Raw genomic sequence first — 102,906 nt, forward strand, 5'->3', positions numbered from 1 at the left:
GGTCCGCACCCCCACGCATCCCCGCCAGCACCCCCACCCCGACCCCCAGAGACCCAGCACCGTTGTCCGCCACCGCCGGGTCGAAGACCTCCGACACCCGCCGCCGCAACGCCCGCGACCACGCCGGCCCACCGTCCACGAACCCCTCACCGTCACCGTCCGCGTCGGCATCGGAGAGGCGATCGGCGTCGACGTCCGCGTCCGCGTCCGCGTCGGCGCCGGACGCGCGGTCGGTGCCGGCGGCGTCCGCGTCCGCGTCGGCGCCGGTGCCCGCGACGGCCTCCTCGGCCGGCAGCGGCGAGGTGCGCGTGAACCCCGCCGGCACCAGCCCACCCAGCACCGCCGTACCCTCCACGTCCACCGGCGCCACCGGCCGCGCCGGGCTCTCCCCGTCCGCGCCGAGCAGGTCCTCCAGCACCTCCTGCGCCCACGGATCCCCCGCCTCCAGCAGCACCCCCAACCCCCGCAGCCCCGCCGACGACAGCTCCCGCGCCCGCGCCAGCCGCTCCGCCGCCCCCACCGCACTGGCCAGGGCGAGCAGGTGCGCGCACGGACCGCGCCACCCGTCCTCCGGGCAGCACCACCCGCCACCACCACGCACCTCGCCTGCGTCCATGAATCGATCGTATGTTCGACCACTGACATCGAGGCGATCGAGTCGCTGACCTGCACAGACGCACGCTGACGGGGCTGCCTCGCACCTCGTCGCAGCCGAGATAGCCGGGGGCCCGCGCCGGAGGAGTTCGAGGAGGCGCTCGAGGAGTGGACGACGGCGAGCTCACCCTGAAGATGACGACTGGTGCTGCTCCCCCAGCATGGCCCGGAGGCGGGTGAGCATCTCCGCCCGCGTCTCCACACCGAGACGGCGACGGATGCGTGCGATGTGGTGCTCGGCGGTGCGCGGCGAGATGAAGATCGTCTCCCCGATCTCCCGGTAGGTCTTGCCGGCCAGCACCAGCCGGGCAACCTCCTGCTCACGCGCGCTGAGCCCCGTCTCGTCCACCACCCCGACGGGGATCCCGGAGGGCGTTGTGGTCTCCTCCGGCTGTCGTCCTGCCCCGGACGGGTGCAGGTCACGGGCGCAGGCGAGCAGTCGCGCCATGTCGGCCCGGTCGGGTGCCCGCGCGGCCGCGTGACCGGCGAGCCGGGCGCCGTCCCACGTCAGCCCGACGGCCGCGAGCCCCTCGGCGGCACGTTCCACCGCCGCCACGTCGACGTCGGAGCTGAGCACCCGCACCCAGACTCGCCCAGCCGCCGCGAGGGCCGCGGCGTAGGCGTTGGTGGCGGCTGCGGTCACCAGTCCGCGGGCGTGCGGGGCGAGGCTCGCGGGCTGACCCGTGAGGATCGCGGCCTGGACGCCGCACCAGTGCAGCGGTGCGGCCCATACCGACGGCTGGCCCAGGCGCTCGAGGAGCTGCCACGCGTCGGCGAGGTGCGGCTCCAGGCGCGATTCCTCGTGCAGCCGCGCCGCCGCCATGAGCAGCTCGCCGAGCGGCAGGAGACTGAACAGGTCCACCGGGAAGTGCAGGAGGGAGGCCCGGGCTCTCGCCCAGGCGCGGACCAGCCCCGCCGCGTCGTCCGACCGACGCGCGAGACCCACCTCCAGCGCCGTCCGGAACATCTCGTCCCGGGGCACCAGATCGCCGTCCGCCTCGTGCAGCGCGGCGCGGGCGTCGTCGGGCCGGTCGCGAAGCATCGCCACCCACGCGCGCATGAGCTGCAGCCGGGGCGTGGCCGCCGGACCACCCTGGTGGCCGCGCAGGGCGTCCTCCACCACGGACTCAGCGACCGCGAGCTCGCCGGTGTTCACCGCCACCAGCGCAGCGAGAACCGCCGGCAGCTCGGGCACCGGCGCGGCCGCCCCGTTGGCAGAGAAGGTGTCCGAGGCGCGCACGAGCATCCACAGCGCCCGGGTCGACTGGCCCCTTAGCGACTCCCACAGTCCGTCGGCCATGAGCGCGCTCGTGACGGCGAGCGAGGTCGGTGAGCCGTGCCGGGCGCCCGCGGCGAGCATGCGCTCGGCGCCCTCGGCGTCCCCCGACCCCAGCATCGCGACTGCGGCCAGCGGCACCGAGGAGCCGAGGCGCTCAGCCCCGGCCCAGCGGTACAGGTCGGCCCCGCGGGAGAGCATGCCGCGCTGCGCCCACACCGACGCCCCGACGTCGACGGCGCGCACGAGATCTGGCGGGTTCTCGTGGCCGAGCAGGTCCTCGACGATGGCCCCGGCACGATCCAGATCGCCGGCCTGGGCGGCCGACTGCGCACGGCGAGCCGCGGTGGCCAGCGTGTCCGCACCGGCCGCCGTCGCCTCCTCGTAGAGCTCCGCGGCGAGCTCTGGCTCCACGGCCAGGACGTCGTCCGCCGTCGACTCCAGGGCCCTCGCGACGTGCGGGTGACGCAGGCCCGTCCGAGCCAGCTCCCGCGCGACGTCGTTGAGCGAGTGGCCGCCGGCGAGCAGCGTGTCGACAAGGGCCCGCTGCAGCGGCCGGACCCGGTACGCGGGCGTCACGGCCAGCAGCCCGGCGCGCACGAGCGGCACGATGGTGCCGTCGTGCATCATCAGCCCGCAGGCGACCGCCTCGGAGACGATCGCGTCCCCGTCCGCCGGGGAACCGTTCAGGACGGGCGGCACCGCGTCGCCGGAGAGGTCGAAGCCGACGGCGGAGGCGAGCAGGAGATCGCGGAGCCCGGGGTCGAGGTGCTCGATCTCGTGCCCGACCTGCAGCGACACGGAGGCGAACACCTCGTCGGCCCCGAGGCCCGTGGTGCGCATGGTGCCGACCATCCGGTTGACGAGCCACGCCATCCCACCGGTGGCGGCGAGGATCTTCTCCACCTCCTCGGCCTGCACGGGCCCACGAAGGCTGCGGCCTGCGTAGGCCAGCACCTCCGCGGGGCCCAGCGGCCCGAGAACCACGGGCGGACGCTGCTCGCCGAGGGCGGAGACGAGCCGCCGCAGCCCCGGAGCCACCGGCCACGGCCGGTACGCGACCACAAGGTCACCGTCGTGCTCGTTCCAGTGCCGAAGCACCCGCTCGTACGCCGGCTCGGGCAAGGTGTGCGCGTCGTCGATCAGCACTGCCCGGAACGCCGACAGATCCCTGAGGTCGAACTCCGATCGCACGAGGCGCGTCTCGACGCCGGTGCTGCGGTACGCGTCCGCGAGGTCTGCCAGGAGCGCCGACTTCCCGGACCCGCCGACGCCGACCAGGGTCGCCGCCCGCCGGGCCGGTGGTCCGCCGGTGATCTCCTCGTACAGTGCCGCCGCCGCGGTTCCCCGCATGTCGCGGAGCGCGACCGGACGCTGACCGATCATCAGCCACCAGCCACTGTCGGTGACGGGATCTCGCCGGCGGTCGACTCGCCGGCGGTGGGCGTCGCGGCCGGCGGCGCCTCCGTCGGCTCGGCCAGCGTCGCGGTCGCCGTCGGCACCGGGTCAGGGGTGACCGGCGGCGCCGGCTCCTGCGTCGTCGGCGCGGCGGTCGGCTCCTGGGTCGTCGGCGCGGCGGTCGGCTCCTGGGTCGTCGGCTCGGCCGTCGGCTCCTGCGGCGCCGGTGGCGCCGGGGTGGTCGGCTCCGGCGAGGGCGCCGGGGTGGTCGGCTCCGGCGAGGGCGCCGGGGTCGTGGGCTCCGGCGTCGGCTCCTGCGTGGTCGGCGGGTCGGTCGTCGGCGACGGGCTCGGGCTCGTGGGCGACGGGCTCGGGCTCGTGGGCGACGGGCTCGGGCTCGTCGGCGAAGGGCCGGGGCTCGTGGGCGAGGTCGGGGACGTGGTCCCCGGCCGCGTCGGCGCGGTGGTCCCCGGCTTCGTGGTCTTCGACGGCGTGCTTCCGCCCTTCTCGCCCGTGCTCGGGGCGCCCGGCTCCGTCGTCGTGCCGGCGGACCGTTCGGACGACGGCGATCCCTCAGCGCTCGGGCGAACGGTCGAGGTGGCCTGCGCCTCCGCCCGCCGGCCCGCGAAGATCCCGGCGTCTGTCGCCATCGGGGCGCCCGAGGTGGTCGCGGCGGTCGGCTGTTCGGCCCCCTCGGCCGACTGCCCGGCGGCTCCGGCCGGCCGCTCGGCGGCTGCGGCCGCCGGCGGGTCCGGCCGGACCGAGTCGCCGAGCTTGCCGACGACGCCGGAGAGCGTGCTCCGACCTGCGTCGGTCACCCTCGGCTCCTCGCCGGCGACAGAGGTGATGACGGTGATGCCGAGGACCGCGACAGCCACGGCCGCCACCCTCGCCTGCGTGAGGCGACGGCTGGGCCGGGCCGCCGGAAGCTCGGGCACGAAGGCTGAACCGACGGCGGCCAGGCGTGGTGGCGCCTCCTCCGGCGTCGCGGCACCTACCGTGTCGCGCGAGATCCCTGCGGGCGTGACGATCGAGGGTGGTGCGACGTCGTCGAGGGCGGCGAGCGCGGCCCCGAACGCCACGGACGCCTGCGGGTCCGTGTCGATGGCGATCGGGCGCGCGAACTGCGCCGAGAGGACCTCCGCGACCAGCGGGATGCGGGAGGAGCCCCCCACCAGCAGGATCGCCTCGAGCTCCTCCGGAGCGACCTTCGCGGACTCCAGCGCGGCCGCGAGCGCCACGGTGGTCTCGTGGACGGCAGGGGCGATGAGCTCCTCGAGCTCGGCACGCACGATGCGGACCTGCATCTGCAGGTCCGGCAGGAGCACCGGGACGTCCGTCTCGGCGTCCGTCGAGAGCGCCTCCTTCGCCTCGGTGCACTCCCGGCGCAGCCGCGCCAGGGCGGCGAGCGCCCCGGGGTCGGCCGGGTCGAGGTCGGTCAGCCCCGTACCCACCGCCGCGGCCACGTGGCCGAGCACGAGGTCGTCGAGGTCGGCGCCGCCGAGCCGCTCCAGGCCCTCCGGCTCTCCGAGGAGCTCGCACGTGCCCGGTCCCGTCTTGCGCACGACGGCGGCGTCGAACGTTCCGCCCCCGAAGTCGTAGACGGCGACGACGGCGCCGTCCGGGACCCGATCCTGCGAGAGGTAGTGCCGGGCAGCGGCGTGCGGCTCGCCGACGAGCGTCACGTCCGCCAGCCCCACGCCGGCCAGGGCCTCGCGGACCAGCCCGGTGCGGTAGGCGCCCCACGTCGCCGGGACGGCCAGCGACACCGCGGCGGGGGACTCCTCCTCGCGCTCGGTGGCCCGGTCGACGACCCAGCGCGCATGGATGGCCAGGAGGTCCTGGGGCGTGACCGAGAGGTCCCCGAACCGCAGCGGGACGGTGTCCCCGACGCGGCGCTTGACCTCCCGAACCACGCGCTCGGGGTGCGAGAGGGTGCGCCGCTCGGCGACCTCGCCGACCAGCACCTCACCGTCCTCACCGAGGTACAGCACCGAGGGCACGGCGGGGCCTCGGGCTCCCAGCCCGAGAAGCTGAGGGACCTCCTGATCTTGCCCGCTCCGGCCCGGCCGCACCGTGGCGGCGAGGGTGGAGGTGGTCCCGATATCGATGCCCAGCAGGTACGGCATGTCTTCCCCAGACGGCGCTCATCGACGACACAGCCCCCCGGCCCGGTGCCAGGCTACGGCCCCGCGGCACGGCCTGCACACCCCTTGAAGAGGGGGAATCAGAGGCGAGTTTTCAGCGGGATTATGCGGAATTCACCGTCCCGGGCGGCGGGGGCCCGGCGCCGATGCGAGGCGACCGCGGCGAGTGCCTAGGGTGGCGACGTGACCACCCTGCTGCTCGCCTCCGCCTCGCCGGCCCGCCTGTCCACCCTGCGTTCCGCCGGGATCAACCCCCTCGTGGCGGTCTCCGCCGTCGACGAGCCCGCCGTGCTGGCGGCCGCCGCCGCCGAGGCCGTCTCCTCCGGACGGGGCGAGCTTCCCGCCGACGAGCAGGTGCTCGTGCTGGCCCGGGCGAAGGCGCGGGACGTTCTCGGCACCGCCGCCGAGGCGGCCCGGGCCGACCTGGTTCTCGGCTGCGACTCGATGCTCGAGATCGACGACGGCACGGGCGCGGAGGTGGTGGGCAAGCCGGCGGACGCCGCCGACGCCGTGGCACGGTGGCGCCGCATGCGTGGCCGCTCGGCCGAGCTGCACACCGGGCACTGGCTCGTGCGAGGCGGGCGGGAGGTGGGCGCCACCTCCTCGACGGTGGTCCACTTCGCCGACCTCTCCGACGCCGAGATCGACGCCTACGTGGCGACCGGCGAGCCGCTGCGGGTGGCGGGGGCGTTCACGATCGACGGCCTCGGCGGCCCGTTCGTGACCGGGATCGAGGGCGACCATCACGGCGTGGTTGGCCTCAGCCTGCCGCTGCTGCGGGACCTGCTCGGCCGGCTCGGCCTCACCGTGCCCGACCTCTGGTCCGGCCCGCTCGCCTGACCGGGCGTCAGAGCCGGGCGAGGACCGCGTCGAGCATCTCCTCGGTCAGCCTGCCCGTGAAGGTGTTCTGCTGGCTGACGTGGTAGCTGCCGAGCAGCCGCACCGCATGGCCGTCCGCGGCGCGGAGCAGCACCTCCGCCCCGTGCCCGAACCGCGGCTTCGGGCGGGGCACGTCCCAGCCGAGCCGGCGCGCCGAGGCCAGCACCGCGTCCCACCCGATGGAGCCGAGCGCGAGCATGGACCGCAGCCCCGGCGCCACGAGGGCGAGCTCCCGGTCGAGCCACTGCCCGCAGGTGCGCCGCTCCTCCGGCGTGGGTCTGTTGGCGGGCGGCGCGCAGCGCACGGCGGAGACGATCCGCAGCCCGGTCAGCTCCAGCCCGTCCCCGGCCGCGACACTCTGCGGCTGGTTCGCGTAGCCGGCGCGGTGCAGCGCGGCGTAGATCCAGTCCCCGCTGCGGTCGCCGGTGAACAGCCGCCCGGTCCGGTTGGTGCCGTTCGCCGCCGGCGCGAGCCCGACGACGAGGACGCGGGGCGCCGCGTCACCGAACCCTGGCCCCGGCCGTCCCCAGTACGGCTGGTTCGCGAAGGAGGCTCGCCGCCCGGTGGTCGCGACCGCCTCGCGCCAGGCGACCAGCCGCGGGCAGGCCCGGCACACCGAGACGTGGGCGTCGACGTCGGCCACGTCGCGGGCCGTCGCCGCCAGTGCCGCCACCTCCTCCGCAGTGGTGGCGACCGCCGTCGCCGGCCCGGCCGGGTCCCCCGGCCAGCCGGTGCCGGGCGGCACCGGCGAGGGGAAGACCTTCCCGGTGACCGGGTGGGGCAGGGGCGCGGCGGCGTCGGGCACCTCGTCATCCTGCCGCCCGGGTCGCCCGCGGGCCCGGATTTGTCACCCTGCTACAAGGCCAGGCACCATGACTCGCGTCACACCGCGCTGAGTTGTCGGAATCGTACAACCGCCGCCGCGCGCCGTTGAAGGGATGAACAGACTTGGCGCCCGCCGCCGGGTCCGAGTGGGATCCGACGACGACGCACGGCTAACGTGGTGCGGTCATCTCACCCTTCTCGCACCCCTGGGAGCGCCCCATGCCGAGCACCTCCACCCTGCCGGGTCAGCGTCGCCGGCTCCGGAAGGTGCTCATCGCCAACCGCGGCGAGATCGCCGTGCGCGTGGCCCGGGCCTGCGCCGACGCGGGGATCGCGACCGTGAGCGTGTACGCGGACCCCGACCGCGACGCCCTGCACGTCAAGCTCGCCGACGAGGCCTTCGCCCTGGGCGGCATGCGCGCCGCGGAGACCTACCTGGACGCGGGCAAGATCCTCGACGTGGCGCGGCGCTCCGGCGCCGACGCCGTCCATCCCGGCTACGGCTTCCTCTCCGAGAACGCGGACTTCGCCCGCGCCGTCATCGAGGCCGGCCTGGTGTGGATCGGCCCGCCGCCCGCGGCGATCGAGGCCCTGGGCGACAAGGTGACCGCCCGCCACATCGCCCAGCGCGTCGGCGCCCCCCTGGTGCCCGGCACCGCCGACCCGGTCGCCGACGCCGACGCCGTCCTCGCCTTCGCCGACGAGCACGGCCTGCCCGTCGCGATCAAGGCCGCCTACGGCGGCGGTGGCCGCGGCCTGAAGGTGGCCCGTACCCGCGAGGAGATCCCGGAGCTGTTCGACTCCGCCGTCCGCGAGGCCACCGCGGCCTTCGGGCGCGGCGAGTGCTTCGTCGAGCGGTTCCTCGACCGGCCCCGCCACGTCGAGACGCAGTGCCTCGCCGACACCGCCGGCAACGTCGTCGTCGTCTCCACCCGCGACTGCTCCCTCCAGCGCCGTCACCAGAAGCTCGTGGAGGAGGCGCCCGCCCCCTTCCTCTCCCCCGAGCAGGAGAGCCAGCTGGTCGAGGCCTCGAAGGCGATCCTGAAGGCCGCCGGGTACGTGGGCGCCGGCACCTGCGAGTTCCTCGTGGGCATGGACGGGACGATCTCCTTCCTCGAGGTCAACACCCGCCTGCAGGTCGAGCACCCCGTGACGGAGGAGGTCGCCGGCATCGACCTGGTGCGCGAGCAGCTCCGCCTCGCCGAGGGCGAGGAGCTCGGCTACGACGCCGTGACCACCCGCGGGCACTCCATCGAGCTGCGCATCAACGGTGAGGACCCGGCGTCCGGGTTCATGCCCGCCCCGGGGACCATCACCTCGTTGACCTGGCCGTCCGGGCCCGGCGTGCGGGTCGACTCCGGCATCGTCGGCGGGGACTCGGTCTCCGGCGCCTTCGACTCGATGCTCGCCAAGATCATCGTCACCGGCGCCACCCGTGAGCAGGCGATCGAACGTGCGCGCCGGGCGCTGCGCGAGACCGAGATCGTCGGCCTGCCCACCGTGCTGCCCTTCCACCGCTCGGTGCTCGCCGAACCCGACTTCGTCGCCGCCGACGGCGCCGAGAGCTTCCGGGTGCACACCACCTGGATCGAGACGGACTACGCCGAGCGGCTGCGGGCGCTGCCCTCCACCCGGCCCGCGACCCCGCCGCCCACCCCGGAGCCGGCCGAGGCGGAGGCGACCGAGCGGGTCGTCGTCGAGGTCGGCGGCAAGCGGCTGGAGGTCGTGATCCCGGCGGGGCTGGGGATCTCCGGCGGGTTGCGCGGGGCCGCCCGGCGGCCCGTGCGCCGCTCGGCGGGGCGCACCGCTGCGGCGGCCGGCAGCAACGGTGCGTCGCTCACCTCCCCCATGCAGGGCACCATCGTCAAGGTGGCCGTGGCGGACGGTGAGATCGTCCAGGCGGGCGATCTCGTCGTCGTGCTGGAGGCCATGAAGATGGAGCAGCCGCTCGTGGCGCACCGCGCCGGGCGCGTGCACGGGATGGCGGCCGCCGTCGGGCAGAACGTCGCCACGGGCGCCGTGATCTGCCAGATCGACCCGATGGACGACGCCTCGGTGAACTGAGGCCGCCCGCCCGCGCCGGAGCAGGGGCGGGAGACCGGACGGCTCAGGCGAAGGCCCCCGTCCACGTCGTCGGGCCGAACACCTCGTAGTGGATGTTCTCGGCCGGGACGTCCCGGGCGACCAGGGCGTCGCGCACGGCGAGCATGAACGGCAACGGCCCGCACAGGAACGCCTGGGTGCCGGGCTCCAGGGTCACCCGGGACAGGTCGACACGTCCCGCGTGCACGACGTCGACCGGCCGGCGCGCACCGAGGTCCTCGTACCAGCGGTGCAGGCTGGCCGAGGGCAGTCGCTCGACCAGCTCGGCGAGCTCGCGCCGGTGCGCGTGGCTGGCGGCCGACCGGTCGGCGTGCAGCACGGAGATCGTGCGACGGTCCTCGGTGTCCGCGAGGTGGTTGAGCATGCCGATGACCGGGGTGCACCCGATCCCCGCCGAGGCGAGCAGCAGCGGCGTGTCGCCCTCCGGCGGGAGCACGACGTCGCCGAAGGGCAGGGTGACCCGCAGGTCGTCCCCCTCGAAGACGTTGTCGTAGAGGAAGTTCGAGACCTCGCCGGCGGGCGCGATGACGCCGCCGGGCAGCTCGGCGGCGAGGACGCGCTTGACGGTGATGCGCCACGAGCCGGCCGAAGGTGCCGAGCACAGGCTGTACTGGCGGATCTGACGGGCGCCGTCGGGCAGGGTGACCCCGACGGAGACGTACTGGCCGGGGATGAACGCCGGCAGCGGCGCCCCGTCGGGCGAGGTGAGCACCAGCGAGACGGTGTCCGCGGACTCCAGCCGCCGGGCCGCGACCCGCACCGTGCGCCACACGTCCCCGACGTCCACGCCGGCCGCGCCGTACAGCCCCTTCTCCATCGCGATGAGGGTCTCGGCCATCAGCCAGTAGACCTCGTCCCACGCTGCCGCCACCTCGGGGGTGACCGCGTCGCCGAGGACCTCGGCGATCGCGGCGAAGAGGTGCTGGTGGACGATGCGGTACTGCTCGGGGGTGATGCCGAGCGAGGCGTGCTTGTGGGCGATGCGCGAGAGGACCAGGTCCTGCCTAGCAGGGTCCGGCTCCAGCTGGAGCGTCGCGAAAGCGGCGATCGAGCTCGCCACGGCCTTCTGCTGCTCCCCCTGGCGCTGGTTGCCCCGGTTGAAAAGGTCGCGCTCGAGCTCGGGGTGCGCCGCGAACATCTTGCGGTAGAAGAGCGGGGCGATCTCGCCCAGCGCGCCTCCCACCGCGGGCAGGGTGGCGCGGACGATCTCCTCGGACTGCGGTGTGAGCAACGGTCTCTCTCCTTGTTGTGGTTCCGGGACGGTTCAGGCTGCGAGCTGCTCGACGGTCACCGTGTCGAGCGAGGTGTAGAAGGCCTCCTGCGCCCTGCGCAGGGCGCCCCGGAGCCCGCAGGCGGCGCGCAACGGGCACGGCACGGGCTCCTCGCAGCGGACGACCTCCTCCTCGCCCTCGAGCTTCCGGACGAGCCAGCCCACCGGGGCGCGCCGGCCCAGCTCGGTCAGGGCCAGGCCACCGCCCCGGCCCCGGCGGGTCACGACGGCGCCCAGCTCGGCGAGCCGGCTGACCACCTTCGCCGTGTGGGAGTAGGAGACCTGCAGCTGGTCGGCGAGCGCACGCGTGCTCGGCGCGGCAGGCGACCCGGCGGCGAGGCGCATGACCACCCGCAGGCCGAGGTCCGTGAACTGGGTCAGCTGCATGGCGGGCACCGTAGGTAAATCGGAGTCGCCGACTCCAATTTCGGTGCGATCGCATGAAGTCGGTTGTGCACCGGTTCGGGTAGGTACGGGCCAGATGTCCTGTCCGGTTCGCCCCGAGACGTCGCATCCGCACCCGGAAAATCTCTCCGCCGGCGTCCGCATGCCGGACGGTCCGCCCCGGCGCGTACGCCGGTCCGCGCGCCGCCCTCGACCCGCGGCCGGCACCACGGCCGTGTGCGACGCTGATCCGGTGACCTCACCCGCCCACCGACCCCCGCCCGACGCCCGTGTCCACCGCCAGCCCGGGGACGGCTGGGTCGAGTGCGCCTGCGGCAGCCGGCACTGGGGGCTGAACGGGGCCGCCGGGCTCCTGCTGTGGCGTCCCGGGCCGGGCGGCATCGAGGTCGTCCTGCAGCACCGGGCGCTGTGGTCGCACCACGGCGGCACCTGGGGCCTGCCCGGCGGGGCGGTCACGGACGGGGAGAGCCCGCGGGCAGGGGCCGTGCGGGAGGCGGTCGAGGAGGCCGGGCTCGCGACGGACGCGATGCGGCTGCGCGCCGACCGCGCCCTCGTCCACCCCGACTGGTCCTACACCACCGTGCTGGCCGAGGCCGTGGCCCCGCTGGACCCGTCCGTGACCGACCCGGAGAGCCTGGCCGTCCGCTGGGTGAGGCTGGACGAGCTCGCCGGCCTGGAGCTCCTGCCCGCCTTCGGGGACGCGCTTCCCGAGCTGCGCGGCATGCTGCGCCGGCTGGTGGTCGTCGTGGACGCGGCGAACGTCGTCGGCTCCCGCCCGGACGGGTGGTGGGCCGACCGTGCCGGCGCCACTGGCCGACTGCGGGACCACCTCGCCACCCTCGCCCGCGAGGGTCTGCCCGCCCGCGACATCGGCCTGCCCGGCGGCAGCTGGTTCCCCGACGTCGTCCTCGTCACCGAGGGGGCGGCCCGCGGCGTCGAGGCGGTCGACGGCGTCAGCGTCGTCGGCGCGGACGGCAGCGGCGACGACGCCCTCGTCGCGGTGGTCCGCCGCCTCGTGCGCGATCCCGCCAACGACGTCCTCGTCACGACGGCGGACCGGGAGCTGGTCGGCCGGGTCGAGGAGCTCGGTGCCCGGGCCGCCGGTCCGCACCTCGTGCGGAACTGACCGCCACCGCACGCCCGCCCACGGCCCGGCCCGGCGTGCCGTCCGGAACCCGGGCGGCGGTCACCCCCGCGGGTGGCGGCCCCTAGGCTTGGGGGCATGACTGAGCGCACCGCCTGGGCCTTCGGCCTCGCCACCCGCACCGGCTCCGGCGACGTCCTGGACGTCTGGTACCCGACCCCCGCGCTGGGGCCCGCCCCCGCCGACGCGGACGCCCCCGCGGACCTGACCGCGCTCGAGCGCCCCGACGCCGACCGCGGGGTGCGCACCGAGGTCGTGCGCACCGAGAGCGACCTCGACGCCGCACCGGCCTCCACCGAGGACGCGTACCTGCGGCTGCACCTGCTCTCGCACACCCTCGTGGCCCCGAACACGATCAACCTCGACGGGATCTTCGGCGTCCTGCCGACCGTCGTGTGGACCTCGGCCGGCCCGTGCGCCGTGGAGGAGTTCGAGGCCACGCGCGCGCGCCTGCGCGCCGCCCACGGCACCGTGACGGTCCACGGCGTCGACAAGTTCCCCCGGATGGTCGACTACGTCCTGCCCGCCGGGGTGCGCATCGCCGACGCGGACCGCGTGCGCCTCGGCGCCCACCTGGCCGCCGGCACCACGGTCATGCACGAGGGCTTCGTCAACTTCAACGCCGGCACCCTGGGCCGGTCCATGGTCGAGGGCCGCATCTCGCAGGGGGTCGTCGTCCACGACGGCGCGGACATCGGCGGCGGCGCCTCCATCATGGGCACCCTCTCCGGCGGCGGGAAGCAGGTCATCTCCGTGGGCCCGCGCTCCCTGCTCGGCGCGAACGCCGGCCTGGGCATCTCCCTCGGCGCGGACTGCGTGGTCGAGGCCGGCCTGTACCTGACGGCCGGCACCAAGGTGTCGGTCCTGACCGGCGGGGGCACCCGCCCCAACCACGGCCAGCTCACCGAGCCGCCGGTGGTCGCGGCCCGCGAGCTCTCCGGCCAGGACAACCTGCTCTTCCGGCGCAACTCCCTCTCCGGCGCCGTCGAGGCGCTTCCCCGCAGCGGCACCGGGGTGGAGCTCAACGCCGCCCTGCATGCCTGACCCCGCCCCGCGGCGCCGCCGCCCCGGCTCCCGCACCCGTGGCTGCGGGGCCGGCGCCCTGGTCCTGCTCGGCTCGCTCGGCCTCGCCGTGGGCGCCGTCGTGCTCGCCCTGAACGTCCTCACCGGGGACGGTGGTGCGTCCGGCACCTGCCGGGTCGACCTCGACGACGGCACCAGCGCGGTGCTCGAGGCGGACCAGGCCGACAACGCCGCCCTGTTCGCCGCGATCGGCGCCCGGCGCGAGCTCCCGGCCCGCGGCGTGACGGTCGCGATCGCCACCGCGCTGCAGGAGTCCAAGCTGCGCAACATCGACTACGGCGACCGCGACTCCGTGGGCCTGTTCCAGCAGCGCCCCTCGCAGGGCTGGGGCACGGCCGAGCAGATCATGGACCCGGTGTACTCGACGAACGCCTTCTACGACGTGCTGGTCACGATCGAGGGGTGGGAGGGCAAGGAGATCACCGACGCGGCCCAGGACGTCCAGCGCTCCGCCTTCCCCGACGCGTACGCCCAGCACGAGGGCCGTGGCCGCGCGTTCGCCTCGGCGCTGACGGGGTACTCTCCCGCGGCGCTCACCTGCCACCTCGACCCCGCCGAGGAGCCGACCGGCGACGGCGAGAGCCCGGGCGCCAACGCCGCGCAGCGGGCCGCGTCCGTCCAGGCCCGGCTCGCCCGTGACTTCGGCGAGGTCGCCTCCGCCGTCGCCCCGGGCGGTGTCCTCGTCGTCGACGCCACGTCCGTGCCGCCCGGGCTGGAGCCGTCCCCCGAGCGCCGCGCCTGGGCCCTCGCCCAGTGGGCGGTGGCGACGGCGTCCGCGACGGGCGCCGACGTCGTCGCCGTCGACGGCCGCGCCTGGGTGCGCGACGACGGCGACGAGGCGGCGTGGGTTCCCCTCGCCGAGGCCGGCCTGCCGGACGCCGTCGCCCGGGCGGCCGCGGACGCGGCGCCCGGGGCCGTCGTCATCGCGTGAACGCGCTGAGCCCCGTGATCGCCCGGCCGACGACGAGCTGGTTGATCTCGTTGGTGCCCTCGAAGGTGTAGATCGCCTCCGCGTCCGCGAAGAACCGGGCGACGTCGGTGTCCAGGGTGATGCCGTTGCCGCCGGCCACCTCGCGCGCCAGCGCCACGGTCTCGCGGGTGCGGCGGGCGATCCAGCCCTTCGCCAGCGCGGCGTCGGCGTCGGTGTGCCCGGGGCCGTCCTCCAGCTGGCTCAGCCGCACGGCCATGCCCAGCGAGGCCGTGAGGTTGCCGAGCATCGTCGCGAGCTTGTCCTGGATCAGCTGGAACCCGGCGACGGGCCGGCCGAACTGCGTGCGCGCCTTCGTGTAGCGCACGGCCGCCTCGAACGCGCCGGCCTGGGCGCCGACCGCGAGCCAGGCGACGTCGGCGCGCATCGAGCGCAGCAGCCGGTTGACGTCCTTGAACGAGTTCACGCGCTGCAGCCGCATGGCCTCCGGCACCCGCACGCCGGTCAGGGTGATGTGCCCGTTGTTGACGATGCGCAGCGAGACCTTGCGCCGGATCTCCTCGACCGTGACGCCCGGCGCGTGGCGGTCCACGAGGAACGCCTTGACCTCGCCGTCGCCGTGGTCGCGGGCGACGACGGTGATCAGGTCGGCGTACTCCGCTCCCCCGATCCACCGCTTGGCGCCGTCGATCACCCAGCCGTCGCCGTCGCGGCGCGCGGTGGTCTCCAGGCCGCCGGCGACGTCGCTGCCGTGCTCCGGCTCCGTGAGCGCGAGGACGCCCTTGGTGCGCCAGTTGCGGATGCCGTCGTCGAGCGAGGCCACCTGCTCGGGGCTGCCGCCCAGGAGGACGGAGTTGCGGAACAGGGTGCCCTGGGCGCCGAAGAACACCGCGACGGAGACGTCGGTGCGGGCGAGCTCGAGCATCCGGAAGCCCTTGAACAGGGCGCCCGGCTCGCCCAGCTCCGGCGGTGCCATGAGGTTCAGCGCCGCGATCGGCCCGCGGATCTGGTGCGGGAACTCGGCCCGGTCCCAGCAGTCGTTCACGAGCGGCTTGACGTCCGTCTCCAGGACGGTGCGCAGCCGGGTGAGCACGGCGTGCTCGGCGTCGCCGAGGAGCGCCTCGTACCCCAGGGGGTCGACCTGCTCGTACAGGCGGGTGCGGGTGGTCCGGGCGTCGTCGACGGCGGTCATCGGCCCGGCCTCACGCGTAGAAGCGGAAGAGGGTGGTCGCCGCGACGGCAGGCTTGGTGCCGCCATCGACCTCGAGGACGTTGTCGAGGGTGATCTGGTAGCCGCCGGGCACCTCCGTGACGTCCCGGACGGTCGAGCCCATGCGGACCCGGTCCCCGACCTTGACCGGCGAGGGGAAGCGGACCTTGTCGAGCCCGTAGTTGACCTTGGTGCTGACGCCGTCGACCTGCAGGAGCTCCTCGGAGAACGGGATGACGAGGGCCAGGCTGAGGTACCCGTGGGCGATGGGCGCCCCGAAGGGTCCGTCCTTGGCGCGCTCGGGGTCGACGTGGATCCACTGGTGGTCGTCGGTGGCGTCGGCGAACAGGTTGACCTGCTGCTGGGTGATCTCGCGGTAGGCGGTCCGGCCGAGGTCCGCGCCGACGAGGCCGGGCAGGTCCTGCAGAGAGACGGTGGTGGTCATCGGGCGTTCTCCTCGTAGGTGGTGCGGATCAGGTGCTTCTGGAGCTTTCCGGTGGCGGTGCGGGGCAGCCGGTCGACGACGACGACGTCCTGCGGGATCTTGTAGCGCGCGAGCCGCCCGGCCAGGGCCGCGACGATCGACTCGGGCGTGACGTCGGCGCCCTCGTCGAGCACGACGTAGGCGTGCCCGACCTCGCCCCACCGCGGGTGCGGGACGCCGATGACGGCGGCCTCGGCCACGCCCGGGACGTCGAGGAGCGCGTTCTCCACCTCGGCGGGGTACACGTTCTCCCCGCCCGAGATGAACATGTCCTTGAGACGGTCCTTGATCCAGACGTAGCCGTCCTCGTCGACGGTGGCCAGGTCACCGGTGTGGTACCAGCCGTCGACGATCGCGGCCGCGGTGGCGTCCGACAGGTTCCAGTACCCCTGCATGACGTTGGGCCCCTGGGCGACGACCTCGCCGATCTCCCCGGGCGCGACCTCGGTGCCGTCCGGGCGCACCACCTTGCCCTCGACCCAGAAGTGGGGCCGCCCGGCCGAGCCCGCCTTGCGGAACGAGTCCTCGGCGAGGAGGAGGAAGATGCCGGGCGCGGTCTCCGTCATGCCGAAGCCCTGCTGGATGGCGACGCCGCGGTCGGCCCACGTGCGCAGCATGCGGTCCGGCAGCGGCGAGCCGCCGACGAGGACGTTGCGCAGGCTGGACAGGTCCGTGCCCGGGAAGGCGGGATGAGCGGCGAGCGCGTCCATCATGGCCGGCACCGCGAAGATCGACGTGACGCGCTCGGCCGCGATCGTCGCGAGCACCTGCTCCGGCCGGAAGGCGGGCTGGACGACGATCCTGCCGCCCTTGAGGAAGGTCGGCATCGCCATCGTGTTGAGGCCTGCCACGTGGAAGAGCGGCGCGACGGCGAGCATCACCTCGTCGCGGGTGAAGTCGGTGTCGATCAGTGCCTGGAAGTACTGGAACGTCAGGGAGCCGTGCGTGTGCGTGGCTCCCTTGGGACGCCCGGTGGTCCCGGACGTGTACATGATCATGACCGGTTCGTCCCAGGTGACCGGCTCGTCGATCACGCCGGTGCCGCCGCCGGCGAGGAACTCCTCGTAGTCGACCGCGCCCGGCGCCCCGGTCGCGGCGGTCCCGCCCGCCCCGGCGGTCCCGCCCGCCCCGGCGGTCCCGCCGGCCGCGGCGGCGCCCTCGACGGCGACCCACGTCTCCACCCGCTCGAGGTGGGCCAGCTGCGCCGCGTGGCCGGCGTGCTCGCTGCCGTGGACCACCACCCGCGCCCCGGAGTCGGTGAGGATGTACTCCACCTCCGCGGGGGCGAGGCGGGCGTTGACGATCACCCACACCGCGCCGAGCTGCGCCGTCGCGAAGAAGGTCTCCAGCAGGGCGGGGTGGTTGAAGCCGACGTACGCCACCCGGTCCCCGCGGCCGATCCCGGCCGCCCGGAGCGCGTTGGCGAGCTGACGGGTGCGCCGCTCGACGTCGGCGTAGGTGTCCACGCGGTCGCCGAAGACGATGGCGGGACGGTGGGCGCCGTTCTTGGTCCGGCGCGCCGGCCAGGAGCCGATGCCCAGGTCACGCACCAGACCCGCCCCCCTCGCCCAGCCCGAGCAGCCGCACCGCGTTGTCCTTGAGGATCTTGGGGCGCACCTCGTCCTTGAGCTCCAGCTGGGCGAAGTCCTTGAGCCACCGGTCGGGGGTGAGCAGCGGGAAGTCGGACGCGAAGAGCACCTTGTCCTGGAGCAGCGAGTTCGCCTGCCGCACCAGCGCCGTCGGGAAGTACTTGGGCGACCAGCCGGACAGGTCGATGTAGACGTTGCCCTTGTGGGTGGCGACGGCGATCGCCTCGTCCTGCCAGGGCACCGAGGGGTGGGCCATGATGATGTCGAGCCCGGGGAACGTGGCCGCGACGACGTCGAGCAGCATGGGGTTGGACAGGCCCAGCTTGAGGCCGAAGCCGCCCGGCAGGCGGGCACCGATGCCCGTCTGGCCGGTGTGGAAGATGGCCGGGAGCCCGTACTCCTGGATCACCTCGTAGATCGGGAAGTACCGCGCGTCGGAGGGGTCGAAGTCCTGCAAGGTCGGGTGGAACTTGAAGCCCCGCACCCCCAGCTCCTCCACCTGCCGGCGCGCCCGGCCCGCCGGGTCGTCGCCGCGCGGGTCCACCGAGCCGAAGGGGATGAGGACGTCGTTGTTGCGGGCTGCGCCCTCGGCGATCTCCTCGGTGCTGTTGGGGGCGTGCCCCAGCGAGGTGGTGGCGTCGACGGTGAAGACGACGGCGGCCATGGACCGCTCGCGGTAGTAGTCGGCCGTCTCGTCGATCGTCATCCGGTCCGTGGGGGCCTTGAAGTACCGCGCCGCGGCGTCGAGCACCTCGCCGGGCAGGGAGAGGTGGCCGTGGCCGTCCTTCTCCACGTGGACGTGGGTGTCGACCGCGACGACGGCGCCGGCGTCGACGGCGCACTCGTACCGGGTCACCGCCGGTCGACCTTCGCGGCCGCGTCCGCCGCCGGGGCCGGCGGCTCCGGCATGGGCTGGCCGACGCTCTGGAGGATCTGGCCGAAGAGGGAGTCGAAGTCCTCCCCCAGCTCCTCGTAGCCCCAGCCGCCGTCCTGGAAGGCGGTGGCGAGCTCCTGGGGGTGCGACCACAGCGCCAGCCGGTCCCCGCCCACGCCCAGGGCCTGCCCGGTGATGCCGGCGGCGGCGTCGGAGGCGAGGAAGGCGACGACGCCCGCCACGTCCTGCGGGGTGCCGAAGCCCAGCACCCGGCGGGCGAACGGCGGCATCTGCTCGCCGCGGGCGGCGGCGTCGACGAACTGCTTGAAGAACGGCACGGTCTCGGTCATGGCGGTGGCCGCGACGGGGATGACGGCGTTGGCCGTGATGTTCGCGCGGGCGAGCTCCATCGCCCAGGTGCGCACCATGCCGACGATGCCGGCCTTGGCCGCGGCGTAGTTGGTCTGGCCGAAGTTTCCGCGCTGCCCGGTGGGCGAGCCGATGCAGATGATGCGGCCGCCCTCGCCCTGCTCGCGCATGCGGATCGCGGCCTCACGGACGCAGGTGAAGGTGCCGCGCAGGTGCACGTTCACCACGGTGTCGAAGTCGTCGTCGGACATCTTCCACAGGACCGTGTCCCGGAGCACGCCCGCGTTGGTCACGAGGATGTCGAGGCGGCCGAAGTTCTCGACGGCGGCGGCCACGAGCGCCCTGGCGGTCTCGGTGGGCCCGACGGGTGCGACCAGGGCGGTCGCCCTCCCGCCCGCGGCGGTGATCGAGGCGACCGCGTCCTCGGCCACCTGCTGGTCCACGTCGTTGACGACGACGCTCGCGCCCCTGGCGGCGAGTTCCTGGGCGTAGGCCAGCCCCAGGCCCCGGCCGCTGCCGGTCACGATCGCGACTTTCCCTGCAAGGCTCATGCGGATCTCCTCGTGCGTGTCCTCGGCGACATCGTGGGCGAGCCGGTCGGCGTCCCCCTCGACATCCGTCACGCCGATTCTGACCGCGGTCATTTCGTTTGTCAATGATTGACAGTCTCAATCGGTTTGCCCGCGATCCCTGGGAACGCACGAGGCGGGTGCTCTCCGGGATCGGAGGGCACCCGCCTCGGGCAGCAGGTTGTCTGAGCTCTGGTCAGCGCTGGTCGAGCGGCACGAAGCTGCGCTCCGCCGCGCCGGTGTAGACCTGGCGCGGCCGGCCGATCTTCGTCGTCGGGTCCGCGATCATCTCGCGGTACTGGGCGATCCAGCCGGGCAGGCGGCCCAGGGCGAACAGCGGGGTGAACATCTGCGTCGGGAAGCCCATCGCCTTGTAGATCAGGCCGGTGTAGAAGTCGACGTTCGGGTAGAGCTTGCGCTCGATGAAATAGTCGTCGTTGAGGGCGATCTCCTCCAGGCCCATGGCGATGTCGAGGAGCTCGTCGTCCTTGCCCAGGCGGGCGAGCACGTCGTGCGCGGCCTCCTTGACGATGGCCGCGCGCGGGTCGTAGTTCTTGTAGACCCGGTGCCCGAAGCCCATGAGGCGGACGCCGTCCTCCTTGTTCTTGACCTTCTTCATGAACTCGGAGGCGTCGCCGCCGCCGGACTGGATGTTGGTGAGCATCTCCAGCACGGCCTCGTTGGCGCCGCCGTGCAGCGGGCCGGACAGCGCGCCGACGCCCGCGGCGACGGAGGCGTAGATGTTCGCGTGCGAGGAGCCGACCATGCGCACCGTGGAGGTGGAGCAGTTCTGCTCGTGGTCCGCGTGCAGGATCAGCAGCATGTCGAGGGCCTTGACGATCGCCGGGTCGACGTCGTGGCGCTGGTAGGGCAGCCCGAAGGTCATCCGGATGAAGTCCTCGACGTAGCCCTTCGAGGCGTCCGGGTAGAGCAGCGGCAGGCCGTTGGCGCGCTTGGCGATGGCGGCGATCATCGTCGGCACCTTCGCCATGAGCAGCACCGTGGACAGCTCGCGCTGGTACTGGTCGTGCGGGTCCAGCGTGTGCTGGTAGTAGGTGGCCAGCGCCGCGATGCCGGCCTGCAGGATCGCCATCGGGTGCCCGTTGGCCGGGAACGCCGTGAAGAAGGCCTTGAAGTCCTCGTGCAGGATCGTGTGCCGCTTGATGCGGCGCTCGACGGCCTCCAGCGTGGAGGGGTCGGGCAGCTCGCCGTAGATCAGGAGGTAGGCGGTCTCGAGGAAGCTGGAGCCCTTGGCGAGCTGGTCGATCGGGTAGCCGCGGTAGCGCAGGATGCCGGCGCCGCCGTCGATGTAGGTGATCGCGGACGTGGTCGAGGCCGTGTTCATGAAGCCCGGGTCGAGCGTGACGAGGCCGGTCTCCTTCAGCAGCGAGGAGATGTTCACCCCGTCGTTGCCCTCGACGGCGGGCACACGGTCGAACCGGAGCGTCTTCCCGTCCACCTCGAACGTCGCCGGGCTCAGCTCAGCATTCGACATCTGTGTTCCTCCTCGATCGGCTCTCTGGGGAGCGCCTCGTTGCGTGGTCCAGGGTCGAACGGCCCCGGAGACGTGATCCGGTCAACAAAGATATGCCATCAGCACCGCACACCAGGAAATCGGGTCGCCGTGGGCCGGGCGCGCGAGGCCCACGGCCGAACAAGAACTCTGGTGCCGAGCAAGAGCTCCGAGAGCTTCTTGCTCGACACGAGATCTCTTGCTCCCGGTGGTGGGTGGGGTCCTGGTGCGCGCCGGGTGCGCCTCACCCGAGCGGACCCCCCTCGCGCAGGCGGCGGGCGGCCTCGGCGATCCGCTCGTCCGTGGCGGTGAGGGCGACACGGACGTACCCCTCGCCGTGCGGCCCGTAGAAGGTGCCGGGTGCGACGAGGATGCCCCGGTGGGCGAGCGCGTCGACCAGCTCCCACGACGACGCCGGCCGCGCGACCGCCCGGACCCACAGGTAGAGGCCGGCCACCGACTGCGGGTCGTGCTCGAGCCCGGCCGCGCCGACCGCCTCCAGGAGCACCTGCCGCCGGGAGCGGTAACGCTCGCGCTGCTCCGCGACGTGCGCGTCGTCGGCCAGCGCGGCGGTCATGGCCGCCTGGACCGGGCCGGGCATGAGCATCCCCGCGTGCTTGCGGATCTCGGTGAGCCGGGCCACGAGGTCCCGGTCGCCGGCCAGGAGGGCCGCCCGGTAGCCCGCGAGGTTGGACTGCTTGCTCAGGGAGTACAGCACCAGCAGCCCGGCGTGGTCGCCGCCGCACACCCGCGGGTCCAGCAGGCTCGGCACGCCGTCGTCCGCCGCCGGCCCGTCCCAGGCCAGCTCGGCGTAGCACTCGTCGGAGGCGACGACGGCGCCGCGCGCGCGGGCCCAGGCCACCACCGCGGCGAGCTCGCGGACGGAGAGGACGTGCCCGTCGGGGTTGCCGGGCGAGTTCAGCCAGACCAGCCGCGCGTCCGGCCAGTCGGCCGGGTCCGGGCCGACGGCGACCGGGGTCGCCCCGGCCAGCCGGGCGCCGACGTCGTAGGTGGGGTACGCGGTCCGCGGATGGAGGACGACGTCCCCCTCCCCCAGTCCGAGCAGGGCGGGCAGGAGCGCGACGGACTCCTTGGAGCCGATCGTGGGGAGCACCGCGTCCTTGCCGAGACCGGGCACGCCGCGCCGCCGGGCGAACCAGGCCGTGATCGCCTCGCGCAGGGCGAGGGTGCCGATCGTCTGCGGGTACCCCGGGGAGTCGGCTGCGGCCGTCAGGGCGTCACGCGCCACCGCGGGCGTGGGGTCGACGGGGGTGCCGACCGACAGGTCGACGATGCCGTGAGGATGGGCGGCGGCACGGGCCTTGGCCGGGGCGAGGGAGTCCCAGGGGAAGTCGGGCAGCGCGCTGCCGTGCAGCGGCACCTCAGGCCTGCGGGGGCAGGGCGGCGATCATCGGGTCGTCCTTGTCGATGACGCCCATCTTCGCCGCACCGCCCGGGGAACCCAGGTCGTTGAAGAACTCGACGTTCGCGCGGTAGTAGTCGGACCAGACCGCGGGGGTGTCGTCCTCGTAGAAGATCGCCTCGACCGGGCACACCGGCTCGCAGGCGCCGCAGTCGACGCACTCGTCGGGGTGGATGTACAGCATCCGCTTGCCCTCGTAGATGCAGTCGACCGGACATTCGTCGACGCACGCCCTGTCCTTCACGTCCACACACGGCTGGGCGATGACGTAGGTCACGAGAGCTTCCTTTCCTCGCTGCGCATTCCGCGGCGCACGCGCGCGCCGTCGCCCTAGTATCGCCCAGCCGGTCGGCGGGCACGACCAGAGGTCCGCGGTCCGGCAGGATGGCACCCATGAGCTCCGCCCAGCGCCCGCCCGCCCTGCCGTGGCTGCACTGGCAGGTCGGCGACCGGGTCGTGGTGCGCTACCGCCTGGCCGACGGCCTCCACGACGCCCTCGGCGAGCTGCTCGACGTCCGGCCCGGCGCCGTCGTCGTCCGCACGCGGCGGGGCGACGTGCGCGTCCCGGCCGAGGCGATGGTGACGGGCAAGCGCGTCCCGCCCCCGCCCGCCTGAGCCCGGGCGCGCCGGCGGACGCCGCAGGCGGACGTCAGCCCTCTCCCTCGTCCCCGCCCTCGGAGGGCGGCTCGCCGCAGACCACGTGGTTCCACGGCGTGTAGGTCCAGGTCCAGCTCTCGTCGTCGTGCAGGCTGCCGTCCCTGTACCGCTGCCGGTCGACGGTCACGGTGAACCCGGGCTGGCCGCCCGTCTCGGGCTTGCACTCGGGCGAGGGGTTGTACACCGTCTTGGGCTCGACGACGTTGTACTTCTCCGACGTGCTGGTCCGCACGTCCCACACGTCCGTGCCCCACAGGCGGGCGTGCACCGCGTCGCCGGTGACCCAGGCCTGGACCAGCACCCCGTACTCGGTGTTGTTCCGCCAGACCATGTCGGTGCTCGGCTCCCACAGCGTCGCCTCGCGGCCCGGCGGGTAGCGCTCGAACCACCGGCTGTGCGGGGTGTGGGCGACGTCGTCCATACCGGCGAGGAACCCCACGTTGAACATGTTCGTCGAGAGCTGGGAGAGGCCGCCGCCCACGGCGGTGGAGACGAAGCCGTCCTCCACGACGCCGGAGGCGACGTAGCCGTTGGCGGCGGAGATCGGCCCGATCGCCTCGAGGAGCGAGAACTCCTCGCCCGGCAGGACCAGGACGCCGGTGACCTTCTGGGCTCCGACCTTGAGGTTCGTGGTGCGGACCGGGTCGTAGGGCATCGGGGAGGAGAACTCGGCGATGACCTCCTTGACGCCGAGGGCCTCGGCGTCGGCGGTGGTGAACTCCGGCTCCGCCTCCACGAGCGCCACCTCGGCCGTCCGGTCCGAGGAGGTCCCGGCGGCGTGCACGGCCTCGGCGAGCTGGTCCGGGTCGAGCCCCTTGCCCGTGGTGGACGGGACGATCGTCGGCCTGCCGTCCCGAAGCACGATCTTGGCGTCCTCGCCGGTGACCTGGATCTCCGGGTTGACCTCGGCCACGACGTCCGCGAGCCCGGCGCCGTCGAGCTCGAGCCTCAGGGCGGAGCCCTCCGCCACGAACGTGGCGCGGGCGGCGAGCTGCTCGGGAGAGAGCTCGGCGAGCGTGCCGTCGACGCTGACCGTGACGGGGGCGGAGACGAGGGGCTGCGAGAGGGTGGTGAGCGCCTCGTCGACCGCCCCGGCCCCGACCGTCGGGGGGACCGGCGTGGTGGGCAGCTCCAGCGGGCGCTCGGCGGTCAGCCAGGTCCGCGCCACCTCGTCGGTGGCGGCGTCGACGTCGACGGCCGTCCCGTCGACCGGCTCCGTGACCTCGGGGGTGGCGCCGGCGAAGGTGATGGCCCCCTCCACCGGCGCGACGTCGAGCTCGCCCGCCACGGTCGTGAGGGCCTCGCGCAGGGCGGTCTCGTCGACGACGGACGCCGGCTCGACCGGGCCCATGCCGAAGAGCCGCCCCCACAGCACGCGCGGGTCGAGGGTGAAGCCGGTGAGCCCGTCGAGGGTGGCGTCGACGTCGAAGCTCAGGCCGACCGCTGCCGGGTCGAGGCTCGAGGTCGCCTCGCCGACGGCGACGGGCACCTGCTCGGCGGCGAGCGTCGCGAGCTCGGCGTCCAGCCGGGCGCGGGCGTCGGCCTCGGGCAGGCCGCCGATCGGGACACCGGCGACGGTGGTGCCGTTCGGGGTGCGGTCGCCGAGGAACCAGGCGCCGGCCCCGTAGGCCGCGGCGAGGAGGACGACGACGATCGCGACCACCAGCCCGCGGCGGCTGCGGCGGCGCGGCTCCTCGCCGCGGAACTGGTCGAACGGCGAGGGCATCGGGCGGTCCTGGGGGTCGGGCGCCGCGTGGACGGCGGTGGCGTCGGGGTCGGCGTCGGGGGCGGGGGCGGGGGCGGGAGCGGGGAGCGTCTCGGTCGCGTCGGGGTCGGCGGGTGCGGGTGCTGGTGCGGGCTCCCCCTGCCTGCGGGCGAGGACGGAGTCGAGGTCGGACATGCCGTGCGCCTCGGTGGCCTGCGGGGTCGGGCGGTCCGCGGGCCCGACGGTGTCGTCGACGGACCCGCGCCCGGCTGCTCGGTCGTCAGTCACTCAGCGTCCTTCTTCCCCCCCGTGCCGCCCCGTGCGACCTCAGCATGGTAGGTCGCCTGCGTGCGGCGCACCGCCGGGCGGTGCCCAACGTCACCACATCGTTACGGACACCCCGGCTCCCCTAGAGCGCGCGCACCCGGCCGAGGTGGTGCACCAGTCCGCCGGCTCCCGTGGTGCCGGTGCGCGCGTCGATGACCTCCCCCACCACGACGTCGTGGTCGCCCGCGTTCTTGATCCACGCCGTGCGGCACTCGAGCCAGCCCTGCGCGGCGTCGATCAGGGCGGCCCCCGAGTGCTCCCCCGTGTGGTGCGGCACCCCGATGAGCTGCCCGAACGCCGGCCGCCCCGGCATGGCCAGCCGTTCGGCGGCGACGACGGCCGAGCCGTCGAGGATGCTGACGGCCCAGGTGTCCACCTCGTCCAGGGCCTCGCGCAGCCGCGCGTCGGTGTACACACAGAAGAGCACCATCGGCGGGCGCAGCGAGACGGACGCCACCGCCGTCGCCGTCATGGCGAGGTCGAGGCGGCCCTGCCGCACGGAGACCACGGTGACGCCGCCGGGCAGCCGGCCCATCGTCGCCCGGTACCGCTCGACCAGGTCCTCGGACGCCGCCGCGCTCACCGCGCCGTCCCGGCCCGGCGGGCCGCGGGCCCGTCGGAGAACCAGGTCCGGGGCGCGAGCATCGACAGGGCGGCGGCCAGCGGCATGCCGAGCAGCCAGGCGTAGCTGAGGACCTGGTCGGTGACGAGCACGTCCCCGTTCGGGCTGACGAACGTCATGGTCTGGGTGGTCAGGACCCCGGCGAGCCCGAGCAGGAAGACGCCCGCGCCGTCGGCGGCGGAGCGGGCGAACACCGCACCGACGACCACGAGCGCGAGGGCGGCCGGCAGCCCCGTCGGCACCCCTCCCGCGGTCCAGCGGTGGACGAGCGTGCCGGCCGCGCCGACGACGACCCCGGCCACCACGGCGACGACGGCGGCCACGACCCTTCCGGTGCGGTCACCGCGGTCCGTGCGGTCGGTCATGCGACCGTCCCGCCGAGGAACGCGGCCAGCCGGTCGGTCCCCCGGGTGCCCGCGAGCCGGTCGCGGGTGAGGCCGTCGATCGTGCGGGGGTCGCTGAGCTCCTCCACCCGGTCCCGCCCGGGAGCCAGGCGCAGGCTCGCGGTGCCGAGCAGCGGCTGGAGGATGCCGTTGCTCACGGCGAACCAGCCGCACACCGGCAGGCCGCGGTTCTCCTGGCGGGTGAGGTCGAGCAGGTGCACGGCCTGCACCTGGGTGCGGTGCGCCTGCATGGCCTGCACGACGGCGGGGAGGACCGGCTTGACGTCGATGGTCAGGTCGACCTGCTCGTCGGGCACCACGACGGAGGGCAGCTCGTGGTCGGCCGCGACGGTGCCCAGGGCGTCGCCGCGGGTGCCGAACTGGGGCTGGCGGTCGACCATGGCGTCCAGCCAGCGCAGCGCGGCGCGGAACCGGGTCTCGGGCTCCACGATCCAGCCGACCACGGGCACGTCCCAGGGCTCGAGGTCCGACAGCGGGTCGTCGACCTCCTCGGTCGGCGCCGCGTCGGCGGCGAGCTCGACGGCGCGCATGGTCACCTGGTGCAGGTGGACGTGGTCGGGGTGGCCGTAGCTGCCGTGAGCCTCCTCGGTGATCACCACCTGCGGCCTCGCCCGGCGCACCACGGCCGCCAGCAGCCGTGCGGCGACCTCCACCGGCACGGAGGTCAGCGCGTCGGCGCCGGACTCGGTGCCCGGGCCGGCCAGCCCGGTACGGATCCAGGCCATGCCCGAGTCCGTGAAGTGCGTCGGCCGCTTCGCGGCCAGCCCCGGCTCGGTGTCGAGGAACCGGTGGGCGCGCACGCCGAGCGCCGAGAGCGCGCGCGAGAGCTCGTGCTCGCGCTCGTGCGCGAGGGCGGGGCGGTCGTCCGCGAGGTGGGCGAGCTCCGGCGTGAGGATCTCGCCGAGCTCGCCCCGGGTCGCGGTGACGACCCCGACGCCGACCCCCACCGAGGCGGCGCTCGCGAGGATGCCGCCCGCTCCCAGCGTCTCGTCGTCGGGGTGGGCGAAGACGCCGAGGAGCCCCCCGGGGATCATGGGGGCCCGGGATATCGCGTGCAGGTCCGTCATGTCCCCATCATGGCCCTGTCCGGGCTCGGTCGCAGGCGACCGGTCGGGCGTCAGACCTGGGCGGCGCGCCGGTTGCGGGACGTGGTGCGGAAGCGGTCCTGGGAGTCGAGGATGACCTTCCGGATCCGCACGGCCTCGGGCGTGACCTCGACGCACTCGTCCTCGGCGGCGAACTCGAGGGACTCCTCGAGGGTGAGCCGGCGCGGCGGCACGAGGTTCTCGAAGTTGTCCGCCGTGGAGGAGCGCATGTTGGTGAGCTTCTTCTCCTTGGTGATGTTGACGTCCATGTCCTCGTTGCGGGAGTTCTCCCCGACGACCTGGCCCTCGTACACCTCCGAGGTGGGCTCGACGAAGAACGAGCCGCGCTCCTGCAGGTTGATCATCGCGAACGGGGTGACCGAGCCGGCCCGGTCGGCCACGAGCGAACCCGTGTTGCGCAGCTCGATCGGTCCCTGCCACGGCTCGTAGCCCTCGGCGATCGAGGAGGCGATGCCGGTGCCGCGGGTCTCGGTGAGGAACTTGGTGCGGAACCCGATGAGCCCGCGGGCGGGCACGACGAACTCCATCCGGACCCACCCGGTGCCGTGGTTCGACATGGTCTCCATGCGCCCCTTGCGCTGGGCCATGAGCTGGGTGACGGTGCCGAGGTACTCCTCGGGCACGTCGATGGTCATGCGCTCCATGGGCTCGTGGCGCCTGCCGCCGATCTCCCGGGTGACCACCTGCGGCTTGCCGACGGTCAGCTCGAAGCCCTCGCGGCGCATCTGCTCGACGAGGATGGCCAGCGCGAGCTCGCCGCGGCCCTGGACCTCCCAGGCGTCCGGGCGCTCGGTGGGCAGCACCTTGAGCGAGACGTTGCCGATCAGCTCGCGGTCGAGGCGGTCCTTGACCTGGCGGGCGGTGACCTTGGCGCCCTTGACGCGGCCGGCCAGCGGCGAGGTGTTGATCCCGATCGTCATGGAGATGGCCGGGTCGTCGACGGTGATGAGCGGCAGCGGGCGGGGGTCCTCGGGGTCCACGAGGGACTCGCCGATGGTGATCTCCTCGATGCCGGCCACGGCGACGATGTCGCCGGCGAACGCCGACTCCGCGGGCACGCGGTCGAGCGCCTCGGTGCGCAGCAGCTCCGAGACGCGCACGTTCTTCGTGGTGCCGTCGGCGCGCGCCCAGAGCACGGACTGCCCCTTGCGCAGCTCGCCGTTGTGGATGCGCAGCAGCGCCAGGCGGCCGAGGAACGGCGACGCGTCGAGGTTGGTGACGTGCGCCTGGAGCGGGGCGTCCTCGTCGTAGGAGTAGGCGGGGATCTTCTCGATGATCGTCTCGAAGAGCGGCTCGAGGTCCTCGCTGTCCGGCAGCGTGCCGTCGGCGGGCTGGTTCAGGCTCGCCCGGCGGGCCTTCGCCGACGCGTACACGACCGGGACGTCGAGGATGGCGTCGAGGTCGAGGTCGTCGACCTCGTCGGCCAGGTCCGAGGCCAGGCCGAGCAGGAGGTCCTGGGCCTCGGAGACGACCTCGGAGATGCGCGAGTCGGGGCGGTCGACCTTGTTGACCACCAGGACCACCGGCAGCTTCGCGGCGAGGGCCTTGCGCAGCACGAACCGGGTCTGCGGCAGGGGGCCCTCGGAGGCGTCGACGAGCAGGACGACGCCGTCGACCATGCTCAGCCCGCGCTCGACCTCGCCGCCGAAGTCGGCGTGGCCGGGGGTGTCGATGACGTTGATCGTCAGGCCGTCCTCGAGGCCGGCCTTCTGCGCGGCCGGGCCGCGGTAGTGCACCGCGGTGTTCTTCGCGAGGATCGTGATGCCCTTCTCGCGCTCGAGGTCCCCGGAGTCCATCGCGCGCTCGTCGACGTGCTGGTGCTCGCCGAACGCGCCCGACTGCCACAGCATGGCGTCGACGAGCGTGGTCTTGCCGTGGTCGACGTGGGCGACGATCGCGACGTTGCGCAGGTCGGAGCGCAAAGGCATACGCGGGTACTCATTTCATCGAGAGGTTCTGCCCCGCGCGGCACGGCCCGGGGCGGGCCTCGGCAGCCCGCAGGACGTCCGACGGCGGTGGCAGGCACCCGAGCACGGGCACCGAGGGTCGATTCTACTGCGGAGGGTGCCTCTCGCGTCACCCCGGGCGGCTGTGCGCGCGGTCACGGGCCGAGCGGCGAGCCGCGGCGGGCAGGGATGATGACGCCATGGGACCGACCATCGTCTTCCGCCCGACCTCTGCCCGTCTCTACGCGGCGCTGTCCTGGGTCGTCGCGCTCGTCCTGCTCCTCGCCTTCGCCACCAACGGGGGCGTGGCGGAGATCCTGCAGTACGGGCCGGTCGCGCTCGCGCTCGCCGCCCTGGGCTGGGCGGTCTTCTGGCAGCCGCACGTGCGCGTCGAGGCCCGGGGCGTGACGCTGGCGAACGTCTTCCGCACCCACGAGGTCGGGTGGGACGCCGTCGAGCGCGTCGAGACGAGGTGGGGGCTGAACCTGCAGACCCCGGCCGGCCGGATCACCGCCTGGGGTGCGCCCGCCAAGGGCGGGCTGTTCGCCGGGCGGAGGTCGGCGGAGCAGCCGGAGCTGCTCGACACCGAGGGCACGGGCACCTTCGCCGCGAGCGGGGACTCGGTGCTCGTCGGGCGGGTGATCGAGCTGCGGGCCTCGGCACGCGCGGCCGGCGGCCACCTCGGTCCGGCGGGCGCGTGGGCCGGGGTCCGGTCCTCGACGAACGTCGCCGCGGTGGTCGCCGCCCTCGGCGGCCTGGCCCTCGCCGTCGTGGCCGCGACGACGCTCGGCTGAACCCCGGGCACGGCGCAGGGCCGGTGGTTTCCCACCGGCCCTGCGTCTGTTCCCCGTGAGGGACGTCAGCGAGTGATCACTCGGCGACGAAGCCCCAGTTCTCCGGACGGGTGGTGCTGAAGCCCTCCGCACCGAAGTTGGCGAGGTTGGCGACCGTGGCCACCAGGTCGGGACGCTGGTACAGCGGGAGGGTGTGCACCGACTCCCAGATCAGCTGGTCGGCCTGGTTCGTGAGCTCGATGCGCTTGTCGTTGTCGGTCTCGACGGCGATCTGGTCGATCAGCTCGTTCAGCTCGGGGTTGTTGAGCTTGGCGTAGTTCGAGGTGTTGGTCGACGGGTCGCCGTAGATCTGGCCGATGTTGGCCATGGGGTACGGCGTGCCGATCCACGAGAACGCCATGATCTCGAAGTCGCCGGCCTCGAGGGCCGGGCCGAACTCGTCGACCGGGGTCTGGACGAGCTCGAGGTTGATGCCGACCTCCTTGAGCTGCGCCTGGGCCAGCTGGCCCTCGTTCTCCGACACCGGCACGCCGGTGAGGACCGAGAACTTCACCGTCAGCGGCTGGCCGTCCTTCTCACGGATGCCGGTGGACTCGTTGAGCACCCAGCCGGCCTCCTCCAGGTCGGCGGCGGCGCGCTCCGGGTCGTAGTCGAACTCGCCCGCGTTGTCCTGGTAGCCGGCCTGACCCTCCATGAAGAAGTGGTTGCCGAGGGTGCCGATGAGGTCCTCCGGCATGCCCGCGAGGTCGGACTCGGCGATCGCCTGGCGGTCGATGGAGCGGGAGATCGCCTGGCGGACCGTCTGGTCCTGGATGAGCCCGGCGGTGGAGTTGAACGTGAAGTGGCGCCAGTTCGGGCCCTTGGCCTGGCGGGTCTCCGCCGTGGCAACGGTCTGCGCGAGCTGGTAGGCGTTCGGGTCGGGGCCGATGTCGAAGACGTCGATCTCGTTGTTCTGGAACGCGGTGCCGGTCGCGTCGGGCGCCACCACGCGGAACTGGATCTCGTCCAGCATCGCCTCGGGGCCCCACCAGTTCTCGTTCGGGACGAGGGTGAGGACCTGCTGGGCCTTGTCGATGTTGTCGACCTTGTACGGGCCGGTGAACCAGTCGGCCGGGTACTCCAGCCAGCCCTCGTTGAAGGTGGCGGCGTCGGCCAGGCCCTCGGCCGGGTAGACCTCGGAGACGATCGAGCTCCAGTCGGGGTAGGCGGCCTTGAAGGTGATGACGACCTCGAACTCGTCCTCGCCCTGCTCGACCGACTCGACCTGCTCGTACGGCTCCGTCTGGACGCACAGGATGTCGGCGTTCGAGCCGTCGCAGACCGTGAGCGACGCCTCGTAGTCCTCCCACGTGATCGGCTCGCCGCTGTTCCACTTGGCGTCCGGGTTGAGGGTCAGCGTGATGACCTGCTGCTCGCCCTCCATCTCGTCCGTGAAGTCGACCAGGTAGTTCTCGTTCGGCTGGGGCAGGCCCTCGCCGTCGTAGTCGAAGTTCCGCACGCTGAGCGCGTCCCGGATGTCCGTGTAGTCCGCGTTGTTCCCGTTGACGTGCATCGGGTTCCACTGCGGGGGCAGCTCAGAGACGGCGCGACGCAGCGTGCCGCCCTGCTCGAGCTGGTCACGGGGCGTGGCGTTGACCTGGAACAGGTCGCCCTCGCCGTCCGTGTTGACGCCGGGGCCGGCCTCGCCGCCGGCCGTGGTCTCGTTGTCCGAGCCCCCGGTCTCGCCGCCGTCGCCGCCGTCGCTGCAGGCTGCCAGGACGAGCGCGAGTGCCGCGCTGGTGGCGAGCACTGCTGCACGCTTGTTCGTGCGCACTGTAGAACCTCCATCAGGTGAGTCGAGAACGTCGGCGGTCACCCGCTGAAGGCAGACATCGGTCTGCGGCACGTTCTGTGGGATGTACTGAACCACGCACGGTGTGACATACCGCACGCTTACCGCAAATTCGGGGTCACTTGTGACCCAATTGAGACCCGCCGTCGCGGGCCCGCTCAGAAGACCTCCACCGCCTCCGCGTAGTGGCACGCCGAGCGCTGGTCGGGTGCCATCGGCCGCAGCGCCGGCTCCTCCGAGACGCACCGGGTGCGCTCGCCCTCGGAGAGGGTCAGGAACTTCTGGCACCTCGTGCGGAACCGGCAGCCCGACGGCGGGTTCGCCGGGGACGGCAGGTCGCCGGAGAGGATGATCCGCTCCCGCTTGCGCTCGAGCTCGGGGTCCGGCACCGGGATGGCCGAGAGCAGCGCCTGGGTGTACGGGTGCGTCGGACGCTCGAACACCTCGTCAACCTGGCCGACCTCGACGATCTTGCCCAGGTACATCACGGCCACGCGGTCGGCGATGTGCCGGACCACGGACAGGTCGTGGGCCACGAACAGGTAGCTCAGCCCCAGCTTCCCGCGCAGCTCGTCCAGCAGGTTGATCACCCCGGCCTGGATGGACACGTCGAGGGCCGAGACCGGCTCGTCGAGCACGAGCAGCTTGGGCTCGAGCGCCAGCGCCCGCGCGATGCCGATGCGCTGACGCTGGCCGCCCGAGAAGTGCTGGGGGTAGCGGTTGGCGTGCGAGGGCTCGAGCCCGACGAGGCGCATGAGCTCGCGCACCCGCTCCTCCGCCCACTTCCCGCGGACCCCGTTCGCCTCGAGCGGCTCGGCGATGATGTCGAAGACCGGCAGCCGCGGGTCCAGGGAGGCCATCGGGTCCTGGAAGACCACCTGGAGGTCGCGCCGCACGCGCTTGCGGGCCTGCCGCCCGCGGAGGGTGGCCACGTCGTTGCCCAGGACGACGACCGTCCCGTCCGAGGGGGCCCTCAGGTCGAGGATCTCCAGCAGCGTCGTCGTCTTGCCGCAGCCGGACTCCCCGACGAGCCCGAGGGTCTCCCCCGCACGGATGTCGAAGCTGACGCCGTCGACGGCGTGGACCGTGCCGACGCGGCGCTTGAAGACCGAGCCCTTCATCAGCGGGAAGTACCGCTGCAGGTCGGTGACCCGCAGCACCTCCTCGCGCTCCTCCCGGGGCAGCTCGGCGAGCGGGTGCTCGACGAGCCGCGGCAGCGGGTAGATCTCCTTGAACGTGAGGTCGTTCGCGGCGATCTCCTCCGACCGGTGGCACGCCGACGCGTGCCCGAGGCCCCGGGTGGGTGCGAGCGCGGGCTCGACCTCCCGGCAGACGTCGACGGCCATCGGGCACCGGGCGGCGAAGGGGCAGCCGGGCGGGAGGTCGAGCAGCGAGGGCGGGTTGCCCTCGACCGGGGCGAGCGCCCGCTTCTCCCCCTCGTCCGGGCGCGGCAGCGAGCCGAGCAGGCCGATCGTGTAGGGCATGGTGGAGCGGTAGTAGATGTCGTCGACCGGCCCGCTCTCGACCACGCGGCCCGCGTACATCACGGCGACCTTGTCCGCGAGGCCCGCCACGACCCCGAGGTCGTGGGTGATCATGACGACGGCGGCGCCGGTCTCCCGCTGCGCGGTCTTGAGCACGTCGAGGATCTGCGCCTGGATCGTCACGTCGAGGGCCGTCGTGGGCTCGTCGGCGATGATCAGGTCGGGGTCGTTCGCGATGGCCATGGCGATCATGGCCCGCTGGCGCATGCCGCCCGAGAACTCGTGCGGGAACGCCTTCACGCGAACCTGCGGGTTGGGGATCCCCACGAGGTCGAGGAGCTCGACCGCCCGGTCCTGGGCCGCACGGTCGTCCAGGTCGCGATGGGTCTGCAGCGCCTCCACGATCTGGTCGCCGACGGTGTAGACGGGCGTGAGGGCGGACAGCGGGTCCTGGAACACCATGCCCATCTGCTTGCCGCGGATGCGGGACATGTGGGCGTCGGAGCGGCCGAGCAGCTCCTCGCCGTGGAGCCGCACCGAGCCGGTCACCCGGGCGGTCTCGGGCAGCAGCCCCATCACGGACATCGAGGTCACCGACTTGCCCGAGCCTGACTCGCCCACGATCCCGAGCACCTCGCCGGCACTGACGGAGAAGCTCACGCCGCGGACGGCGTGGACCACGCCGTCCTCGGAGGGGAAGTCCACGGTGAGGTCCTTGACCTCGAGGACCGGGACGCCGGGGACCCGCCCCGGGCCCTGCGGGGCGGTGGTGGTCGCGGTACCACCGCCACGGTTCCTGCTGCGGCTGAGGATGTTCACGCGCGGCCTCCGGACCTCGACGAGGGGTCGAGGGCGTCGCGCAGCCCGTCGCCCACGAAGTTGATGAAGATCAGCATCAGGGTCAGCACCGTCGCGGGCGCCAGGAAGATCCACGGGTAGGTGGACGCCATCCGCTGCCCCTCGGCGATGAGCGTGCCGAGCGACGTCTCCGGCGCCTGCACGCCGAAGCCGAAGAACGAGAGCGACGTCTCCGCCAGCACGGCGGAGGCCACGGCGAGCGTGGCGTCGATGATCAGCAGCGACGAGATGTTCGGGATCACGTGCCGGAAGATGATCTTCGGGGTGGACACGGACATGTACTTCGCCGCGGTGACGTACTCCAGGCCCTTGATCCCCAGCGTCATCGACCGCACGACCCGGGCGGAGAGCATCCAGCCCAGGCCGGCCAGCAGCAGGATCAGCATGATCACCGAGCCGCGGCCCTGGCCCGTCTGCACCGAGATGATCGCGATGATGAAGAAGCTCGGCACCACGAGCAGCAGGTCGATGACCCACAGGGCCACCTTGTCGAACCAGCGGCCGTAGTAGGCGGCGAACGACCCGATCGTCGCGGCGACCAGCGTCTGGACGACGGCGACCCCCAGGCCGATGAGCATCGACTTGCGCAGCCCCTCGGCGGTGAGGGCGAAGACGTCCCGGCCGGCCTGCGTCGTCCCCAGCCAGTGGGCGTCGCTCGGCGGCTTGAGAAAGGCCGTCTGGTCGATCTGCGTGTAGGTCCACGGGCTCAGGTACGGGCCGGCGACGGCGAACGCCGCGAGCAGCAGGTAGCCGACGAGGCCGACGACGGCCGTCCTGTTGCGCAGGAATCGCCGCAGGATGATCCGGCGGCGCGAGAGCCGCCGGGTCGCGGCGGGGACGTCGCCGGTCGCCACCTCCGGCAGCTCAGCGGTCAGCGGCGCGTTCTTGTCCCCGGGCTCGTAGTCGAGCGGGATCCCCGCCGGGCCGCTCGCGCGGTTCCCGTTCGTCGTCGTCATCTCAGCTCACCCTCACTCGCGGGTCGAGGGCGGCGACGAGCACGTCGGAGAGCATCGCGCCGACCAGGACGCACACCCCGCCGAACGCCGCCACCGCGACCGACCCGTTGACGTCCTGCGCCGTGATCGCCTGCACGCCGTAGATGCCCATGCCGTGCCAGCCGTAGATCAGCTCCGTGAACGTCGCCCCCAGCACGAGGGTGGCGATGGTGAACGCGAAGTACGTGCCGGTGGGGATCAGGGCGGTGCGCAGCGCGTGCCGCCGCAGCGCCCGGCCCTTGCGCAGACCCTTCGCGCGCGCCGTGCGGACGTAGTCCGCGCCGAGCGTGTCGAGCATGAGGTTGCGCTGGATCCGGCTGTAGGACGCGACGCCGCTGAGCGTGAGCGTGATCGTCGGCAGCAGCAGGTGCTGGAGCCGGTCGAAGAGCGGCGCCAGCGGCCCGTCCCCGTGCCGGCCGGTCTCGCCGAGGAACTCGAAGAACTGGGTCCCGGTCGCCTGGTTGATCTGGATCGCGAGGATCTGCAGGACGACGGCGATCACCAGCGTCGGCGTCGAGATGATCACCAGGGAGAGCAGCGTGACGGCGCGGTCGCTGATGCGGTACTGGCGGGTCGCCGTCCAGGCGCCCAGCGCCACGCCGAGGGTGATGCCCAGCACCGACCCGATGGTCACCAGCCGCAGCGAGACCCACACGCGCGTGCCGATCTCCTCGTTCACACGGTTGCCGAAGGGCGTCTGCCCCCAGTCCCACGACGTGACGACGCCGATCAGCCACGTCCAGTACCGCTCGAGGACGGGCGTCTTGTCGTTGAGGTTGTACGCGGAGAGCGAGGCGTCGATCGAGGCGGGGTCGATCGGCGGGTTGCGCAGCTCGTACAGGGACCGCGGGTCGAGCTGGGTCGCCGCGAGGATGTACGTCAGGCTCACGGCGAGGAAGAGCAGGACCAGGTAGTTCAGGAACCTGCGCGAGAGGTACGGGAGCATGCTCTGTCTTTCGAGGCGCGGCCGGCCCCGGAGGTCGAGCCACTCGCGTGACCCGTCACTGGGTTCGACCTGACGGACGACGCCGCACGTGAGCAGGTGTGACGTGGCTCATGCGGCGTTCCGACAGAGTACATGCTCGTCCAATACTCCCGACCCGCCGAAGGTCACGGTACGGCCACGCCTGCACCTGCTCCGCCAAAAGCGACCGCCCGCCGTCGTGCCGGAGCACGGACGGCGGGCGGCCGGGAACGTCCGGACGCTACGCGCGGGGCGCCTCGGGCACCTCGGGACCGAGCTCGAGGCTCGCGCCCGGGATGGCCGCGAGCAGCTCGCGCGTGTACTGCTGACGCGGGTTCTCGAAGACCTCGTCGGTGGTCGCCTGCTCGACGATCCGGCCCTTCTCCATCACGGCCACCTGGTCGGCGATCTGCCGGACCACGGCGAGGTCGTGGGTGATGAACAGGTACGTCAGGCCGAGCTCCTTCTGCAGGTCGTTGAGCAGGGTCAGCACCTGCGCCTGGACCAGCACGTCCAGGGCCGAGACGGCCTCGTCGCAGACGATCAGCGAGGGCTGCAGGGCAAGGGCACGCGCGATGGCGACGCGCTGACGCTGCCCGCCCGAGAGCTCGTTCGGGTACCGGCGCATGGTCGACCTCGGCAGGGCGACCAGCTCCAGCAGCTCCGCGACCCGCGCGGCCCGGGACTTCTTGTCGCCGATGCTGTGGACCCGCAGCGGCTCCTCGATGGTCCGGAAGATGGAGTACATCGGGTCAAGCGAGCCGTACGGGTTCTGGAAGATCGGCTGCACCTGGCGGCGGAAGTTGAACAGCTCCCGCCGGCCGAGCGTCCCGACCTCGGTGCCCTCGAAGACCACGCGGCCCTCGGTGGGCTCGAGCAGGTTGAGCATGATGTTGGCGACCGTGGACTTGCCCGACCCGGACTCCCCCACCAGCGCCATCGTCGAGCCGCGCGGGACGGCGAACGAGACGTCGTCGACCGCCTTGAACTCCTTGCCCACCCCGGGCACGGCGCCGCGCAGGGAGAAGACCTTGGTGAGGTTCTGCACCTCGACGATGTTCCTCGCCCGCTCCGGGTGGCCCTCGCCCCTCGCGAGCAGCTCCTCGGTCTGGACGCCCTGCTCCTTGGCGCTCTGGATCCGCCGCGACGCCAGGGACGGCGCGGAGGCCACCAGGCGCCGGGTGTAGGGGTGCCGCGGGTCGGAGAGGATCTGCCGGGCCGGCCCGGACTCGACCACCCGGCCGCGGTGCATCACCACGAGGTGCTCGGCCCGCTCCGCGGCGAGCCCGAGGTCGTGCGTGATGAAGAGGACCGCGACGTGGCGAGACCGCGTGAGGTGGTCGAGGTGGTCGAGGATCTGGCGCTGGACGGTGACGTCGAGGGCGGAGGTCGGCTCGTCCGCGATGAGCAGCCGGGGTTCCCCGGCGAGGCCGATGCCGATGAGCGCGCGCTGGCGCATGCCGCCCGAGAACTCGTGCGGGTACTGCTTCGCGCGGCGGGCGGCGTCCGGCAGCCCGGCCGCCGCGAGCACCTTCTCCACCTCGGCGTCCGCGTCCTTGCCCTTGGCGACGCCGTTCGCGACGAGGGCCTCCTTGACCTGAAAACCGATCTTCCAGACCGGGTTCAGGTTGGACATCGGGTCCTGCGGGACCAGGCCGATCTCCCGCCCGCGCAGGTCCTCGATCTCCTTGCGGGAGGCGCCGACGAGCTCGCGCCCGCCGAACTTGATCGAGCCCCCGGTCACGCGGCCGGTGCCCGGCAGCAGGTCGATGATCGCGTGCGCGGTGGTGGACTTGCCGGAGCCGGACTCGCCCACGATCGCCACGGACTGGCCGGGGTACACGGTCAGGTTCGCGCCGCGGACGGCGGGCACCATGCCCGTCGAGGACTGGAAGGCGACCTCGAGGTCACGGATCTCCAGCAGCGGGGTGTTGGCGTCGACGGTCTCGGCGACCGCCGTCGTCGTCGCGGTGAGGTTCTCCGTCATCGGGTGCGCACCTTCGGGTCCAGGGCGTCGCGCACCGCGTCACCCATCATGATGAAGCCCAGCACCGTGATGGCGAGGGCGCCTGCCGGGTAGAAGAGCACCTCCGGCCGCGTGCGCAGCGACTGCTGCGCGATGGAGATGTCCCCGCCCCAGGAGACGACGTTCGGCGGCAGGCCGATGCCGAGGAAGCTCAGGGTGGCCTCCGCGACGATGAACGTGCCCAGCGCGACGGTCGCGTAGACGATGATCGGCGCGGCCGCGTTGGGCAGGATGTGCTTGGTCAGCGCCGAGATCCGGCTGACGCCGAGCGACTTCGCCGCGGTGACGTAGTCGTTGTTCTTCACGCTCATGACCGAGCCGCGGGTGATGCGTGCGATCTGGGTCCAGCCGAACGAGGCCAGCACCGCGACGACGGTCAGCGAGGTCCTGTTCTCGCTGAAGAGCTGCATGATCACGATCGCGGCGAGCGTCAGCGGGATCGCGAAGAAGATGTCGGTGATGCGCGAGAGGATCGTGTCGAACCAGCCGCCGAAGAAGCCGGCGACGGCGCCCATGACGGTGCCGATGATCAGCACGGCCAGGGTGGTGAGCACACCCACGATCACCGAGGGGCGTGCGCCGTAGATGACCCGGGAGTAGATGTCGCAGCCCTGCTTGTCGAACCCGAAGGGGTGACCGGCGGCGGAGCCGCCGAGGCTGTTGGAGAGCTCGCAGAACCGGGGGTTCTGCGAGGTGAAAAGGCTCGGGAACGCCGCGACGACGACGACGAGCGCGATGATGGCCGCGGCGACCCAGAAGAGCGGACGACGGCGGAGCTTGTGCCAGGCCTCGCTCCACAGGCTGGAGGGGGCGCCGGAGTCGTCGACGGCGTCGACGGCGCCGAGGCCCGTCTCGTCCATCTCCGCGAAGAAGTGCTCCTGGTGGCGCCGCGTGGCGAGGGGCTCCGGACCGCGTCCCGGGCCGGTGTGGATGATGTCAGGCATAACGGATCCTCGGGTCCAGAGCGGCGTACAGAAGGTCGACGACGAGGTTCGCGACGATGTAGATCAGGACCAGCACGGTGGTCAGCGAGACGACCGTGGCGTTCTCCCCCTGCAGGACGGCCCGGTAGAGGGTGCCGCCCACGCCGTTGATGTTGAAGATGCCCTCGGTGACGATCGCCCCGCCCATGAGGGCGCCCAGGTCGGCACCGAGGAAGGTCACGACCGGGATGAGGGAGTTGCGCAGCACGTGCACGTTGATGACGCGGCCACGGGAGAGCCCCTTGGCGGTCGCCGTGCGCACGTAGTCGGCGGTGAGGTTCTCCGAGACCGACGTCCGCGTCAGGCGGATGACGTAGGCGAAGGACACCGCTCCGAGCACCAGCGCCGGCATGAGCAGGCTCTTGAAGTCCGGGTCGCTGCCTGCCGTCGTCGGCAACCAGCCCAGCTGGACCCCGACGAAGAACTGCAGCACGAACCCGATGACGAACGTCGGCACCGCGATGACGAAGAGGCTCGTGACCAGGGCGGTGGCGTCGAAGATGCCGCCGCGGCGCAGGCCGGCGACCAGGCCGACCAGCACGCCGAACACCGCCTCGAAGACGAGCGCCATGATGGCGAGCTTGAACGTGACGGGCAGCGCGCCCTTGATCACGTCGAAGACGTCGCGGCCGGAGAAGGTGATCCCGAAGTCCAGCGTCAGGATGCCCTGGAGATAGAGCAGGTACTGGACGATGAACGGCTCGTCGAGGTTGTACTGCTGGCGGATCTGGTCCTTGACGGCGTCCGGCAGCCCGCGCTCACCGCCGAGCGCCGCGACCGGGTCGCCGGGCAGGGCGAACACCATGAAATAGATGAGCAGCGTGGCCCCCAGGAACACGGGGATCACCTGCAGGATCCTGCGCCCGATGTACCGGAGCATCAGGTCCCTCCTCGATCAAGTCGTTTTTTCAGACACTACGCGTGGACGTCGGCGGGCCATCGTGGCTCGGCGTCGACGGGGGTGCGAGGGACGACGATACGTCGTCGTCCCGTGACGCACGAAGCCGGGGGCCGGACCTTGCGGGTCCCACCCCCGGCTCCGGGGCGCCTACGAGTGAGAAGCGTCACTCCAGCCGCGTGAGCGGCGTCACCGTCCGGGGTGAGAACGATCACCCCCGGTCGGTCACTCCGACTTGGTGACCTGGTAGAGCAGCGGCTCGGAGTCCCAGCCGAACTCGACGTTGTCGACCGTGTCGGCCCAGCCACCGGTGACGTTCTGGTACCACAGCGGGATACCCGGCAGGTCGCGGAAGAGGACCTCCTGCGCCTGCAGGAAGAACTCGTTGGCCTCCTCGATGGACTCGGCCGAGTTGCCCTGCGCCATGAGGGACTCGAACTCCTCGGAGGCGTAGAACGCGTCGTTGGAGCCCGCACCCTCGGTGTAGATCGGCGCGAGGAAGTTGGCCAGCGACGGGTAGTCGCCCTGCCAGCCGGCGCGGAACATGCCGGTCATCTGCTTGTTGTCCCGCGCGTCGAGGAACTCGGAGAACTGCGCGTAGGGCTCCATCTCCGCCTCGATGCCGAGGGTGTTGCGGATGGAGTTGTTCACCGCGTCGACCCACGGCTGGTGGTCCGAGTCGGTGTTCGTGGCGATCGTGAACGTGCGGTCGCCCCACGGCTCGATGGCCTCGGCCTCGGCCCACAGCTCCTTGGCGCGCTCCGGGTCGAACTCGAGCACCTCGTTACCCGGGACCTCCTCGCTCCAGCCGGCGATGACCGGGGAAGTGAAGTCCTTGGCGGGGGTGCGGGTGCCGTTGAAGATCACCTCGGTGACCTCGTCGCGGTTGATCGCGTGGGAGATCGCCTGCCGGCGCAGGAGCCCCGCCTCGCCCGACCACTCGGGCAGGTACGACGGGACGCTGAGGGTCTGGTTGATGGCCGCCGGCTGGTTGACGGAGCGGCCCTCGAGCTCGTCCTCGAACGAGGTGATCGAGGAGTTCGGGATGTTCTCGATGACGTCGAGGTTCCCCGAGAGCAGGTCGGCGTACGCCGCGTCCTCCTGCTCGTAGAACACCACGGACACGCCGCCGTTCTGGGGCGCGCGCCCGCCCTTGTACTCGGGGTTCGGCACCATGTCCACGCGGACGTTGTGCTCCCACGCACCCTCGCCGTCGAACATGTACGGGCCGTTGCCCACCGGGTTCTCGCCGAAGGCCTCGGGGTCCTCGAAGAAGACCTCGGGCAGCGGGTAGTACGCGGTGTAGCCCAGGCGCAGCGGGAAGTCCGCCTCGGGCTGGACGAGCTTGACGGTGAACGTCAGGTCGTCGACGACCTCGAGACCCGTGAGCTCGGAGTCCTCGTCGTAGGAGAAGCCCTCGATGATCTCGAAGAAGTAGCTGTTGTTCTGGGCGTTGCTCAGCAGCGCGCCGTAGTTCCAGGCGTCGACGAAGCTGCTCGCGGTGACGGGTGAGCCGTCGGAGAACGTCCAGCCGTCCTGCAGCTTGATCGTGAAGGTCTGGTTGTCCTCGGTCTCGATGGACTCGGCGATCTCGTTCTCGACGCTGCCGTCCGCGTTGTAGCGGACGAGTCCCGCGAAGAGCTGGGTCATGATGCGGCCGCCGCCGGTCTCGTTCGTGTGGGCGGGCAGCAGCGGGTTCTGCGGCTCCGTGCCGTTGACCGTCACGATCCCGCTGCTGGTGGCGCCGTCGGTGGCACCGGCGGTCTCGTCGGCGGCGGTGTCGTCGCCGGACGAGCCGCACGCGGCGAGCACGAGGGAGCCCGTGAGAATCGTGGCGGCCATGCCCGCCATGCGCTTGGTCTTCAATGTTCCTCCTGATGAGTGAGCGGAACGCTCGCCCGCCGATGGCGCCCAGGTCCCGGGCACAGGCACACGGGCCTCGTCGGCGAGATTAGGGAACGATATGTCGCCTGTGGAGGTGCACCGGCACCCACCACCCGATCGTTACCCGATCGTGACCGCATCGTGAGACGTGGCCCCCTGCCGGAGCCGCGTCCCCTGGGGCTTTCGTCCCTGTCCGGCGTCACCGACGCCGGCGGAACGCCCAGGCCAGCACGGCGACCGCGACGAGGAGCTGACCGCCCACGGCGAGCCGGTTGACGTCGAGGGCGGGCTGCCACTGCACCGAGCCGTCGCGCACGACGAACACGCCCGCCGGCTTCGCCATCACCCCGAACCCGCCTCCGCCGCCCTCGCCCTCGGCGCCCCGGGCCCCGCCGTCCTGGACGCCGAGCGAGCCCTGGGCGTCCGGGCGTGCCGCTCCCCCGTAGCCCATGCCGGAGCCACCCGTCACCTTGGCGACGGGGATGACCGTGGTGTCCCCGCTGACGTAGGCCTCGCCGAACACGCGGCGCACGGTGAGGGCGTCGCGCGCGGACTCGGTGATCAGGTCGACGCTCGTGCTGCCTCGGTCGGACACGTCATCCTCCAGCTCGGGACGCCGGGGGCCACGGGCCGCCAGGCGGGTCCCGACCAGCGTAGGCGACACGCCCGGACGCGGTGCCGGCTTCGTCGACCGGAATCGGCGCGCTGGCGCCGATCGTGCGGGACCGGCCCCCGCCACCTGCGGGCCGCCGGGGTTGCGCGGGCCCCCGGCCACGCACCACGGTGGAGGGGTCCGAGGCGCGTGCGGACCGCTCCACGAGGTGGTCGTAGGCGTCGCCGCCGGCCCACCGGTCGGCTCCCCCGCACCGACGACAGGAGAACCATGCTCACCCTCACCCGCAACGCCCAGGCCGCCGTGAAGGGCCTCGCCACGGAGGCCGGCCTGCCGGACGGCGGCGGTGTGCGCATCGCGCTGACCGCCGAGCAGGACCAGCTCGAGATGAGCCTGGTGGCCGAGCCGCTCGAGAGCGACCAGGTCATCGACGCCGAGGAGGCCAAGGTCTTCGTCTCCGAGGAGACCTCCCCCATCCTCTCGGGGCACACCCTCGACGCCGCCCAGACGCCGGAAGGCATCGGCTTCAGCCTGCACCCGCAGGAGCCCGAGGCCTGATCCCCCGCCGCGGCGCCCACCTCCAGGGGTGGGCGCCGTCGTCGTCCCCGCCTCTGTCGATGAGAGACGCCCGGCTACGCGGGACGGCGCGGCACGACGGCGAAGCGCCGGTTCGCCAGGGACGGGTTGCGCTCGCGCACCGCGCGCACCTTCGCCGCGGAGACGTCCACGACGGCGACCCCAGGCTCCTCCCCGAGCGCCGCCAGGATCTCGCCGGAGGGATCGACCCCGAGCGAGCGGCCCGTGCGGTGGCGGCCGCACTGCCCGCTGGCCAGCACGTAGACCGTGTTCTCGATGGCCCGGGCCCGGGCGAGCACCTCCCAGTGGGTCGCCTTGCCGGGCCCCGCCATCCAGGTGGACGGGACGGCGAGCACGTCCGCCCCGGCGTCGACGAGGAACCTCGCCATCTCGGGGAACCGCAGGTCGTAGCAGGTCATCACGCCCACGTGGAGGTCGCCGACGGGCAGCACGAGCGGTTCCGGGGAGGCTGCGGCCAGGCGGTCGGACTCGCGGTCGCCGAACGCGTCGTAGAGGTGCACCTTGCGGTAGGCGCCGGCGAGGGCACCGTCAGGCCCGAGCGCCACGACGGTGTTGGCGGGCCGGTCGGCGGTCGTCTCCGTCATGCCGGCGAGGACCGTGACCTGGTGCTCGCGCGCCAGGCGGGCGAGCGCGGTGACGAAGGCGCCGTCCAGCGGCTCGGCCTGGGCGCGCAGGGACTCGGCGTCCGGCCGTGGGTCCCAGGACATCGTGTACTCGGGCAGCACCACCAGCTCCGCGCCGTCCGCGGCCGCCCGGGCCACGAGGGTGGCGGCGGCGTCGAGGTTGGCCGCCTTGTCCGTCGTCGCCGCGAGCTGGGCGAGGGCCATCCGCATGCCCCGAGGGTACGGCCCACCGGGCGGCACGGCGCCGTCGCGGCTAGCGTCAGTGCGCATGGGACCCCTGACCCGCGCGGCCGACGCCGCGATCCGCGGCTACCAGCAGCACCTCTCCCCGCGGAAGAGCTGGAGCTGCGCCCACCTGGTCGCCCACGGCGGCCGGTCCTGCTCGGCCGCGGTGCGCGAGATCATCGCGGCTCGGGGGCTGGTGCGCGGGGCTGTGCCCACGGCGCTGCGGTTCCTCGCGTGCTACCGCGCGGCGGCTCTGCTGGCGCAGACGGACGTGCAGGGCGTGTGCTGCTGCGGCGGCATCCCGATCCCGTTCCGCTTCGGCGGGCGCTGACCGGGGTCACCGCCCGGCTCAGACGTTGAAGCGGAACTCCACGACGTCGCCGTCGCGCATGACGTAGTCCTTGCCCTCCATGCGCACCTTGCCGTGCGCGCGAGCCTCCGCCACCGAGCCGAGCTCCACGAGGTCCTCGAAGGAGATGACCTCGGCCTTGATGAACCCGCGCTCGAAGTCGGTGTGGATGACCCCGGCGGCCTGCGGCGCGGTCCAGCCCCGGTGGATCGTCCAGGCCCGGGCCTCCTTCGGCCCGGCCGTGAGGTAGGTCTGCAGGCCCAGCGTGTGGAAGCCGACGCGGGCGAGCTGGTCCAGGCCCGCCTCCTCCTGGCCGGACTCGGCCAGCATCTCCGCAGCCTCGTCGGGCTCGAGCTCGACGAGCTCGGACTCGAACTTCGCGTCCAGGAATATGGCGTCCGCCGGTGCGACGAGCGCGCGCAGCTCGGCCTGCATCGCCTCGTCCGCCAGGCCGGCGTCGTCGGTGTTGAAGACGTAGATGAACGGCTTGGCCGTCATGAGCTGGAAGGTGGCGAGGACGTCCGGGTCGAGGCCGGCCTTCTCGGCGCCGGCGGAGAGCAGCGTGCCCTCGCCGAGGAGCGCCATCGCGCCCTTCGCCGTCTCGAGGACCTCGGCGTCGACCTTCTTGCCGCGGACCTCCTTCTCCAGCCGCGGGATCGCCTTCTCCAGGGTCTGGAGGTCGGCGAGGATCAGCTCGGTGGAGATGGTCTCGATGTCGTCCTTCGGGTCCACCCGGCCCTCCACGTGGACGACGTCGCCGTCCTGGAACACGCGGGTGACCTGGCAGATCGCGTCGGCCTCGCGGATGTTCGCGAGGAACTGGTTGCCCAGGCCCTCCCCCTCGGAGGCGCCCTTGACGATCCCGGCGATGTCCACGAACGAGACGGTGGCGGGCACGATCCGCTCGGAGCCGAAGATCTCCGCCAGCTTGTCCAGGCGCGGGTCCGGCAGCGGGACGACGCCGATGTTCGGCTCGATCGTCGCGAACGGGTAGTTCGCCGCGAGGACCGTCGCCCGTGTCAGGGCGTTGAAGAGGGTGGACTTGCCGACGTTGGGGAGACCGGCGATACCGATAGTGAGGGCCACGTGGGCCGAGTCTACGTGCCCGGCCGCACGCACGACCTTCGCGGCGGTGACGACCGCGCCACATCACCGGCGGCGGTGTCGGTCAGGGCTGCGCGACGGCAAAGTCCGCCTCCCGCCGCGTGTCGGCGGTCCCGGCGATCTCGCCCGTCTCGTGGTCGACCTCCAGCGCCTGCACGGACCCGAAGACGGCCTCCTCGACGGCGACGACGTCGACGCTCCAGCCGAGGTCGGCGAACGCCGCCGCGTCCTCCGGCGCCGGCCGCGTCTCGGTCGTGAGCGTCGAGCCCTCGAGGATGAACCGCGGGGAGGCGACGGCGTCGGCGAGCGGCTGGCCGTGCAGCGCCCACCGGGTGATGACGTTGGCCAGGACGTTCGGGATCTGCCGGCCCCCCGGCGAGCCGATGCCGAGGACCGGGCGCCCCTCGCCGTCGACGACGACGGTGGGCAGGGACCAGCTCACCGAGCGGCGGCCCGGCGCCGGCTCGTTCGCGGCGGTGCTGCCGATCGAGTCGAACCGGGAGAGCTGGTTGTTGAGGAAGAACCCGCCGACCATCTCGCCCGAGCCCCAGAAGTTCGTGATCGTGTTCGTCATCGAGACCATCAGGCCGTCCGAGTCGACGACGGTCAGGTGCGTGGTGTTGCCGGGCACGACGTCCCGCTCCGGCGCCGCGACGACGTCCCCCGCGTCGTCGCCCCCGCCCGCTGCGAGCACGGACGCCGCCAGCTCTGCGTTGCGCCCGGGGTCGGTGAGCTCGTCGACGGGGACGTCGACGAAGGCGGGGTCGCCCACGACGGTGTCGACGCTGCGGTCCGCCACCTGCCAGGCGCGCGAGAGCTGCTCCACGTACCGCGCCGAGCCGGGCTCGGACTCGGCCACGCCGGCGGCCTCGGCCACCTGCAGCATCTGCACCAGCCCCGCCCCCGGCAGCGGCGGGGCAGCAGCGAGCACCCGGTGGTCGCTGAACGCGCCCTCGACCGGCTCGGTGCGCACCACCTCGTACGCCGCCAGCGAGGCCGCGTCGAGCCCGTCGACGGCCGTGATGGCCTCGGTCAGCGGGCCGTCGTAGAACGCGTCCGCACCGCCGTCGGCGATGGTCCGCATGGTCGCCGCGAGGTCGTCCTGGACGAGCCGCTGGCCGGCGGCGAGCGGCTCGCCGCCCGGCGAGAAGTGCTCCAGGCGGCCGACCGCGTCGGGGCCGTAGTCGCTGCGCATCCGCAGCGCGAGGAAGTCCGAGACCTCGAAGCCGTCGGAGGCGAGCTCGATCGCCGGCGCGACCACCTCGTACCACGGCAGCTCGCCGTGATCCTCGTGGAGGGCGGCCATGCCGGCCACGAAACCGGGGACGCCGGTGCCGCTCTCGGGGACCCGCCCGTCCTGCGCGACGACCTCGCGGTAGTCGTACGCCTGGGGCGCGCCCTCGCCCGTCGGGACGACGAGGGCTGCGCCGCCACCGCCGATGCCGGAGGCGAAGGGTTCGACCACGGCGACCGCGAAGGCGGTCGCGACGGCCGCGTCGACGGCGGAGCCGCCGGCGTCCAGCACCTGCATCCCGGCGTCCACCGCGGCCGGGTGGCCCGCACTCACCCCGTGGTCGCCGAGCGCGGCCGCCGGCTCCGCCGTGGGTTCGGCGGTGGGCGGGGGCGTCGGTGAGGGCGACGGCGGGGCGGTGGTGGGCTCCGACGTCGGCGCGGTCGGGACGCTGTCGGAGCAGCCGGTGACGACGGCGAGCAGCAGGGCCACGAGACCGGCGAGAAGGGTGCGGTTCCGGCGGGTGGCGGCGGGAGCTGAGGCGGGTGCGGCGTGCGCGCGAGGGTGGTCCATCGCCCCGCCACGCTACCTGCCGGTGGCTCACCCGCAATCCGTCCGCCACGGCTCTCACCGGACCACACCAGCCTCGCAGGCCTCGCTGGTCCCGGCGGCACCGGCGGAGCCCCCGACTGTGAGCCGGTGCACCGACCCGAGGAGGCCTCCAGAGGTCGCACGGGCGGCGGCGACGCCTACCCTGGAAGCACCGAGCGGCCGACCGGCCGCCCTGATCGGAGCCGCCGCGCGTGACCTCACTTCGCACAGGCGCCGCCGCCGCGGTGGGCAGCGCCGAGCAGACGACGAGCCCACGGGTCGTCGCGCTGGACGTCGCCCGCGCGGTCGCGATCCTCGGGATGCTCGTGGTCAACGTCGGTCCGCGGGACGACTCCGGACCTGCCGCGATGGTCATCCGCGCCGCGCACGGCCGCGCGTCGCTCCTGTTCGTGCTCCTGGCGGGGATCGGCATCAGCCTGCTGACCCGCCGTGCGCGCCAGGGCGGCCCCAGCAGATGGGGCACGCTGGTGTGGCGCTCCGCGCTGCTGCTGGTGGCGGGGCTTGCCCTGCAGCTCCTCGACCACGACGTGAAGGTCATCCTGCCCACCTACGCCGTGCTGTTCCTCGTCGCGCTGGCCGCGGTCCGCCTGCCGGACGTCGGGCTGCTGATCGGGGCGGGGGCGGCGACGCTGCTCGGTCCGCTCGTCTGGATCGGCGGCCAGCAGAAGACGGACTTCGACATGGAGCCGGCGACGCTCACCAGCACGCCGCTCGACGTCCTCTCCTCCGTGGTCCTCACCGGTCCGTACCCGGTGGTCACCTGGGCCGCACCGTTCCTGCTCGGGATGTGGCTCGGACGCCGGCGCCTCACCGCCCGCGCCGTCCAGGTCAGGCTCGTGGTCGTCGGGGCCGCGGCCGCGGTCGGCGGCATCGTGGTCTCCCGGGTCCTCGTCGCGCTGGTCGGTCAGCCGGGCGAGGAGGTGGGGCTCGACCGCCTCACCTCTGCCGTCGCCCACTCCCAGATGCCGCTGTGGCTGGTGAGCGGCACCGGCAGCGCGCTCGCGGTGGTCGGTCTTGCGCTGCTCCTCGTGCCACGCGCCGGCCGCTGGGCACACCCGCTGGTGGCCGTCGGCCAGCTGTCCCTGACGGTCTACGTCGCACACCTGGTCGTCATCGCGGCCCTCGTGCGGCCGGGTCCTGGCTCGGCCGCCGAGGGGCTCGGCGTCTCGCTGCTCATCGCTGCCGCGGCCGTCCTCTTCGCCACGCTCTGGCGGGCGGGATTCCGGCGGGGCCCGCTCGAGACGCTCCTGCGCGTCCCCTCCCTCCTCCGCCGCGCCTCCTGACGGCACGCGTGCCCCGACGGCTGCCGCGCCCCGGCCGGCCCGCGCCCCGGCCGGCCCGCGCCGCGCCGACGGCGCGGCCGCGGTCGCATGTCGGTGGCTGCTGGCATCGTGCCGGTCATGGAGATCACCACGGTCCTGCTTCTCGCCGCGGCGCTGGTCGTCGGGTGCGCCCTGGGCTACGCCGTCGCCCTCGCCCGGGGCGCCGCCGTGCGCGGTGACGGCGCGACCGCGGCCGAGGTGGGCGAGCTGCGGGCCCGCGCCGCCGCCGCGCAGGCCCGCGCCGAGCGGCTGGCCGAGGAGGTCGAGGACCTCCACGAGCGCGCCCGGCAGGACCAGGACGTCCTGCGCGCCCTCGGCCCGGTCCAGGCCACCCTCGCCCAGGTCGGCGAGCACGTCGCGCACCTCGAGCGTGAGCGCACCGAGCAGTTCACCGTCCTGACCGAGCAGCTACACCACGCGCGACGGACGGACGTCGAGCTCCAGCGCACGACGGCGCAGCTGGAGTCCGCGCTGCGGTCCACCTCGGCGCGCGGTCAGTGGGGAGAGATCGAGCTGCGCCGGGTCCTCGAGGCGTCCGGGATGCTGCGGCACGTCGACTTCGTCGAGCAGCGCTCCCTCGGCACCGCAGGCGCACCCGGCCGGGCCCGGGGGACGGGCGGACGGCCGGACGTCGTCGTGCACCTGCCCGGTGAGAAGTACCTGGCGGTCGACGCCAAGGTGCCCATGGACGCCTACCTGGAGGCGAGCGCCCTCGGCGAACGACCGACCGGGGAGGACGCCGAGCGCCGTGAGCGGCTCCTCGCCTCGCACGCCAAGGCGCTGCGCGGGCATGTCGACGCCCTGGCGCGGCGGGCGTACCACGAGCAGCTGCCCGGGTCACCGGAGCTCGTCGTCATGTTCGTCCCGTCAGAGGGGCTGCTCGCGGCGGCCCTCGAGGCGGACCCCACGCTGCTCGAGCACGCCCTCCGGCAGGGGGTGGCACCGACGTCGCCGTCCTCGCTGCTGGCGCTGCTGCGCACCACGGCGGCCGTCTGGTCGACCGAGCAGGTCGGCGTCGAGGCGAAGGAGCTGCTGGAGCTCGGCCGGACCCTCTACGACCGGCTCGGCGTCGTCGCCGGCCACCTCGGCGGGCTGGGACGCTCCCTGCGGGCGAGCGTGCAGCACTACAACAAGGCCGTCGCGTCCATGGAGCAGCGCCTGCTCGTGACGGCCCGCGACCTGGAGTCCCTCGGCGGGAAGGACCTCTCCGTCGAGCCGGTCTCGGCCGACGACGCGCAGGTGCGGACGTTCACCGCGCCGGAGCTCGTCGCCGACGACGGCGGCTCGCTGCTCGCCGGCCGCGCCGGTTAGCTCAGGCCCGCCGCGGGTCGGGCCCGCAGCGGCTCAGGCGCGCGGCGGCTCAGGCGCGCGGGACGGCGGTCGCGCCGCGCCGGGCGCGGTGCGGGCGGTCCGGCTGCTCGCCGGCGCGCTTGAGGTCGGCGCGGAGGTTCTTCGGCAGGGAGAACATGATGTCCTCCGTCGCCGTGCGGACCTCCTCGACGCCCGTGAAGCCGAGCCCCGTGAGCCGGTCGATCACGTCGCGCACGAGGATCTCCGGCACCGACGCGCCGGACGTCAGCCCCACGGTGGTGGCCCCCTCGAGCCAGGCGGGGTCGATCTCGTCGGCCTTGTCCACCCGGTAGGACGCCCCTGCCCCGGCCTCCAGCGCCACCTCGACCAGCCGCACGGAGTTCGAGGAGTTGGCGGAGCCGACCACGATGACGACGTCGGCGTCGGGCGCGAGCTTCTTCACGGCCACCTGGCGGTTCTGGGTGGCGTAGCAGATGTCGTCGCTGGGCGGGTCCTGCAGGTGCGGGAACCGCTCCCGGAGCAGCTTCACCGTCTGCATCGTCTCGTCCACCGACAGCGTGGTCTGCGAGAGCCAGATGACCTTCTCCGGGTCCCGCACCTCGACCTGGTCGACCTCGTGCGGGCCGTTGACCACCTGGATGTGGTCCGGCGCCTCACCCTGGGTGCCCTCGACCTCCTCGTGGCCGTCGTGGCCGATCAGGAGGATGTCGTAGTCGTCGTTCGCGAAGCGCACGGCCTCCTTGTGCACCTTGGTCACCAGCGGGCACGTGGCGTCGATCGTGGCGAGGTTGCGGGCCGCCGCCTGGGCGTGGACGGCCGGCGAGACCCCGTGCGCCGAGAACACGACGCGCGCCCCCTCGGGCACCTCGTCGGTCTCGGAGACGAACACCGCCCCGCGCTCGGAGAGCGTCTCGACGACGAACTTGTTGTGCACGATCTCCTTGCGCACGTACACCGGCGCACCGTAGAGCTCGAGCGCCTTCTCGACGGCGTCGACGGCCCGGTCCACGCCGGCGCAGTAGCCGCGCGGGGTGGCGAGCAGGATGCGCCTGCCGTCGGGCGCCGGGTTGCTCTCGACCGCGCCGGGGAACGCCGAGGCGCCGGCGAGGGAGGAGACCCGGCCGGCGGGTCCGGTGGACTCAGGAGCGGTCGTGGGGATGGTCACCTGGCCAGGGTACGTGGGGAGGCCGCGGCAGGGCCATCGAGGTGTCCGAAAGCACACGGACGTCGCCGGGGCACCGGCGCGCCGGGCGGCCGGGTCCCACGGTGCGGGGGCGGCGGGCCGCTGTCACGGGCGGGTGCGACGATGGCACCCATGAACCGGAACCTGCTCGAGCCCGACCCGATCCTGCTCCCGCAGGACCACCCCGACGTGCCGGCCCGCGCCGCGCTCGACGCCGGCGAGGACCCGCGCGCCGTCGCCGCGCAGCACCCCGCCGCGAGCCTCGCCTGGGCCCGGCTTGCCCGTGCGGCCCTCGACGCGGACGACGCCGTCGCCGCCTACGCCTTCGCGCGCACCGGCTACCACCGCGGTCTGGACGCGCTGCGCCGCGCCGGCTGGCGTGGCGCGGGCCCGGTCCCGGCCAGCCACGCGCCCAACCAGGGTTTCCTGCTCTCCGTGCTGGCTCTGGCCGACGCCGCCGCCGCCATCGGGGAGACCGAGGAGCACGCCAGGTGCATGCAGCTGCTCACTGACTCCGACCCGCGCGCCGTCGAGGTGCTCGGGGCCCGGTGACGTCCATGGGCACCTTGACGAGCGACCACCACTCCCCCGCCCCGCGCCGCCTGGCCGCCCGGGCGCTGGAGACGACGGCCGAGAACCCGTGGCCGGTGCGGCTGCTCTCCTCCAAGATCACCGAGTACGTCAACCGGATGGCGCCGCTCTGGGTCGAGGGCCAGGTGGTCCAGCTCAACCGCCGGCCCGGCGCAACGCTGGCGTTCCTGACCCTGCGGGACACCGACGCGGACATGTCCCTGCCCGTCTCCGTGCACGCCCGGGTGCTCGCCGCGGTCGAGGCACCGCTGGAGGAGGGCGCGCACGTGGTGGTCCACGCAAAGCCGACCTTCTGGCCCAAGCGCGGCACGCTCCAGCTGCAGGCGGACGAGGTGCGGCCGGTCGGGGTCGGCGAGCTGCTGGCCCGGATCGAGCACCTCAAGCGCGTCCTCGCCGCGGAGGGGCTCTTCGACGCCGACCGCCGGACGCCGCTGCCGTTCCTGCCGGGCACGGTGGGGCTGGTGTGCGGCCGGGAGTCGAAGGCCGAGCACGACGTCGTCGTCAACGCCCGTGCCCGCTGGCCCTCCCTGCGCTTCGAGATCCGCGAGGTCGCGGTGCAGGGCCCGCGCGCCGTCGCCGAGGTCACCGCCGCGATCGCCGAGCTCGACGCCGACCCCGCGGTCGAGGTGATCGTCGTCGCCCGCGGCGGTGGCGCCGTCGAGGATCTGCTGCCGTTCTCCAACGAGGCCCTGGTGCGCGCCGCGGCGGCCTGCCGCACCCCGCTCGTCTCCGCGATCGGCCACGAGACCGACACGCCGCTGCTGGACCTCGTGGCCGACTACCGGGCGTCCACCCCGACCGACGCCGCCAAGCGGATCGTCCCCGACGTCGCGGAGCAGCGCCGCGGGCTCGCCCAGGCCCGCCAGCGCATCCGGCACGCCGTGCGGGCCCGGCTGCACGGCGAGGAGCAACGGCTGGACGCGCTGCGCTCGCGCCCGGTCATGGCCGACCCGCACGCCGTGGTCGAGCGCCGCGAGGAGGAGGTCCGGCGGGCCCGGCTCGCCGGGACGCGCGCGTTCGCCTGGCGCACCGACCGTGCTGCGGGCGAGCTGGGGGCGTTGGTGGGCAGCCTCCGGGCGCTCTCGCCCGCGGCGACGCTGGCCCGCGGCTACGCGGTGCTGCGCACGCACGAGGGCGAGGTGGTCCGCGCGCCGGACCAGGTGGAGCCCGGCGACCAGCTCGAGGCGTTGCTGGCGCAGGGCCGGCTGGTCCTCGAGGTCGGCCTCGACGACCCCTCGGTGTGACCGGGCCGGGCCTGCACGAGTCGGTGCCCGATGAAAGACTGTCGAGCGTGAGCCAGAATCTGTCCGACCTGCCCGACGTGTCCACCCTGAGCTACGAGCAGGCCAGGGACGAGCTGGTCGAGGTGGTGCGCCAGCTCGAGGCCGGTTCGACCTCCCTCGAGGACGCCCTGACCCTGTGGGAGCGCGGGGAGGCGCTGGCCGCGCGGTGCCAGTCCTGGCTCGACAACGCCCGGGCCCGTCTCGACGCCGCCCGGGCCCCTGCGGACGGACAGACCAGCCCCCCCGCGGACCAGCGGGGGACCGCGGCCGCCCGACCCGACCACGACCCGGCGGCGGAGCGCGAGGCCGCGCTCGACGACGCCGCGGCCGCCCTTCCCGAGGAGGAGTCCGCATGAGCGAGCCGTTCACCACCCCCGAGCCCGACGGTGCCGTGCCGCCCCCGCGCCCGGGCAACGCCCCGGGCGGCGACGGCGGCACGACCGAACGGTCCCCCAAGGCACCGGCCGAGCACGACCCGTTCCGCCCGGTGGGCGACCCGGAGCTGTCCGAGGGACCCAAGGCGCCCACCTCGGAGGCCTGGGGCGGCTCCGCCGGCGACCGGCTCCCGCACGACACCGGCGCCGCCCCTGCCCTCGTGATCGGTGAGGCGCTGGTGGACATCGTCGAGCGGCCGGGCGAGGAGCCGTCCGAGCACCCGGGCGGCTCCCCCGCCAACGTCGCCGTCGGGCTTGCCCGGCTGGGCAGGGACGTCGAGCTGGTGTCGTGGTTCGGCTCGGACGCGCACGGGGCGCTGCTGCGCTCCCACCTGGAGCTGGAGGAGGTCCGCCTGTCGCCGGCGTCCGCCCGCGCCTCCCGCACCTCGACGGCGCGCGCCCGGCTGGACGACACCGGCGCCGCGACGTACGTCTTCGACCTCGAGTGGGCGCCGCCCGAGCCCGATCCCGGGCTCGAGCCGCTGGTCCTGCACACCGGGTCCATCGCCGCGGTCCTCGAACCGGGCGCCCGGACCGTCGCCGCGACCATCGAACGGCACCGCCGGCACGCCACCATCAGCTACGACCCGAACGTGCGCCCCGACCTCATGGAGGACAGGGAGCGCACCCGTCGGAGCGTGGAGCACATCGTCTCCGCCTCGGACGTGGTCAAGGTCTCGGACGAGGACCTCGCCTGGCTCTTCCCGGACGAGGACCCGCTCGCGGTCGCCCGCCGGTGGCTGACTTTGGGCCCCGCGCTCGTCGTCGTCACCCGGGGCGCCGAGGGCGCGTGGGCCGGGACGGCCGAGGGCCTGGAGCTCGGGTCGCCCGCGCGCGCAGTCGAGGTCGTCGACACCGTCGGTGCGGGCGACTCCTTCACCGCCGGGATCCTCGACGGCCTGTGGGGCGCCGGACTGCTCGGCGCGGACCGCCGGGCAGCTCTCCGGGCCGTCGACGCGGCCACCCTCCAGCGCATCCTCGACCACGCGGGCCGCATCGCGGCGATCACCGTGTCGCGGGAGGGGGCCAACCCGCCCACCCGCGCCGAGCTCACCGTGGACTGACGCTCACGGGGTGGGACTCACCCCGTGAGCTTGCGGACGCGGACGCGACGCTCAGGTCTCGGCGCGGGCGGGTGTCTCGTCCTGGGCGGCGCGCTTCCTGGCGCGCTCGAGCGCGCGCTTGCGCTGCTCCCTGGCGTCATCCTCGAGCTCGGCGGCCCGCTCCTCGTCCCGGGTGAGGTTGTCGCCGGACTCCGGGTCGAACACGTGCATCGAGCTCGGGTCGAACCACAGCTCCGCCCGGTCGCCCTCGCGGATCCTGCTCATCGACTCGAGCGCCACGATCATCTGGGTGCGCATGCCCTCGCCGTCCAGGTCCCGGTCGAGCTCCTCGAGCTTGCCGCGGACGGCGTCGTGGGTCTCGAACGGGACGTAGGCGTAGAGCACCTCGCCCATCCACTCGGTGACGTCGATGTCGGCCTCGAACCGCACGCCCTCGCCCCGGCCGGCACGGCCGTCCCCTGGGCCGGGCCCCATCGTCTCGGCGTCGAGGAAGGCGTCCGGGCGGACCCCGACGATCACCAGCTCGCGGTCGCCCACCGCCCGGCGCAGGCGGTCGTCCAGCGGCACGTCCACCAGCGGCAGGTGCAGCACGTCGCCGCGCACCTCGCCGGGCAGGAAGTTCATCGGCGGCGACCCGATGAAGCCGGCGACGAACAGGTTGACCGGCTGGTCGTACAGGCCGCGCGGACTCGCCACCTGCTGCAGCTCCCCCCGCCGGAGCACCGCCACCCGGTCGCCGAGCGTCATGGCCTCGGTCTGGTCGTGCGTGACGTAGACGGTCGTGGTGGCGAGGGCGCGCTGGAGCCGGGCGATCTCGGTGCGCATCTGCCCCCGCAGCTTCGCGTCGAGGTTCGACAGTGGCTCGTCGAAGAGGAACGCCTGCGCCTCGCGCACGATCGCCCGGCCCATGGCGACGCGCTGACGCTGTCCGCCGGAGAGGTTCGCAGGCTTGCGGTCGAGGTGCTCGTCGAGCTCGAGAAGCGTGGACGCCCGCCGCACCTTGGCGTCGATCTCCTCCTCGCTGAACTTGCCCTTGGCGAGCCGCAGCGGGAAGGCGATGTTCTCGTAGACCGTCAGGTGCGGGTACAGGGCGTAGTTCTGGAAGACCATCGCGAGGTCCCGGTCGCGGGGGGCCTTGTCGTTGACGACCTCGTCCCCGATCCGCAGCTCGCCGGAGGAGATGTCCTCCAGCCCCACGATCATCCGGAGCAGGGTGGACTTCCCGCAGCCGGACGGCCCGACGAGGATGACGAACTCGCCGTCGGCGATGTCGAGGTCGATCCCCTTCACGGCGGTGAACCCGTCCGGGTACGTCTTGACGATGTTGTCGAGGGTGATCGAAGCCATCGGGCCTCTCCTTCGGATTCGGTGCGGGGGCGTTCAGCCCTTGACTGCGCCCTGGGTCAGGCCCGAGACGATGCGACGCTGGAAGAGCAGCACGATGATCACGACCGGCACCGTCACCACCACGGCGGCGGCGGAGATGGCCCCCGTCGGCTCCTCGAACTGGGAGGCGCCGGTGAAGAAGGCCAGGGCGGCCGGCACCGGCCGCGCCGCGGACGTCGACGTGAGCGAGATGCCGTAGACGAAGTCGTTCCAGGCGATGAAGAAGGCGATGATCGCCGTCGTGAAGACGCCCGGGGCAGCCAGGGGGACCACCGCCTTGCGGAAGGCCTGCCACTGCGTCGCCCCGTCCACCTGCGCCGCCTGCTCCAGCTCCCACGGGATCTGCTTGAAGAAGGCCGCGAGCGTCCAGATCGAGATCGGCAGCGTGAGCGAGAGGTAGGGGATGATGAGCCCCGCCCAGGTGTCGTAGAGCCCGATGCTGCGCCACAGGTTGAACAGCGGCGTCACGATGGAGATCACCGGGAAGATCGACACCGCGAGCGCGGTCGTGAGGATCATCCTCTTGCCGGGGAAGTCCAGCCGTGCGATCGCGTAGGCGCAGAACGTCGCGAGCACCACCGCGATGAGGGTGGCGATGAGGGAGATCCCGATGGAGTTGCGCAGCGCCGGCAGGAACAGGTCCTGGGCGCTGCCGCCCGGGGCGAGGATCGCCGTGTAGTTCTCGGTCGTCCACTCGACCGGCAGGAACGTGCCCGAGAAGAGCCCGGCCTGCGTCTTGAACGAGGTCATGATGATGGAGAGCACCGGGAAGAGGGACCACACCAGCACGAAGATGGCGATGAGCGTCCAGGCCACCTTCTGCCTCGTCGAGAGCCCGCGCATCATTCCCCTCCCCGGGCGCCGGCGAGGTCCACCTTGAAGCCCTTGACGGCGATGAAGCTGATCAGGATCACGCAGAGGAACAGCAGGACCGAGATGGCCGACCCCAGGCCGATCTCCAGGCGCCCGATCGAGGTGCGGTACGCGAGCAGGGACAGCACCTCGGTCCCGTTGGCGCCGTTGGTCATGATGAAGACGTTGTCGAAGATGCGGAAGGCGTCGAGCGCCCGGAAGAGCACGGCGACCATGATGGCGGCCTTCATGTTCGGCAGGATCACCCGCCGCAGGACCTGCCACCCGGTCGCGCCGTCGACCTTCGCGGCCTCCTCCAGGTCGCCGGGGACCTGCGCGAGCCCGGAGAGCAGGAGGAGGGAGATGAACGGCGTCGTCTTCCAGACCTCCGACGCGATGATCACGAAGAGCGACGTCCCCTGGCTGGCGAACCAGTTGAGGTTCTCGTCGATGCCCGGCACCCAGTCGAACCAGTTGTTGACGAAGCCGCCGGAGTTGATGTCGAAGGCGTAGAACCAGGCGAAGGCGGAGACGACGGTGATGATGCCGTACGGCACGAGGATCGCGGTGCGCAGCCAGCCGCGCAGGCTCTTGATCGCGCGGTGCATGACCATCGCGAGGGCGAAGCCGAGGACCAGCTCGATCGCGACCGTGACGACAGTGATGAGCAGCGTCACCCACAGGCTGTTCCAGAAGACGGCGTCGGTCAGGACCACGCCGTAGTTCCCCACGCCGACGAACTCGCGCGCGTCGGGGTCCGTGAGTCGGAAGTTGAAGAGGGAGTCGTAGATGGCCTGGAGGATCGGGTACAGGGTGACGAGGAGCATCACCACGAACGCCGGCCCTGCCAGCATCCACCCGAGACGTACCTCGGAGCGCGACCGGTCGGACCGGCGGACCCGGCGCGACCGGGTGGTGCTCCGCCCCCTCGTGTCGTCCACCTGGGTCGGTGGCATCGCGGTGGTACTCACAGCAGGCTCTCCCCTCGTAGCACGGCGGTGATGAGCTCGGTGGCCTGCTCCGGGCTCGTCTCCGGGCTCACCGCGCGGGGCGGGTGCCAGGTCTCCTGGAGGCCGAGCGAGACCTCGTTGTACCGGGGCGTCTGCGGGCGCGGCACGGCCTGCTCCAGGGACTGCCGGATCGTCTCCGCCATCGGGAACTCCTCGACGACGCGCGGGTCGTCGTACGCCTCGATCGACGACGGCGGGTTCCCGTTGGTCACGAAGTACTCGGCCTGGTTCTCGGGGCTGATGATGCAGGCGACGGCCTCGTAGGAGAGGTCGACGTGGTCGCTGAACGCACCGACGCCCAGGTTGATGCCGCCGACGGGCGGGGCCGACTCGGTGCCCTCGTCCACCTGGGGGTACAGCGCCCAGCCCATGTCCTCCACGACGTCGGGGGACGACTCGCTCAGGGCCGCGTAGACGAACGGCCAGTTGACCATGAAGGAGCCGTCCTCGCCGGCGAAGAGGTTCATCGAGGCGTTCTCGTCGGCCGTGGGCAGACCGGCGCCGCCCAGGCCCTCGTCGCCGATCCGGCCGATGATCTCGGCGGCCGCGCGTCCGGCGTCGGAGTCCAGCCCCAGCTCGACCTCGTCGGCGGGGGCCTCGGGGTTCGTGATGATCTCCCCGCCGGCGGAGGCGACGAGGGCGTTGATCCACACGGTCAGCGACTCCGCCTTGGTGCCCTGCACGCCGAGCAGCTTCTCCTCGCTGCTCGCGGCCTCGATGAGCTGGTCCCAGGTGACGGGCTGGCTCATGTCGAGACCCGCGCTCTCGGCCACGGACTTGCGGTACCACAGCAGCTGGGTGTTGGCCCAGAACGGCACGGTGACGAGCTCGTCGTCCCACATCGCGGAGTCGATGGCGCCCTGCACCACGCCCTCCGTGCCGAGCCGCTGGACCTCCTCCGGCACCGGGGCCAGGAAGCCCGGCTCGGCGAGCTCGGGGACGTACGGCGGGTCCAGGCTCATGATGTCGATCGAGCTGTCGGAGGCGGCGAGGCGCCTGGCCAGCTGCTCGCGCTGGGAGGCCGCGTCGCGGGGCAGCAGCGACGTCTCGATCCGGTAGGCGCCGTCGGCCTCCTGCGTGCACTTCTCCGCGATCGCGTCCTGCCCGCCCGCGTCGGGGTTGATGTACCAGGTGAGCGTGGGCGTGCCGGCCTCGGCCGCGCACGCGGACACACCGGCGGCCATGGCCATGACGAGGACCGCTCCCACTTGTCTGCGCCGTCGCACGTGGCCTCCCTCAACGCTGATGGTGGAGACAGCAAACCCCCATTCACCGGGCCCCGCCACCGGAGTGGCGGCGGCGCTGCCAAGATGGGCGGATGAGCACAAACCTGACACCCGCACAGGCCTGGAAGCGACTGCAGGACGGCAACGCCCGCTTCGTCGCCGACGCCATGCAGCACCCCTCCCAGGGCGCCGCGCACCGCACCGTCGTCGCCAAGGAGCAGCACCCGTACGCCGTTCTGTTCGGCTGCTCGGACTCGCGGGTGGCCGCCGAGATCATCTTCGACCAGGGCCTGGGCGACCTCTTCGTCGTGCGCACCGCCGGCCACGTCCTGGACACCACGGTGATCGGGTCGATCGAGTACGGCGTGGACGTCCTCGGGGCGCCCCTCGTCGTGGTGCTGGGGCACGACCGGTGCGGCGCCGTCGGCGCCGCCACCGAGGCCCTGATGACGGGCAAGATGCCCACGGGCTTCGTCCGCGCCGTCGTCGACCGGGTCATCCCCTCCCTGCTCACGCACGCCCAGCTGGCCGGTCCCGATGCTGGCGGCGGCACCGCGCGGGACGACGGCGCGCCCGCCGTCGGCGGCTCCGCCGCAGGCGGCCCGCGTTCCGTCACGCTGCCCGATGACGACGAGCTGCGCCGCGAGCACGTTCGCGCGACGGTCCAGATGCTGCGGGACTACTCCGGCTCGCTCGCGACGTCGGTCGCCGAGGGGCGATGCGCGATCGTCGGTGTGGAGTACACGCTGGCCGACGGCACCGCGCACGTCGTCGACCACGTCGGCCCGCTCGGCGTCTGACCCGGGGGCCCGGGGTCGACGCCGGGCTCGGCGTCGACCCCCAGGTCACACGAGCAGGTAGGCGGCGGAGAGGATCGTCAGGGCGAGCACGAGCCGTTCGAAGACCCGCTGGTCGATCCGGCGAGCCAGCCTGCGTCCCGCCAGCGCCCCGGCGACGACCGCCGGGACGAGCACCAGGTCCAGGCGCAGCGAGTCCGCGTCGATCAGCCCGAGCGAGACCGAGAACGGCGTCTTGACCAGGTTCACCGTGAAGAAGAACCAGGCGGCGGTGCCGAGGAAACGGTTGATCGAGTAGCTCGAGGCGAGGAAGTACAGGGCCATCACCGGCCCGCCCGAGTTGGCGACCATGGTGGTGAACCCGCCCAGCACGCCGTAGGTGCCGGTGACGAGCCGGCGTCCGGGCCTCGGGACCGCGCGCCGCGGCCTCGCACGCCGGACGAGGGTCAGGGCGATGAGTGCGAGCAGGATGGCGCCGATGGTGCGGCGTACGCCGTCGTCGTCGGCCACCGCGAGGAAGGCCGTCCCGGCGACCACGCCCACCAGCACCGTCGGCACCAGCCGGCGCAGGGTGGCCAGGTCGGCGTGGGCGCGGTAGGACCACACCGCGAACAGGTCCCCCACCATCAGGAGGACCAGCAGCGCGCCGGTGGAGGCGCGGGCGGGGAGGACCGCGGCGAACAGCGCGACCGCGATGGTGGCCGCCCCCGGGACGGCGGTCTTGCTCAGCCCGACCAGCACCGCGCCGAGGGTGAGGAGGGACCAGGCGAGGGCGGACAGCTCGGGCACGGGCCCGAGCATGTCACCCCGGCCGGCCGGCCCGGACGCGTGTCCACCGCGCGACCCGGGACGGCCGGCGAGCCCGCTACAGGTCGATACCCTCCAGCAGGTCGGTGACCAGGGCGGAGACGGCGGACCGCTCCGACCGGGTGAGCGTCACGTGCGCGAAGAGCTCGTTGCCCTTGAGCGCCTCGACGACGGCGGCCACGCCGTCGTGCCGTCCCACCCGGAGGTTGTCGCGCTGGGCCACGTCGTGCGTGAGCACGACCTTGGAGTTCTGCCCGATCCGCGAGAGCACCGTCAGCAGCACGTTGCGCTCGAGCGACTGCGCCTCGTCGACGATCACGTACGCGTCGTGGAGCGACCGGCCCCGGATGTGGGTCAGCGGCAGGACCTCGAGCATGCCGCGCGCGATGACCTCGTCGAGCACCTCCGGCGCCACGAGGGCGCCGAGCGTGTCGTAGACCGCCTCGGCCCACGGGTTCATCTTCTCGGCCTGGTCGCCCGGCAGGTACCCCAGCTCCTGCCCGCCGACGGCGTAGAGCGGCCGGAAGACGACCACCTTGCGGTGCTCCCGGCGCTCCATCACGGCCTCCAGGCCCGCGCACAGGGCGAGCGCGGACTTCCCCGTCCCGGCGCGACCGCCGAGGGAGACGATGCCGATCCCGGGGTCGGTGAGGTGGTCGATGGCGATGCGCTGCTCGGCGCTGCGCCCGCGCACCCCGAACACCTCCCGGTCCCCGCGTACCAGGCGCAGGGTGCCGTCCGCGGCGAGACGTCCGAGCGCCGACCCGCGCGGGGAGTGCAGGACGGCCCCGGTGTGCGTGGGGACCGCGGCGAGGGAGCCCGGGGTGGCGAGGTCGGCGACGACGACCTGGCCGTCCTCCCAGAGCTGCGACATCTCCGACTCGGTCAGCTCCGCCGTCGTCATGCCGGTGTAGCCGGAGTCCACGACCTGCTGGGCGCGATACTCCTCCGCGTGCAGCCCGACGGCGGAGGCCTTGACCCGCATGGGCAGGTCCTTGGAGACCACCGTGACGGCGTGCCCCTCGGCCGCGAGGTTGGCGGCGACGGCGAGGATGCGGGTGTCGTTGTCGCCCAGGCGGAGCCCGGACGGGAGCACCTGGTCGCTGGAGTGGTTGAGCTCGACCCGGACGGTCCCGCCGTCCGCGCCGACGGGCACCGCGGAGTCGAGCCGGCCGTGCGTGACGCGCAGGTCGTCGAGGAGCCGCAGCGCGCTGCGGGCGAAGTACCCGAGCTCGGAGTGGTGGCGCTTGGCCTCGAGCTCGGTGACGACCACCACCGGCAGCACCACGTCATGCTCGGCGAAGCGCAGGATCGCCCGCGGGTCGGAGAGCAGCACGGAGGTGTCCAGCACGTAGGTCCGCAGCGCGGTGCCGGCCGGTTCGGCCACTCCGAGCTCGGCGGCGACGACGGCGCCCGGGGCGGCTTCCCCGGCGGCGGCGTCGGTGGTCGGTGCGCTGATGGTGCGATCGATGCTCACGAGAGCTCCCTCCGGCGCCTGCGGCGCCGAGTCAGCTGCGCCGTGGGCCGCGCGGAGCGCGCGGCCCGGGCACTGTGGTGGGCGCGGCAGGCCGACCCAGGCGGGGCCGGCGGCCCCTCCCGTCCGCAGCTGGCTGCTGCATGGGCTGACCTCCCGGAGGACGGCAGGTGTGCCGCCCGTCACAGCTGACGCTAGATCCCCACGGGCCACCGGCAAGTCGGGACACGCCAGACGGCCGAAGTGTTCACCTCACCGAAACACGCCGCTCACAGGCCCTACCGGCCGAGCCTGCGCTCCCGCTGGGCGTAGTCGCGCAGGGCTCGCAGGAAGTCGACCCGGCGGAAGTCGGGCCAGTACGCCTCGCAGAAGTAGTACTCGCTGTGCACGGACTGCCACAGCAGGAAGCCGCCGAGGCGCTGCTCGCCGGAGGTGCGGATCACCAGGTCCGGGTCCGGCTGGCCCTTGGTGTAGAGGTGGTCGGCGATGTCGTCGACGGTCAGCGACTCGGCGACGGACTCCAGGCTCTGGCCCGCCGACGCACGCTCACGCAGCATCGACCGCACAGCGTCGGCGATCTCGTCCCGGCCGCCGTAGCCGATGGCGACGTTGACCTGCATGCCGCGCACGTCCTCGGCGCGGCCCTGGGCGGCGCGCAGCCGCTCGGCGATCGGGTCCGGCAGGAGGTCGAGAGAGCCGACGACGCGGAGCGACCACCGCCCGGTGGTCGCCAGGGTCTCCACCGCGGTGGCGATGATGTCCAGCAGGTCGGCCACCTCGACGGGGTCGCGCTGGAGGTTGTCGGTCGAGAGCATCCAGAGCGTGACGACCTCGACGCCGACCTCCTCGGACCACTCCAGGAGCTCGGTGATCTTGTCGGCGCCACGCCGGTGCCCGTGCGCGGGGGCGGTGCCCACGGCCCGCGCCCAGCGCCGGTTGCCGTCGAGGATGACGCCGACGTGCCGGGGGATGCGCTCGGGGTCCAGTGCGGCGACGAGGCGTCGCTCGTACAGCTGGTACAGCAGGTCCGGCTCTCGCATGCCGCCGCGTTGCTCCCCTCGGACGTCGTGGCGGCCCTGCGTCGCCACCTCGGCGCGGGCGCCCGGCCCTCGCTGGGGCGAGGCTACAGCGGGGCGGCCGGCCGGTGCGCGGACCGCCCAACCTACGGTACCGTAGGTTGCCGCCCGGGCCCGCCTCGCCGGCACAGCGGCACGCGGCCCGCCCCGGGGCCGCGCTCCCCCATCCTCCGGAGGCCCGCATGACCCACGCACCTGACGACTCCTCGGTCGGTCGGTCGATCGCCGCGACCGTCAAGCCACGGCTGCGCGGCTGGATCCATGCGGGCACCGCACCGGTCGCCCTGGTCGCCGGGGTCGTCCTCGTCCTCCTCGCCCCGACCACGCAGGCGCGGGTCTCCACCGCCGTGTTCGCCCTGGCGGGCGTCGTCCTGTTCGGCACCTCGGCGGTCTACCACCGCGGGACCTGGTCCCCGCGGGCGGCGGCGACGCTGCGCCGTGCGGACCACTCGAACATCTTCCTGCTCATCGCCGGGACGTACACCCCGCTGGCCGTGCTGCTGCTGGACCACTCGACCGCCACCGTCCTGCTGGTCGTCGTCTGGGTCGGCGCAACGCTGGGCATCCTGGCGAGGATCCTCTGGCTCGACGCGCCACGCTGGGTGTACGTCCCGGTCTACATGGCGCTCGGCTGGGTGGCCGTGGGGTACATGCCCGCATTCGCACGCTCGGGCGGACCGGGGATCGTGTGGCTCGTGGCGCTCGGCGGGCTCGCGTACATGCTCGGTGCCACGGCGTACGCCGCCAAGCGGCCCAACCCGAGCCCGCGCTGGTTCGGCTTCCACGAGATCTTCCACGTCGGCACCGTGATCGGCTGGGGCTGCCACTACGCGGCCGTCTCGATGGCGGCGTACCAGGCCGCCTGAACGGCCTCAGGCGGCCTGGGGCGGCCTGGGCTGTCCGACCGATCTGGTCGGGCTGCTGCCGGGCGGGCGCTGACCCGCGCCGATAGCCTCGGTCGATCACCGACCGGAGGGACCGACATGGCGGACGCCGAGAATCTGTGGAGCACCGACCCGGCGAGCGCGCTGCGGGCAGGTCCCGAGCTCGACCTGGCGACCCTCGACCGCTCCGCTACCCCCGGCTGGGAGGGCGGCAAGGGAGAGGCCCGGGCCTTCATGGCCGACCGTGGCCGGCTGCTCTCCGAGCTCCAGGAGCGCCTGTTCGCCCACGGCCGGACCGGCGGCGACAGGTCCGTCCTGCTGATCGTCCAGGGCCTCGACACCGCGGGGAAGGGTGGCATCGTCCGGCACGTCGTCGGCATGGTCGACCCGCAGGGCGTCGCGCTGCGCGCCTTCGGCGTCCCCACCGCCGCGGAGCGGCGCCACCACTACCTCTGGCGGGTGCGCCGCGCGCTCCCCCGCCCGGGCCTCATCGGCGTCTTCGACCGGTCCCACTACGAGGACGTGCTGGTGACCCGCGTCCACGGCACCCTCGACGAGGACGCCGTGCCGAGACGCTTCGACGAGATCAACCGCTTCGAACGGCAGGTCGCCGCCTCGGGCACCACCATCGTCAAGGTCGCCCTGATGGTGTCCTACGAGGAGCAGGGCCTGCGCCTCATGAAGCGCCTCGACCGGCCGGACAAGCACTGGAAGTACGACCCCGGCGACGTCGACACCCGGCAGGAGTGGGACGCGTACCAGGCCGCCTACGCCGACGTGCTCGCCCGCACCAGCACCGACGTCGCCCCCTGGCACGTGGTCCCCGCGGACAGGAAGTGGTACTCCCGCCTCGCGGTGACCGAGCTGCTCACCCAGGCACTCGTGGACCTCGACCTGGGGTGGCCCCGGCCGCGCTGGCGTCTGGACGCCCAGAAGCGCCGCCTCGCCGCCACCATGAGCGCGGAGAGCCTCCGGCAGGCCGCGGCGGACGCGGAGGACGAGCTCGCGTCGTACCGCCAGGCCGAGGCGGAGTTCGCGGCGGTGGTCGCCGAGGCGGACGCCTCGCCGTCGGACGGTCGCTCTGACCTCGCCGACGGGGGAGGCCCCACGGGCACGACGGCGGCTCCCGGAGAACGGAAGGGCGGGAACAAGGCGAGCAAGAAGCCGGCGAAGAGCAGGAACGACGGCCACAAGCGGTCCACGGACAAGGCCGAGCGGTCCACAGCCAAGACCAAGAAGTCCCCGGCCAAGAACTCGCAGAAGTCCGGGAAGAAGGACGGCGGGAGGAAGAGCGGCGGCAAGAAGGGACGCTGAGCGCTCCCACCGGTGACCCGGTCGGTCGGTGGCTCAGTCGGTCGGTGACTGCACCACGCGGCGCGCCCCGCCGTCGTCGGATCCGTGCTCCGGCCACCCCGGCCCGGCGACGTCCGGGGAGTCGATCACCGCCGTGTCGTCCCGGCCGTCCCCGCGCGCGTCGCGGTCGAGCGGCCCGTCGGGCCCGCCGTCGGCCGCCGCCTCGGCGCGCTGCCGGAGCCGTTCGTTGTGGTCGACGCGGCGCATGTGCTTGGTCATGGAGAAGAACAGCGGCACCACGGCCAGGGCGAGGAGGAAGAACCCGAGGAGGAAGCCCTCCAGCCCGGGGCTGACCTCCCACGGCTCCATCTCGGCGGGCGCCGGGGTCGGCGACTCGGTCAGGAGCACGAACGTCATGCCCCTAGCCTGCCACCCCGTGGGCTGTCCTCGACCTCGAGGCCGACGCGCGAGACCGGCAGCCCCTGGGTGACCACACCCGCGAAGAGGTCGTCCTCGATGCCGTCCGGCACGTCGATCCGCGCGCGGGCGAGCTGGAACTCCTCGTAGGGCCAGATCTCCTTCTCGACGTCGCGGGGCACCTGGAAGAAGAAGCCGTCGGGGTCGATCTGCGTGGCGTGCGCCCGGAGTGCTGCGTCGCGCTGGGGGAAGTACGCCGCGCACTCGACGCGTGCCGTCGCCTGCCGGTGGGGGCGGTTCCGGCGCGTCTCGAACCACTCCTCGAACGGGGAGGAGATCCCGCGCTCCTGCAGCGCGTGGTGCACGGCCTCGATGCGCGCGACGGAGAAGGAGATGTCGTAGTACAGCTTCTGCACCGCCCACGGCTCGCCGGCCTCGGGGTACGCCTCGGGGTCGGCCGCCGCCTCGTAGGCCGCCACGGCCACCTTGTGGGCCATGATGTGGTCCGGGTGCGGGTAGCCGCCGTTCTCGTCGTAGCACGTCATCACGTGCGGCCGGAACTCGCGGATCTGCCGCACGAGCGCGCCGACGGGCACCTCCAGCGGCTCGACCGCGAAGCAGCCCTCGGGCAGCGGCGGCAACGGGTCCCCCTCCGGCAGCCCGGAGTCGACGAAGCCCAGCCAGACGTGCTCGATGCCGAGCGCCTCGGCGGCGGCCGCCATCTCCCGACGGCGGTGGCCGGGCATGTCCCGCAGGATCTCGGGGTTCCCCTCGAGCCGGGGGTTGAGGATGTCGCCCCTCTCGCCGCCGGTGCACGTCACCACCAGCACCCTGTTGCCCTCGGCCGCGTACCTGGCGGAGGTCGCGGCCCCCTTGCTCGACTCGTCGTCGGGGTGCGCATGCACGGCCATGAGCCGCAACGCCTCGTGGGTCACCGCGTGGTCCTCCAGTGGCGCCGGGAACGGTCCCGCGCCTCGCTCGTCGTCAGTTCCAGGGACAATGGTCTCGCATCAGTGCCCGACGCGCCCAAGTCATATCGCACGCCCCGGCACCCACCACCCAGGAGGACCGTCCGTGACCGAGCCCGCAGCACCCCGACCCGCCGGGGGCGACCCGGCCGTGATGGCCGCCCGGTACGGCGGCGTGGGCTCCGGCCGGCGCGGCCTGATCCTCGCCGGAGTGGTGACGGCCCTGCTCGTGGCCGGTGGCCTGGCCGTCCAGGCGTCGAACCTCACGCGGCCCACGGTCATGGCGGAGAACGTCGGTTTCACGGTGAACGACGCGTCCAGCACCACGGTGCGGTTCAACCTCCGCACCGACCCGGGCACGACCGTCAGCTGCACGCTCGTCGCCCTGAACGAGTCCTTCACCCAGGTGGGCTTCCGCGAGGTCGAGCTCGGGCCCTTCGACGAACCGGCCACCTCGCACCAGGTGGACGTCACGACGACGGAGCTGGCCACGACGGGCAGCGTGGACGGGTGCCAGATCCTGGACGAGGGGTGACCTCGCTCCCGGGTCGCAGAACGTTGCTACCCGTGAAACTGCCGGTGACGACCGGAAAAGAGCGGCCCTGCCCCCGCTGTTTGTTATGATCCATGCTTTACCCGCCGCCCCGGAGCGGTGCACGTGGTGCGAGCGCCCGGGCGACACAGTCCCCGTTGCCTCGGCCGCTCACGCTCGCGACCGGGGCACGAACGTATGTGGAGGAGGAGCCGTGACACAGACGAGCACCACCTGGCTCACCCAGGACGCGTACAACCGGCTCAAGGCCGAGCTCGAGCACCTCACGGGCCGTGGGCGTCAGGACATCGCCGAGAAGATCGACGCCGCGCGCCAGGAGGGCGACCTCAAGGAGAACGGCGGGTATCACGCGGCCCGCGAGGAGCAGGCGAAGCAGGAGGCGCGGATCGTCCAGCTCACCGAGCTGCTCCGCAACGCCCACGTCGGCGAGCCGCCGCCGGACGACGGCATCATCGAGTCCGGCATGGTCGTCAACGCGACGATCGCGGGCCGCGAGCGCACCTTCCTGCTGGGCTCGCGCGAGGGCGCGCCCGACCTGGACATCGAGGTCTACTCGGAGTCCTCCCCGCTCGGCTCCGCGCTGGTCGGGAAGTCCGCCGGCGACACCGTGACGTACGAGGCGCCCAACGGCGCCACGATCGAGGTCAAGATCGGCGAGGTGAAGCCCTTCAAGGGCTGACCTGCCTGGCACAGACACCGTGGGCCGCCCCCGGCAGGGGCGGCCCGCGGTGTCTGCGGCTCAGGGGGCGAGGATGGTGTAGCCGGACTCGCGCAGGTTCTCGAGCACGCTCTGGCAGTGCTCGGGCCCCTTGGTCTCGAGCTCCACCGAGATCTCGACCTCGTCGACGGCCAGCCCGGCGGAGGTCCGCGTGTGCTCGACGCTCACGACGTTCCCGCCCGAGGTGGCCAGCTCCTTCAGCAGCCCGGCGAGGCTGCCCGGGGCGTCCTGGACGAGCACCCGCATCTGGAGGTAGCGCCCGGCCGCGGACATGCCGTGCCGGATAATCCGCAGCAGCACGAGCGGGTCCACGTTGCCGCCGGAGAGGACCACCACCACCGGGCCGGCGAACGCGCCCGGCTCGGCGAGGAGCGCGGCCACCCCGGCAGCGCCCGACGGCTCCACCACCAGCTTGGCGCGCTCGACCACGTGCAGCACCGCCCTGGAGAGCTGCTCCTCGCTGACCGTGCGGACCTCTCGCACGTGCTCGGCGACGAGGCGGAACGGCACCTCCCCCGGCATCCCGACGGCGATGCCGTCGGCCATGGTGTGCAGGTCCTCCAGCAGGCGCGGGTGCCCCTCGGCGAGCGAGGGCGGGTAGGCGGCCGCCGCGGCCGCCTGCACACCCACGACGTCGATCGTCGGGTCGACGCTGTGGACGGCCGCGGCGACGCCGGCGAGCAGACCGCCACCGCCGGTCGGGACGATGACCGTGCGCACGTCCGGCACCTGCTCGAGGATCTCGAGCCCGATGGTGCCCTGCCCCGCCACGATGTCGGCGTGGTCGTAGGGGTGGATGAGCACGCGCCCGGACTCGCTGACCTCGGCCGCCGCGGCCGCGAGCGCGCCGTTGAGGTTCTGCCCGACCAGGACCACCTCGGCGCCGTACTGGCGCGTCGCGGCGATCTTGGGCAGGGCCGCGTCCACGGGCATGAAGATCTTCGCCGAGATCCCGAGCAGCTGGGCCGCGAGCGCCACCCCCTGGGCGTGATTGCCGGCCGAGGCGGCGACGACCCCGCGTGTCTTCTCCTCCCCGCTCAGCCGGCTCATGCGCACGTAGGCGCCGCGGATCTTGAACGAGCCGGTGCGCTGGAGGTTCTCGGCCTTGAGATAGACCGGCGACCCGACGACGCGACCGAGCGTCGTGGACTCCTCCACCGGCGTCCGGTGCACGACGTCGGCGATGGACTCGGCGGCCGCCGTGAACGTGGCCCGGTCGAAGGCCGTCGCGCGGTCGTCGGTCCTCACCGCTCCTCCTCGGCCCGGTGGTCGGAGTCGTCGGCGTCGGCGCCCTTGTCGTCGTCGGCGATGTGCGCGTAGGCGTTGGCGATCGAGACGAACACCGCTCCGGGGGGCCCGCCGGACCGGTGCATGTCCCGGGCGAGGCTCGGGTACTTGTCGTGGCCGTAGAGGTAGAGGACGACCGTGTTGATGGTCGCGACCACCGGCACGGCGAACAGGGCGCCGAGGACCCCGGCGATTCCCGTGCCCGCCGCGACGGCGAGCAGGATGGCGACCGGGTGCAGCGAGACGGCGTTGCCCTGTAGCCAGGGCTGGAGCACGTTGCCCTCGAGCTGCTGCACGGCCAGCACGATGGCCAGCATGATCAGCGCGGTCACCAGCCCCTGGTCCACCAGGGCCACGACGACGGCGACCGCGCCGGAGATGAAGGCACCCACGATGGGGATGAAGGAGAACAGGAAGACCAGGATGCCGATCGGCAGGGCGAGCGGGACCTGCAGGATCGCGGCACCGGCGGCGATGCCGACGGCGTCAACGAACGCCACGAGGATCTGTGTACGCGCGTAGCCGCCCAGGGTCATCCAGCCGCGGATTCCGGCCTCGTTGATCCGGTCGCGCACCCCGACGGGGGTGAGGCGGACGAACCAGTGCCAGATCCGCCGGCCCTCCTTGAGGAAGAAGAACAGGCAGAAGAGTGCGATGACCGCGCCGGTGGCCACGGAGGTCACGGAGCTTGTCACCCCGACGACACCGCTGACCAGGCGGTCCGAGTTGGCCTGCAGCTGCTCGGTGATCTGGTCGAGGTAGCTCTGGATCTGTGCCTTGTCGATGCCGAGCGGGCCGTTCGCCAGCCAGTCGATGCCGTCCTGCACGGCGACGCCGACGCGATCGGCGAGCGCGCCGAACCCGTCGAGGATCGACCGGCCCGCGAGGACGAGCAGGCCGGTGACCAGGCCGACGAGGAGCAGGATCGCCGTGAGGGCGGCGAGCGCCCGAGGGAAGTGCAGGACCCGGCGCAGCCGCACGGCGACGGGCTCCAGGAGCACGGCGAGGAGCAGCGCGACGAGCACCGCGACCACGATCATCTGGAACGTGGCGACCAGGTAGCTGAGGAGCGCGACCGCCGCCGCGACGACGAGGACGCGCCAGGACCAGCCCGCCGCGACCCGCAGCGTCCGGGGGACGCCGTCGACCATGGTCGACGCCGGAGCCCCGGCAGCCGGGGATGCCGTCCCACTTAGGTCCGTCCCCGCTGGGGGCCGTAGCCCGGGGACCCGGTCCGACGGGAACCGGCCGGCGGTCACCGGGTCCGTGGCGCGCCGGATGCGGCTGCGCAGCCCGGGGCGCTCCACCTCATCGTTGCTCTGGTCAGGCATGGTCCCCGCAATCGACGTGGCACGGTAGTTTTCCTGGCTCAGCCTACGGTGCAGCTCCCCCGCGCCCGCGCCGCGGCTGTGCACGGATCCGGCGCGTCGCCGGGAAGAACGCCACCCCGCGCGGTGTTCCCACCGGTGACGCACACTCTTGGAGGAGCACGCATGTTCGGACTGGGCCGCAGGACGCAGATGGTCACCGCCGAGGAGGCCCTGCCCGGCCGCCCGACCCCCGGCTACGCGGTGCCGACCACGCACGAGGTCCTCGGCACCCCCCTGCAGGGCCCGTGGCCGGCCGGGTCGGAGGTCCTCTACGTCGCGATGGGGTGCTTCTGGGGGGCCGAGCGGATCTTCTGGCGCCTGCCCGGCGTCGTGTCGACGGCCGCTGGCTACCTCGGCGGGTTCACGCGGTACCCGACGTACGAGGAGGTGTGCACGGGCCTGACCGGGCACACCGAGGCGGTGCAGGTGGTCTACGACCCGGCGAAGACCTCTCCCGAGCTCCTGCTCAAGGCCTTCTGGGAGAACCACGACCCCACCACGGCCAACCGCCAGGGCAACGACGTCGGCACCCAGTACCGCTCCGGCATCTACTGGACGACTGCTGGCCAGGAGGCCGCGGCACGCGCCACCCGCGACGCGTTCCAGCAGGTCCTGACAGAGCACGGCCACGGCGCCATCTCCACCGAGCTGCTGCCCTTCCCCGGCGAGTTCTACTACGCCGAGGACTACCACCAGCAGTACCTCCACAAGAACCCGGGCGGGTACTGCAACCACGGGCCGAACGGGCTCACCTGCCCCGTCGGGCTGGTGCGCCAGGACCAGCTCCCCGCCCAGGTCGACGTGGCGCCGCCCGGCGACTGACACTGACCCGCCGGGCGGGCGGCTGCAGCCCGGGCGGCACCTCCGCGCCTGCCGTGCCGCGGGAAGGGGCCGGCCGGGCCGCCCGGAGGCCCGCCCCGTACGCTGGAGCCGGTAGCCCGGCACCGGTCGGGCCCCGACGAGAGGACCTCATGAGCGAGCTTCCCACCGCCACCGGCAGCTTCGGCGACAAGCCGGAGCTCAGCTTCCCCGGCTCCGCGGCACCCGAGGGCCTGCAGGTCCAGGTGCTCGAGCAGGGCTCGGGCGACACCGTGCAGGCCGGTGACACCATCGTGGTGAACTACCTCGGCCAGACGTGGGGCGGCCACGTCTTCGACAACTCCTACGACCGCGGCGACACCATCTCCTTCCCGATCGGGATGGGCGTCGTCATCGGCGGCTGGGACGACGGGCTGGTGGGCCAGCAGATCGGCTCGCGCGTGATGCTCTCGATCCCGCCGGAGCACGGTTACGGCCCGCGCGGCGTGCCGCAGGCCGGGATCAAGGGCACCGACACCCTCGTCTTCGTGGTGGACGTCGTCGGCGTGGAGTGACCCCTGGAACAGCCGGCTCAGCGCGGCAGCCACGACCCGAGGTAGGCGCGCAGCCCCGCGAGGTCGGACCCGCCGCGGTAGGCCACGTACCCGTCCGGGCGGACCAGCAGGTGCGCCGTCGCCGTCCCGGTCACGCCCAGCCGGTCCAGGACGAGGCCGTCCCGGCCGCCGTCGCCGGCGGCCGGGGCCGGTCCGCGGGAGAGTCGGTGGACGCGCAGACCGCGCCCCTCCAGCTCCCGCACCTGGGCCTCGGACCACCGTCCCGGCGGTCCGCACAGCAGCAGGTGGAAACCCTCGGCGCCGACCGCTTCATGGAGCGTGCCGCCGCCCAGGGGGGCGTCGGGCAGCCGGTCGCCGGCCCGCGGGCCCCGTCGCGGCGCGCCGGGCCCCTCGACGGCCAGCGGGCTGCGCCGGTAGGACACGGTCAGCTCGGCGACGGTGCGGAAGCCCGCCGCCCGCAGCCGGTTCAGCCGCAGCACGAGCGGTACGACGACGGGGGCGAGCCGCGCACGGGCGAGCCGCAGCGGCGCGGCGGCCGAGGTCGCCACGGTGAACGCCCGGTCGCTCAGCCGGAGCACGGCCCGGCCCACCGGCAGGCGCTCGGCCTCGTACGTGCCCAGCAGGCGGTCCGGTGACCGGCCGGCGACGACGAGGGCGAGCTTCCACCCGAGGTTGACGGCGTCCTGGATCCCGGTGTTCATGCCCTGCGCCCCGGCCGGGCTGTGGATGTGGGCGGCGTCCCCGGCCAGGAGCACCCGGCCCGCGCGGTAGCGCACGGCGCTGCGCAGGTGCAGCCGGAAGTTGGTCGTCCACACCGGGTCGCGCAGGCGGACACCGGTCACGAAGCGGGCGACGAGGCCCTGGAGCTCCTGCAGGGCGACCGTCTCGCCCGCCACGGCCTCCTGCCCCCGCGGTCGCATCGCGATCATCCGCCAGGTGGCCGGGTCCCGGAGCGGGAAGAGGAAGAGCACGCCGTCCCCGGAGACGAAGGCGTGCACCGGACCTGCCTCAAGGCCGTCCGCCTCGAGGTCGGCCAGCACGAACGTCGGCGCGTAGGGCCTCCCGCGGAACGCGATCCCGGCCTCGCGGCGCACGGTGCTGTGCGCGCCGTCGCAGCCCACGACGTAGCGGGCCCGCACGGTCTCCTCCGTGCCGTCGGCGTGGCGGAGGGAGCAGCGCACGGCCTGGCGCTCCTGGACGAGCGCCGTGAGCTCGACGCCACGCTCGGCGGCGGCGCCCCGCCGGGCGAGGTGCTCGCCGATCACCCGCTCGGTCTCGGACTGCGAGAGGAAGAGCAGGTGGGGGAAGGGCGAGTCCTTCAGCCCGAGGTCGAAGAGGCCGAGCCGGACCGTGCGCCCGCCGAGGTGCAGCCGCAGCTCGACCGCCGGGTTGCCCCGCTCGACCAGCTCCCGGGCAAGCCCGTCACGGGCCAGCACCTCCAGGGTGCGCGGCTGGATCGCCAGGGCGCGCGACTCGTGGACCCGGTCCAGCGCCTTGTCGACCAGGCGCAGGCGCACGCCCCGCACCGCCAGCTCCAGGGCGAGCGTCAGCCCGGTCGGCCCGGCGCCCACGACGAGCACGTCGAGCGGCCCAGGGTCCCGCGCCGTCCCGGCGTGCGCCATGACGTCACCTCGTCTCGGGTGCGCTCACGGTACCCACGCCACACCCCCGGCCGTGCCGGAAACCTCGGCGCGGCCTCCCCGTGGCCCGGCTCCCCGGAGAGGGCAGGTCCCCACGCGTCGACCGAACGGCGACGGCGGCCGCCCCCTGGGAGGGGACGGCCGCCGTCGCGCCGGGTCGGTCGCGTCAGTCGCTGCCGCGCAGGATGGCGAGCAGGCGCAGGAACTCGATGTAGAGCCACACCAGGGTGACCGCGAGCCCGAACGCGGCGGACCAGGCGTACCGGCCGGGAACACCCGCCTCGACGCCGCGCTTGATGGCGTCGAAGTCCATGATCAGGCAGATCGCGGCCAGGCCCACGGCGAAGACGCCGAGCAGGACGCCCAGCGGGATGCCGAACAGCGTCACGCCGGTCCGCAGGCCCCACGGGTCGTCGGAGGCGCCGGTGACCATGAGGACCACGTTGACCAGCGAGAACAGCGCGTAGCCGACGAGCGCGATCAGCACGAACCGGGTCAGCTTGGGGGTGACGCGGACGGTGCCGGACTTGAACAGGAACAGGGCGGCGACGAACGTGGCCGTCGTGCCCAGCACGGCCTGGAGGACGATGCCGCCCCACTGGGCCTCGAACACGGCGGAGATGCCGCCGAGGAACAGGCCCTCGGCCACCGCGTAGGCCATGATCAGCGCCGGGGAGGGCTCACGCTTGAAGGCGTTGACCAGCCCCAGGACCAGCCCGACGATGGCGCCGCCGAACGTCAGGAGCATGTTGGCGTCCATGACGAGCCAGTTGAAGGCCGCCGCGACCACGATGACGCCCAGGACGAGCCCGGTCTTGACGATGACGTCGTCGTAGGTCATCCGGCCGGTGTCCGCGGGGGCGGCGGGCGGCTGACGGTAGGCGTGCTCGAGGTCGTTGACCTGGCCGGGCTGGTAGGCCTGCCCCGGCTGGTAGGCGCCGTAGCCGGCACCGGGCTGGGCGGGCTGGCCGTAGCCCTGCGGCGCGTGGCCGCCCTGGGGGGCGTAACCGGTGCCGCTCTGGGGGGCGTAGCCCGGGTAGGTCGGGTAGCCGTTCGGGGTCCGCTGGGCGTTGGCGCCGAAGTACGGACTCTTCTCGAAGACGGGATTGCTCACGTAGTGCCTCCTGGTCGCGGCAACCGGGTTCCGCGTGTTCGGACCCCGGACCAAAGTCGCTGGCCTGTGCTCCATCGTACGGGCCGGACGGGCCCGAAGGTGCGCGATGCTGCTGACGGTACAACGGGACGCGGCTCGTCCATGTTCCCGGCCCACCTGCGACGTCGCCGCCCGCGCCTCGGTCCGGAGGACCGCCCCGGGCCTCCCCCGTCTCGTCCTCAGGGACGAGATTCTCCCCGCGACGGCGGAGCTGCGGTGCCCGCGAGAATCAGCCCAGCCGTCGATCCGCCCGCGTGCCGGGCCCCCTAGCGTGGTCATCAGCACGCAGGCCTGCCGCGAACGGCACCGCCGACCGGCTCCCACCCAGAAGGGCACGTCATGATCGAGGCGCACGACCTCACCAAGCGCTACGGCAGCAAGACCGCCGTCGACCACCTGAGCTTCACCATCCAGCCGGGCACCGTCACCGGGTTCCTTGGCCCGAACGGGGCCGGCAAGTCCACGACGATGCGCATGATCGTCGGCCTGGACCGGCCGACGTCGGGCACGGTGACCGTCAACGGCAGGCCGTACACGAAGCACCGTTCGCCGCTGAAGGAGGTCGGGGTGCTGCTGGACGCCAAGGCGGTCCACCCAGGGCGCAGCGCCCGGTCGCACCTGCGCACCATGGCCGCCACCCACGGCATCCCCACCCGGCGGGTGGACGAGGTCATCGAGATGACCGGCCTGGCCGGCGTCGCGGGCAAGCGGGTCGGCGGGTTCTCCCTCGGCATGGGCCAGCGGCTCGGCATCGCCTCCGCCCTGCTCGGCGACCCCCGCACGCTCATCCTCGACGAGCCGGTCAACGGCCTCGACCCCGAGGGCGTGAAGTGGGTCCGCACCCTGGTGCGCTACCTCGCCGGCGAGGGCCGCACCGTCTTCCTCTCCTCGCACCTGATGTCGGAGATGGCGCAGACCGCCGACCAGCTCCTGGTCATCGGCCGCGGCCGGATCATCACCGCGGGCCCCGTCCAGGAGGTCATCGACTCCGTCACCGGCACCACGGTCCACGTGCGCTCCCCGCAGGCGGCCGCGCTCGCCGAACGGCTGCGCGCCGCCGGCGCGACCGTCTCCTCCGCCGAGGCCGGCGCGCTCGCCCTGCAGGGCGTCACCGCCGAGCAGGTCGGCGAGACCGCAGCGGCGCACGGCATCGTGCTCCACGAGCTCACGCCGCAGCGGGCCAGCCTCGAGGAGGCCTACATGAACCTCACCCAGGACGCGGTGGAGTACCGCTCCGACGCCCAGTCCGCCCCGATCCGCCCCGCCGTCGGGCAGGAGGCCCTCAAGTGAGCACCACGACCACGACCACCACCCCCGCCGCCCCCGCCCGTCCCCAGTCCCACCGCCCGGCGGTGGACGCCCGCCTGACCTTCGCCGGAGTCATGCGCGGCGAGTGGATCAAGCTCCTCTCGCTCCGCTCGACCTGGTGGACCCTGGGCATCACCGTCGCCGTCATGGCGCTGCTGGCCCTCGCCCAGGCGTCGTCGGTGCGGTTCCTGCTCGACCCCCCGATGTCCGTGCCCGTCGAGGAGCTGCACGGCGCCGAGTTCGTCATCGGCGGCTACCAGTTCGGCCTGGTGACCGTCGCCGTCCTCGGCGTCCTGCTGATCACCGGCGAGTACTCGACCGGCATGATCCGCTCCACCCTCGCCGCGGTGCCGGGCCGGCTGCCCGTGCTCGCGGCCAAGGCGCTCGCCCTGGTCGTCGTCACCGCGGCCGTCAGCGTCGTCAGCCTCGCCGCCGCGTACCTGGTGACGATGCCGCTGCTCTCCGACCACGACCTCGTGCCGGCCCTGGACGACTCCCTCACCTGGCAGGCGTTCGGCGGCATGGCCTACTTCTTCGTCGCCACCGCGCTCACCGCCCTCGGCCTCGGGGCCGTGCTCCGCCACACCGCCGGCACCATCACCGCGGTGCTCGGCCTGCTGCTCCTGCTGCCGATGATCCTCCAGTTCATCAACATCGACTGGGTCCAGGACGTCATGACGTACCTGCCTCTGCCGGCCGCCACGGCGTTCCTGGGCATCAGCGGGTTCTTCGGCTCCAACGAGAACCTCACCGCGTGGCAGGGCGTCGCCGTGGTCGGCGCGTACGCCGTCGTCGCCCTCGCCGCGGGCGCCTGGTCGCTGAAGCGCCGGGACGCCTGATCACCGTGTCCCCCGACCGCGGACGTGCGCCGCAGGTCCCGCCTGCGGCGCACGTCGGCGCGCCCGGGGGCCCCGTTCCACCGGTCGCGCCGGCGCCTGCCGCCGCGACGCTCGACGAGGCCTCGGTGCGGCGCGCCGGCCCGGTCCGCCGCTTCGTCCTGGGCCACCCGCGGGCCGTCGACGCGATCGTGGTCGCCGTCTTCCTCGTCCCCGCGGTCCTGGGCGAGCTCGCCCCCGAGGTCCTGGCCGACGGCGCACGCGGCCCCGCCGAGCGGGCGACGGTCGCCGCCGTCGTCCTGCTGACCGCCCTCGCCCTGTGGTGGCGCCGCAGCGCGCCCGTCCGGGTGCTCACCGCGACCACGGCGCTGCTCGCCCTCTCGCTCGCGGTCACCCGGGACACCACCACCGTCGAGGTCGCCGCGGTCCTGGCCCTCTACGCCGTCGCCGCGTACCGCCCCGCCTCCACCGCGTGGGGCTGTCTGGCTCTGCTCAACGTGGTCTCGGGCGCCTCCCTCCTGCTGTGGATGGACGTCACCCAGGAGACCGCGGTGCTCACCACCACCACCCCGCACTCCGAGACGGTGCAGGAGGTCAGCCAGCTCCAGGCGCTCGTCGTCCTGCAGATCACGGTGCTGGTGCTCTCCGTCGTCGCGGTGGCGCTCGGCACCGGAGCCCGCGGCCGCCGGCTGCACGTCGAGAGCCTGCTCGAGCGGACCCGTCAGCTCGTGCTCGAGCGGGACCAGCGCGAGCAGCTCGCCGTCTCCGCCGAGCGCACGCGGATCGCCCGCGAGATGCACGACGTCGTCGCCCACTCCCTGTCCGTGATGATCACCCTGGCCGACGGCGCCTCCGCGGCGATGACCCGGCGGCCCGACCTGGCCCGCGAGGCCCTGGAGCAGCTCGCCGAGACCGGCCGCTCCGCGCTCGCCGACACGCGGCGCATGGTCGGGGTGCTGCGCGAGGACTCGCCCGCCCCGGCCCCCGGCCCGGCACCAGGCCCGGCCGACGGCAGCCTCGGCGGCGATGTCGCCCCGCTGGCGCCGCAGCCGGCCGCCCACGACCTCGCCGACCTCGTCGAGCGCTTCCGGGTGACCGGGCTGCCCGTGCGGCTCACCGAGTCGGGCCCGCCCCTGCCCGAGGACGCCGGGCTGCAGCTGGCCGTCTACCGCATCGTCCAGGAGTGCCTGACCAACGTGCTGCGGTACGCCCGGCTCAGCCCCCGGATCGACGTGACGGTCGAACGGCTCGACGGCCGCGTCGTCGTCACCGTGGACAATGACTCCGGGACGGCCGGCGACGCCATGGTCGGCAGCGGCCGCGGCCTCATCGGCATCCGCGAGCGGGCGGCCGTGTACGACGGGCACGTGGAGGCGGGGCCGACGCCGACGGGCTGGCGGGTCCGGGCCGAGCTGGGCTGGAACTGGGAGGGACGAGGGTGAGCGTTCGGGTGCTGCTGGCGGACGACCAGTCGCTGCTGCGCATGGGTTTCCGCATGGTCCTGGAGGCCGAGGAGGACCTGGAGGTGGTCGGGGAGGCCGCTGACGGGGCGTCGGCCGTCCGGATGGTCGCGGCCCTCTCCCCCGACGTGGTGCTGATGGACGTGCGCATGCCCGGCCTGAACGGGCTGGAGGCGACCGAGCGGATCGTCGCCGAGCACCCCGCCTCGAAGGTGCTCATCCTGACCACCTTCGACGTCGACGAGTACGCCTTCGCCGGGCTGCGCGCCGGGGCGAGCGGGTTCCTGCTCAAGGACACCCGGCCGGCCGACCTGGTCCACGCGATCCGGTCCGTCGCCCACGGCGACGCCGTCGTGTCCCCGCGGATCACCCGCCGCATGCTCGAGCTCTTCGGGCAGCACCTGCCGGCCGGGGCCGAGGACGGCGCCGCCGACGGCCGCGACCCGCGACTCACCCGGCTCACCGCCCGCGAGCTCGAGGTGCTCGGGCTCGTCGCGGAGGGTCTGTCGAACGCGGAGATCGCCGCGCGCCTCGTGGTCTCCGAGACCACGGTGAAGACGCACGTGGGCAACGTGCTCGGCAAGCTCGAGCTGCGTGACCGGGTCCAGGCCGTCGTGCTGGCCTACGAGACCGGGCTGGTGCGGCCGGGCTGAGCCGGCCGGGCACGACGAGGGGGCGCCGACCTGACGGTCGGCGCCCCCTCGTCATCACTGCCCCGGAGGGCTACTTCTTGGCGGCGTCCGCGTCCGCGATCTTCGCGCCGGCGGCGGCGGGGGCCACACCGGGGGCGGCGGGCCTGTTGTCCGACGCGGCGGCAGCCTCCCACGCGGCCCGCGGGTTCTGCAGGGCGCCGAGGGAGACGAGCTCGCGGCGGAAGAACAGCGCCTCGGTCCAGTCCGCGAGGATGCGGACCTTGCGCTCGAAGGACGGCATCGCGAGCACGTGGTAGCTGCGGTGCATGAACCAGGCGAGCGGGCCGCGGAACTTGAAGCCCATGATCTGCGCGACGCCCTTGTACAGGCCGAGCGAGGCCACGGTCCCGATGTTCTCGTGGCGGTACTCCTCGGGCTCCTCCCCGCGCAGCACCCGGGCGAGGTTCTCCCCCAGCTGCTTGCCCTGGCGCACGGCGTGCTGCGCGGTGGGCGCGGTGGTCGCGGCGGGGTCCGAGGAGGTCAGGTCCGGCACCGCGGCGTTGTCGCCGGCGGCCCAGGCGCCCTCGACGACGGTCCCGTCCTCGTTCACCACCTGCAGCGAGGCGTTGGTGCGCACCCGGCCGCGGGCGTCGAGCGGGAGGTCCGTGTTCGCGAGCACCGGGTTGGCCTTGACCCCGGCGGTCCACACGATGGTGTCGGCCTCGAACTTCTCGCCCGTGGACAGCTCCACGACGCCGTCGACGCAGGAGTTGAGGAAGGTGTTGAGGTGGATCTCGACGCCGCGCTCGCGCAGCTGCTCGATGGCGTAGCCGCCCAGCTCCTCGCCCAGCTCGGGGAGGATGCGCCCGGCGCCCTCGACGACGACGAAGCGCAGGTCCTCGGCCTCGATCGAGTCGTACTCCTTGGTGGCCGTGCGGGCCATGTCCTCGACCTCGCCGATCGCCTCGATGCCGGCGAACCCGCCGCCGACGAAGACGAACGTGAGCATCCGGCGCCGCTTCTCGGCGTCCCAGGTGGAGGCGGCCTCGGCGAGCTTGTTGAGGACGCGGTTGCGCAGCGCGGTGGCCTCCTCGATGTGCTTGAAGCCGATGGCGTTCTCGGCCAGCCCGGGGATCGGCAGCGTGCGGGCGACGGAACCGAGGCCGACGACGAGGTGGTCGTACGTGACCTCGTACGCGGGGTCGTCGTTGACGGGCTGGATGACCGCCTTGCGCTCGGCGTGCCGGATCTCGGTGATGGAGCCGGTCAGCACGCTGGTGCCCTTGAGCTCGCGGCGCAGCGACGTCACCACGTGGCGCGGCTCGATGGAGCCGGCCGCCGCCTCGGGCAGGAACGGCTGGTAGGTCATGTAGGGACGCGGGTCGACGACGGCGATCTCGGCGTCCTGGCGACCCAGGTGCTTGCGCAGCGTCGTGGCCGTGTAGAGGCCGATGTAGCCGCCGCCGGCGACGAGGATGCGGGGGGTGCGGCCGCCGTGGAGGACGGGCCGCACGGACTCCTCCCCACGTGCCTGCAGGGACTTCGCAGCAAGGGCACCGGCGCCCGCGAGGGCGGCCACCGAGCTGCTGACGGCGAGGGAACGCAGGAAGGATGCCATGCCTTCCATCGTAAGAGCCGTACTGCCGGGGAGCCTCCCCGGGCGGGGACCTTTGTCCCGTGATAACGACCACGTCGGTGCCCGGGGCACCCCTGATCCGTCCAACGAGCGGCGGGCCGCCGAGGTTCCGGGGCGGGTCGGGCAGGATGGGGCCCGACGCCCCCATAGCCCAACTGGCAGAGGCAGCCGGCTTAAACCCGGCCCAGTACGGGTTCGAATCCCGTTGGGGGCACGGAGGGGTCCCGTCGGGGCACGAGAGGTGCCCGACGGGGCCTGTTGGGGGCCCGACGGTCCCGTCGGGGCACGAGGGGCGCCCCGCCGCGCCCGCCGGGTCGCGCGCGGCCGACGGGGCCGGGGCTCCGCCGTCGGCACCCCCGCGGCCGCGGCAACTGGCGGCAACACGGCGGTGGGCCCGGCGCCGCGCCCTATCGTGGCCAGATCGAGGCCGGTCGACGCTGCCCACGCGTGCCCGGCGAGCCAGCGCAGGGAGTACGCACGACGATGAGCAGAACGACAGACAGGGCGCGCCGCGGGATCCTCAGCACCTACCGCCACAAGCTGGAGAACGAGACCTTCGCGGGAATGGTGCTCCTCGCCGGCGCGGTCGTGGCGCTCGTCTGGGCCAACTCGCCGTGGCGCGAGAGCTACCAGGCGCTGTCCGGGTACGTCGTGGGCCCCGAGGCGCTCCACCTCGCGCTGCCCGTGTCGGGCTGGGCGGCGGACGGGCTGCTGGCGATCTTCTTCTTCGTGGTCGGGCTCGAGCTCAAGACCGAGTTCGTCACCGGCGCGCTGCGCGACGTCAAGCTTGCGCTGGTGCCGATCCTCGCGGCCGTCTTCGGGATGGTCGGCCCCGCCGCCGTCTACACGGCGATCCAGGCCTTCTCCGGTTCCGGGCGGTACGAGGGCTGGGCCATCCCGGTCGCGACCGACATCGCGTTCGCCGTCGCCGTCCTGGGCATCTTCGGCCGTGGTCTCCCGCCCGCGGTGCGCACGTTCCTGCTGACCCTGGCCGTCGTCGACGACCTGCTGGGCATCACCGTGATCGCGATCTTCTACACGGAGGAGATCCACGTCGTCGCCCTGCTCGGCTCCCTGGCCCTGGTCGCCCTGTTCGGGGTGCTCGTCAACCGGCGCATCACGTCGTGGTGGCTGCTCGTCCCGATCGCGGTGGTGGCGTGGGCGCTCATGCACGCCTCCGGGGTGCACGCCACGATCTCCGGCGTGCTGATGGGGCTCACGGTGCCGGCGCTGGCCCGGCACGGCGAGCACGGCGCCATGACGCACCGGTTCGTCGAGCGCATCCAGCCGTGGTCCGCGGGGCTGGTCCTGCCGGTCTTCGCCTTCTTCGCCGCCGGCGTCTCGGTGGTCGACTCCGGTGGCCTCGGCGGGATGCTGGCCGACCCGGTGGCGGTGGGCGTCTACCTCGCGCTCCCTCTCGGCAAGCTGCTGGGCATCTGGGGCGGTGTCGCCCTCCTGACGAAGCTCACCCGGCTGCGGCTGGGGAGCGGCATCGACCTCGCGGACATCTTCCCGGTGGCGATGGTCGCCGGGATCGGCTTCACCGTGTCGCTGCTCATCGCGAGCCTGTCCTTCGACGCCTCCGACCCCGCCTCGGCCCACGCCCGCGTCGCCGTGCTGCTGGGCTCGCTGATCGCCGCCGTGCTCGGTGCGGTGCTGCTCCGCCTGCGGGCCGCCGTGCGCGTCCGCGGGCGCGCCGCGCACCCGCGCGCCCGCCGCTGACGCAGCCGTCTCCGGAAGGCTCGCCGAGGAGCCGCCAGCCGACAACGGGGCAGATTGGTGTCCCTCCGGGGCACCGATCTTCCCCGGTCCGCCCCGAACGGTGGCGGGCTCGACGACCTCCACGCGCTGGCGGAGACGTCTTCCCCGGTCCGCCCGAACGGTGGCGCGGCCGGGCTCAGCGCACCAGGGACAGGGCGATCCCGTCGAGGATGTCGTGCTCGCTTGTCACCACCGGGCCGAGCACGCCGCCGTCGGCCTCGACCTCGGCCGCGACCCGAGCGACCACCTCTGACCACACCAGTGCGCCCGCCCCGATGACGTCCACCCGCCCCGGGTGCATGAACCCCATCGCGGCCCGTTCCCCGTGCGAGGCGTGCAGCAGCGCCGAGCACGACGCGAGGACCTCCGGGACCTCCAGAGCAGCGCCGTCGATCGCCGCCGGGTCGTAGGCGGGCAGCCCGAGCGCGTGGGCGGTGATCGTGGTGACCGAGCCGGCCAGGCCCACGAGGGTCCGCGCCCGCCCGAGCGGGACGACGGCGGAGGCGTCGTCGAGCAGGCGTCGCACGTCCGCCCGGGCGGCCTCCTCCTCGGCGGCGGTGGGCGGGTCGGTGCGCAGGTGCCGCTCGGTCAGCCGCACGCAGCCGACGTCCAGCGACAGCGCCGCCTGCGCGGAACCGTCCCCGAGGACGAGCTCGGTGGACCCGCCGCCGATGTCGACGACCAGGTACGGGCCGGCGTGCGAGGGGTCGAGGACGCTCACGGCGCCGGCGAAGCTCAGCGCCGCCTCCTCCTCGCCCGAGATCACCTCTGGGGTCACGCCGAGGGCCTCGCGGACGCCGTCGACGAAGTCCTGGCGGTTCTCGGCGTCGCGGGTGGCCGAGGTGGCGACGAACCGGGTGCGCTCGACGCCGAGCACGCGGCAGCGCTCGGCGTAGTCACGGGCGGCGACCAGGGTGCGCTCGAGCGCGGCGGGGTCGAGCCGGCCGGTGCGGTCCACCCCCTGCCCCAGGCGGACGATCTCCATGCGGCGCTCGACGTCGGTCAGCCGGGTCCCCCGGGCGCCGTCCGGCTCCAGGTCGGCGACGAGCAGGCGGATGGAGTTGGTGCCACAGTCGATGGCCGCTACACGAGTCACCGGACAACCCTGCCACGGCGTCGCGGCCCGTCGCGCGGCCGGAGAGCGGGGTGGGGGCCCGGGACGAGCGGGGCCCTAGGCTGGCCCTCATGAGCGAGGAACGTGCGATCGAGGCGCTGGAGCGGTCCGGGATGGACTTCACCGTCACCCGGCACGGCCGCGTCTCCAGCCTCGTCGAGGCCGCGGCCGCCCGAGGGGTGGAGCCCGGGGCGATCATCAAGACGCTCGTGGTCCGCCGCGGCGAGGACGACTACCTGTTCGTCCTCGTGCCTGGCGGCCGGGCGATCTCCTGGCCCAAGCTGCGCATGCTGCTCGGCGTGAACCGCATGTCTATGCCGGACGCCGCCACCGCGAAGGACGTCACCGGGTACGAGCGGGGCACGATCACGCCGTTCGGCGCTACCACCGCGTGGCCCGTGATCATGGACGGGACGATCTCCGGCACGGTCTCGATCGGGGCGGGCGCGCACGGCGTCGCGGCCACGGTGGACGCGGGCGATCTCGCCACGGCTCTCGACGCCCAGGTCGCGGACGTCACCGAGCCCGAGTAGATCGCCCGGCTCGCGCCCTTAGCCCGCCCCGTGCCGGACACCGTCGAGTGAGACGTACCCCGTGTGGTAAGTGCCTCATAACGCGGGGGTCGTCGCACTCGCCGGTGTCCCGCCTGGACGCCCCCTGTGGGGTCCGCTGGGCCTACTCGGCGCGGCGGGTGACGCGTGCCCCGCGTCCGCGCACGCGGACCCGGGCGCGGGCGCGGAGGGTCAACCCGCCGAGCACCGCCGAGATCAGGGACCCCAGGAGCACCGCGAACTTGGCGTGGTCGCCGGCCGGTGTCGCGCCGAACGACAGCTCGGCGATGAGCAGCGAGACCGTGAAGCCGATGCCGGCGAGCATCGCCACACCGAGCAGGTCCGCAAGGTCCACGCCGTGACCGAGCCGCAGGGGCGTGACCTTCGTGAGGATCGCGACCCCGCCCCAGATGCCGAGAACCTTGCCCACCACGAGGCCGGCGATGACGCCGATGGCGATCGGGTCGCCCAGCACCTCGCCGAGGCCCCCGGAGTCGACCACGGAGACGCCCGCGGCGAAGAAGGCGAAGACGGGCAGAGCAAAGCCGGCGGAGATCGGCTGAACGCGCTCGACGAACGCGTGCGTGAGCTGCTCCCGCTCGCCGCGCCGCCGGCGGGCGGGGACGGTCATGCCCATCAGGACGCCCGCGACGGTCGCGTGCACGCCCGCCTCGTGCATGAGCGCCCACGCCACGACGGCGAGCGGCACCAGCAGCCACCAGGAGGTCAGGCGTCGCTGGACCAGCAGTCCGAAGAGGGCGATCAGCGCGAGGGAGCCCACCAGCTGCAGCAGGTGGATCTTGTCGGTGTAGAACACCGCGATCACCGTGATGGCGAGGAGGTCGTCCACGACGGCGAGGGTGAGCAGGAAGACGCGGAGCGTGGGCGGGAGCCCGCGGCCGAAGATGCCCAGCAGCGCGACCGCGAACGCGATGTCGGTGGCGGTGGGGATGGCCCAGCCGCCGATGCCGTCGGAGTCGCTGACCGTCTGGATGCCGGCGTAGATCAGTGCGGGGACGGCCATGCCGAGCACCGCGGCGGCCATCGGGAGCAACGCCTCGTCGAGCTTGCGGAGGGACCCGGTGACGAACTCGGTCTTGAGCTCGAGGCCCACGACGAAGAAGAAGATCGCGAGGAGCCCGTCGGCCGCCCAGGTGGAGAGCGAGAGGTCGAGGTGCAGCGCGGCCGGCCCGATCTCGTAGCCCGCCAGCGCCTGGTAGGCCCCGCGCCAGGGCGAGTTCGCCCAGAGCAGCGCCAGGACGGCGGCGCCCAGCAGCAGGGCGCCGGTGAAGGTCTCGTTCTGGAGGCGGACCTGCATCCTGCGGCGCCTGCCGTAGCTCGTGGCCGTGGGGATGTGGTGGTGCTCGTGCGGCTCACGGTGCGGCATGCGCGGCCCTTTCCGGTGCGGTCGACGAAGATCCTGCCGACCAGACTTCCCGGCGCACCGCGGGACACCCTACGTGACGGCGACCGGCCGCGCCCGCCCGCGTCCGGGAGGCGGGACCCCGCCCCCAGGGGACGCGCCGCGGGTCAGCGGGAGCAGCGGTCGGGCCTTGGGGGACGCGTCGCGGGTCAGCGGGAGCGGCGGTCGGCCCCCGGGGGCCGCGCCGCGTCAGCAGGAGCAGCGGTCGGGGCTCCAGGTTCCCTCGAGGAGGTGCAGCGTCTCGTCCCCGAACGGGTTGACTCCGGGCCCGACGGCGAGCGTGTGCCCCAGCAGCGCGTGGAGGCACTTCACGCGGGTGGGCATGCCGCCCGCGGAGATGCCTGCGATCTCCTCGACCTCTCCCAGCTCGGCCCGGCGGGCGAGGTAGTCCTCGTGGGCCCGACGGTAGCGCTCGGCGAGCTCGGGGTCCGCGGCGAGCCGCTCGTTCATCCCCTCCATCACGTGCTCGGCCTCGAGCGTGCTCGCCGCCCTCACCGCGGGCGGGCAGGTGAGGTAGTACGACGTCGGGAAGGGGGTTCCGTCGTCGAGGCGCGGGGCGGTCCGGACCACCAGGGGGCGTCCGCACACGCAACGGGCGGCGATCTCCACCACGCCCCTCGGCACCCGGCCGAGCTGCTCGGCGAGGACCTCGAGGTCACGTTCGGTCACGGCGGTCTGGTCGGTCACCGCTCCATTGTCCTACGCCTCGCCGACCCGCCCGACGAGCCGGGGCCGCGGCCGGTTCACGGCGTCCGCTCCTCCGCGGGGACGGACAGGCCCGAGGGGTCCTCGTCGCCCACCACGGACTCGCCCGCCACCTGCACCGACTCCCACGCGCGCAGGTACCAGGGGGTCGCCGCGGCCCGCTCGACGGCGCGTTCCGCCGCCTCGGCCTCCGCGGCGCTCTCCCCGCCGGTCACCGTCTCCGGGTCGACGACGACGTAGGGCGTCTCCCCCGGCATGACGTACCCGAGCCGGTCCCGCGCCTGAGCCTGGACGTACTCGGGGTCCTGCCACCGGGCGAGCTGGCGCTCGAGGTCGGCGTTGCGCTCCTCCGCCTCGGAGACCTGGGCGTTCAGCTCGCGCAGCTCCTCCTGCTGGGCGACGGCGTAGCGCAGCGTCGGGGCGAGGACAGCGAAGGCCATGAGGGCGACGAGGAAGAGGCCAAGGGCGCGCAGGCTGACCGTGGGGCGCGGCTCGCCGTCGGGACCGGGCGCCCCGAAGCTGAGGAACCGGCGCGTCGTCGGCTCGGCGACAGCGCCGGTCGTGCGGGCGGGCCGCGGCGCGGAGCCCGGCCGCGACGCCCCTGGGCGGGTCGCCGAGGCGGCGGCCTTCGAGCCCTTCTGCGGGCCGGCCGGACGCCCGCCGGCGGACGTGCCGGCAGCGGGGCGCGCGGCTCGGGAGCCGGCCCTGCCCGCACCCGGCCGCACCTCCGGCTTGGCGCCGGACCGTGCGGGGCGCGCGGCGGGGCTGCGGCCCTGCTGGGAGCGTGCGCCGCCTGCGCGGGGCGCGCTGGGGCGGCGACTGCTCATGGTCTCCATCGTCTCCCATCGGACGCACGAACGCCGGGAGCCACGGTGCGTGAGTCGTCCGGGAGGACGACGACGCACCGGGCTCCCGGCGTCGCGGGCACGGCCGCGCGGCCACCGGGCGGGGCCGGTCAGGGCCCCGTCGGACAGGCCGGCGACCCGCCGGTCAGGCGCGTGCGGCGCGCGGGAAAGCGCTGCGGCCGGCGTAGACCGCCGCGTCGTCGAGCTCCTCCTCGATGCGCAGCAGCTGGTTGTACTTGTTGATGCGCTCGCCGCGGGCGGGGGCACCGGTCTTGATCTGGCCGGCGTTCACGGCGACGGACAGGTCGGCGATCGTGGTGTCCTCGGTCTCGCCGGAGCGGTGGGAGACCATCGCGGTGAAGCCGTTGCGCTGCGCGAGCGTGACGGCGTCGAGGGTCTCGGTGAGGGAGCCGATCTGGTTGAGCTTGACCAGCAGCGAGTTGGCGGCGCGCAGCTCGATGCCCTTGGCAAGGCGCTCGGGGTTGGTGACGAAGAGGTCGTCGCCGACGATCTGGACGCGGTCGCCGACCTGGGCGACCAGCTGGGCCCAGCTGTCCCACTCGTCCTCGCTCAGCGGGTCCTCGATGGAGACCAGCGGGTAGTCGGCCACGAGCTTCTCGTAGTAGGCGACCATGTCCGCGGGCGAGGTGGCCCTGCCCTCGAACTGGTAGGCGCCGTCGGAGAAGAACTCGGTGGAGGCGACGTCCAGGGCCAGGGCGATCTCCTCGCCCGGCTTGTAGCCGGCCTTCTCGACGGCCTCGAGGATCAGGTCGAGGGCGGCGCGGTTCGACTCGAGGTTCGGGGCGAAGCCGCCCTCGTCGCCCAGGCCGGTGGCCAGCCCGCGGGCCTTGAGCACCGACTTGAGGGAGTGGTAGACCTCCGCTCCCCAGCGCAGCGCCTCCTTGAACGTCGGCGCACCGACGGGGGCGACCATGAACTCCTGGATGTCGACGTTGGAGTCCGCGTGCGAGCCGCCGTTGAGGATGTTCATCATCGGCACGGGCAGCAGGTAGGCGTTGGGGCCGCCGACGTAGCGGAACAGCGGCAGCCCGGCGGACTCGGCCGCGGCCTTGGCGACGGCGAGGGAGACGCCCAGGATGGCGTTCGCGCCGAGCTTGCCCTTGTTGGCGGAGCCGTCGAGGTCGATGAGGGTCTGGTCGATGATGCGCTGCTCGGTCGCCTCGATGCCGAGGACCTCGGGAGCGATGGTGTCGATCACGGCGTCGACGGCGTTCTGCACGCCCTTGCCCAGGTAGCGGGAGTTGTCGCCGTCACGGCGCTCGACGGCCTCGAACGCGCCGGTGGACGCGCCGGAGGGCACGGCCGCGCGCGCGACGGTGCCGTCCTCGAGCGCGACCTCGACCTCCACGGTGGGGTTGCCGCGCGAGTCAAGAATCTCGCGGGCGCCAACGGCCTCGATGCTGGCCACAGGTGACTCCTTCAGTCGGTGGGTGGTGCGGGTTCGCAAACATCGTCAACCGTAGTACGGGGCAAACCCGACAGCGAGGGACCATCCGCCCGGAGAAGGGTGCAGGCGGGTGTGAACAGCGCCACGCCGCCGCGGGCCCAGCCTCAGCCGGCGGGGGTGGGGGCGGGCTCGCCCTGGTGGATCCAGTCGCGCACGGTCGGGACGAACGCCCCCGAGTCGTCGGTCTGCGCGTAGCGCGGGTTGACCTCGATGTCCGCCTCCTGACGCGCCGTCTCGGCCTCGGCGAAGATGGCCTGGGCGTCCGGGGAGGCGTAGATCTCGTTGTACTGCAGCAGGTAGCGGCCGAGGTCGAGGAACGCCTCGGACTCGACGTCGGGACGCTGCGTGGCGCCGGCGGCAGACGCCTGCTCGAGGAAGAACTGCTCCACCTCGGCGTCGGAGACGGCGTAGCCGGCCTCGATGGCGATCGGGTCGAGCAGCTCGCCCTCGACCAGGGTGTTGAGCACGGCCACCGGGGTGACGTCCTGCTGCCCGGTGAGGGCGATGAATTCGGAGGTGGCCTCGTCGACCTCGTTCTCGCTGATCGTGGTGCCGTTGACCGTGGCTGCGGTGCCTGGCTGGGCGGAGCAGCCGGCCAGGGCGAGCCCCGCCGCGGCGAGCGCGACGGCGGTGCGGATCAGGTGCGAGGGGCGCGTGCTGGCCACCGGTGAACCTCCGAGTCTCCCGCCGCTGGGCGCGGTCCGGGCTGTGCTGCTGAACCGTCTTCATCGTAGAGGCACCTGGCGGGCACGTTGTGCACGCGTCCGGGACCGGCAGCAGACGTCCGGGTTCTGGCGGGCCCGGAGGAACCGGCAGGTCAAGGTGCGGACGACCAGGCAGGGCACCGTGCTGACCAAGAAGTGGCCCTGGGCAGAAGAAGTCGGCCCAGGACCACTGTGTCTGCGCAAACCCACTTACCCACCTCGTGAGGCCCGTCTCGCCACCCTCGCGGGGCGCGCGCAGGCGTCCCCGAGCGCGTCCTGGCTCAGCACGCAGGCGTCAGCGAGGGCGTCGGGGCTCAGCGCGCGCGCAGGGCGTACGCGAGCGCGTCGACGCTGAGACCGACACCCGTCAGCCCGAGCCGCCCGGCCAGCTCGACGACCGCCGGCTGCGCGAGCCGGGCCGCCGACATCGCCGCGGCGTCGGCGAAGATCTCTGCCGCGCGGCCCTCGCGCACCACCCGCCGCTCGGCCATCACCACCACCCGCTCGACGTGCCGCGCCACGAACTCCATGTCGTGGGTGATCGTCACGACCGCGCGGCCGCGCGCCGCGAGGTGGGCCGTGATGGCCGCGATGCGGTCGAGGCCGGCCCGGTCCTGACCCGCAGTGGGCTCGTCGAGCACGACGGCGTCGGGGTCGACCGCGAGCACCGAGGCGATGGTGACGAACTTGCGCACCGACAGCGGCAGGTCGTGCGGGTTCTCGTCGAGCAGGTCGCCCAGGCCGGCGAGCTCGGCAGCCTCGTCGACGCGCCGCGCGGACTCCTCGCCATCCAGCCGGAGCCGGCGCAGGCCGTACCCGACCTCGCGCCGGACCGTGCTGTTGAAGATCTGGTCGTCGGGGTTCTGGAAGACGTACCCCACCCGGCGGGCCACCTGCGCGGCGGTGCGGGTGCGCGTGTCCACCCCGTCCACCCGCACGGTGCCCGACGTCGGCCGAAGCAGGCCGTTCATCATCTTCACCGTGGTGGTCTTGCCGGCGCCGTTCTGGCCGATGATCGCCACCGACTCCCCGGCGTCGACGGCGAGCGAGACCCCCTCCACGGCGAGCGTGCCGCCGGGGTAGCGGAACGAGACGCCCTCGAGCTCGACGAGTGCCATCACGCCTCCCCCACGGCCCCGGCGGGGCCGACGTCGGCCCCACCGTCGCCCCGGCCGCCGAGGGCGGCGGCGAGGGTCTCGACGGTCAGCGGCGCCCCGGGGACGTCGACGCCGCGGTCCCGCAGCGCGGCGGCGAGCCGGACCGCCTCGGGCAGGAGGGTGCCGTGCTCCGAGGTTCGGGGGTCGGTGAAGACCTCCCGCGGGGTCCCGGCGAGCACCACCTCGCCCCCGTCGAGCACCACCACCTGGTCCGCGTGCTCCGCCACGAGGGACATCTTGTGCTCCACGAGCACCACCGTCCGGCCCGCCTCCTTCATGGCGGCGACCAGCGCGAAGACGTCCTCGGTCGAGCGCGGGTCGAGCTGGCTGGTGGGCTCGTCGATCACCAGGACCGGCTGCTCCATGATCAGGACCGCCGCCAGCGCCACCCGCTGCTGCTGGCCCCCGGAGAGCTGGAACGGGTGGCGGTCGCGCAGGTCCGCGAGGCCGGCGCGCTCGAGCGCCTCCTCGACCCGCGCGCGGATCTCCGTCGGCGGCACCCCGAGGTTGCCCAGGCCGAAGGCGAGCTCGTCGAAGACGGTGTCGGTGATCCCGCTCATCTGGGTGAAGGGGTTCTGGAAGACGTACCCGATGCCCCGGGCGAGTTCGTTCTCGTCGGCGGCCGCCACGTCCTGCCCGCCCACGCGCACGGTCCCGGACAGCTCGCCCTTGTAGAAGTGCGGGACGAACCCGCGGATCGCGTGGCACAGCGTGGTCTTGCCCGCCCCGTTCGGCCCGACGACGGCGCACAACGTCCCCGGCGCGACCGTCAGCGATACCCCGCGCAGCGTGGGCTCGTCGACGCCCGGGTAGGTGTAGACGAGGTCGGCGACCTCCACGGCGGCGCTCACAGCACCCACAGCACGATCCTTCCGACGACGGCGACCGCCAACACGGCCCACAGCACGGCCCGCACCACGCGGTCCCGCCGGGTGTCGACCACGGCGTACAGGGAGGTCCGCGGCCCGGAGAGCGTGAACCCGCGGGACTGCAGGGCGAGCGCCTTCTCCTCCACGGACAGCACCGAGCTGAGGATCAGCGGCACGAGGGTGGGCACGAACGCCCGGGCGCGGACGAACCAGTTCGCGTCCGTCTCGATGCCGCGGGCCCGCTGGGCGTCGAGGATCGCGCCGGTCTGCTTGCGCATCTCCGGGATGAGGTTGAGCGCGGCGACGACGACGTAGGTGGCCTTCGGCGGCACCCGGCGCCGCTCCAGCTCGAGCATGACCCGCCGGCGGTCGCTCAGCTGCGCCGCCAGCACCAGGGGGGTCCCGGCGCCCATGATGCGCGCCGCGAAGGACACGCCCCGCTCGAACCCCTCGAGGGTGCCGTCGAGGATCCAGAGGCTGAACAGGATCGTCGGCCCCTCGATGAACAGGGTCTGCAGAGCGACGATGACGACGCTGAGCAGCACCACGGTCGAGGCCCACGCCGTGAGGAACGCACGCAGCCGGCCCGCGGCGGCGGCCACGAGCACGCACACCACCACGACGGCCCCCACCGACCACAGGCCGGCGAGCTGCGAGAGCACGGCGAGCACCACGCCGAGGACGACGACGGTCGTCGGGTTGAGGGCGAGGATCGGGTTGGGGTCCGTCAGGACCTGGACACCGGGCGCCGGCGCGGGGTCGGTGGCTGCGCCGCCGTCGTCACCGGGCGGCGCGGGGTCGGTGGCTGCGCCGCCGTCGTCACCGGGCGGCCGGGGGTCAGTGGGGGCTGCGCCGTCGGTCACGGCGCCGTGCGTGCGGCGCCGCGCTCCCGCTTGCGGGCGGCGACGAAGATCTCGCCGTGCGGGAAGCGCAGCAGGGCGCGGTTCGACAGCGACCGGACGACCAGCGTCGCGATCCCGACGGAGAGGAACTTGTCGATCAGCTCGGCGGGAGTGTGCGAGGCGACGATGGCCCAGAAGAGCGGCAGGTCGGAGTAGTCGTTGATCGCACCGGTGAGGATCGAGACGCCCGAGGTGGTGAAGCCGCCGTAGAGGTAGTAGCTGAGCAGCACCGAGACCGCCACCGAGATGACCGTGACGATGAGGGCGCTGATCGCCGCCTTCCCCCACGTGGTGAACATGCCGCGCCGGGCGAGCACCCCGACGAGGAAGCCCATCGCCGCGGCCAGGACCGACCACGGCGCCATGGTCGGGTCCGCGACGGAGAGCAGGAGCACGCTCAGCGCGCCCGTCACCAGCCCGATCCACGGCCCGGCCAGCATCGCGACGAGGAACGTGCCGATGGAGTCGAGGAAGATCCAGAGCTGGAGCGTCTTGGCGAGCTGCCCCCCGACGACGTTGATCGCGATGGCCACCGGGATCAGGAGGATGGCCATGAGCGTGAAGTCACGCTTGATCGAGGCACCGAGACCCATGTCGAGCTCCTTCGTCAGGCCCGCGGCCCGCGCGGGCGTCCCCCGGCTCTCGATGCCGAGGGTGTCACAGGTTCCCGCGCCCCGGGCACCGTTGGCAACCAGGCGCGTCGGTACGTCACCGGATCGAGACCGCGGCTACCGGATCGAGACCGGAGCCACCGGATCGAGACCGGGGCTACGCCGTCGTCCCAACCTTGGCCGCGGCGGCGACCGACGCCTTGAGCACCGACTCGATGAGCTCGTCCACCCACGCGAGCAGGGCGGCGTCGCGCAGCGGCCTGCCCCCGAGCTTCGCGGTCATCGGGAACGGCACGAGGATCGCGCGGACCGCCGGCTTGAGCACGGTGCCCGGGTAGAGCCGCTTGAGGCGCAGCTCGGCGGACTCCGGCAGCTCCACCGGCGCGAAGCGCAGGTACTTGCCCTGCGCGGTGATGTCGGCCAGCCCCACCGCACGGGCCTTCTCCCGCAGGGCGGAGACGGCGAAGAGCCGCTCGACCGGCTCGGGCACCGGCCCGTAGCGGTCGATCAGCTCCTCGCGCACCGCCTGGATCGACGCCTCGTCCCCGGCCACGGCGATCTTGGCGTAGGCCTCCAGGCGCAGGCGCTCGTGGGCGATGTAGTCGTGCGGGACGTGGGCGTCGATCGGCAGCTCGACCTTGACGTCGGCCTTCTCGGTCTCCTTCTCGCCGCGGTACTCCGCGACGGCGTCGGAGACCATGCGCACGTAGAGGTCGAAGCCCACCCCGGCGATGTGCCCGGACTGCTCCCCGCCGAGGAGGTTGCCGGCGCCGCGGATCTCGAGGTCCTTCATGGCCACCTGGATGCCGGCGCCGAGGTCGGTGTGGGCGGCGATGGTGGCGAGCCGGTCGTGCGCGGTCTCGGTCAGCGGCTTCTCGGGCGGGTAGAAGAAGTACGCGTACGCGCGCTCGCGGCCACGGCCCACGCGACCGCGCAGCTGGTGGAGCTGGGACAGGCCCAGCTGGTCCGCGCGCTCGACCACGAGCGTGTTGGCGTTGGAGATGTCCAGGCCGGTCTCGACGATCGTGGTGCAGACCAGGACGTCGAACTCCTTGTTCCAGAAGTCCTGGATCACCCGCTCGAGCTGGTGCTCGCCCATCTTGCCGTGGGCGACGGCGATGCGGGCCTCCGGCACGAGCTCGGCCAGGCGGGCCGCGGCCTTGTTGATGGAGGAGACGCGGTTGTGCACGTAGAAGACCTGGCCCTCGCGCAGGAGCTCGCGGCGGATCGACGCGGCCACCTGCTTCTCCTCGAACGCCCCCACGAAGGTCAGCACCGGGTGCCGCTCCTCCGGCGGCGTGGCGAGCGTGGACATCTCGCGGATGCCGGTGATCGCCATCTCCAGGGTGCGCGGGATCGGGGTCGCGGACATCGCCAGGACGTCGACGTTGGTGCGCAGCTGCTTGAGCGTCTCCTTGTGCTCGACGCCGAATCGCTGCTCCTCGTCGACGACCACCAGGCCGAGGTCCTTGAACCGCACCTCCCCGGTGAGGAGGCGGTGGGTGCCGATGACGACGTCGATCTTCCCGGAGCGCACGCCCTCCTTGACCTCGGCGGCCTCGGCGTCGGACTGGAAGCGCGAGAGCGCCCGCACGGTGACCGGGAAGCCGGCGTACCGCTCGGAGAAGGTGTCGAGGTGCTGCTGGACCAGCAGCGTGGTGGGCACGAGGACGGCCACCTGCTTGCCGTCCTGGACGGCCTTGAACGCCGCGCGCACGGCGATCTCCGTCTTGCCGTAGCCGACGTCCCCGCTGATGAGGCGGTCCATCGGGTACGGCTTCTCCATGTCCGCCTTGACCTCCTCGATCGTGACCACCTGGTCGGGGGTCTCGATGTAGGGGAAGGCGTCCTCGAGCTCGCGCTGCCAGGGGGTGTCCTGGGCGAACGCGTGGCCCTTGGTGGACATGCGCGCCGCGTAGAGGCGGATGAGCTCGGCGGCGATCTTCTTGACGGCCTTCTTGGCCGAGGCCTTGGTCTTCGCCCAGTCCGACCCGCCCATCTTGCTCAGGGTGGGCGCCTCGCCGCCGGTGTACTTGGTGACCTGGTCGAGGGAGTCGGTGGGGACGAAGAGCCGGTCGCCGGGCTGGCCCCGCTTGGACGAGGCGTACTCGATCACGAGGTACTCGCGGGTCGTGGCGTCGGCGCCCGTGCCGACCGTGCGCTGGACCAGCTCGACGAACCGCCCGACGCCGTGCTGCTCGTGCACCACGTGGTCCCCGGCGCGCAGGGCGAGCGGGTCGACGACGTTGCGCCGCTTGGACGGCATGCGCCGCATGTCCCGCGTCGAGGTGCCGGCGCGGCCGGTGATGTCCGCCTCGGCGACCAGCGCGAGCTTGAGGTCGGGCGCGACGAAACTGCGCCCGGACGCGGCGGTGGTCACGAGCACCACGGACGCGGGCGGCTCCTCGGCGACGTCCTCGACGAGCCGGGCGGGGACGTCGGCGGCGGCCAGCTGCTCGCTCAGGCGGCGGGCGGGCCCGGGGCCCTCCGTGGTCAGGACGAGGTGCCAGCCCTGGTGGACGAGGTCTGCGAGGTCCTTGAGGGCGCGCTCGACGTCGCCGTTGTACCGCTCGACGTCGCGGGCGCCGACGGCGAGCGCGCCGCCTCCCGCGGACGCAGACGTGGACGTGGACGTGGCGGGGCTCGCGACGGCGGGCACGCCCGCGTCGTCCCCTCCCCCGACGGCGGGGGCCGGACCGGCCAGCTCGGGCGCGTCGAGCTCGGCGTCGGTGGGCAGCGCGGAGAACGACCACCAGCCCAGCCCGCGGGTCAGCGCGAGCGCGCGGGCCTCGGCGAGCTCGGCGAAGGAGGCGGCTCGCAGGTCGAGCGGGGTCTTCCCGCCCTGGGCGGCGGACGCCCAGGCCGCGGCGAGGAACTCCTCGGTGGTGGCGACGAGGTCGTGGGCGCGGCGGCGCACCCGCTCGGGGTCGGACAGCACGACGAGGGAGTGGTCGGGGACGAGGTCGAGCACCGGCTGCATGCCCTCCACAAGCACCGGCGAGAGGGACTCCATGCCCTCCACCGCGATGCCGTGGCTCATCCGCTCGAGCATGTCCGCGGCGCCGGGGAGGTCCTGGACCAGAGCGGCGGCGCGTGCGCGGACCTTCTCGTCCAGGAGCAGCTCGCGGCACGGCGGCGCCCACAGGCCGTGCTCGGCGACCTCGAGGGAGCGCTGGTCGGCGACGGCGAACCAGCGGATCTCCTCGACCTCGTCGCCCCAGAACTCCAGCCGCATCGGGTGGTCCTCGGTGGGCGGGAAGACGTCCAGGATGCCGCCGCGCACGGCGAACTCGCCGCGTCGCTCGACCATGTCCACTCGCGTGTACGCGGCGGCGGCGAGGTCGGCGGCGACCTGTTCGAGGTCGGCCTCCTGACCGACGGCGAGCGAGACGGGCTCGAGCTCGCCGAGGCCCTTGACGACCGGTTGCAGCAGCGCGCGCACCGGCACCACGAGGACCTTGATCTCGCCGGACTGCCCGCCCGCGTCGGTCGGGTGCGCCAGCCGGCGCAGCACGGCGAGCCGCCTGGCGACGGTGTCGCTGCGCGGCGAGAGCCGCTCGTGCGGGAGGGTCTCCCAGGCGGGGAAGACGGCGACGTCGTCGTCGGCGAGGAAGTGGCGCAGGGAGGCGGCCGCCTCATCGGCCTCGCGGCCGGTGGCGGTGACGACGACGAGCGGGCGGCCCTGGGCGGTCAGCTCCGCGGCGAGCGGGGCGCGCACGCCGAGGGGGACGTTGACGTGCACCAGGGGGGCCAGGACGGGTTCGCGCGCGAGCCTGACGGCATCGGCGATCGCCGGGTCGCGGCGCAGCAGCGGGAGGAGTCCGGTGAGCTTCATGGGTCCTTCGCGAGGGACGACGGCGGAGGGCGCGCTGCGCCGTCGTGGCCGGGCGCCAAGCTCGGGCCGGGCGGCACGGGCCGACGGGGCGGGCAGCACGCGAGCCCCGCATCCGGCAGGAGGCGGGGTCCACGGGCAGTCTACGGGCCGGTGGCCGCCGCCGCTCCGGGGGGACGTGGGCGGCGGCGACCGCGATGCGCCACGGTGGCGCGGCCGGCCGGCTCTCGGGCCGACGTCCTACGCGGGGCTGACGTGCGTGCGGCTGACATCGCCTCCGGGGCCGACGCCGGGCCCAGCGGATCAGCGGATCTGGACGGCCGCGACGTCGCCCCACACCGAACGGGCCCCGCTGTCCCCCACCCGGTAGACCTGGACGAGCGCCGCCAGGGCGGCGACGACCGCGAGGACGGCGAGGGTGGTGACCAGCGCCCGGCCGGGGCGGGCGGCCGGCGGGCCCGACCGGACCCCGGGCGCCTGGGGCGTGTCCGGCGCCCGGACGCCCCGTGCCGCGGCGCCGGGCCCACGGGAGAGCGCGCTCGGGGCGGCGGCACGGGTGCGGGCGTCGGCGAGGACGAGCAACCACACCAGGACCGCCAGCGGGAGCGCGTACCAGAGGAGCTGGCCGCCGAGGGTCGCGTGGTCGCCCGCGGGCGGGCCCACCCGGCGCTGGAGCGCCTCGCCGCTGCGGGTGGCCACCGGCACCATCGCCGTCGCGGCCGTCGCGAGGAGCGCCACGAGGACGCCGAACCGGCGCCGCCACCCGGGCACGGCGGCGACCGCCACGGTCCCCAGCGCCGCGAGCGGGAGCAGCACGACGACCCCGTGGACGACCAGGGGGTGCAGGGGCAGCCCGGCGATGAGGTCGAACATGTCTGGCTCCTTGTCCGTCGTGAGGGTTGTACGCGGGAGCCGGCGGCGGGGATTGCGGGGCTCAGGCGCCCTGCTGGGCGAACTGCGTCTCGTACAGCTCCGCGTACAGCCCGTGGGAGGCGAGGAGCTCGGCGTGCGTGCCCTGCTCCACCACCCGGCCGCCGTCGACCACGGCGATCGAGTCCGCCTTGCGGACGGTGGAGAGACGGTGGGCGATGACGATCGAGGTCCGCCCCTCCATCGCCGTGTCGAGGGCGAGCTGGACGGCGGCCTCGGACTCGGAGTCAAGGTGCGCCGTCGCCTCGTCGAGCACCACCACGCGGGGCGAGCGGAGCAGCAGGCGGGCGATCGCCACGCGCTGCTTCTCGCCGCCGGAGAGCCGGTGCCCGCGGTCGCCGACCACGGTCTCGAGCCCGTCCGGCAGCCGGCGCACGAGCGGCTCGACGTACGCGGCCCGCAGGGCGGCGAAGAGCTCGTCGTCCGTGGCGTCCGGCCTCGCGTAGAGGAGGTTCGCGCGCACGGTGTCGTGGAAGAGGTGCGCGTCCTGGGTCACCACCCCGACGGCGGCGTGGAGGCTCGCCTGCCGGACGCCGCGCAGGTCGAGGCCGCCGACGCGGACGGTGCCGGACGTGGGGTCGTACAGCCGCGCCACCATCGTGGACAGCGTCGTCTTCCCCGCGCCGGACGGGCCGACCAGCGCCAGCATCGAGCCCGGCGCCACCCGTAGCGAGATGCCCCGGAGCACCTCCTCGTCCGGACGGCGCAGGGCGGGCGCCGGCTGGCCGTCGGACGCGCGGTCCCGGCCGTCGGCGGCCACCTGGCCGTCGCCCTGCGCCCGGCCGTCGGCGTGGGCCGCGGGCTCCCCCGCCTCCGCGGGTGGCAGACCCTCGAGGGAGGCCAGCGACACCCGCTCGGGCCGCGGGTAGGAGAAGCGGACGTCCTCGAGCTCCACCGACAGCGGGCCGTCGGGCAGGTCGACGGCGTCGGGCGCGTCGGTGATGAGCGGTCGGAGGTCGAGCACCTCGAAGACGCGCTCGAAGCTGACCAGCGCGCTCATGACGTCCACCTGGACGTTGCTCAGGCCGGTCACCGGCCCGTAGAGGCGGCCGAGCAGCCCGGCGAACGCGACGAGCGTCCCGACGGTCACCGTCCCGTCGATGGCGAGCACGCCGCCCACCCCGTAGACCAGGGCGGTGGCGAGCGAGGCCATGGCCCCCAGCGCCGCGAAGAAGACGCGGTTGCTCATCGCCGTGCGGATGCCGATGTCCCGGACCGCGGCCGCCTTCTCCGCGAACTCGGCGTCCTCGCGCGCGGGCGTGCCGAAGAGCTTCACCAGCAGCGCGCCGCCCACGTTGAACCGCTCGGTCATCCGGTTGCCCAGCTCGGCGTTGAGCTCCATGCCCCGCCGGTTCAGTCCCGCGAGGCGCCGACCCACGCGGCGGGCGGGCAGCAGCAGGAACGGCACGACCAGGAGGGCGAGGACGGTGATCTGCCAGGACAGCGCGAGCATGGTGGCGAGCACCACGACGACGGAGATGACGTTCGAGACCACGCCCGAGAGCGTGGAGGTGAAGGCCCGCTGGGCGCCGATGACGTCGGAGTTCAGGCGCGTGACGAGCGAGCCGGTCTGGCTGCGGGTGAAGAACGCGATGGACTGCAGCTGGACGTGGGAGAAGACGTCGGTGCGCAGGTCGTAGATCAGGCCCTCCCCGATGCGGGTGGAGAACCAGCGCTGGACCAGGGTCAGCACCGCCTCGCCGACCGCGACCAGCGCCACGAGCGAGGCGAGGACCACGACGAGACGACGGTCACCCTCGGCCACGCCGTCGTCGATGATCCGCTGGAGCAGCAGCGGGGTGGCCACCACGAGCAGGGCACCGGCCACCACGAGGAGGAGGAACCAGAAGATCTGGTACCGGTACGGCCGGGCGTAACCCAGGACCCGCCGGGTGGTGCCCGGCGTGAGGTGGTGGTCCTTCACGGAGGAGTCCTGCCGCAGGGTGCGCCCGTAACCGCCGGGCCCGCCCATCCCCCCGTGCATCCCACCCATCGACATGGCACCGATCCTCGCACCTGCGCGCGGGCGCCCGCTCCGGCGCGTCGCCTCGGGCGGCGGCGCGCGTCGCCTCGGGCGGCGGCGCCGTGACAGCGGCGCACCCGTCCGCGGTCACCGCCCGGCGCTGTCGCGTCGCGGCTACTCAGCGGCCCGCGAGCCCGGCGATCTCCTGCGCGCTCAGGGCCCTGTCGTACAGGCGGACCTCGTCCAGCCCGCCCCGGAGCTTGCGGTACCCGCCCGGCTCGGCGCCGATCCCCAGCGCGAGACCGTTCGTCGCCACGGCCGAGGGTCCCGCCGTCGAGTCCTGCAGCACCCCGTCGACGTAGAACCGCATCGTCGTCCCGTCGTACGTCCCGGCCAGGTGCACCCACGTGCCCAGCGGGTGCACCGACGTGGCGTCGACCCGGTACAGGTTGCCCGAGGACACCTCGTTCGCCCGGAAGAATCCCCGCCCCGAGCTCGACAGCGACAGCTCGAAGCCGTTCCGGGACCCGGTCGCCTTCTTCACCACGTACTGCGTCGCCAGCACCTGCGGGCGCACCCACGCCGCCACCGTCATCGCACCGGAGAGGTCCAGCGACGCGTTGTCCGGGACCTGCGCGTACCCGCTCGACCCGTCGAGCACCAGGGCCGAGCCGGCCCGGCCCGGCCCCCACCCGACCGTGCCCTGCACCGTCCCGTGGTTGCCCCACCCGGACGAGTCCCCGACGGCGGTCCCGGAGCCCTCGTCCATGAGCCACTGTCCCCGCACGCCGGTGGGCGCCGGGGCCGGCGCCGTGATCGTCACGCTCATGGTCCCCGGCTCCGACCACAGCTGGCCGTCCCGCACCCGGAAGGTGAACGAGTCCTGACCCACCGCACCGGCCGCCGGCACGTACCGGAACGCCCCTGTCGCCGCGTCCGTGAGCGTCACCGACCCCAGCCGGGGCGCGGTGACCACCTCGAACAGCAGGGGCCCGCCCGAGCTCGACGCGACCCTGAGCGTCCCGTCGACCGCCGTGTCCCGGGTCGTGGTCACCGACCCGTCCGCCACTACGGGCGCACTCGGCTCGGGGTCGGGGTCCGGGGCGGGGTCGGCGCCGATGACCGTCGAGTGTGCCTTGCTGACCGAGGACGCCATGACCATGAGGGCGCCGGGGACGTTCTCCTTCGTCCCGGTGACGTTGTTGAAGTTGCCGTCCATCGCCGTCGTGGACGATGCCGGGAAGACGAGGTCACGCGTGGAGGCGGACTTCATGAGGATGTCGTCGAAGTTCGTGCTCTCGGTGTAGAGCACGCGCAGGGTCCCGGTCGACTCGTCGAGCTGGACGATGGCGCGGGTGCCGACGTCGTCGACCTCGCGGAGGTTGTCCCACGAGCCGGTGGGGCGCCGCACGAGGAGGCCGATCACGGGCCGGTCCGAGCGGTTGTAGGACGTCTTGACGGCGGCGTACAGCGTCCCGTCCGAGGCCACGGCGACGTTGAGGTGGTCGTCGGCCATACCGCCGCCGATGTTGAGCGCGGACTGGCTCGCGGGCACCTCGTCGCTCCCCCACGCCGACGGGCTCGCCCCGTCGGCGTGGGTGCGGAAGCCGAACCGGCGGGTGGACTGGTTGGACCAGAGCACGCCGATCTTCCCGCCTGGGATGGCGGTGACCACGGCGATGTCGTCCTCGGTGACGTTGGAGGCGAGCACGGTCCTGGAGGAGAAGGAGCGGTAGGGCGAGTCGGCGTAGCGCACCTCGACGCTCGTCCTGCTGTCCGAGGCGAGCCACATCCGGCCGGTCGAGTCGATGTCGATGGTGGCGGTCTCGCTGCCGGAGAGCGAGACGGGGGTGGCGGTCGGCCGGGCCGTCCACGGCTGGTAGGTCCGGGTGCCGGGGACGTACTCCACGGAGACGAGGACCGGCGAGGGCCCGTGCAGGAAGATGTGCGTGACGTTCCCGACGCGCTTGGCGTCCGCCCGCAGGGTCGCGTCGGAGCTGAGCCGGAGCACGTTCGTCCACCGGCCGCCGTCGTAGCGCCACAGCCAGGTCCCCGCCGGGGACACCTGCGTCGAGGCGAGCACGGCCCACCACGTGCCGTCGTGGCGCCACAGCTTGGACTGGGGCTTCTCGCCGGTGTTCACCGAGACCGGGACGCCGTCGTCGACCGTGAGCGCCGCCGCGGACGGTGCGGACAGCAGGGAGCCGGGGTCTCCCGTCCGGTCGCCGCTCGCGGTCGGCGCGCCGGGGCCCTGCGCGTCCGCAGCGCCCTGCCCGGCCGCCGCGCCCTGCGCGGTCCAGCCGAGGGTGACCAGCCCGGGGCCGCCCCTGGTCTCGACCTCGATGAGGTACGTCGTGCCCGCTCTCGCCGGGAGGACGAGCTCGGAGGTGACCACGCTGCCCACGTCGTCGTTGCCGCGGACCTCGCTCAGCGCCCCGGGCGTGCCGGTGCTGACGGCGAGCACGGTGTCCAGCTCGCTGCCGTGGGTGTGGAAGCGGTAGGCACCGTTCGCCGGCGCGGTCCATCGCCACCACAGGCTGGGGGCGACGACCTCGGGCGCCTCGGGGCCCGTCGTCGGGGAGAAGTTGGGCGCGACGACCGTCCCCGAGGGCCCGTCGAGGTCGGCCGGCGAGGCGGCGTCCGAGCCCGGGACGGCCCCGGACGGCCCGGAGGCGTCGGCCGGGACGACGACGGACGGCCCCACCGCCGTCGGCGCCTCACCGGCGCCGGCCGGCTGGGCGATCCCCAGCGCGAGCGCGAGCGCCGCCACGACGACCGCGCCGATCCGCCCGGCGTTCCCGCGCGCGCCGCCTCCGCGTCCTCCCGCACCGACCATGGCCCTGGACCTCCCGCTCGACCGTTCCGCGGCGGGGCGCGGGCCGCCGGACGCGGCCGCACCCGGCGGACTCTGCGGAGTTTTCCGGCCGACGAGGCCTCCGCGCGTGGGCCCCGCGGGGTGAAGACGATTCAGGGTAGGGGTGACCTACGGGGTGACCGGGCCGGCCGCCCGTCGCCTGTCAGACAGCCGTGTGCAGGCGCAGCTGCGCCTTCTCCAGGCCGAGGGTGACGACGTCCTCGACCGCGTCGGCCGCCTGCTCGAGGGTGACCGCGAGGTCCGCCCGCTCGGCGGGCGCGAAGTCACGCAGCACGTAGTCCGCGGCGTCCATCCGTCCGGGCGGGCGGCCGACGCCGACCCGCAGCCGCACGTAGTTCCTGGTGCCGAGCGCCTGGCTGACGGAGCGCAGCCCGTTGTGGCCGCCCTCTCCCCCGCCGAGCTTGAGGCGCAGCGTGTCCGGCGGGAGGTCGAGCTCGTCGTGGACGACGAGCAGGTGCGCCGGGTCGACGTCGTAGAACTTCACCAGCGCCCCGACCGGGCCGCCGGAGACGTTCATGAACGAGCCGGGCTTGGCCAGGATCACCCGCGGCCCCGGGGCTCCGCCGGGCAGCATGCCCAGGCGGCCGTCGAGCACCGCCGCGCGTGCCTTGTGGCTGGTGAAGGAGCCGCTCATCCTGGCGGCCAGCACGTCGAGGACCATCTGGCCCACGTTGTGCCGGTTGCCGGCGTACTGCGGACCGGGGTTGCCCAGCCCGACGACGAGCCACGGACTCATGCTGCTCCTTCTGCTTCGCTCTCCGGCCCCATGATCGCACCGGGGCCCGACACACGCGTCGCGGCCCCGCCCCCCGGGGGCGGGGGGCGCCAGGGGGCTGGGGGGGGGCCCCCCACCAGGGGCACCGCGGCCCGC

The 102,906-nt window shown here is 73.4% G+C and carries 89 protein-coding genes and 1 tRNA gene; 29 read left to right on the plus strand and 61 right to left on the minus strand.

Going from position 1 to position 102,906, the window contains the following annotated elements; translation table 11 throughout:
• From KZX45_RS19940 to KZX45_RS10225, 3 genes are all read right to left on the minus strand, one after another.
• On the minus strand, positions 1-616 hold a 616-nt coding region (locus tag KZX45_RS19940), incomplete at its 3' end, for a hypothetical protein (protein WP_282453545.1).
• Positions 617-778: 162 nt separating this feature from the next.
• Positions 779-3,316 (minus strand): LuxR C-terminal-related transcriptional regulator, encoded by a 2,538-nt coding sequence (locus tag KZX45_RS10220; protein WP_248257637.1) that lies wholly within the window; start codon positions 3,314-3,316, stop codon positions 779-781.
• Positions 3,316-5,457, minus strand: a complete 2,142-nt coding sequence (locus KZX45_RS10225) for an Hsp70 family protein (protein ID WP_248257638.1) — start codon at positions 5,455-5,457, stop codon at positions 3,316-3,318. Before KZX45_RS10225 ends, KZX45_RS10220 begins: the two co-directional genes overlap by 1 nt.
• A gap of 201 nt (positions 5,458-5,658) precedes the next feature.
• On the opposite strand from KZX45_RS10225, the gene KZX45_RS10230 reads away from it, so the two are divergent.
• Positions 5,659-6,315 carry a nucleoside triphosphate pyrophosphatase gene (locus tag KZX45_RS10230; RefSeq protein WP_248257639.1) on the plus strand — a complete coding sequence of 219 codons (657 nt, stop codon included), beginning with the start codon at positions 5,659-5,661 and terminating at the stop codon, positions 6,313-6,315.
• Positions 6,316-6,322: 7 nt separating this feature from the next.
• On the opposite strand, the gene KZX45_RS10235 is transcribed toward KZX45_RS10230, so the two are convergent.
• Entirely contained in the window at positions 6,323-7,159 is an 837-nt protein-coding gene (locus KZX45_RS10235; protein WP_308221724.1) for a uracil-DNA glycosylase, read from the minus strand.
• Positions 7,160-7,398: 239 nt separating this feature from the next.
• Between KZX45_RS10235 and KZX45_RS10240 the strand changes: the two genes are divergently transcribed.
• On the plus strand, positions 7,399-9,243 hold the full coding sequence (locus tag KZX45_RS10240; RefSeq protein WP_248257640.1) for a biotin carboxylase N-terminal domain-containing protein: 1,845 nt from the start codon (positions 7,399-7,401) through the stop codon (positions 9,241-9,243).
• 43 nt (positions 9,244-9,286) lie between these two features.
• Here KZX45_RS10240 and KZX45_RS10245 read toward each other — a convergent pair whose 3' ends face one another.
• Both KZX45_RS10245 and KZX45_RS10250 read right to left on the minus strand, forming a co-directional pair.
• The gene (locus KZX45_RS10245) at positions 9,287-10,513 is read right to left on the minus strand and encodes a globin domain-containing protein (RefSeq protein ID WP_248257641.1); all 1,227 of its coding nucleotides are present in this window, start codon (positions 10,511-10,513) and stop codon (positions 9,287-9,289) included.
• A gap of 33 nt (positions 10,514-10,546) precedes the next feature.
• Complete coding sequence (locus KZX45_RS10250; protein WP_282453546.1) at positions 10,547-10,939, minus strand: Rrf2 family transcriptional regulator; 393 nt, start codon at positions 10,937-10,939, stop codon at positions 10,547-10,549.
• A 250-nt stretch (positions 10,940-11,189) separates the two neighbouring features.
• Between KZX45_RS10250 and KZX45_RS10255 the strand changes: the two genes are divergently transcribed.
• The 3 genes from KZX45_RS10255 (at position 11,190) to KZX45_RS10265 (ending at position 14,115) form a co-directional block, all read left to right on the plus strand.
• Positions 11,190-12,083, plus strand: coding sequence for an NUDIX hydrolase (locus tag KZX45_RS10255; protein WP_248257642.1), 894 nt, complete (start codon positions 11,190-11,192; stop codon positions 12,081-12,083).
• 96 nt (positions 12,084-12,179) lie between these two features.
• Positions 12,180-13,145, plus strand: a complete 966-nt coding sequence (gene dapD, locus KZX45_RS10260) for a 2,3,4,5-tetrahydropyridine-2,6-dicarboxylate N-succinyltransferase (RefSeq protein WP_248257643.1) — start codon at positions 12,180-12,182, stop codon at positions 13,143-13,145.
• Positions 13,138-14,115, plus strand: a complete 978-nt coding sequence (locus tag KZX45_RS10265) for a hypothetical protein (protein ID WP_248257644.1) — start codon at positions 13,138-13,140, stop codon at positions 14,113-14,115. The genes dapD and KZX45_RS10265 overlap by 8 nt, the downstream gene beginning before the upstream one ends.
• Here KZX45_RS10265 and KZX45_RS10270 read toward each other — a convergent pair.
• From KZX45_RS10270 to fdxA, 8 genes are all read right to left on the minus strand, one after another.
• Complete coding sequence (locus tag KZX45_RS10270) at positions 14,105-15,304, minus strand: acyl-CoA dehydrogenase family protein (protein ID WP_248257645.1); 1,200 nt, start codon at positions 15,302-15,304, stop codon at positions 14,105-14,107. The genes KZX45_RS10265 and KZX45_RS10270 overlap by 11 nt on opposite strands.
• A gap of 10 nt (positions 15,305-15,314) precedes the next feature.
• A complete protein-coding gene (locus tag KZX45_RS10275; RefSeq protein WP_248257646.1) occupies positions 15,315-15,767 on the minus strand; it encodes a MaoC family dehydratase in 453 nt (150 codons plus the stop codon).
• Entirely contained in the window at positions 15,764-17,356 is a 1,593-nt protein-coding gene (locus KZX45_RS10280; protein WP_248257647.1) for a long-chain fatty acid--CoA ligase, read from the minus strand. Before KZX45_RS10280 ends, KZX45_RS10275 begins: the two co-directional genes overlap by 4 nt.
• Positions 17,349-18,251 (minus strand): amidohydrolase family protein, encoded by a 903-nt coding sequence (locus KZX45_RS10285; RefSeq protein ID WP_248257648.1) that lies wholly within the window; start codon positions 18,249-18,251, stop codon positions 17,349-17,351. Before KZX45_RS10285 ends, KZX45_RS10280 begins: the two co-directional genes overlap by 8 nt.
• A complete protein-coding gene (locus KZX45_RS10290; RefSeq protein WP_248257817.1) occupies positions 18,248-19,189 on the minus strand; it encodes an SDR family NAD(P)-dependent oxidoreductase in 942 nt (313 codons plus the stop codon). Before KZX45_RS10290 ends, KZX45_RS10285 begins: the two co-directional genes overlap by 4 nt.
• A 214-nt stretch (positions 19,190-19,403) precedes the next feature.
• Positions 19,404-20,702 carry a citrate synthase gene (locus KZX45_RS10295; RefSeq protein WP_248257649.1) on the minus strand — a complete coding sequence of 433 codons (1,299 nt, stop codon included), beginning with the start codon at positions 20,700-20,702 and terminating at the stop codon, positions 19,404-19,406.
• Between the two features lie 262 nt (positions 20,703-20,964).
• Positions 20,965-22,101: a succinyldiaminopimelate transaminase gene (dapC, locus tag KZX45_RS10300; RefSeq protein WP_248257650.1), complete on the minus strand. Its 1,137-nt coding sequence runs from the start codon at positions 22,099-22,101 to the stop codon at positions 20,965-20,967.
• Between the two features lies 1 nt (position 22,102).
• The gene (gene fdxA, locus KZX45_RS10305) at positions 22,103-22,420 is read right to left on the minus strand and encodes a ferredoxin (RefSeq protein WP_248257651.1); all 318 of its coding nucleotides are present in this window, start codon (positions 22,418-22,420) and stop codon (positions 22,103-22,105) included.
• Positions 22,421-22,536: 116 nt separating this feature from the next.
• On the opposite strand from fdxA, the gene KZX45_RS10310 reads away from it, so the two are divergent.
• Positions 22,537-22,758, plus strand: a complete 222-nt coding sequence (locus tag KZX45_RS10310) for a hypothetical protein (protein ID WP_248257652.1) — start codon at positions 22,537-22,539, stop codon at positions 22,756-22,758.
• A 34-nt stretch (positions 22,759-22,792) separates the two neighbouring features.
• Here KZX45_RS10310 and KZX45_RS10315 read toward each other — a convergent pair whose 3' ends face one another.
• The 5 genes from KZX45_RS10315 to typA form a co-directional block, all read right to left on the minus strand.
• Positions 22,793-24,793: a VanW family protein gene (locus tag KZX45_RS10315; protein ID WP_248257653.1), complete on the minus strand. Its 2,001-nt coding sequence runs from the start codon at positions 24,791-24,793 to the stop codon at positions 22,793-22,795.
• A gap of 121 nt (positions 24,794-24,914) precedes the next feature.
• Entirely contained in the window at positions 24,915-25,415 is a 501-nt protein-coding gene (locus KZX45_RS10320; RefSeq protein WP_248257654.1) for a flavin reductase family protein, read from the minus strand.
• Positions 25,412-25,819, minus strand: a complete 408-nt coding sequence (locus KZX45_RS10325; protein WP_248257655.1) for a DUF6113 family protein — start codon at positions 25,817-25,819, stop codon at positions 25,412-25,414. Before KZX45_RS10325 ends, KZX45_RS10320 begins: the two co-directional genes overlap by 4 nt.
• Complete coding sequence (locus KZX45_RS10330; RefSeq protein WP_248257656.1) at positions 25,816-26,925, minus strand: PIG-L family deacetylase; 1,110 nt, start codon at positions 26,923-26,925, stop codon at positions 25,816-25,818. Before KZX45_RS10330 ends, KZX45_RS10325 begins: the two co-directional genes overlap by 4 nt.
• Positions 26,926-26,975: 50 nt before the next feature.
• The gene (gene typA, locus KZX45_RS10335; RefSeq protein WP_248257657.1) at positions 26,976-28,892 is read right to left on the minus strand and encodes a translational GTPase TypA; all 1,917 of its coding nucleotides are present in this window, start codon (positions 28,890-28,892) and stop codon (positions 26,976-26,978) included.
• Positions 28,893-29,110: 218 nt separating this feature from the next.
• Between typA and KZX45_RS10340 the strand changes: the two genes are divergently transcribed.
• The gene (locus KZX45_RS10340; protein ID WP_248257658.1) at positions 29,111-29,704 is read left to right on the plus strand and encodes a PH domain-containing protein; all 594 of its coding nucleotides are present in this window, start codon (positions 29,111-29,113) and stop codon (positions 29,702-29,704) included.
• A gap of 76 nt (positions 29,705-29,780) precedes the next feature.
• Here the strand turns inward: KZX45_RS10340 and KZX45_RS10345 are convergent, their stop codons facing one another.
• The 9 genes from KZX45_RS10345 to KZX45_RS10385 all read right to left on the minus strand — a co-directional run bounded on the left by KZX45_RS10345 (position 29,781) and on the right by KZX45_RS10385 (position 42,222).
• Positions 29,781-31,517 (minus strand): ABC transporter family substrate-binding protein, encoded by a 1,737-nt coding sequence (locus tag KZX45_RS10345; RefSeq protein ID WP_248257659.1) that lies wholly within the window; start codon positions 31,515-31,517, stop codon positions 29,781-29,783.
• A gap of 176 nt (positions 31,518-31,693) precedes the next feature.
• Complete coding sequence (locus KZX45_RS10350; protein WP_374112586.1) at positions 31,694-33,832, minus strand: dipeptide ABC transporter ATP-binding protein; 2,139 nt, start codon at positions 33,830-33,832, stop codon at positions 31,694-31,696.
• A 2-nt stretch (positions 33,833-33,834) separates the two neighbouring features.
• Entirely contained in the window at positions 33,835-34,833 is a 999-nt protein-coding gene (locus KZX45_RS10355) for an ABC transporter permease (RefSeq protein ID WP_248257660.1), read from the minus strand.
• Position 34,834: 1 nt separating this feature from the next.
• Complete coding sequence (locus KZX45_RS10360; protein ID WP_248257661.1) at positions 34,835-35,818, minus strand: ABC transporter permease; 984 nt, start codon at positions 35,816-35,818, stop codon at positions 34,835-34,837.
• Between the two features lie 259 nt (positions 35,819-36,077).
• Positions 36,078-37,823: an ABC transporter ATP-binding protein gene (locus tag KZX45_RS10365; RefSeq protein WP_248257662.1), complete on the minus strand. Its 1,746-nt coding sequence runs from the start codon at positions 37,821-37,823 to the stop codon at positions 36,078-36,080.
• Positions 37,820-38,806: an ABC transporter permease gene (locus KZX45_RS10370; protein WP_248257663.1), complete on the minus strand. Its 987-nt coding sequence runs from the start codon at positions 38,804-38,806 to the stop codon at positions 37,820-37,822. The genes KZX45_RS10365 and KZX45_RS10370 overlap by 4 nt, the downstream gene beginning before the upstream one ends.
• Positions 38,799-39,725, minus strand: a complete 927-nt coding sequence (locus KZX45_RS10375; RefSeq protein WP_248257664.1) for an ABC transporter permease — start codon at positions 39,723-39,725, stop codon at positions 38,799-38,801. The genes KZX45_RS10370 and KZX45_RS10375 overlap by 8 nt, the downstream gene beginning before the upstream one ends.
• Positions 39,726-39,968: 243 nt before the next feature.
• On the minus strand, positions 39,969-41,609 hold the full coding sequence (locus KZX45_RS10380; RefSeq protein WP_308221725.1) for an ABC transporter substrate-binding protein: 1,641 nt from the start codon (positions 41,607-41,609) through the stop codon (positions 39,969-39,971).
• Positions 41,610-41,826: 217 nt separating this feature from the next.
• Positions 41,827-42,222, minus strand: coding sequence for a spore germination protein GerW family protein (locus KZX45_RS10385; RefSeq protein WP_248257665.1), 396 nt, complete (start codon positions 42,220-42,222; stop codon positions 41,827-41,829).
• A 288-nt stretch (positions 42,223-42,510) separates the two neighbouring features.
• Between KZX45_RS10385 and KZX45_RS10390 the strand changes: the two genes are divergently transcribed.
• Positions 42,511-42,798 carry a Fe-S cluster assembly protein HesB gene (locus tag KZX45_RS10390; protein WP_248257666.1) on the plus strand — a complete coding sequence of 96 codons (288 nt, stop codon included), beginning with the start codon at positions 42,511-42,513 and terminating at the stop codon, positions 42,796-42,798.
• Between the two features lie 74 nt (positions 42,799-42,872).
• On the opposite strand, the gene KZX45_RS10395 is transcribed toward KZX45_RS10390, so the two are convergent.
• A complete protein-coding gene (locus tag KZX45_RS10395) occupies positions 42,873-43,670 on the minus strand; it encodes a carbon-nitrogen hydrolase family protein (RefSeq protein WP_248257667.1) in 798 nt (265 codons plus the stop codon).
• A gap of 58 nt (positions 43,671-43,728) precedes the next feature.
• Between KZX45_RS10395 and yidD the strand changes: the two genes are divergently transcribed.
• Positions 43,729-44,016 carry a membrane protein insertion efficiency factor YidD gene (yidD, locus tag KZX45_RS10400; RefSeq protein WP_248257668.1) on the plus strand — a complete coding sequence of 96 codons (288 nt, stop codon included), beginning with the start codon at positions 43,729-43,731 and terminating at the stop codon, positions 44,014-44,016.
• An 18-nt stretch (positions 44,017-44,034) separates the two neighbouring features.
• Here the strand turns inward: yidD and ychF are convergent, their stop codons facing one another.
• Together ychF and KZX45_RS10410 are read right to left on the minus strand one after the other, a co-directional pair.
• A complete protein-coding gene (gene ychF / locus KZX45_RS10405) occupies positions 44,035-45,120 on the minus strand; it encodes a redox-regulated ATPase YchF (RefSeq protein WP_248257669.1) in 1,086 nt (361 codons plus the stop codon).
• 82 nt (positions 45,121-45,202) lie between these two features.
• The gene (locus tag KZX45_RS10410; protein WP_248257670.1) at positions 45,203-46,942 is read right to left on the minus strand and encodes a gamma-glutamyltransferase; all 1,740 of its coding nucleotides are present in this window, start codon (positions 46,940-46,942) and stop codon (positions 45,203-45,205) included.
• A 230-nt stretch (positions 46,943-47,172) separates the two neighbouring features.
• Between KZX45_RS10410 and KZX45_RS10415 the strand changes: the two genes are divergently transcribed.
• Together KZX45_RS10415 and KZX45_RS10420 are read left to right on the plus strand one after the other, a co-directional pair.
• Entirely contained in the window at positions 47,173-48,264 is a 1,092-nt protein-coding gene (locus KZX45_RS10415; protein ID WP_248257671.1) for a DUF418 domain-containing protein, read from the plus strand.
• Positions 48,265-48,381: 117 nt separating this feature from the next.
• Positions 48,382-49,614, plus strand: coding sequence for a DNA recombination protein RmuC (locus KZX45_RS10420; protein ID WP_248257672.1), 1,233 nt, complete (start codon positions 48,382-48,384; stop codon positions 49,612-49,614).
• Between the two features lie 49 nt (positions 49,615-49,663).
• Here the strand turns inward: KZX45_RS10420 and KZX45_RS10425 are convergent, their stop codons facing one another.
• Entirely contained in the window at positions 49,664-50,659 is a 996-nt protein-coding gene (locus KZX45_RS10425; protein ID WP_248257820.1) for a 4-hydroxy-3-methylbut-2-enyl diphosphate reductase, read from the minus strand.
• A 270-nt stretch (positions 50,660-50,929) separates the two neighbouring features.
• Here KZX45_RS10425 and KZX45_RS10430 point away from each other — a divergent pair, with 270 nt between their 5' ends.
• Genes KZX45_RS10430 through KZX45_RS10445 form a run of 4 tightly spaced genes read left to right on the plus strand, consistent with a single transcriptional unit; the run spans position 50,930 to position 54,169 of the window.
• A complete protein-coding gene (locus tag KZX45_RS10430; RefSeq protein ID WP_248257673.1) occupies positions 50,930-51,349 on the plus strand; it encodes a DUF3151 family protein in 420 nt (139 codons plus the stop codon).
• Between the two features lie 5 nt (positions 51,350-51,354).
• The gene (xseA, locus tag KZX45_RS10435) at positions 51,355-52,632 is read left to right on the plus strand and encodes an exodeoxyribonuclease VII large subunit (RefSeq protein WP_248257674.1); all 1,278 of its coding nucleotides are present in this window, start codon (positions 51,355-51,357) and stop codon (positions 52,630-52,632) included.
• Between the two features lie 47 nt (positions 52,633-52,679).
• Complete coding sequence (locus KZX45_RS20485; RefSeq protein ID WP_374112585.1) at positions 52,680-53,027, plus strand: exodeoxyribonuclease VII small subunit; 348 nt, start codon at positions 52,680-52,682, stop codon at positions 53,025-53,027.
• Entirely contained in the window at positions 53,024-54,169 is a 1,146-nt protein-coding gene (locus tag KZX45_RS10445) for a carbohydrate kinase (protein WP_282453547.1), read from the plus strand. The genes KZX45_RS20485 and KZX45_RS10445 overlap by 4 nt, the downstream gene beginning before the upstream one ends.
• 51 nt (positions 54,170-54,220) lie before the next feature.
• Here KZX45_RS10445 and KZX45_RS10450 read toward each other — a convergent pair whose 3' ends face one another.
• The 4 genes from KZX45_RS10450 to KZX45_RS10465 are packed head-to-tail and all read right to left on the minus strand — an operon-like array spanning position 54,221 to position 58,607.
• Positions 54,221-55,516, minus strand: coding sequence for an ABC transporter ATP-binding protein (locus KZX45_RS10450; RefSeq protein WP_248257675.1), 1,296 nt, complete (start codon positions 55,514-55,516; stop codon positions 54,221-54,223).
• 33 nt (positions 55,517-55,549) lie between these two features.
• Positions 55,550-56,398 (minus strand): carbohydrate ABC transporter permease, encoded by an 849-nt coding sequence (locus tag KZX45_RS10455; protein ID WP_248257676.1) that lies wholly within the window; start codon positions 56,396-56,398, stop codon positions 55,550-55,552.
• The gene (locus tag KZX45_RS10460; RefSeq protein WP_248257822.1) at positions 56,398-57,363 is read right to left on the minus strand and encodes a carbohydrate ABC transporter permease; all 966 of its coding nucleotides are present in this window, start codon (positions 57,361-57,363) and stop codon (positions 56,398-56,400) included. The genes KZX45_RS10455 and KZX45_RS10460 overlap by 1 nt, the downstream gene beginning before the upstream one ends.
• An 11-nt stretch (positions 57,364-57,374) precedes the next feature.
• Positions 57,375-58,607 carry an extracellular solute-binding protein gene (locus tag KZX45_RS10465; RefSeq protein WP_248257823.1) on the minus strand — a complete coding sequence of 411 codons (1,233 nt, stop codon included), beginning with the start codon at positions 58,605-58,607 and terminating at the stop codon, positions 57,375-57,377.
• A 128-nt stretch (positions 58,608-58,735) separates the two neighbouring features.
• Between KZX45_RS10465 and KZX45_RS10470 the strand changes: the two genes are divergently transcribed.
• Positions 58,736-59,443: a carbonic anhydrase gene (locus tag KZX45_RS10470; protein ID WP_248257677.1), complete on the plus strand. Its 708-nt coding sequence runs from the start codon at positions 58,736-58,738 to the stop codon at positions 59,441-59,443.
• A gap of 45 nt (positions 59,444-59,488) precedes the next feature.
• On the opposite strand, the gene KZX45_RS10475 is transcribed toward KZX45_RS10470, so the two are convergent.
• From KZX45_RS10475 to KZX45_RS10485, 3 genes are all read right to left on the minus strand, one after another.
• Positions 59,489-60,241, minus strand: a complete 753-nt coding sequence (locus tag KZX45_RS10475) for a sulfite exporter TauE/SafE family protein (protein ID WP_248257678.1) — start codon at positions 60,239-60,241, stop codon at positions 59,489-59,491.
• A 64-nt stretch (positions 60,242-60,305) separates the two neighbouring features.
• Positions 60,306-61,634: a PhoH family protein gene (locus KZX45_RS10480; protein ID WP_248257824.1), complete on the minus strand. Its 1,329-nt coding sequence runs from the start codon at positions 61,632-61,634 to the stop codon at positions 60,306-60,308.
• A 365-nt stretch (positions 61,635-61,999) separates the two neighbouring features.
• Positions 62,000-62,761 (minus strand): isoprenyl transferase, encoded by a 762-nt coding sequence (locus KZX45_RS10485; RefSeq protein ID WP_248257679.1) that lies wholly within the window; start codon positions 62,759-62,761, stop codon positions 62,000-62,002.
• Between the two features lie 218 nt (positions 62,762-62,979).
• On the opposite strand from KZX45_RS10485, the gene KZX45_RS10490 reads away from it, so the two are divergent.
• Both KZX45_RS10490 and KZX45_RS10495 read left to right on the plus strand, forming a co-directional pair.
• Positions 62,980-63,663: a hemolysin III family protein gene (locus tag KZX45_RS10490; RefSeq protein ID WP_248257680.1), complete on the plus strand. Its 684-nt coding sequence runs from the start codon at positions 62,980-62,982 to the stop codon at positions 63,661-63,663.
• A gap of 117 nt (positions 63,664-63,780) precedes the next feature.
• Positions 63,781-64,995: a PPK2 family polyphosphate kinase gene (locus KZX45_RS10495; protein WP_308221727.1), complete on the plus strand. Its 1,215-nt coding sequence runs from the start codon at positions 63,781-63,783 to the stop codon at positions 64,993-64,995.
• A gap of 33 nt (positions 64,996-65,028) precedes the next feature.
• On the opposite strand, the gene KZX45_RS10500 is transcribed toward KZX45_RS10495, so the two are convergent.
• On the minus strand, positions 65,029-65,391 hold the full coding sequence (locus KZX45_RS10500) for a hypothetical protein (RefSeq protein WP_248257681.1): 363 nt from the start codon (positions 65,389-65,391) through the stop codon (positions 65,029-65,031).
• Positions 65,388-66,302 carry a mycothiol conjugate amidase Mca gene (mca, locus tag KZX45_RS10505; protein ID WP_248257825.1) on the minus strand — a complete coding sequence of 305 codons (915 nt, stop codon included), beginning with the start codon at positions 66,300-66,302 and terminating at the stop codon, positions 65,388-65,390. The genes KZX45_RS10500 and mca overlap by 4 nt, the downstream gene beginning before the upstream one ends.
• A 163-nt stretch (positions 66,303-66,465) precedes the next feature.
• Between mca and KZX45_RS10510 the strand changes: the two genes are divergently transcribed.
• Together KZX45_RS10510 and greA are read left to right on the plus strand one after the other, a co-directional pair.
• Positions 66,466-66,894, plus strand: coding sequence for a DUF4307 domain-containing protein (locus KZX45_RS10510; protein ID WP_248257682.1), 429 nt, complete (start codon positions 66,466-66,468; stop codon positions 66,892-66,894).
• 211 nt (positions 66,895-67,105) lie between these two features.
• A complete protein-coding gene (greA, locus tag KZX45_RS10515) occupies positions 67,106-67,591 on the plus strand; it encodes a transcription elongation factor GreA (RefSeq protein WP_248257683.1) in 486 nt (161 codons plus the stop codon).
• Positions 67,592-67,651: 60 nt separating this feature from the next.
• Here the strand turns inward: greA and ilvA are convergent, their stop codons facing one another.
• A complete protein-coding gene (gene ilvA, locus KZX45_RS10520; protein ID WP_248257684.1) occupies positions 67,652-68,878 on the minus strand; it encodes a threonine ammonia-lyase in 1,227 nt (408 codons plus the stop codon).
• Positions 68,875-70,068, minus strand: a complete 1,194-nt coding sequence (locus KZX45_RS10525; RefSeq protein WP_248257685.1) for an AI-2E family transporter — start codon at positions 70,066-70,068, stop codon at positions 68,875-68,877. The genes ilvA and KZX45_RS10525 overlap by 4 nt, the downstream gene beginning before the upstream one ends.
• A gap of 342 nt (positions 70,069-70,410) precedes the next feature.
• On the opposite strand from KZX45_RS10525, the gene msrA reads away from it, so the two are divergent.
• Together msrA and KZX45_RS10535 are read left to right on the plus strand one after the other, a co-directional pair.
• Positions 70,411-71,109: a peptide-methionine (S)-S-oxide reductase MsrA gene (msrA, locus tag KZX45_RS10530; RefSeq protein WP_248257686.1), complete on the plus strand. Its 699-nt coding sequence runs from the start codon at positions 70,411-70,413 to the stop codon at positions 71,107-71,109.
• 149 nt (positions 71,110-71,258) lie between these two features.
• Positions 71,259-71,660 (plus strand): FKBP-type peptidyl-prolyl cis-trans isomerase, encoded by a 402-nt coding sequence (locus tag KZX45_RS10535; RefSeq protein ID WP_248257687.1) that lies wholly within the window; start codon positions 71,259-71,261, stop codon positions 71,658-71,660.
• A gap of 17 nt (positions 71,661-71,677) precedes the next feature.
• On the opposite strand, the gene KZX45_RS10540 is transcribed toward KZX45_RS10535, so the two are convergent.
• Entirely contained in the window at positions 71,678-73,282 is a 1,605-nt protein-coding gene (locus tag KZX45_RS10540; RefSeq protein WP_248257688.1) for an FAD-dependent monooxygenase, read from the minus strand.
• A gap of 184 nt (positions 73,283-73,466) precedes the next feature.
• Complete coding sequence (locus KZX45_RS10545) at positions 73,467-74,414, minus strand: Bax inhibitor-1/YccA family protein (protein ID WP_248257689.1); 948 nt, start codon at positions 74,412-74,414, stop codon at positions 73,467-73,469.
• Between the two features lie 378 nt (positions 74,415-74,792).
• Between KZX45_RS10545 and KZX45_RS10550 the strand changes: the two genes are divergently transcribed.
• The 4 genes from KZX45_RS10550 (at position 74,793) to KZX45_RS10565 (ending at position 78,710) form a co-directional block, all read left to right on the plus strand.
• Positions 74,793-75,743 (plus strand): ABC transporter ATP-binding protein, encoded by a 951-nt coding sequence (locus KZX45_RS10550; RefSeq protein WP_248257690.1) that lies wholly within the window; start codon positions 74,793-74,795, stop codon positions 75,741-75,743.
• Positions 75,740-76,600 (plus strand): ABC transporter permease subunit, encoded by an 861-nt coding sequence (locus KZX45_RS10555; protein WP_248257691.1) that lies wholly within the window; start codon positions 75,740-75,742, stop codon positions 76,598-76,600. Before KZX45_RS10550 ends, KZX45_RS10555 begins: the two co-directional genes overlap by 4 nt.
• Positions 76,601-76,725: 125 nt before the next feature.
• Entirely contained in the window at positions 76,726-78,039 is a 1,314-nt protein-coding gene (locus KZX45_RS10560; protein WP_248257692.1) for a histidine kinase, read from the plus strand.
• Positions 78,036-78,710, plus strand: a complete 675-nt coding sequence (locus tag KZX45_RS10565) for a response regulator transcription factor (RefSeq protein WP_308221728.1) — start codon at positions 78,036-78,038, stop codon at positions 78,708-78,710. Before KZX45_RS10560 ends, KZX45_RS10565 begins: the two co-directional genes overlap by 4 nt.
• Before the next feature lie 70 nt (positions 78,711-78,780).
• On the opposite strand, the gene KZX45_RS10570 is transcribed toward KZX45_RS10565, so the two are convergent.
• The gene (locus KZX45_RS10570; protein WP_248257693.1) at positions 78,781-80,307 is read right to left on the minus strand and encodes an NAD(P)/FAD-dependent oxidoreductase; all 1,527 of its coding nucleotides are present in this window, start codon (positions 80,305-80,307) and stop codon (positions 78,781-78,783) included.
• Between the two features lie 158 nt (positions 80,308-80,465).
• On the opposite strand from KZX45_RS10570, the gene KZX45_RS10575 reads away from it, so the two are divergent.
• Both KZX45_RS10575 and nhaA (KZX45_RS10580) read left to right on the plus strand, forming a co-directional pair.
• Positions 80,466-80,539: transfer RNA gene (locus KZX45_RS10575), tRNA-Leu, on the plus strand.
• A 269-nt stretch (positions 80,540-80,808) separates the two neighbouring features.
• Complete coding sequence (gene nhaA / locus KZX45_RS10580; protein WP_248257694.1) at positions 80,809-82,047, plus strand: Na+/H+ antiporter NhaA; 1,239 nt, start codon at positions 80,809-80,811, stop codon at positions 82,045-82,047.
• Between the two features lie 175 nt (positions 82,048-82,222).
• Here nhaA (KZX45_RS10580) and KZX45_RS10585 read toward each other — a convergent pair whose 3' ends face one another.
• Positions 82,223-83,182 carry a Ppx/GppA phosphatase family protein gene (locus KZX45_RS10585; protein ID WP_248257695.1) on the minus strand — a complete coding sequence of 320 codons (960 nt, stop codon included), beginning with the start codon at positions 83,180-83,182 and terminating at the stop codon, positions 82,223-82,225.
• A gap of 89 nt (positions 83,183-83,271) precedes the next feature.
• Here KZX45_RS10585 and KZX45_RS10590 point away from each other — a divergent pair, with 89 nt between their 5' ends.
• The gene (locus tag KZX45_RS10590) at positions 83,272-83,733 is read left to right on the plus strand and encodes an aminoacyl-tRNA deacylase (protein WP_248257696.1); all 462 of its coding nucleotides are present in this window, start codon (positions 83,272-83,274) and stop codon (positions 83,731-83,733) included.
• A 142-nt stretch (positions 83,734-83,875) separates the two neighbouring features.
• Here the strand turns inward: KZX45_RS10590 and nhaA (KZX45_RS10595) are convergent, their stop codons facing one another.
• The 14 genes from nhaA (KZX45_RS10595) to pth form a co-directional block, all read right to left on the minus strand.
• Complete coding sequence (gene nhaA / locus KZX45_RS10595) at positions 83,876-85,138, minus strand: Na+/H+ antiporter NhaA (protein WP_248257697.1); 1,263 nt, start codon at positions 85,136-85,138, stop codon at positions 83,876-83,878.
• A 225-nt stretch (positions 85,139-85,363) separates the two neighbouring features.
• Positions 85,364-85,861: a DUF501 domain-containing protein gene (locus tag KZX45_RS10600; RefSeq protein WP_248257698.1), complete on the minus strand. Its 498-nt coding sequence runs from the start codon at positions 85,859-85,861 to the stop codon at positions 85,364-85,366.
• 56 nt (positions 85,862-85,917) lie between these two features.
• The gene (locus KZX45_RS10605) at positions 85,918-86,706 is read right to left on the minus strand and encodes a septum formation initiator family protein (protein WP_248257699.1); all 789 of its coding nucleotides are present in this window, start codon (positions 86,704-86,706) and stop codon (positions 85,918-85,920) included.
• Positions 86,707-86,869: 163 nt separating this feature from the next.
• Entirely contained in the window at positions 86,870-88,153 is a 1,284-nt protein-coding gene (gene eno, locus KZX45_RS10610) for a phosphopyruvate hydratase (protein WP_248257700.1), read from the minus strand.
• Between the two features lie 143 nt (positions 88,154-88,296).
• A complete protein-coding gene (locus KZX45_RS10615; protein WP_248257701.1) occupies positions 88,297-88,857 on the minus strand; it encodes a SurA N-terminal domain-containing protein in 561 nt (186 codons plus the stop codon).
• A gap of 353 nt (positions 88,858-89,210) precedes the next feature.
• Complete coding sequence (locus KZX45_RS10620) at positions 89,211-90,014, minus strand: energy-coupling factor ABC transporter ATP-binding protein (protein WP_248257702.1); 804 nt, start codon at positions 90,012-90,014, stop codon at positions 89,211-89,213.
• Positions 90,014-90,913, minus strand: a complete 900-nt coding sequence (locus tag KZX45_RS10625; protein WP_248257703.1) for an ABC transporter ATP-binding protein — start codon at positions 90,911-90,913, stop codon at positions 90,014-90,016. The genes KZX45_RS10620 and KZX45_RS10625 overlap by 1 nt, the downstream gene beginning before the upstream one ends.
• Complete coding sequence (locus KZX45_RS10630) at positions 90,901-91,785, minus strand: energy-coupling factor transporter transmembrane component T (protein WP_248257704.1); 885 nt, start codon at positions 91,783-91,785, stop codon at positions 90,901-90,903. The genes KZX45_RS10625 and KZX45_RS10630 overlap by 13 nt, the downstream gene beginning before the upstream one ends.
• On the minus strand, positions 91,782-92,417 hold the full coding sequence (locus KZX45_RS10635) for a hypothetical protein (protein WP_248257705.1): 636 nt from the start codon (positions 92,415-92,417) through the stop codon (positions 91,782-91,784). The genes KZX45_RS10630 and KZX45_RS10635 overlap by 4 nt, the downstream gene beginning before the upstream one ends.
• A 175-nt stretch (positions 92,418-92,592) precedes the next feature.
• Complete coding sequence (mfd, locus tag KZX45_RS10640; protein WP_248257706.1) at positions 92,593-96,270, minus strand: transcription-repair coupling factor; 3,678 nt, start codon at positions 96,268-96,270, stop codon at positions 92,593-92,595.
• Positions 96,271-96,570: 300 nt separating this feature from the next.
• Entirely contained in the window at positions 96,571-97,140 is a 570-nt protein-coding gene (locus KZX45_RS10645; RefSeq protein WP_248257707.1) for a DUF2231 domain-containing protein, read from the minus strand.
• Positions 97,141-97,201: 61 nt separating this feature from the next.
• Positions 97,202-99,196, minus strand: coding sequence for an ABC transporter ATP-binding protein (locus KZX45_RS10650; RefSeq protein WP_248257708.1), 1,995 nt, complete (start codon positions 99,194-99,196; stop codon positions 97,202-97,204).
• A gap of 142 nt (positions 99,197-99,338) precedes the next feature.
• Positions 99,339-101,996 carry a LamG-like jellyroll fold domain-containing protein gene (locus KZX45_RS10655; RefSeq protein ID WP_248257709.1) on the minus strand — a complete coding sequence of 886 codons (2,658 nt, stop codon included), beginning with the start codon at positions 101,994-101,996 and terminating at the stop codon, positions 99,339-99,341.
• 181 nt (positions 101,997-102,177) lie between these two features.
• The gene (gene pth / locus KZX45_RS10660; RefSeq protein ID WP_248257710.1) at positions 102,178-102,771 is read right to left on the minus strand and encodes an aminoacyl-tRNA hydrolase; all 594 of its coding nucleotides are present in this window, start codon (positions 102,769-102,771) and stop codon (positions 102,178-102,180) included.
• Positions 102,772-102,906: the final 135 nt, after the last annotated feature.

Origin of the sequence: Georgenia sp. EYE_87 (assembly GCF_023148685.1) — a bacterium.
GTDB lineage: Bacteria > Actinomycetota > Actinomycetes > Actinomycetales > Actinomycetaceae > Georgenia.

Bases quoted from the DNA above. Each gene is read 5' to 3' on its own strand.
- KZX45_RS10220 (WP_248257637.1), bottom strand. From the start codon at position 3,316: ATGATCGGTCAGCGTCCGGTCGCGCTCCGCGACATGCGGGGAACCGCG.
- KZX45_RS10225 (WP_248257638.1), bottom strand. From the start codon at position 5,457: ATGCCGTACCTGCTGGGCATCGATATCGGGACCACCTCCACCCTCGCC.
- KZX45_RS10240 (WP_248257640.1), top strand. From the start codon at position 7,399: ATGCCGAGCACCTCCACCCTGCCGGGTCAGCGTCGCCGGCTCCGGAAG.
- KZX45_RS10250 (WP_282453546.1), bottom strand. From the start codon at position 10,939: ATGCAGCTGACCCAGTTCACGGACCTCGGCCTGCGGGTGGTCATGCGC.
- dapD (WP_248257643.1), top strand. From the start codon at position 12,180: ATGACTGAGCGCACCGCCTGGGCCTTCGGCCTCGCCACCCGCACCGGC.
- KZX45_RS10265 (WP_248257644.1), top strand. From the start codon at position 13,138: ATGCCTGACCCCGCCCCGCGGCGCCGCCGCCCCGGCTCCCGCACCCGT.
- KZX45_RS10270 (WP_248257645.1), bottom strand. From the start codon at position 15,304: ATGACCGCCGTCGACGACGCCCGGACCACCCGCACCCGCCTGTACGAG.
- KZX45_RS10275 (WP_248257646.1), bottom strand. From the start codon at position 15,767: ATGACCACCACCGTCTCTCTGCAGGACCTGCCCGGCCTCGTCGGCGCG.
- KZX45_RS10290 (WP_248257817.1), bottom strand. From the start codon at position 19,189: ATGAGCCTTGCAGGGAAAGTCGCGATCGTGACCGGCAGCGGCCGGGGC.
- KZX45_RS10295 (WP_248257649.1), bottom strand. From the start codon at position 20,702: ATGTCGAATGCTGAGCTGAGCCCGGCGACGTTCGAGGTGGACGGGAAG.
- KZX45_RS10310 (WP_248257652.1), top strand. From the start codon at position 22,537: ATGAGCTCCGCCCAGCGCCCGCCCGCCCTGCCGTGGCTGCACTGGCAG.
- KZX45_RS10325 (WP_248257655.1), bottom strand. From the start codon at position 25,819: ATGACCGACCGCACGGACCGCGGTGACCGCACCGGAAGGGTCGTGGCC.
- KZX45_RS10330 (WP_248257656.1), bottom strand. From the start codon at position 26,925: ATGACGGACCTGCACGCGATATCCCGGGCCCCCATGATCCCCGGGGGG.
- typA (WP_248257657.1), bottom strand. From the start codon at position 28,892: ATGCCTTTGCGCTCCGACCTGCGCAACGTCGCGATCGTCGCCCACGTC.
- KZX45_RS10340 (WP_248257658.1), top strand. From the start codon at position 29,111: ATGGGACCGACCATCGTCTTCCGCCCGACCTCTGCCCGTCTCTACGCG.
- KZX45_RS10355 (WP_248257660.1), bottom strand. From the start codon at position 34,833: ATGACGACGACGAACGGGAACCGCGCGAGCGGCCCGGCGGGGATCCCG.
- KZX45_RS10360 (WP_248257661.1), bottom strand. From the start codon at position 35,818: ATGCTCCCGTACCTCTCGCGCAGGTTCCTGAACTACCTGGTCCTGCTC.
- KZX45_RS10365 (WP_248257662.1), bottom strand. From the start codon at position 37,823: ATGACGGAGAACCTCACCGCGACGACGACGGCGGTCGCCGAGACCGTC.
- KZX45_RS10370 (WP_248257663.1), bottom strand. From the start codon at position 38,806: ATGCCTGACATCATCCACACCGGCCCGGGACGCGGTCCGGAGCCCCTC.
- KZX45_RS10375 (WP_248257664.1), bottom strand. From the start codon at position 39,725: ATGCTCCGGTACATCGGGCGCAGGATCCTGCAGGTGATCCCCGTGTTC.
- KZX45_RS10390 (WP_248257666.1), top strand. From the start codon at position 42,511: ATGCTCACCCTCACCCGCAACGCCCAGGCCGCCGTGAAGGGCCTCGCC.
- KZX45_RS10395 (WP_248257667.1), bottom strand. From the start codon at position 43,670: ATGCGGATGGCCCTCGCCCAGCTCGCGGCGACGACGGACAAGGCGGCC.
- yidD (WP_248257668.1), top strand. From the start codon at position 43,729: ATGGGACCCCTGACCCGCGCGGCCGACGCCGCGATCCGCGGCTACCAG.
- KZX45_RS10410 (WP_248257670.1), bottom strand. From the start codon at position 46,942: ATGGACCACCCTCGCGCGCACGCCGCACCCGCCTCAGCTCCCGCCGCC.
- KZX45_RS10420 (WP_248257672.1), top strand. From the start codon at position 48,382: ATGGAGATCACCACGGTCCTGCTTCTCGCCGCGGCGCTGGTCGTCGGG.
- KZX45_RS10430 (WP_248257673.1), top strand. From the start codon at position 50,930: ATGAACCGGAACCTGCTCGAGCCCGACCCGATCCTGCTCCCGCAGGAC.
- xseA (WP_248257674.1), top strand. From the start codon at position 51,355: ATGGGCACCTTGACGAGCGACCACCACTCCCCCGCCCCGCGCCGCCTG.
- KZX45_RS10445 (WP_282453547.1), top strand. From the start codon at position 53,024: ATGAGCGAGCCGTTCACCACCCCCGAGCCCGACGGTGCCGTGCCGCCC.
- KZX45_RS10450 (WP_248257675.1), bottom strand. From the start codon at position 55,516: ATGGCTTCGATCACCCTCGACAACATCGTCAAGACGTACCCGGACGGG.
- KZX45_RS10455 (WP_248257676.1), bottom strand. From the start codon at position 56,398: ATGCGCGGGCTCTCGACGAGGCAGAAGGTGGCCTGGACGCTCATCGCC.
- KZX45_RS10460 (WP_248257822.1), bottom strand. From the start codon at position 57,363: ATGCCACCGACCCAGGTGGACGACACGAGGGGGCGGAGCACCACCCGG.
- KZX45_RS10465 (WP_248257823.1), bottom strand. From the start codon at position 58,607: ATGGCCATGGCCGCCGGTGTGTCCGCGTGCGCGGCCGAGGCCGGCACG.
- KZX45_RS10470 (WP_248257677.1), top strand. From the start codon at position 58,736: ATGAGCACAAACCTGACACCCGCACAGGCCTGGAAGCGACTGCAGGAC.
- KZX45_RS10475 (WP_248257678.1), bottom strand. From the start codon at position 60,241: ATGCTCGGGCCCGTGCCCGAGCTGTCCGCCCTCGCCTGGTCCCTCCTC.
- KZX45_RS10485 (WP_248257679.1), bottom strand. From the start codon at position 62,761: ATGCGAGAGCCGGACCTGCTGTACCAGCTGTACGAGCGACGCCTCGTC.
- KZX45_RS10490 (WP_248257680.1), top strand. From the start codon at position 62,980: ATGACCCACGCACCTGACGACTCCTCGGTCGGTCGGTCGATCGCCGCG.
- KZX45_RS10495 (WP_308221727.1), top strand. From the start codon at position 63,781: ATGGCGGACGCCGAGAATCTGTGGAGCACCGACCCGGCGAGCGCGCTG.
- KZX45_RS10500 (WP_248257681.1), bottom strand. From the start codon at position 65,391: ATGACGTTCGTGCTCCTGACCGAGTCGCCGACCCCGGCGCCCGCCGAG.
- mca (WP_248257825.1), bottom strand. From the start codon at position 66,302: ATGGCCGTGCATGCGCACCCCGACGACGAGTCGAGCAAGGGGGCCGCG.
- KZX45_RS10525 (WP_248257685.1), bottom strand. From the start codon at position 70,068: ATGGTCGACGGCGTCCCCCGGACGCTGCGGGTCGCGGCGGGCTGGTCC.
- msrA (WP_248257686.1), top strand. From the start codon at position 70,411: ATGTTCGGACTGGGCCGCAGGACGCAGATGGTCACCGCCGAGGAGGCC.
- KZX45_RS10535 (WP_248257687.1), top strand. From the start codon at position 71,259: ATGAGCGAGCTTCCCACCGCCACCGGCAGCTTCGGCGACAAGCCGGAG.
- KZX45_RS10540 (WP_248257688.1), bottom strand. From the start codon at position 73,282: ATGGCGCACGCCGGGACGGCGCGGGACCCTGGGCCGCTCGACGTGCTC.
- KZX45_RS10550 (WP_248257690.1), top strand. From the start codon at position 74,793: ATGATCGAGGCGCACGACCTCACCAAGCGCTACGGCAGCAAGACCGCC.
- KZX45_RS10570 (WP_248257693.1), bottom strand. From the start codon at position 80,307: ATGGCATCCTTCCTGCGTTCCCTCGCCGTCAGCAGCTCGGTGGCCGCC.
- nhaA (WP_248257694.1), top strand. From the start codon at position 80,809: ATGAGCAGAACGACAGACAGGGCGCGCCGCGGGATCCTCAGCACCTAC.
- KZX45_RS10590 (WP_248257696.1), top strand. From the start codon at position 83,272: ATGAGCGAGGAACGTGCGATCGAGGCGCTGGAGCGGTCCGGGATGGAC.
- nhaA (WP_248257697.1), bottom strand. From the start codon at position 85,138: ATGCCGCACCGTGAGCCGCACGAGCACCACCACATCCCCACGGCCACG.
- KZX45_RS10605 (WP_248257699.1), bottom strand. From the start codon at position 86,706: ATGAGCAGTCGCCGCCCCAGCGCGCCCCGCGCAGGCGGCGCACGCTCC.
- KZX45_RS10620 (WP_248257702.1), bottom strand. From the start codon at position 90,014: ATGGCACTCGTCGAGCTCGAGGGCGTCTCGTTCCGCTACCCCGGCGGC.
- KZX45_RS10635 (WP_248257705.1), bottom strand. From the start codon at position 92,417: ATGGGTCTCGGTGCCTCGATCAAGCGTGACTTCACGCTCATGGCCATC.
- mfd (WP_248257706.1), bottom strand. From the start codon at position 96,270: ATGAAGCTCACCGGACTCCTCCCGCTGCTGCGCCGCGACCCGGCGATC.
- KZX45_RS10645 (WP_248257707.1), bottom strand. From the start codon at position 97,140: ATGTTCGACCTCATCGCCGGGCTGCCCCTGCACCCCCTGGTCGTCCAC.
- KZX45_RS10650 (WP_248257708.1), bottom strand. From the start codon at position 99,196: ATGTCGATGGGTGGGATGCACGGGGGGATGGGCGGGCCCGGCGGTTAC.
- KZX45_RS10655 (WP_248257709.1), bottom strand. From the start codon at position 101,996: ATGGTCGGTGCGGGAGGACGCGGAGGCGGCGCGCGCGGGAACGCCGGG.
- pth (WP_248257710.1), bottom strand. From the start codon at position 102,771: ATGAGTCCGTGGCTCGTCGTCGGGCTGGGCAACCCCGGTCCGCAGTAC.